Below are 115343 nucleotides of genomic sequence, written 5' to 3'. Positions count from 1 at the left end.
CTGCATGGCGCCAACGGCGTTAGCAGGGGAGACCGCACGCATGTTGAAGCCAGACTCCTGGTACGCGTGAGCCAACGCCAGAGCCGGGTCAACGCCCATGCTCTTTGCAGTGGAACGGATCAGGTCCTGCATCTCGCCGCGGCTCGGGACGCTGATCGAGTCAAGGTAGTCCTTGTTCGAGTTAGCATCCCGCACAACGTGATCTGCGTAGGTACGACCAGCGAAGCTATTGCCGATCTTCTGCTTCTTGACCTGACCCGACGGTGCAACCGAGGAGCCCGAAACCTTCAGCTTGGCGCCGATCTTCAATGGCGTGCTCGAGCTGTACTCGGGGTTCAAATCCAGCAAGGTGGCCAGCTTCATGTCGTGGCTGGTCGCGATGCCACTGAGAGTATCGCCGGACTTCACGGAGTAGGTCGACGTCTTGGCCTTGGCCTTGGGCGCAGCAGTGCTCTTCGGCGAGGAGCTCGAAGACGACGTGCCACCCGAGACCTTGATCTTGCTGCCTGGGAAGATCGGCTTGCTGGCAGAGATGTCATTGGTCTTCAACAGATCGGACAAGCTCATGCCGTGCTTGGCCGCAATGCCGCTGAGCGTGTCACCGGACTTGACGGTGTAGCTTGAAGAACCGGAGGAGGAGGACTTCTTCTGGGAGGACTTCGACGAAGAGCCAGAGGACGAAGAACCCTTGACCTTGATCTTGTCGCCAGGGAAGATCACCTTGCTGGCCGAGATATCGTTCTTGCTAAGGAGCGAAGACAAGCTCATATTGTGCTTGATGGCGATGCTTCCGAGGGTGTCACCGTTCTTCACAGTGTAGGTTGAAGAACCCGACGAGGAAGAAGTTTTCTTCGTCTGCGTCGTATTGCTGGAGCTCGACGCCGAACCCTTGACCTTCAGCTTATTGCCGGGGAAGATTACCTTGCTTGCAGAGATGTCATTCTTCTTCAACAGATCAGACAAGCTCATGTCGTGCTTGCTCGCAATGCCGCTGAGGGTGTCACCGTTCTTGACGGTGTAAGTGGCGGTACTTGAAGATGACGAGCTCGAAGACTTGCCCTTGGAGCTGTTTTTCGAAGCATGACCGGAGACCTTGAGTGTCTTGCCGGCGACGATTGAATCATTCTTAAGATTATTGAGCTTCTTCAGCTCTGACACGGTTGTGTCATATTCCCGAGCGATGCTCCATAGGGACGCACCTGCCGGGATCTTGATTTCGGAAACATCTCGTTTAGCTGGCAATCCCAGCGTAGATACTCGCGAAGCGATCAGGTGGGCCTTGATCTGGTCTTCAGCGACCTTAATGGTCTCCGGAGTTACCGACTTGGCAAAGCTTCCTGAGGTGTTGGGAACAGTCATCGGTGCTGCCTGCGCTGCGGGAGCTAAGGCGAGGCTGCCAATGACCGCAGCGGGAATGGCCGCGCCTGCTACAACGCCTAACGCATGCTTGGAAGCATGTTTGGATTCGTGGGGCATGGAGTCAATCCTCATTTATACGGTGAAAATAACGGGCTTTGCTCCGCAGGTAACAGAGGGGAAGTGGTTCCCCATGTTGACTGTGATGCAATTGTTATCAAAGTGATACAAGAAAATTTACACTACTCCTGTGACTCATGGGAACTGCTGAGGTGAGTTTCATCCAAATTTCTGCGCGGATCAGGAATTTGTGGGAACCTTAAGGGGTGAAGGAAACCGTAGATCTCGTCGGCCAGTGGCTGACCCTGCCCGATGTGGCTGAAGAATTAGATGTAGATATTCGCCGCGTGCACCGACTGCTGGATGAGCGTGCCATTGTTTCGTTGAGAATTGGCGCTCGCAATGTCCGTTCGATCCCTGCAGATTTTCTCCAAGACGGAGTAGTGGTGGAAAGCCTGAAGGGCACTCTTTCGGTACTCTTGGATGCCGGCTTCTCCGATGAGGAATCGGTTATTTGGCTGTTCACCGAGGATGAATCGCTGCCCGGCACTCCAATGAATGCTCTGCGCACCGGACGTAAAACTGAAATCCGTCGGCGGGCGCAGGCCATGGGCTGGTAATGGCCCGGACGAACTAGCCTCAGTAATAACAAAAGGTCTCAACCGTATTCCATATCGCATGGATGGTTGAGACCTTTCGTTATGTCTTAGTAACGAATCGCTATTTACTTCTCTTTGTCACTGCATCACTGAGCTGCTGCATTCCCGCTAAGGCGAGGGGCGTGACGTGCAATGCGTTCAGGGCGAGATCTGATTGGGTGGTCAACTCACTAATGCTCTGCTCGGTGGCCGCCAGGGCGCCGCTATCGCGCAGAATACCGCTTAGTCTCAACACTTCTTCTTCGCTGAGATCCACTGCGCCGAGGCGACTCTGAATGAAGTCCTGTTCGTCAGAAGTTGATAGCAAGAGGGCGTGGGCAATCAATTCCGTGCGCTTGCCTTCTTGCAAATCGCCGCCGGTCGGCTTCCCTGTGACTGCTGGATCGCCAAACACGCCCAGAACATCGTCACGTAGCTGGAATGCCTCACCCAGCGGAAGCGCGAATGCGGAGTAGCGCTCCATAAGAGCCTCGCTGGCGCCGGCCAACGCGCCGCCAAGCAAGAATGGGTTTTCAGTGGAGTATTTGGCTGACTTGAAGCGCACGATAGTGCGAGCTCGCTTGACCGCTTCCTTCGGATCGTAGGCGGGGCCCGCAGACTCTTCTAGAACATCAAGATACTGCCCGGCCATCACCTGGGTGCGCATCTGATTGAAGATGGTACGCGCCCGAGCGTTGAGGGAAGCAATACCTGAGAAGACTTCCTCGCTCAACGACAGGCATAGGTCGCCGGTAAGGATTGCGCTGGCCATGCCGTAGCTCGCTGCGCTCCCCGCAAGCCCAAGTTCTCGGTGCTGGGCCTCGAAGCGCTTGTGAACGCTCGGCTGACCGCGTCGTGTATCGGAATTGTCGATGATGTCGTCATGAATCAGCGCGGCTCCTTGGAAGAGTTCCAAGGCCACCCCGAGTTGGACGATGTCGCGTTCATCGGGCCGACCACCTGCACCGAGGTAACCCCAGAAAGCGAACAGGGCGCGAAGCCGCTTGCCGCCACGGGTCAGTGACGTGATCGCATTGACGATTTCGACGGCGCTGCTAGTAATCTGACCAACTTCAACGCTTTTCGCAGCCAGGAATTCTTCCAATAACTGAGCAACGTCAGAAGTGTAGGTACGGCTCAAGCTCTGGGCTTCAGTGTTGAGGTCCGGCACAGAATCAGGCATCGACATGCAAAATCATTTCTACGGGTAAACAACTAGTGGTTAGCAACAACTCTACCGGTGATTCCCGCCCGGCGAAGAAGGCACCCAAAGTACGCGGGGTGGGAACGGAATCCGAATATACATTCGAGTAAGCTGGTGGTGCAGCCGAACGAGGGGAGAGGAATTGAAATGGTGGATCGTGCAATCCTCCATGTCGATATGGACGCCTTCTTTGTTTCAGTGGAACTGCGGGACCGCCCTGACCTAGTAGGCAAGCCAGTTATTGTAGGCCACCGTTCAGGCCGGAGCGTGGTGCTCTCTGCGTCTTATGACTGCCGAGCTCGCGGGATCCATTCGGCCATGCCGATGAGCCAAGCCATCCCGCTGCTACCGCAAGCTACCGTGATCGAGCCGAGCCATCACAAGTACACGCAAGCCTCGGCCCAGATCATGGCGTACTTCCGCACATTGACGCCTCTGGTTGAGCAAGTCAGTGTCGACGAAGCGTTCCTAGACGTTACTGGAAGCATGCGCATGCTTGGCGGGCCAGTGCAGATCGCTCAGCAGATCCGCGAATATATACGCAAAGAAATGGGACTGCCGGCCAGCGTGGGCATTGCAAGGAATAAATTCGTTGCGAAACTCGCTTCGACGTACGCCAAGCCTGACGGCATGGCGGTAGTTGCGCCCGAGCGAACCGAAGAATTCCTGCACGAATTACCCGTGTCGAAAATGTGGGGCGTGGGAAAACGAACCGCTAGTCAGCTTCACTCCTTGGGGATTGAGACCGTGGGGCAACTCGCTGGCGAGCCAGAAGCAAGATTGATTAGCCGGTTGGGGGAACACGGCCGCGCCCTTTATTTGCTCTCGCGGGGGATCGATAACCGTCCGGTGGAGGTTAGCCGGGATGAGAAGAGCATTTCATCGGAACATACCTTTGCGGTGGATATCACCGATCCCCAGGTGCTTGAGGGCGAACTTTTGCGGCTGAGCCATAAGGTCGGTCAACGGCTGCGGCAGCACGGCAAATCAGCCAACGGTGTTGGGCTCAAGATCAAGTACAAGGACTTTTCTGGAATTACGCGTTCGAAGGCGCTCGCAGCTGCGACAGATTCTTCAACGAAAATTAGCGAGTCCGCGCTGGCCCTTCTGCGAAAATTGACCCCTATGCCGCAACCGGTCCGGCTGATCGGGGTGAAAGCTGAACGGTTGCAAGATTACGAGTTGGGTCTGCAATTTAGCTTGGACCCCCGCGAAGAGAAAGCCCGAGAAGCGGAACGCATCGCTGACCAGATCGGACAGAGATTCCCGCAGTCCATCGTGACCCCAGCACGTTTTCTGCGCCCCAAGGAATAAACACATTCTGTGTAGAACGTATGGATATCTGGACAGTGGGGAAGATCAACTAGCAGGGCGGGTGCAAAAGAGACTATCCTTGAATTAAGTTCGATCGAATCCAGGGAACTTTTCCCTTCGACCCGACGTTGAACTTGAAGACGGTGGACGACCGTCGAGATTGCCTTTGGAAGGAGAAGACGATGCCGCTATCGGAACACGAGCAGCGTTTGTTGGAGCAGTTGGAAAAGCAGCTGCATGAAGACCGTCGCTTCGCTTCGAGCATGAAAGGCCCATCGGGCACGGGACGTTTGTCGACCCGAAATATTGCTCTGGGTATCTTGCTGGTAATCGTCGGCCTAGCGGGACTCATCTTTGGAATCTCGCAGCACATCATCATCGTAGGCGTTCTCGGATTTGCGGTGATGTTCGCGGGTGTACTGCTTGCCCTGACTAAATCGGCTACTGGAAAAATTGGTCCGTCCAACGGAACGGGATCAAAATCTGCAGCCAAGAACAATTCGCAGTTCCTTTCCGGCCTGGAAGAAAAATGGAACCAGCGAAAGCGTGATCAGTCCGATAGCTGATCTGCATTGATATTGAGGTGTGACCCCTAGGGTTGCACCTCTTTTCTTGTTTAAGCCCCGCTTCTCACGTCCCTACGGTCACCGTGCACCTCATGCCGGGGCGCATGGGTTTCGTTCAATTCGGGAAGTTGGATGTCCTGGATATTCGGTGCGCCTATCTGAGGGCCGCGCGACTTTGCAAGTGATCTTGAATTCTCTGCAGATTCCAAGGTTCACGTCCACCTCGCCGGTCAGGCAGGCCCCCACTTCCCTCCCCAGGTTCCTCCACTTCCCACCACCGCGCCTAAAAATAGCTATATTCCGCGGATTTTGCGTGTGGAATCTCTGAAAAATACTGGATCATGCAGCGGGACGATTCCCATCCCTCCACCTGAACATAGGCTGAGCATCCGCTAGATTCAGGTGTTTTTTAAGTCCAGACCCTCGCGAAACCACTGAAATTGCATTGACAGTGGAGGGTTGTGGAGTAAAGTGGAGGCAAGTAGAGGAGAATGGGGCTTCTGGCCACTTCACGGGAAAGGTGGTGTGCATGTTCCTTGGAACTTACACACCGCGTCTTGATGAAAAAGGTCGGTTGATTCTTCCAGCTAAATATCGAGATGAGCTGTCCTATGGGCTGGTTCTCACTCGCGGCCAAGAGCGTTGCATATACGTTTTCAGCCAGCGGGAATTTGAGAAGCAGCACGAGCAGCTGGCGCAGGCATCCTTGACCTCCCGACGAGCACGCGACTATGCGCGTGTGTTCCTCTCAGGGGCCTCGGATGAAGTTCCAGATAAGCAGGGGCGCGTAACGATTCCGCAAGTGCTGCGCACTTATGGAGGCCTTGATCGGGAGGTCACAGTTATCGGTGCGGGTAACCGTATTGAAATCTGGGATTCGACCGCATGGCAGCAGTACTTGGATGAACAAGAAGACGTGTTCTCCGATACTGACGAAGATTAGGGCCTTGTGCCCTACACCGACAAAACACCACGTTTGTTGAGATGAGATCTCCAGCCACCTTGGGGTAGAAAATCGTCTGGCTTCACTTCCCCGGAGCCAGAAGGTTGGATCGCCACTTGGTTGGAGGGGGATCTGATCTCAACAGCAGATCGAAAGCGAAAGGGGGCGCAGTGCCAAATCAGGATTCCCAGCGACCAGCATCCGAACGCCACGTTCCAGTACTTCTGGACCGATGCGTTAATTTGCTAGCTCCAGGTATTGAGCGAGCCAATGCTGAAGGCCGTCGGGCAATTGTGGTTGACTGCACCCTCGGGATGGGTGGGCACTCCGAAGCCATCCTCAAGCGGTTCGACAATTTGCACCTGATCGGTCTAGACCGTGACGAGCAGGCTCACGAACTTGCCGGTGCACGGCTCGCCCCGTTCCAGGACCGCATCGACCTCGTGCACGCGGTGTATGACGAAATTGCGGATGTCGTAGAAGATCTGGGGTTCCCGGGGGTCGACGGCGTTCTGTTCGACCTTGGCGTTTCCTCGCTGCAGCTCGATGAGCGTGAACGGGGTTTCGCCTATTCCTATGATGCACCGCTGGACATGCGCATGGACACCTCTGTTGGCCCAACTGCCGAGGACCTGGTCAACGACTTGGAACGCGACGAACTGCTTCGAATTATTCGACAGTGGGGCGAAGAGAAGTTTGCTGGACGCATCTCGACGGCAATCGTCGAGGCACGCGCCAAGAGCCGCATCACTACCACTGCTGAACTAGTTGAAGTGATCCGCAGCGTTGTGCCCGCGGCGGCTGCTCGAAACCACGGACACCCGGCCAAGAGGACCTTCCAAGCATTGCGTATTGCAGTGAATGAGGAACTTGACGTCTTGGAACGTGCGATCCCGGCGGCAATGGGAGCTTTGAACGTCGGCGGAAGAGTCGTCGTGATGAGTTACCACTCCTTGGAAGACAAAATCACCAAGCGGCACTTCGTCCATGGATCTACCTCGTCGGCCCCTCCGGGATTCCCGGTGGAGCTGGACGAACACAAAGCTGAATACAAGGTGCTCACCAAGGGCACCGAGAAGCCAAGCGACCACGAGATAGCAGAAAATTCACGTGCAGCCTCAGCCCGCTTGCGAGCTGTGGAACGAGTGTTGAAGAGGAGCTAGCATGAGCCAACGAGCCCAGCGCCGCGTGCAGAAGACCGCAGCCGTGAACAACCAGCCTGTTGTCGACGGTAATACTGCGCGTGCAATGCGACCCGAGCCCGTCCCAGCTAGCAACCTGCCTAAAGGCGATTCGCGTCAGCGCGTAACTCTTTCGTTGGTTCCTAAGATGAACGAAACCAGCAAGCGCTCCATGTTCACCATGTCTGCGGTGCTCGTTGTCTTGGCATTCAGCGTGATCGTTACGCTGGTGCTGCTCAATACTTCTGTAGCTCAGCGGCAGTACGACATCGTGAACTTGCGTTCGCAAGAGCGTGCGCTTTCCCAAGAGAATCAGGCACTGCTGAAGGAGGCCCAGTCGTTGGCGGCGCCACAGGCACTGGCCGCCAAGGCAAAGGACCTCGGTTTGGTTTCGCCAGGTGCTCCAGGGCTGATCAGCCTGTCTGAGGGCAAGGTTGCCCAAGACGCTGAGAAGGCGGTCAAGGCAAAGAACAGCAAGCAGGAATACGGAACTATTCCGCTGCCGGGCGACAGCATCCGCAAGGGTGAAAGCAAAACTGAAGCCAACGCATCAAACACGCCGAAGACCACTGTGGGTAAAGCCTCAGCAGATTCACAGAAGGAGTCCGGTGCCACTGAAGGTTCCAAGGAACCAGAGGTGAAGCCGGAGAAAGCTGAACGTGAAGTTGCCAGTGATGGCCGCCCAGTGTTCAATGACGCTGAGCTTAACGGGGGCACGATCCCTGCACCAAGCATCAAATCCCCAGCAGAGTAGTTAGCCCTTTCTAAGCTAGATACAGGTGGCCTACGCTGCTGGAAAACCACGCTGAGGGAAAGTTAGGTTCTTTTGTGAGCTCGACGGCAATCGACACTGCGAAAAAGCGAATGCGCTTTGTGCTGCTCCTCTCCGTGGTTTTGCTGCTGGTGATCCTGGGCCGGCTGGTCTGGGTCCAGGGCATCAACTCGGCAACCATTGCCAACGCTGCACAGGAAAACCGCGAACGCGTTGAAAACATTGCGCCAAATCGAGGATCCATCGAAGACCGCAATGGCACCACCCTCGCCGTCTCAGTAGACCGCTATGATCTGGTCATCGACCAGCGCGAGCAGGGTGAGAACATTCGCCGTGCGAAGCGGGATGGAACCAATGGCCAGGAACGCATCACGTGGGACCAAGCCATTGACGAACTAGCCGATACCCTTGACCAGGACCGTGAGGAACTTGCCAAGAAGGTTCGCCCGCAGGGCGACGCCAAGCCTAAAGGGTACGTCATGCTCGCCAAGAGCGTGACCCCGGAAGTACGCAACGAAGTCCTCGAAATCGGCATTCCGCGACTTGCCTCATTGCTGCGCAGCGAACGCCAGTATCCGCAAGGCGTAATTGCAGGACCACTGCTGGGGTTCGTGCGCAACTCCGAAGACCAAACAGCCGTGGTGGGAGCCGAAGGCCTGGAACTGAGCCAGGAGGAACACCTGGCCGGCACGGCCGGCAGCCGCAAGTTCGAGATCAGCGCCGATGGCGTGCGCATTCCCGTCACCGAGGTCGAAGAAACTCCTGCAGTCGATGGCCAGGACGTCATTCTGACCATCGACTCGGACATCAACTACGTTGCCCAGCGTGCAGCAGAAAAGAAGCAAGCTCAGTTCAACGCTGAGTGGGTTTCCGTGGTCGTCATGAAAGCGGATACCGGCAAGATCCTCGCCATCGGCGACTCCGCTGAATTGGACCCGAATGATCCAGGCGCTACCAAGCCGGAGTTCCGCCGCTCCACCTCCATCACCCGTGCTTTCGAGCCAGGGTCCACAGGCAAGGCCGCGATCTTCGCGGCGGCTATCGACCAGGGCGGAGTGGATCCGCTGACCGAGATGCGTGTGCCGAATAAGAAGACGTTCACCAAGGAAACCATCAATGACTCGTTGGAACACCCAACGTACGACATGACGGTCTCGGGCATCTTCGCCCGTTCCTACAACACCGGCACCGTGATGGTCGGAAATACCATGAGCAAGCAGACCCGTTACGACTACATGCGTGCCTTCGGATTGGGTTCGCCCATCCGCGTCGGCTTGAATGGCGCTAGCGCTGGCCAATTGGCGCACCCCGATAATTGGGACCGCCGCCAGCAGTACACCACCATGTTCGGCCAGGGCTATTCGCAGACCGTGTTGCATACCGCTTCAATTTTCCAGTCCCTGGCCAACGGCGGCGTTCGCCTTTCGCCAAGCCTGATTGAGGGCTACCGCAACGAAGACGGTACCATCACCAAGATCCCCGCACCGGAAAAGAAGCGCGTGGTCAAGAAAAGCACCGCTGACGAAATGCTCAAGCTCATGGAATCGGTCGTTGACGACGGTACCGGCTACAAGGAGCGTATTCCCGGGTACCGCGTGGGCGGCAAGACCGGTACAGGCCAGGCGGCAAGCGCCAAGGGCTATGACGGATATACTTATTCCTTTGCAGGTGTCGCTCCCTTGGAAGATCCGCAGTTCGTCGTCGTGGCAACCATGTACAGGCCAAAGGGCAACTGGAAAGACTTCTCGGTAGCTGACACGTTTACCGATGTTATGAGCCATACTCTCAACACATTCAATGTGCCACCGAGCACGACAAAGTCAGAGGCGTATGACGTCTTTGTAGGTGAGGATCAGAAGAAATCTTGGTAGTCCAGAACCCCGACACTCCGCGTGAGCTAGAACGGTACCTACGCCCAGAGAGCATCGCCGGTCTTGGCTTCGACCAGCTCTGCGGCACAGCTGGCGCGGTGCGAACTGGAGCGCTGCTCAATGCCGCTCCGCAAATCCTCGGCGTCAGCCTCAACCCGCAGATCGTACAGAGCGGTGACGTCTTCCTGGGTATTTCCGGCGCCAAGCGCCACGGTGCCGAATTCGTGGAAACCGCCATCGGCAACGGTGCTGTCGCACTGATCACCGATACTGCAGGACTCGAATTCCTCAGCGATGACCTCTCGATCCCGGTGGCCGTCGTTGCAGATGTACGCAAATCCGCAGCCGTGATCGCGCAGAGCGTCTACGGAACCGACCAGCGCAGCCCGAAGCTGTTCGCTGTCACCGGCACCAACGGCAAGACCACCACAACCTTCATGATCCGCGCAATCCTGGATGCGCTGGGTGAAGAAACCGGCCTGATCGGCACGATTGAGATGTCCGCCCGCGGGCAGATCATCCCCAGCGTGCTGACCACCCCGGAGTCCACCCAGCTGCACGGCGTGCTCTCGCGCATGGCGCAGCAGGAAGTCACGTCGGTGGCCATGGAGGTATCCAGCCACTCGCTGAGCTATGGCCGCGTTGATGCCCTGCGCTTTGCCGTTTCCGGTTACACCAACCTGACCCAGGACCACTTGGACCTGCACGGCACGATGGACGAGTACTTCGAAACCAAGGCCGAACTATTCACCGCGGAACGCTCCGAGCGCGCAGTGGTCATGGTAGACGATGAATACGGCCAGCGCCTGGCCGAGCGCGCGCTGGTGCCTACCGAGACCCTGAGCCTCGACGGCGAACACCCTTCGGCGCACTGGAGGGTTGCCGAACTGGCGCACTGCGGATTGGGCCACAGTTTCACCCTGGTGCACCGGGATGGACGCCAGCTGCGGACCCGGACCCTGCTTCCAGGCATGTTCAACGTCGCCAACGGAGCACTGGCGGCCTTGATGGTGCTGGCCGGTGGTGCGGACCTCGAAGCCCTGCAGCAGGCCTTGGACTCCAAGGATCCGCTGTCGGTCGCCGTTCCAGGGCGGATGCAGGTCGTGGCCGAATCTCCGGTAGCCGTAGTCGATTTCGCCCATAATTCGGATGCACTGGCAAAGGCTTTGGATTCCATCCGTCCGGGGGAGCAGGGACGCCGGATCGTCGTCTTCGGCGCCACCGGAGAGCGCGATAAGACCAAGCGCCCGGATATGGGAGCGGTGGCAGCCCGCCACGCGGATATCGTCATTGTGACCGACGACGACCCGCACGGCGAAGACCCGGCTCCGATCCGCGCCCAGGTTGCCGCCGGAGCACAGCAAGTTCTCGATTCCGAGCGTCCGCAGGTGCAGCTTCACAACATCGCGCCACGCGCCAAAGCCGTAGAGTTCGCTGTGAGTTTGGCCGAAGCCAACGACGCGATTCTCGTGGCCGGGCGGGGACATGAAGTCAGGCAAGACGTCGCGGGAATTGACGTGGAACTGGATGATCGAGTGGAACTAGCGAAAGCACTGAATCTTCATGGATTTGTGACCAATTCCTAGAACGTACAAGTCCACTATCGCCACCGCTCAAGTGTAAAGTCCTTATTGCCATGATTGAACTGTCTCTGACCGACCTGCTGGAAATCACCGGCGGAAAAGCGACTGCTACAGCCGCCTCCGACACGGTGATCACTTCCGTGACCACTGACTCGCGCGAAGTCGTCCCGGGTGCCTTATTCGTCGCCAAGCCCGGAGAATTCTCCGACGGGCACGCCTTTATCGACCGTGCACGCGCCGCCGGCGCAGTGCTGGCCCTAGCCGAACGCATTACCCACGATGAAGACCGCAGGGAACACCCGGCGATCATCATTGAAGACGCGGTAGAAGCAATGGGCAAAATTGCCGCGCACATCGTTGCCCTTCTCAAGGAAAAGAACGACGCCAAGGTCGTGGGAATCACCGGTTCGGCCGGCAAGACCACCACCAAGGACCTGCTCGCCGGTATTCTGTCGCAAGTGGCGCCGACCGTGTCGCCAATCGGCTCGTACAATGGCGAAGTCGGCGTCCCGCTGACGGTATTCAGCGCCACCGAAGAGACCAAGTACTTTGTCATCGAGATGGGGGCCACCGGCATTGGCCACCTGACGTACCTGACAGATATGGTGCACCCGCAGGTCGGTGTCGTGTTGTGCGTCGGTACCGCCCATGCCGGCGAATTCGGCGGGGTAGAGAACATCGAGAAGGCCAAGGGCGAACTCGTTGAAGCCCTGCCAGCCGATGGCACGGCCATCTTGAATGCTGAAGACCCCCGCGTGGCACGCATGGACTTGCGTTCCGGGGGAGCCGTGCGCTTCTTCGGCACCGGAAAGAACAAGCCGGAAAACGCTGGGGTCTGGGCCACCGACGTTGTTGTGAATTCCCACGGGCAGCCAGAACTCACTCTTGAATTCCCTGGCGGCTACAGCAAGCGCATCACCTCGGGCCTCCTGGGACGCCATCACGTCTCGAATATCCTCGCCGCGGCCAACGCTGCACTGGCCCTGGATATCGCCCCGGAAGTGATCGCCGCAGGCCTGGAAGGCCGCGCTGCCGGCAGCCGCTGGCGCATGGAGCGCATCGAGCGCGCTGACGGCGTGAGCATCATCAACGACGCGTACAACGCGAACCCTGAATCAATGCGCGCTGCGCTGGTGACCCTGGCCGAATTGGGCCTGGGCGCCGACGGCGCACCGGGCCGACGCACCTGGGCAGTCCTGGGCGAAATGCTGGAACTGGGCGATGACAGCATCCACCAGCACGACCTGCTGGGCCGCATGGCAGTTCGCATGAACATCAAGAAACTTGTAGTGGTAGGCCGTGGCGCAAAGCCCGCCTACAACTCCGCTGTGCTCGAAGGCAGCTGGGGCGACGAGGCCTTCTACGTTGAAGACGTAGATGAGGCTCGCGCGCTGCTGCAAGAGCAGCTTCAGCCAGGCGACATCGCCTTGTTCAAGTCCTCTAACGGGGCCGGTCTACGCTTCCTCGGCGACGACATTGCAGCATTCGCGAAGGAAGGCGACAACGCATGATCGCATTGATTCTGGGGGCCGGCATTGCCCTCGTGCTGACCATGGTGGCCATGCCGCTGTACATCCGCCTGCTCACCAAGAAGCAATACGGGCAGGTCGTGCGCGACGACGGGCCGAACTCGCACGCCATCAAGTCCGGCACCCCGACCATGGGCGGAGTGGTCTTCGTCCTGGCCGTGTTCGTGGCGTACTTCGCCACCCATGGCATCCTTTCGCTCATGGGACGCACTTCTTCGGGAATTACCGCCAGCGGAATGCTGGTCCTGATGCTCTTCGGCGGCATGGGACTGGTCGGCTTCCTCGATGACTTCATCAAGATCTTCAAGAAGCGCTCATTGGGCTTGCGCGCCTGGCAGAAGATTGTCCTGCAGGCATTCTTCGGCATCAGCTTCGCCGTGCTGGCCTTGCAGTTCCCCAATGACCAGGGCCTGACTCCGGGCTCTACCGCGATCTCCTTCCTGCGCGACACCAACATCGACCTGGCCTTCGCAGGCCCGATGCTGGGCATGATCCTGTTCGTGCTCTGGGCGAACTTCATCGTGACCGGTGCTACCAACGGCGTGAACTTGACCGATGGCCTGGACGGACTGGCTACCGGTGCCTCGATCATGGTCTTCGGCGCCTACACCCTGATGGGCATCTGGCAGCAGAACCAGGCCTGCAGCAACATGGACTCGCTGGACGTCTGCTACTCGGTACGCGACCCGCAGGACCTGGCCCTGCTGGGGGCCACCCTCTCCGGTGCGCTGATCGCCTTCCTCTGGTTCAACGCCAAGCCGGCGAAGATCTTCATGGGCGACACCGGATCGCTGGCCATCGGCGGCGCCGTGGCTGCCTTCGCGATCCTCTCGCGCACCCAGCTGCTGCTGGTGGTAATTGCCGGCCTGTTCGTGATCATCTCCCTGTCGGTGATCATCCAGGTGGGCTACTTCAAGCTCTCGGGCGGCAAGCGCGTGTTCAAGATGGCGCCGCTGCAGCACCACTTCGAGCTTTCGGGCTGGTCCGAAGAAAACGTTGTTATCCGATTCTGGATCCTTGCCGGCCTGTTCGTGGCCGCGGGCCTGGGTCTCTTCTACTCTGAATGGGTTGTCGCACTGTGAGCGTAGACGCTGGCAAATCTCTTGACTCGCTAACCAGCTGGGATGCTGATTGGAATGGCCTGCGCGTAGTCGTCGCCGGACTGGGACTCTCCGGATTCTCTGCGGCCGACACCCTCATCGAGCTGGGTGCCATCGTCACCGTCATCGACGGCCGCGATGACCAGCTGAACCAGCAACGTGCCGAGACGCTGAAGATCGTCGGGGCCCATGAGGTGCTGCTGGGCGACGGGAACGTCCAGGCCCTGCCGTTGGTCGATGGCAAGCCGGCCCAGCTGGTCATGGTTTCCCCAGGCTGGAATCCCCGTAATCCGGTCATCGCAGAGGCCGAGTCCGAGGGCATCGAGATCTGGAGCGATATCGAGCTGGCTTGGCGCGTGCAGAACCGTGCCGGCCACACAGCACCACAGTGGCTGGCGATTACCGGCACCAACGGCAAGACCACCACTGTGGGCATGACCGAGGCAATCCTGCGCGCCGATGGGCTGAAGGCCATCGCCGTCGGCAACGTCGGCACCCCGATCCTGGATGCCGTACGCGAACCGGTGGACTATGACGTATTCGCCGTCGAGCTCTCCAGCTTCCAGCTGCACTACACGCATAGCATTTCTCCGCTTGCCTCGGTGGTCTTGAACCTGGCCGAAGACCACGTGGACTGGCATGGCGGCTTCGGCAACTACAAGGCCGCCAAGGCCAAGATCTACGAACGCACCCAGGTAGCAGCGATCTTCAACGCCGCCGATGAGCGCACCATCACCATGGTGGAAAACGCTGAAGTCATCGAAGGCTGCCGTGCTATCGGCTTCACCACCGATACCCCAGCAGTATCGATGGTGGGTGTTGTCGAAGGCCTGCTGGTGGACCGCGCCTTCATCGAAGAGCGCAAGACCAGTGCCGTGGAACTGATCGCCCTGAAGGACATCGGCGAGATTGTTCCGCGCCACACCGCCGCGAACGCGGCTGCCGCGGCGGCGCTGACCCGCGCGTACGGAGTGAATGCAGAAGCTGTCGCTGCGGGTTTGGCGAACTTCGACTCCGGCGATCACCGGATCCAGGCCGTCGCCCGCAAGAACGACATCCTGTGGATCAATGATTCCAAGGCCACTAATCCGCATGCGGCCGATGCTTCGTTGGCCGCATTCACCCGTGTGGTCTGGATTGCCGGTGGCTTGTCCAAGGGCGTGGAATACGGCGACTTGATCGCCAAGCACGCGCAGCGCCTGGCCAAGGTCTTGCTCATCGGCACCGACACCGCCGGTTTGCGCCAAGCACTCGCTGCCCACGCGCCAGAGGTTGAAGTCATCGACATCACCGGAGCAGCGCAGGGCGGTGACGGTTCGGTTCCAAGCGGCGCCCAGGTCATGACGCGTGCGGTCTCCAAGGCTGCCGAAGTAGCCGAAGCAGGGGATACCGTGCTCATGGCTCCCGCCGCGGCCTCGATGGACCAATTCAGTTCCTACGCCCAGCGTGGCAACGCATTTATCGCTGCCGTCAGTGATCTGATGGATAAAACTGGCGAAGACCAGTAATCGAAAGCTGACCGAATAAACGACACCGAGGCAGGAGGCACCGATGGCGATGAAAATGAACAAGAAGCCAGCAGGTTCCAAAGCCGAACTCCCTTGGTACGTGAGATTCGGCAGGATGCTCGGAACCGTCGAGAACTCCAGCGGCCGCATGGCCTCCACGGACTACTGGCTGGTGCTCGTGGGCTCCATCGTGCTGGCCGTTTTCGGTGTGGTCATGGTCCAGTCATCGGCGTCGGTTGAAGCGATCGCGAAGGGCAGGGACGGTTTCACCGTGGCGCTGTCCCAGGGTGGCTTTGCCGCCTTGGGTATTCTCTGCATGCTGGTCATGCAGCGGATCAAGCCGGAAACGCTGAAGCGGCTGGCCTGGCCTTCCGTTATTGCGGCAGTGGTCCTGTTGTTCCTCGTGGCGTTCACGCCATTGGGCCATACGGTGCTCGGCAACCGAAACTGGATCCGCATCGGCGGCTTCGGCCTGCAGCCCAGCGAGTTCGCCAAACTGGCGTTGTCTGTTTTTGCCGCGTTCATGCTGGAAAAGAAGCAGCATCTGCTGCACGACATCAAGCATTTGGTCGTCCCAGTGGTTGCCCCGGTGGGGGTCTTCATTGTTGGCCTCATCGTGGTCGGCAAGGACGTAGGTACAGCGCTGGTCTTGTTGATGATCATTGCCTCGGCGATGTTCTTGGGCGGCATCCGGATGAAGTGGCTGGCGGCGTTTTCGGTGGTCGGTGTCCTGGGCCTGTCCGTGGCGATCTTCGCTTCCTCCAATCGCCGCCAGCGCATCCTCGCTTGGCTTGATACCGATTGCGGCCCGAGCAGCGACCTTTGCTACCAGGCCAGCATGGGCCTTCACGCCTTCGCCTCCGGCGGCTGGTTCGGTGTGGGCGCAGGCCAGTCCCGCATGAAGTGGTCCTATGTGCCTGAGGCGCAGAACGACTTCATCTTCTCCATCCTGGGTGAAGAGTTCGGCCTGATCGGCGTGCTGTTCGTCCTGGTCATGTTCATGCTGCTGGCCTTGGCGATGTATCGCATTGCAGCACGCGCCAAGGACTTGTACACCAAGGTGCTCATGGGTTGCCTGATGTCCTGGGTCATCGGCCAGACCTTCGTGAATCTGGGTACCGTCACCGGCGTACTTCCCGTGATCGGTGTTCCGCTGCCGTTCATTTCCTCCGGCGGCTCGGCGATGCTCGCCATCATGCTGGCAATGGGCTATGTCCTCTCCTCGGCCCGGGCGCAAAAACTTGAATTCGAAGCAACGCTGGAAAAGAAACCGGCAAAGAGCAAGAAAACCAAATAGTGCGCCGCAAGCGGCCGCTATCAGAAGCAGAGGCCCATCGCTGAATCTGCGGTGGACGTTGATCCTGCCCATTGGCAGGACGAAGGAGTACAGCAACAGATGAGCGAAGCACTTCGTCTAGTCGTCGCCGGCGGCGGAACTGCCGGCCATATCTCGCCCATGCTGGCCATAGCTGATGCCGTGAAGGCCGAGCATCCCGAAGCAATGGTCACAGCACTGGGTTCTCCCGGTGGCCTGGAAACCAAGCTGGTGCCGGAAGCCGGCTACCCGCTCGAACTCATCCCCAAGGCCCCGATGCCACGCAGCATCAACATGGATCTGCTCAAGTTTCCTTTCCGTTTCATCAAGGCCATTAACAACGCCAAGAACGTTCTGCGCACCACCAAGGCCGAGGCCGTCCTGGGCGTCGGCGGTTATGTCTGCACCCCGGCATATCTTGCCGCGAAGCAGCTGAAGCTGCCGATCTTCGTGCATGAGGCCAACTCCGTTGCCGGCATGGCCAACAAGCTCGGGGCAAAGAACGCGGCATTCGTCGGAACCACTTTCGCCAACACCGGGCTGCCCGGTGAGATGCAGGTGGGCATGCCGATGCGCTCCAACGTTGCCACCATGGACAAAGCCGCGCTGCGAGGAGAAGCACGCGGGTACTTCGGTATCACCGGGCAGAAGCCGGTACTTCTGGTCACCGGTGGATCCTCCGGAGCGCAGAGCATCAATACCGCCATCGAGCAGTCCCTGGACGAGCTGAACGCAGCTGGCATCCACACTATCCACATCACCGGACGCGGAAAGCAGATTCTGGACGCCTCGGGCAATCTGCTGTCCCATGAAGGCTACAGCCAGACCGAATACGTGGACCGCATGGACTACGCCTACGCCGTCGCGGATTTGATGATCTGCCGCTCCGGCGCGGGCACCGTCTGCGAACTGGCCGTAGCTGGCACCGCCTCGGTACTGGTTCCGCTGCCCATCGGCAACGGCGAGCAAAAGCTCAACGCCCGTGAGCTGGTCGCTGCCGGGGGAGCCGTCCTGGTTTCCGACGCGGAGTTCACAAAGTCCTATATCACCGAAAATGTCATCAATCTGCTGACCGATCAGCATAAAATTGAAAAGATGTCTCAAGCCGCTGCCTCATTGGGGCAGCGCGACGCCGCGCAGATCATGGCGCGACGGATTATTGATGAAGTTTCAACCCGCCGCCGTGCGGGTCAGGAAGGCTAGAACCATGGCACTGCGAGCCGACGAACTGAACGCCGATCTGGGCAAGGTACACCTGATGGGTGTAGGCGGGGTTGGCGTATCAGCGGTTGCACGGCTGCTGCTCGACTACGGCCTGGCTGTCTCCGGCACCGATGCCAAGGATCTTCCGGTGCTCGATGGCTTGCGTGAGCGCGGCGCGCGCATCCACGTAGGCTACGACCCAGCGAACCTCGGCGACGCCGACACCGTGGTGATCTCCTCGATCATCAAGGCCGGAAACCCGGAATACGACGAGGCACTGCGCCGCGGACTGCGCATCTTGCACCGCTCCGAAGGCCTGGAAGCTACCATGCGCGGCCACGAGAAGATCGTGGCCATCGCCGGTACTCACGGCAAGACCACCACCACTTCGCTGACCGCCCATATGCTCAAGACCATTGGCGCGCGTCCGAGCTTCGCCGTGGGAGCGAATATTCCAAGCCTGGGCACCAACGCCGAGCTCGGATCCGGATCCTACTTCGTGGCCGAAGCGGACGAATCCGACGCTTCCTTCCTCAACTACCGGCCGGATGCCATCATCGTGACCAACGTCGAAGCCGACCACCTGGATCACTACGGTACCGCTGAAGCAGTGCACCAGGCCTTCGTGGACTTCGCCCGGCTATTGCCGGCAGACGGCTTGCTGATCTGCTGTGCAGATGATGAGGGTTCCAACGACCTGGCGCACAAGATGCGCGCAGAGCGTCCGGAAATCCGCGTGCAGACCTACGGCTTCAGCGATCACGCCGACCGCCGCCTTTCCGATGCCCGCGCCACCGAAGACGGCCGCTTCACCGCAACCATCGAATGGGGCAGCGGACAAAGCCGCATCCTGGATCTGGCAGTGCCCGGCCAGCACAACCTGCTTAATGCTGCCGCCGCATTGTCTGTCGGCATTGATGCAGGTGTGGACGTTGACGAAGCGCTGCAGGCGCTCTCCAGTTTCTCCGGGGCAGCTCGCCGATTCGAATTCAAGGGTGAAGCCGCGGAGGTCCGTGTCTACGACGACTACGCGCACCACCCGACCGAGGTGCAGGCAGCGCTGACCGCCGGCCGTACGGTGGCCGGCAACGGCCGGCTGCACATTGTCTTCCAGCCGCACCTGTTCAGCCGTACGCAAGAGTTCTTCCGCCAATTCGCCCAGGCCTTGTCCCTGGCCGATTCGGTGGCCGTGCTGGATATCTACCCGGCACGTGAAGAACCTATCGATGGCGTGGACAGCGAACTGATCGCATCGCGCATCGAGGTTCCTGCCCAGGTACTTTCGCCGGCAGCCGCTGTAGCGCACGTGGTGGAGCAGTCCGAGCCGGGCGATGTCATCATGACCATTGGCGCCGGCGATGTCACAGCGCTAGGTCCAGACATCGTCAAGTCGCTGAGCTGACGAATTCCGTCCAGAGTCCGAGGCCATCGCAGTTGGTCCACTTCCGTCTACCAAGGTGATCCATGGGTGAAGCAGCAAAAGTCGTAGAACTTCCGGAGAGCCCGGAGAAAAAACGGCGCAAGATCCTGATTATTCTCGCGGCATGCATCGTCGTGCTCAGCCTCGCTGCGGTTTTGATCTTGAGCTTCTCACCGGTGATCGCTGCCAAGAAGATCGAAGTAACCGGCACCAAGCTGGTCAATTCCGAGAAGCTGGGGAAGTCCCTGGAACCATTGAAGGGCGTTCCGCTGCCGCGGATCTCTGAATCGAGGGTCCAGGAGCTGATCGGCGAGCAGCCGGCCATCGACGAAATCGTGGTCAAGGCCCAGATGCCCAACACCTTGGTCGTTGAGGTAATCGAAGCTGTGCCGGTGGCCATCTTGCTGGAGGGCAAGAAGCAGTACCTGGTCTCCGAGACCGGCAAGAAGCTTCGCACCGTCGGCAAGAATGACAAGGACAAGTTGCCCAAGATCAAGGCCACCGACGTCACTGCTGATCCGGAGCAGTTCAAGCTGCTGACCGGAATCTTGAGCACCGTTGACAAGAAAGTGCTCAAGGAAGTCTCAACGGCATCCTTGTCCAAGGCAGGGTTCGCCGAACTGGCGTTGCCGAAGAACCGTACTTTGATTTGGGGAGACGCCAAGAAAGCGGCGCTGAAAAATGAAGTGGCGACGATCTTCTTGAAAGAGCTTGAGAAAAAGCACGCGGCCAAGACGACCATCGACGTCACCAACCCAGAAAATCCCGTGGTCTATTAAGTCGCGGTGCTCTGGGCGCGGGAAGACCAATAAGCCAAGAAATTCTGGAAAGATAGTTTTGAATAAGCGACACGCCTAGGCGGTCGTTGCAGAAAGACCACACGACTCATAGCGTTTCTAATAACGACAGCTTGACAGAATCTTAACCTTAAGGCTAAAGGTGAAGGTCTTTAGCTGGAGTCGTGAAATATGTAGCACATCTAACAAGGGAAGCGGGACGTGGCAGCTCCACAGAATTACCTCGCGGTCATTAAAGTCGTCGGAATCGGCGGTGGCGGTGTAAACGCAGTCAATCGAATGATCGAAGTCGGTCTCAAGGGCGTAGAGTTCATCGCCATTAACACCGATGCCCAGGCTCTGCTTATGAGTGATGCCGACGTCAAACTCGACGTAGGACGCGAACTGACTCGTGGCCTGGGCGCTGGCGCCAACCCTGATGTGGGACGCCAGGCAGCGGAAGATCATGTAGAAGAAATCGAAGACGTCCTGCGCGGCGCGGACATGGTCTTCGTTACCGCTGGCGAAGGCGGCGGTACTGGTACCGGCGGCGCGCCGGTCGTGGCCCGCATTGCCCGCTCGCTTGGCGCGCTGACCATCGGCGTGGTCACCCGTCCATTCACCTTCGAGGGTCGCCGCCGCGCTAACTCCGCCGAGTCGGGCATCGAAGCCCTGCGCGACGAAGTGGATACCCTCATTGTGATCCCGAACGATCGACTGCTGTCGATCTCGGATCGCAACGTATCGGTGCTCGATGCATTCCGCCAGGCAGACCAGGTTCTGCTCTCCGGCGTGCAGGGCATTACCGACCTGATCACCACCTCGGGCCTGATCAACCTCGACTTCGCCGACGTGAAGTCCGTTATGCAGGGCGCAGGCTCGGCATTGATGGGCATCGGTTCGGCGCGGGGCGAAGACCGTGCAGTGAAGGCAGCGGAGCTGGCTATTGCCTCGCCACTGCTCGAAGCTTCTATCGATGGCGCCCACGGCGTCCTGCTCTCCATCCAGGGCGGCTCCGACCTCGGCTTGTTCGAAATCAACGAAGCTGCACGCCTCGTGCAGGAAGTTGCCCACCCGGAAGCCAACATCATCTTCGGTGCCGTCATTGACGACGCCTTGGGCGACGAAGCACGTGTCACCGTGATTGCAGCCGGCTTCGACGAGCCAGATGTCACCAGCAAGCCAATGGCACCGGTCGCAGCAAAGCCAGCTGTCTCCGCGCGCCCGGCTGAGCAAGTGCCAGCGAGCATTCCAGAAACACCAGCACCTGCTGCAACCGAAGCTGCGAAGCCAGCCCAGGTTGCTCATGAGAAGCCAGCTGCCGCAGAGCAGGCTAGCTCCTTCCAGGACCTTCCAGATGTTGTCGACTCGGACCTGAACGGTTCGAACGACGACCTGGATGTCCCGGACTTCCTGAAGTAAAAACAGCAAGAAGCTGAGCAGTGCTACATTTCGCGTCGAACCTCGATCCGAGCATCCAACTGGCATTCACATCGCAGGCTGAGGGAAACCTCGCCCTGCACGTGAATGACGATCCCCGCCTTGTGGCGGAGAATCGAGCCAAATTGGAGGACTTGATCGGGGTTCGACGCTTCTCGCTTAACTTCATGAACCAGGTGCACTCCGCCGATGTATATGAGGTCACGCCGGTGCGGCGCACCTCGTGGCTAGAGCCGGCAGCGCCAACCTGCGATGGATTGCTGGACCCAACTGGCACCCAGCCCCTGGCAGTGATGGTCGCCGACTGCCTTCCGGTGCTCTTTGTCGGAAGAAACACGCGCAATGGGCAAACCCTGAGTGCCGCAACCCACGCCGGCAGGCGCGGGCTGCTCGACGGGATCCTGGCAAAAACGGTCGAGGGCCTGAAGGCTCATGGTGCCGACACAGTGGAAGCCGTGATCGGCCCTTCGATCTGCGGCCGATGCTATGAAGTTCCAGAAAGCATGGCCCAGGAATCCGAAGAGTTGCGCACCGGGATTCGCACCACGACTCGCTGGGGGACCCATGGGCTGGACCTTCCGGCCTCAGCCGAACAAGAACTGCGCGGGCTCGGGGTGGACGTGCGGCAATCCGGTGTCTGCACCTTGGAAGACAAAAGCTACTATTCCTACCGGCGTTCAAGCCGTGCAGGACGACTTGCCGGACTCATCTGGACCGCCGCGTAGGCGTGCGCGACACACCGCCAAGAATTGATCGAATGAACGATGCCTGCATTATTTTGTGCGGTAGCGTCGAAGTAGCGGAAGCGTGCAATGGGGTTGCATGCATGGGATAAACGAGGAGAAACATCGTGGCTGACGGACTGCGTAAGGCAATGGTATATCTCGGCTTGGCGGACGCCGTCGAGCAGGAAGAGACCCAGACACAACACGCTGAGCCCAAAACCCAGGTTCGGGTAGTTGAGGACACAGTTCCAAAGCGACCTGCCGAAGCCCCACGCCCACAGCCTGTTGCAAGGCAGGCTGCGCCGCAAACTCAAGCTAGAGAACCAGAGACGGAATACCGTGCTCCGGTCACCCCTATTAAGCGTGCCCCTTCAGTACGGGATGAGGATTCCGAATTGCGTCAGATTACTACCGTCCACCCTCGTTCTTATAACGATGCCAAGATCATCGGTGAGAACTTCCGTGACGGCATCCCGGTGATTATGAATGTCACCGACATGGGTGAAACCGATGCCAAGCGCCTCGTCGACTTCTCGGCCGGTCTTGTTTTCGCCCTGCACGGCTCCATTGAGCGAGTCACGAACAAGGTCTTCTTGCTCTCACCAGCGACCGTTGAGGTCCTCGGTGAAGATCGCAAGCAGTCCGAAGCGCAAGCAACCTTCTTTAATCAGAGCTAAGACACCAGGAGCACAAGCACAAAATGGTGTTCGGGATCATCTATCTCGCCTTAGCCATCCTCCAGATTCTGCTCTTAATGAGAATTGTGTTGGATGTAACGGAAAGCTTTGCTCGCCACTGGCGACCCAAAGGCATCGCATTGATTGTCGCAAGTGCAATCGTGTCGATTACCGATCCTCCGCTGCGCTGGTTGCGCCGGAAGATCAAACCCCTGGATCTCGGCGGAATCCGTCTTGACCTGTCCTTTCTTGTGTTGTTCATCGTCGTAATCATTCTTAAAGCGGTGGTAGCCAACCTGGGCCTCAGGACAGGGATCTGATTAGGGCATTTCCGTGCTTCACGGGGATTGTCCTGAGCAGTCAAAAGCTGTAGATTCAAAGAATAAGAGACTCGCGCGTAAGCTCGATTTCGTAATAATTGTCCAAATCGTTATATCCTTTAGGAAATGGTGCTCCGACTTCACCGGTCGCGACACTGACAAAAACGGTAAGTGTTTCGCAAGGCAAGACAATGGTCGTGCGGAAATGATCCCAGTATTGAGGTGACCCAATGGCTCTGACGCCAGAAGACGTAGTCAATAAGCGGTTTCAGCCGACCAAGTTCCGTGAAGGCTACGACCAAGACGAGGTAGATGACTTCCTCGACGAAATCGTTGTGGAGCTGCGTCGCCTAACCGGTGAGAACGAGGCTCTGCGCAGCCGCCTTGCCGAACTTGGCGAAGATGCGGGTTCGGTATCGAAGGAGCAGGCTGTTCCTGCACCTGTTTCGGCCGCTCCAGTTGCTCCTGCTGCTCCAGCTGCTAAGCCAGCTGAAGAGAAGAAGGCAGAAGCTAAGCCTGCAGAGCCAGCGAAGGCAGAAACCCCAGCTGCCAAGCCAGCTGAGGAAAAGAAGGCAGAAGCTAAGCCAGCTGCCGCTGAGAAGGCACCTGCAGCTCCGGCCGCAGCAGCAGCGCCAGCTGCAACTCCTCGCTCCGAATCCGCAGAGTCGGCAGCCAACGTGCTGTCCATGGCTCAGCGTCTGCACGACGAGTACGTCGCTGCCGGTGTCGAGCAGCGCGACAAGATCATCTCCGAAGCGAAGACCGAAGCTAACACCTTGGTCACCACCGCTGAAGAGAAGAGCCGCAAGACCTTGTCGGCCTTGGAGCAGCAGAAGTCGGTTCTGGAGCGCAAGCTCGAGCAGTTGCGTGGCTTCGAACGCGATTACCGTGCTCGCCTGAAGACCTACATCGAAGGACAGCTGCGTGACCTTGAGTCCCAGGGTTCGATCGATGCTGGTGCGGCAGGCAAGACCAGCTAGTCGCTGACAGTTCATAACTTGATCTAGCTATCAAGTAAGATCAACGGTGGTGAACGGATACATTCCGATCACCACCGTTGACGTTTAAGAGGAAATAATGGGTACCACTGTGGACGCAGTTCAATCCGGAAACGCGGGCGCGAAGGCGAAGAAATACGTTGGCCTTGGCCTCGTGATCGCTCTGATCGCGCTGGTACTGGACCAAACCGTCAAAATTGCCGTTGAACAGAACATGCGGCTTGGCCAATCGATTGAAGTGATTCCCGGATTCTTCAACATCCACTACATCCTGAACCCTGGTGCCGCCTTCTCCATCGGCGAAGACTTCACCATAGTCTTCGCGATCCTGCAATCGGCAGTCGCGGTCTACGTCATTTACCTGTTTTTCCGCAAGGTGCTGTCCAGAAGCTGGGCCATAGCCCTGGGCTGCCTGCTCGGCGGTGTCCTGGGCAATGTCGTGGACCGGCTGTTCCGTGAACCGGGCTACGGATTCGGCCATGTGGTAGACATGTTTTCCGTCACCCACTTCGCTATCTTCAACGTCGCCGACTCCTTCATCGTCTGTTCCATGATCGCGGTGGCGTACATGCTCATCCGCGGGCGCAACCTCGATGGCAGCATTGGCGATCCTCCAAAGAAAGACAAGTCCAACAAGGACGAAGCAGAACCAAACGCATGATCTCGAACGAAACCACCATTCACGAACTGCTGGTTGACCCAGCCGATGCCGGTGCACGCCTTGACGCCTATATCTCCCGGTCCCTGCAGATCCCGCGCACCTTGGCTTCGAGCCTTTGCAAGGATTCGCAGATCCAGGTCAACGGACGAACCATTGCCAAATCTCTGAAGATCAAGGCGGGGGACCAGCTGGTAGTCACCATCCCGCCGCAGGCAGACCCATTAGAAATTAAGGTTGAGAAAGTGGAAGAGCTGAAGATTATCGCGGACGACGATGACTATGTGGTCATCGACAAGCCCGTGGGTGTCGCAGCCCATCCATCCCCGGGGTGGGTGGGCCCGACAGTTGTCGGCGCACTCATGGCCGAGGGCTACAACATCACCACTTCCGGTGCCGCCGAACGCCAAGGCATAGTGCACCGCTTGGACGTGGGCACCAGCGGCCTGATGGTCGTGGCGAAAACCGAACGCGCCTACACCGAACTGAAGCGCGCCTTCAAGGAACGCACCCCCAAGAAGATCTACCATGCGGTGGTGCAGGGCCTGCCTGACCCGCTGGAAGGCACCATCGACGCGCCGATCGGGCGCCACCCGGGCCACGACTGGAAGTTCGCTGTCCTGGATGGCGGGCGGGACTCGGTCACCCACTACAAGGTGATCGAGGCCTTCGGCCGCGCCTCGCTGGTCGAGGTGCAACTGGAAACCGGGCGCACCCACCAGATCCGCGTCCACTTCTCAGCCTTCGGGCACCCTTGTGCCGGAGACCAGACCTACGGAGCGGATCCCAAGCTGGGTGCCGCTCTGGGCCTGACCCGGCAGTGGCTGCATGCAAAACGTCTTGGATTCTCCCATCCGGTCTCCGGCCAGTGGATGGAATACGAAAGCGAATATCCTGCGGATCTGGCAGGCGCCGTCGAGCTGCTGCGCGAAGGCGGATACTGAGTTCCAAGGTGCTGTTGGCCACTGGCCGGCAGCACCTTGTGTCGTGCTAGCCACAGCACCGCGCCGGGGTGGGCCCAAGTCCGGGTTTGATCGCTAGACTGGTTGGGTGAGTGCTACACGTGACGGATTTGTCCATCTTCATACCCACACCGAATACTCCATGCTGGACGGTGCGGCGCGCCTAGGCGAACTCTTCGCCGAAGCTAACCGGCAGGGCATGGAAGCCATGGCGATTACCGACCATGGCTACCTGTTCGGTGCCTTCGATTTCTGGCGCCAAGCCACCGGAGCTGGCGTTAAGCCGATCATCGGCGTAGAAGCCTATGTCACCCCGGGCACCGCGCGCGACGACAAGACCCGCGTGAAATGGCGTACCGACGAATCGCAAAAGGGCGATGACGTTTCCGGTGGCGGCCTGTACAACCACATGACCCTGCTCTCGTACAACAACAAGGGCATGGACAACCTTTTCAAGGGTTCGTCCCGCGCCTCGCTGGACTCCGTGTTCGGCAAATACCCGCGCTGGGACCGCGAGCTGCTCAACGAGCACCACGAAGGCCTCATTGCCACGACCGGCTGCCCTTCGGGTGAAGTCCAGACCAAGCTTCGCCTGGGCCAGTACGATGCGGCGAAGGCGGCCGCGGCTGAACTGCAGGATTTATTCGGCAAGGAAAACTACTTCTGCGAGATCATGGACCACGGTCTGGAGATCGAACGCCGCATCACCAAGGACCTGCTGCGCCTGGCCAAGGAACTGGGCATTCCGCTGGTGGCTACCAACGACCTGCACTACACCCATGAATCCGATGCCAAGGCCCACGAGGCGCTGCTGGCCATCAACTCCGGCTCCACGCTCGACGAGCCCACCTATGACCAGGGCGGCAGCCGCTTCGCTTTTTCCGGCACCGGCTACTACCTGAAATCGGCGCGCGAAATGCGCGATTTGTTCAAGGAATTTCCTGAAGCCTGCGACAACACCCTGGCGATCGCCGACCGGGTCGAGGTCTCCTTCGACACGAACGCCAACTACATGCCGAAATTCCCTTGCCCGCCGGGGGAGGACGAAACCAGCTGGCTGATCAAGGAAGTCGACAAGGGACTGCACTACCGCTACCCGAACGGCATCCCAGAGGCTTCGCGCAAGCAGGCAGACTACGAGCTGGACGTCATCATCAAGATGGGCTTCCCGGGATACTTCCTGGTCGTGGCCGACTTCATCAACTGGTCCAAGGACCACGGCATCCGTGTTGGCCCGGGGCGTGGTTCGGGTGCAGGCTCCATGGTCGCCTACGCCATGCGGATCACGGACCTCGATCCGCTGGTGCACGGCCTGATCTTCGAGCGTTTCCTGAACCCGGAACGTGTTTCCATGCCCGACTTCGATGTCGACTTCGATGATCGCCGCCGTTCCGAGGTCATCAAGTACGTGACCGAGAAGTACGGTGATGAGCGCGTATCGATGATCGTGACCTACGGTTCAATCAAGACCAAGCAGGCGCTGAAGGACTCATCGCGCGTGCTCGGCTACCCGTTCAGCATGGGCGAGACCCTGACCAAGGCGCTGCCGCCGGCGGTGATGGCCAAGGACATCCCGCTGAACGACATCGAGAACCCGCAATCCAAGCGCTATTCGGAGGCGGGGGACTTCCGCAACCTGGTGGCCAATGACCCGGAGGCGGCCCGCGTCTTCGAGACGGCCAAGGGCCTGGAAGGCCTGAAGCGCCAGTGGGGCGTGCACGCCGCCGGCGTGATCATGAGCTCGGACCCGATCATCGACGTCATCCCCATCATGCGGCGCATCCAGGATGGACAGGTCATTACCCAGTTCGACTACCCGACCTGTGAAGGCCTGGGGCTGATCAAGATGGACTTCCTGGGGTTGCGCAACCTCACCATCATTTCCGATGCCCTGGAGAACATCGAGTACAACACCGGCACCAAAATCGACCTCGAGACCCTGAGTATCGAGGACCCCGAGGCCTACAACCTGCTGGCCCGCGGCGACACCCTGGGCGTGTTCCAGCTCGATGGCGGTCCCATGCGCTCGCTGCTGAAGATGATGCGCCCCGATAACTTCGAAGACATCTCCGCAGTGATCGCGCTGTACCGTCCGGGCCCGATGGGCGCCAACTCCCACACCAACTACGCCCTGCGCAAGACCGGGTTGCAGGAAGTCACCCCAATCCACCCGGAGCTCGCTGAACCGCTGGCAGAGATCCTCGGCGGCACCTACGGCCTGATCGTGTATCAGGAGCAGGTTATGGCTATTGCGCAGAAGCTGGCCGGCTACTCGCTGGGCCAGGCCGATATCTTGCGCCGTGCCATGGGCAAGAAGAAGAAGTCGGAACTGGATAAGCAGTTCGCCGGCTTCAAGCAGGGCATGAACGACAACGGCTACTCGGACGCCGCCGTGCAGACCCTGTGGGACATCTTGCTGCCATTCTCCGACTACGCGTTCAACAAGGCCCACTCGGCCGCGTACGGCGTGGTCTCCTACTGGACCGCCTACCTCAAGGCGCACTACCCGGCCGAATACATGGCCGCGCTGCTGACCTCGGTGGGCGATGACAAGGACAAGCTGGCACTGTACCTGAACGAATGCCGCCACATCGGCATCACCGTGCTGCCGCCGGATGTCAACGAATCGGCGTTGAACTTCACCCCAGTGGGCAAGGATATCCGCTTCGGCATGGGCGCCATCCGCAACGTCGGCACCAATGCGGTGGCCGGCATGGTCGAGGCCCGCACGGAGAAGGGCAACTACAACGACTTCAACGATTTCCTGGGCAAGGTCCCGGCCGTGGTCTGCAACAAGCGAACCATTGAATCGCTGATCAAGGCCGGTGCCTTCGACTCCATGAAGCATCCACGCCGGGCGCTGGTGGCCATCCACGAAGAAGCCGTGGATTCGGTGATCCAGGTCAAGCGCAACGAGGCGGCCAACCAGTTCGACCTGTTCAGCGCCCTGGGCGCGGATGAGTCCTCGGAGTCGATGCACGTGGCGATCCCCGACATGCCCGATTGGGACAAGAAGGAAAAACTGGCCTACGAGCGCGACATGCTCGGCCTGTACGTTTCCGACCACCCGCTGCAGGGACTGGGCTCGGCCCTGGACCAGTACGCTGACATGCCGGTCACGCACGTGCTCTCGGATGACGGCCCGCAGGATGGCCACATCATTTCCATCGCCGGCATGATTTCCGGTCTGCAGCGGCGCATCGCCAAGAAGAGCGGCAACCCGTATGCGCGCTGCGAGATCGAAGACCTCTCCGGTTCGATGGAGGTCATGTTCTTCGGCCAGGCCTACCAGCCGATCGCCGAGATCCTGGCCGATGACCTGATCGTGGTCATCAAGGGGCGCGTGCAGCGCCGCGATGACGGCTCCATCACCCTGAACGCGCAGGAAATGATGATCCCGGAAATTTCCGAGGATGCCAACGGGGGACCGGTAGTCATCGGCATTCCGACACACAAGGCCACCGAGACCCTGGTGCAGAAGCTGGGTGATGTGCTGCGCACGCACAGTGGCAACACCGAGGTGCGGGTGAAGCTCACCGGCAGCCGCGGCACCTCGCTGCTGCGCCTGGGCATGAACTTCAGGGTAAACCCCAATCCTGCCTTGTTCGGCGATTTGAAGGTGCTGCTGGGCCCGCACTGCCTGGACGTATAGGTAATCGGATCACGGCTTGGATGACCGGGGAAGGTAACTAATGAACCTTCCCCGGTCATCGGCGTTAAACTAGGTAGGTGAGCACTATTCCAGAAACCGAATTCTCAGCACTCGCCACCCTTGATTGGCGCAACGAATCCCTGGGCTACGCACAGCTGAAAGCCAAGCTGCCGCGCCCGGAGATGAACTCCCAGACCGCTGCCGAAACCGTGCAGCAGATCATCGATGATGTCCGCGCCCATGGCATGGAAACACTCAAGGACCTGGCCCAGCGCTTTGACCACGTTGAGCTGGAGCATACCCGTGTGCCGCAGCATGAGCTGGACCGCGCCCTGGAAGAACTGGACCCGCAGGTTCGCCTGGCGCTGGAAGAATCCATTGACCGCGCCCGCGTATTCGCCAAGGCCCAGCGCCCGGACGACGCCGAAGTCCGCTACGCTACCGGGGCAACTGTCACCCAGCGCTGGGTCCCGGTGCGCCGCGTCGGCCTGTACGTGCCAGGTGGCCTGGCCGTCTACCCGTCCTCGGTCATCATGAACGCCGTACCTGCCCAGGCAGCCGGCGTCAGCTCGCTAGCCCTGGCCAGCCCGCCGCAGAAGGAATTCGCCGGACTGCCGCACCCCACCATCTTGGCTGCCGCCAAGCTGCTGGGCATCGACGAGGTGCACGCCATGGGCGGTGCCCAGGCTGTTGCCGCGTTCGCCTACGGGGTGGACATGCCGAACGATGAGCGTGGCGGGATCGAACCGGTTGACGTGATCTCCGGTCCAGGCAACGTGTTCGTGGCAACCGCCAAGCGCTTGGTCAAGGGCGTGGTAGGCATTGACGCTGAAGCTGGTCCTACGGAAATCGCGATTCTTGCCGACAAGGGAGCTAACCCGGGCTTCGTCGCTGCCGATATGATTTCGCAGGCAGAACACGATGCCAACGCCGCGGCCGTGCTGATTACCGATTCACCTGAACTAGCTGCTGGCGTGCGCAAGGAACTCATGGTGCAGGTTGCCGCCACCAAGCACTCCGCCCGTGTGACAGAGGCACTGTCAGGATCCCAATCGGCCGTCATCTTGGTCAAGGACCTGGAGCAGGGGATCGAGGTGTGCAACGCCTACGCCGCCGAGCACCTGGAAATCATGGTGGCCGAGGCGGAATCCACCGCGGCCCGCATCACCGCTGCTGGCGCCGTGTTTGTCGGCGCCTATGCCCCGGTTTCGCTGGGCGACTACTGCGCAGGATCCAACCACGTGCTGCCGACCAGTGGCACCGCGCTGCACGCCTCGGGGCTGAACGTGAATACCTTCTTGAAAGCCATCCAGGTGATCAACTACGACAAGGCCGCGCTGGGCGAAGTGGCCGCTCACGTGATTAATCTTGCCAATGCCGAGGACCTGCCAGCCCATGGAGACGCGGTCGCGGTGCGAAACGCGCAATAGACGCTAAACTGTTAGGTGACATGAGTTGATTCTTGCCACCATGGGTGAACCGAGAATGCTTCTTAGGCTACAGATGGAGGTGCCGTGAACTGCCCGTATTGCCGCAATGCGGATTCCCGAGTGGTCGATAGTCGAGTTGCCGACGACGGCGTCTCGATCCGCCGCCGACGCCAGTGCACGGCTTGTTCGCGCCGTTTCACCACCACCGAAACTGCCAGCCTCAACGTGCTCAAGCAGTCCGGTGCCGTAGAACCGTTCTCGCGCAACAAGGTCATTAACGGTGTTCGCAAGGCCTGCCAGGGCCGCCCGGTCACCGATCACGACCTTGCCGTCCTGGCCCAGGAAGTCGAAGAGGCAGTCCGGACCTCCGGGGCTGCTGAAATCCCGGCCCACCAGGTGGGCTTGGCCATCTTGGAGCCATTGTCGCGCCTCGACGAGGTCGCTTACTTGCGCTTTGCCAGTGTGTACCACAACTTCCAGTCGCTGACTGATTTCGAGACCGCCATTGCCCGGCTGCGCGATCGCCGTGGCAAGGTGCCGCAGGGAAACCAGCGTCCGCTCTCGGCCGACTAGCAGTTTTCGCATAGAGCAAACGCCAGTGCCCCAGACCTTTCGAGGTCGCGGGCACTGGCGTTTGGCGTAGGCGTCGCAGCGGCTATGGCAGGGTGAGAATTTCCGCGCCATCGTCGGTGACCAGCAGGGTGTGCTCGAACTGCGCGGTGCGCTTCTTGTCCTTGGTGGTCACGGTCCAGTCGTCTTCCCACATGTCCCATTCGACGGTGCCCAAGGTGAGCATCGGCTCGATGGTGAAAACCATGCCCGGCTCGATGGGAGTGTTGTAGGCCGGCGCCGCATCGTAATGCGGGATGATCAAGCCGGAATGGAAGGCCTCGCCGACGCCGTGGCCGGTGAAGTCGCGGACCACGCCGTAGCCGAACCGCTTGGCGTAGGTTTCAATGCTTCGGCCGATCACATTGATCTCACGCCCTGGCATCACGGCCTTGATGGCGCGCTTCAGCGAGTTTTCGGTGCGCTCGACCAGCAGGCGCGATTCTTCATCCACGTCACCGACCAGGAAGGTGGCGTTGTTATCTCCGTGAACGCCACCGATGAAGGCGGTGATATCGATATTGATGATGTCGCCATCTTGCAACACGGTGGTGTCCGGGATGCCGTGGCAGATGACCTCGTTCAACGAGGAGCACAGCGACTTGGGGAATCCGCGGTAGCCCAAGGTTGACGGGTAGGCGTTGTGATCCATGAGGAATTCGTGGCCAAGCCGATCGAGCTGGTCGGTGGTGGCTCCCGGCTGGCAAGCCTTGCCAACTTCCTGCAGTGCCTGAGCGGCAATCCTTGAAGCTATGCGAATGCGTTCGATGACTTCTGGGCTTTTGATTTCCGAAGCCGTGTTGCTGGCAGGTTCCTTCTTGCCAACGTATTCGGGGCGTTCAATGTGTTTCGGTACCGGAAGTTCCGGGGAGACCGTGCCGGCGGTGAGATTTCCAAGGGGTGCAGTTGAAGCAATAGCCATGCTTTTATTCTAGCTTCACGTATCTGCCGCTTCGCTAGGAGATAGCCGATAGAACAGGTGGTGTTGCACCTATTTTCCGCCGGTTGGGATACCGTGGAAGAAGCAGCAAGAATCGAGAATAGAGGAGTTTTCCATGAGCTCAGTTGGCACCCCGGGCGAGGGGCAGTACTGGTACAACGTCTCGACCAAGACCGTGGAGAATGGCCCGCAGTCTGATTGGTCGCAGTTGCTTGGCCCATATGACACGGTTGCTGAAGCCGAAGCGGCAATGGCGAAGGTCCAGGCACGCAATGAGGCGTGGGACGACGCAGAGGAAGACGACGAGTAGAAGTCAAGGGCACCGAGCCAGGCCGGTGCGGCGAATGGCAAAGCGGTGCGCTGCCACGATGGATGACATCGAGGCAGCGCACCGCTTTGCGATATGGCGTGAGCCGGCTTCTATTCCTTGAACTCGTACTCTGCCGAGGGGAAGGTGCCGGAAACCACGTCCTGGTGGTACTCGCGCACCGCGTTGCCGACAACCTCACGCAGATCAGCGTACTTCTTCACGAAGCGCGGGGTGCGGCCCCCGCCAAGACCCAGCATGTCCTGCCAAACCAGGACCTGTCCGGTGGTGGAATTGCCAGCGCCGATGCCGATGGTCGGCACCTTCAGCGCGGCATCGATTTTGGCAGCGACCGGGCTTGGCACCATTTCCATCAGGATGCAGAAGGCGCCTGCATCCTGCAATTGCACAGCGTCGTGCTTCATCTGCTCTACTGCGTCGCCACGGCCCTGCACACGGTACCCGCCCAATGCATGCTCGGACTGCGGAGTGAATCCGATGTGCCCGATAACGGGAACTCCGGCAAGGACCATGGCGCGGACATGCTCGGCGTATTGCGCGGTGCCCTCCATCTTGACCGCGTGGGCATGGCCCTCCTTCATCAGGCGCACCGCAGTGGCAACGGCCTGGGCAGGGGACTGCTCGTAGCTGCCAAACGGGAGGTCGGCAACGACCATGGCGCGTTTGGCCCCGTTGGCGACAGCTTTGGTGAACATGATCATTTCGTCGAGGGTAATCGGCAGCGTGGACTCGTAGCCGAGTACGGTATTGGCAGCGGAGTCGCCAACCAGCAGCATCTCGATCCCGGCCGAATCGAAAATCTCTGCCATCATTACGTCATAAGCAGTTAACATCGCGAATTTTTCGCCATTGTCCTTGGCCTGCTGCAAATGATGAAGTCGGATACGGGACGGGCCTTTTTCAGGGTTCCCTAGGTATGGTTGTGGCATGAATCGACTTTATCGCACTTGGACAGGGCGATGCTGATCGTTGGGACGGTTCTGAACCGATATAGTGTTGCCACAGGTCAATTTTCTTACCGGTTGTGATCAGCGCCGGATATCAGAATCCCAAAGGTGGTGGAAAATGGATCGTCAGCAGGAATTTGTACTGCGCACCATTGAAGAACGCGACGTTCGATTTGTGCGAATGTGGTTTACTGACGTCGTTGGTTCGCTCAAGTCGGTGGCGTTGGCTCCTGCTGAAGTTGAAGATGCTTTCGAAGAAGGTCTGGGATTCGATGGTTCCTCCATTGATGGACTGTCCCGGATCTCCGAGTCTGACATGTTGCTTCAGCCAGATCCTGCCACCTTCCAGATCCTGCCGTGGCGCGGCGAAGTCGAACCGACCTCCCGCATGTTCTGCGACATCCTGACCCCTGAGGGCCAGCCGTCCAATGCAGATCCGCGCCAGGTGCTCAAGCGCCAGCTGGCCGAAGCATCGAATATGGGTTTCACTTGCTACACCCACCCGGAGATCGAATTCTATTTGCTGGAGAACGATCAACTGGATGCCAATGGCCGTCCCCAGCCGATCGACAACGGTGGCTACTTCGACCACGTGCCAGATGGCGTGGGGCAGGACTTCCGCCGTGCTTCCGTGACCACGCTGGAAGCGCTGGGCATTTCGGTGGAGTTCTCCCACCACGAAACAGGTCCAGGCCAGAACGAAATCGATCTGCGCTACGCAGATGCCTTGCAGACCGCCGATAACATCATGACCTTCCGTACCGTCATCAAGGAGATGGCGATGCAGAAAGGCATCCACGCAACCTTCATGCCCAAGCCATTTGCCGACCATCCGGGCAGCGGCATGCATACCCACTTCTCCTTGTTCGAAGGTGACGCTAACGCGTTCTTCGAAGCTGGCCGCGAATACCAGCTCTCCGATGTGGCCCGGTCCTTCATCGCCGGCATCTTGCACCATGCGCCGGAAATGACCGCCATCACCAACCAGTACGTGAACTCGTACAAGCGGTTGTGGGGTGGAGGCGAGGCGCCGAGCCACCGTTCGTGGGGGCACAACAACCGCTCGGCACTGGTCCGCGTGCCGCTGTACAAGCCAGGCAAGGGACAGTCCGCCCGCGTGGAATACCGCGGTATCGACTCGGCAGCCAATCCGTACCTGGCCTACGCAGTATTGCTGGGCGCTGGGCTGAAGGGCATCCGCGAAGGCTACGAGCTGGAAGAGCCAACCGAGGATGATGTCTGGAGCCTGTCCACGGCAGAACGCCGCGCCTCGGGCCACGTTCCGCTGCCTGGCAGCCTGCACGACGCATTGCGCGCCATGGAAGAGTCGGAACTGATGGCCGAGATCCTCGGCGAGCAGGTATTCAACTCGTTCCTGTCGAACAAGCGCACCGAATGGGAAGAGTACCGCCAGGTCATTACCCCCTACGAACTGAACAAGTATTTGGGAATCCTCTAGAGACTTCGCCGCGTGAAGCTGCGCGGCGAAATGCGGGAGAACACGAGACACCATGCCGGAAGTACCCTCGCGAGCATTGCTCAACGCTGGCTTCAGCGACATCGAAAGGGCCAAGAAATTCCTTCAGGCCGAGGAACTGTCCCGGATTGATCCCAGCCTGATCGTGAGCAAGATGGCGCATGCGCCAGATCCGGACCAGGCACTGCTGCTGGCCCTGCGGTTGGTAGATCGGCACCCGGAAGTCATCGATATCTTCCTGGAGCCCGATAGCTGCCAAGGGCTCATCAGGCTTCTGGGCAGCTCTTCTGCGCTCGGGGAGTTCCTCATGCGTTGTCCCGAGGCGCTGGAGATCGTCCGCCACGCCCCACCCGGTGAATTCGTCCCCGTGCCCGCGGAACAGCTGGTCGAGGACTTGCTGGCATCGATCGAGGCCAAGCAATCAGACGGCGGGCACTGGGTCTCTTCCCATACCGGTGCTGAAGCGCGACAGCGCTTGCGCACCGCCTACCGCAAGGCCTTGCTCTCGCTGGCCCACCGGGACTTGGGTTCCACCCAGCCGCAGCGCATTCTGCCCCTGGTCGCCGCCGAACTGGCCGACATGGCTGGTGCCGCGTTGGAGGGGGCATTGGCCATTGCCCGGGCCGAAGCCGCCGAACAATATGATGCTGGCGACGTTGATCGGGTTAAGATCACCATCATTGGCATGGGCAAGTGCGGTGCACGTGAACTGAACTATATTTCGGACGTCGATGTCATTTACGTCCACGATTCCACGCCGGGAATCGATGACGACCTGGCCGCCGCGATCGCGACGGTGATCTGCGGGAACACGGCACGTGCACTGATGGTCCCTGGCCCTGAGCCGATGCTCTGGGAAGTGGATGCGAATCTTCGCCCCGAGGGCAAGGACGGGGCCTTGACCCGTACGCTCTCATCCCATGAAGCGTATTACCGCCGGTGGGCCCATTCATGGGAATTCCAAGCCCTGCTCAAGGCCCGCGCGATTGCCGGCGACAAGGAACTGGGACGCTCTTATGAGCGGATGGTTTCGCCAATGGTTTGGTCCAGTTCCGAGCGTGAGGGCTTCGTTGAATCCGTCCAGGCCATGCGCCGACGCGTCAGCGACAACATCGACAAGCAAGATGTTGCGTGGCAAATCAAGCTGGGCCCCGGTGGACTGCGCGATGTCGAATTCACCGTCCAGCTGCTCCAACTCGTCCATGGTCGAGTCGACCCCGCCATCCAGGTGCCAACCACCACCCTGGCCATCCAAGCGATGAGCGATATCGGCTACATCGGCCGTGATGATGCGACGAATTTCGATGACTCATACCGTTTCCTGCGCTTGCTGGAGCACCGGATACAGCTCAGCCAATTGCGCCGTACCCACTTGATGCCCCGGGCAGAAAGCGCCCAGCGCGTGCTTGCACGATCGATCCGTGGTGCCGGCGACCGGCAGCTCAGCAGCCCGGAGAAGCTGATGCGCCGCTGGAATGAAACCAAGCGCATGGTGCGTTCGCTGCACGAGCGTATTTTCTACCGTCCGCTCCTGGTCAGTAGTTCCAACCTCTCGGCCGATGATGTCAAGCTCACCGCCGAATCGGCGCAAGCCCGCCTGCGCGCCCTGGGCTATCTCGACCCGAAGGCGGCGATGCGGCACATTGAAGCCCTGACCGGTGGGGTCTCGCGCAGTGCGTCATTGCAACGGCAATTGCTGCCGGTACTCCTGGACTGGTTTGCCCGCGGGGTGGACCCGGATGCTGGATTGCTGGGCTTCCGCCGGCTCAGCGAAGCGCTGGGCAAGTCCCATTGGTTCCTCGGCATGCTGCGCGATACCAACGCTGCCGCCGAACGGCTGAGCCACTTGCTCTCCAATACGCGCTTCCTGACCGACCTGCTGGCCAATGAGCCGGCGGCGGCCGCTTGGCTGGGCTCCGACGCGTCCTTGACGCCGCAGACATTCGAGAACCTGCTGCAGCAGAACACCTCGATCATCCATCGCACGAAGCAGCCAGAAGCTGCCATCCGCATGATCCGCATGGTGCGCCGCCGCGAGTTCTTGCGTGTCGCGCTTGCCGACGGCGCCGGCCTGCTGACCGTTGACGAAGTTGGCGTAGCACTCTCTAACATCGACGCCGCCATGGTTGACGGGGTGCTGAAGGTCCTCTTGGCTGCTGACCAGGCCAAGCACGGGGAACATGCTGTCGTTTCGGTCATTGCCATGGGCCGCCAAGGCGGTCGGGAAATCGGCTACGGCTCTGATGCGGACGTCCTGTTCGTGCAGCGCCCGGTTCCTGGCGCCACGGCCCAAGCTGCTCAAGAACAAGCGCTTCGGGTAGTTACCGACCTGGTGTCGTGGACCGCCAAACCGTTGAAACCAGCCATTCCAGCTGAAGTGAAATTGAAAGTGGACTCGGATCTGCGCCCCGAGGGCCGCCAGGGAATGCTGGTCCGTTCTCTCGACGCCTACGCCACCTATTACCAGCGATGGGTGGAAATCTGGGAACGCCAGGCGTTGCAGCGTGCACGCCCGTTTGCCGGCGATGACCAGTTGGCTGAAGATTTCATGGAATTGATTAGGCCGGTGCGCTACGGCAAGGGACTGGACGAGTCGGAGATCCGGGATATCCGCAAGATCAAGGCCCGCGTTGAGTCCGAACGGCTCCCACGAGGTGCCGACCCCAACCGCCACCTGAAACTGGGACGAGGCTCGCTCTCGGACATTGAATGGCTGGTGCAGTTCTACCAGTTGCAATACGCCTGGAAGCACGAATCCCTGCGCACCACCTCGACGCTCCGGGCGTTGGAAGAGCTGGCGAAATTGGAGCTCATTGCGCAAGACGATAGCGAACTGCTGGCGATTGCTTGGCGGCTGGCTACGCAGATTCGCAGTGCTGAAATCATCACGTCCGGACGTTCCAGCGATGTCTTGCCGAGTTCGGCGCGCGATATGGAAGCCGTGGCTCGGTGGTGCGGCTATGAGCCGCACTTTGGCGTGGAACTCGAAGAGGACTACTTGCGTGCAACCCGGCACGCGCGTGGCATCTTTGAACTGCTGTTCTACGGCTTTGAGAACTAGGAACCGCGGTGGCCGTTGAAACGCTGCTGGAACGTACCTGGAGCCCGCTGGCTGCTTCATCCAGGCCGTGGCAACGCCGCGTGCTGCTAGGTAGGGGAGTAGCCCTGTGGAACGTTGCGTGCGCTGCCTTGCTCCGTTGGGAAGTCAAGACACGCAGCGGGTTCAGGCTTCAGCCGCAGTTGCCGGTCGCCGTGGGCCAGCAACCCTTGATCACCATCGGTGTCGGACCGTTGCGCATCCATGAACCTGTGGAGGTCGTTGACGTCGTTGCGGAAAGTGATTGGGTAGGGTTTTCCTACCGGACGCTGCCGGGGCATCCGGTTCAGGGTGTGGAAGCTTTCATTCTTGAACGCACGGACGAGCAAGTTTTCCTGCTGATCAGGTCGGTCACGGCACCTTCTGATGTGCCTGCTTGGCGTCGAGTCTTCAAGGCGCTGCTCCTGGCGCAGTGGGTGACACGTCAGCGTTACCTTCGTGCGCTGAAACCTTAGTCCGCAACCGGCAATTTCCTGCACTTCCCGCCGGAACAGGACGCGGGGGACTAGGGTGGGGATTGTAATCTCTACGCGAATAATGAGTGCAGGGGAGCTTCGAAAATGCTGGACCCAAAGATGCTGCAGGCTGCCATTGATCAGTCCTTGCTGGCCCTGGAATCCAATGACAGCGGACCATTTGGCGCAGTGGTAGTCCTTGACGGAAAAGTCGTTTCCGCTGGCTACAACTCGGTGGTGGGTAGCCAGGATCCAACGGCGCACGCCGAAATCAATGCCATCCGCGCAGCGGGACAAGCACTGGGAACCTTCGATCTGTCGCAATGCGAGCTCTACACCAGCTGCGAGCCATGTCCCATGTGCCTGGGTGCCATCTATTGGTCCCGCTTCGAGCATGTCTACTACGCGAATACGCGCGACGAAGCCGCGAAGATCGGCTTCGATGATGATTTCATTTACAAGGAGCTTGAGCTTCCCATGAGCGAGCGGAAAATTCCGTTTACCAAGGTTGAAGATTCCGGTGCGCTCAGGGCATTTGAGCTTTGGGAAGCAAAGAGCGACAAGCAGGAATACTAGTACTTGTTATCGGGGCGGCACTTGCCCTGAGCGCGATGGCCGCCCATGTGCGGGCCCGCACTGATGCTTAAACAGAGGAGTCCGCACAAGTGCCAGAACATAAGTTCTTGCGCTTTGTGCAGACTCCTCTGCAAACTACACGGGGCGATGCCCCGTCAGCTGATTAGCAACCGTAGTAGAGCTCGAACTCGTATGGGTTCGGGCGCAGGCTCAATGGCTTGATTTCGTTTTCACGCTTGTACTCGACCCAAGTCTGGATCAGGTCCTCGGTGAAGACGCCGCCTTCGAGCAGGAACTCGTGATCAGCTTCCAGGGCCTTGAGCGCCTCTTCGAGGCTTTCAGGTGCGCGCTGGATTTCCTTGGCCTCTTCGGCAGGAAGCTCGTAGAGGTCCTTGTCGATTGGCTCTGCAGGTTCAATGCGGTTCTTGATGCCGTCCAGGCCAGCCATCAGCTGGGCTGCGAACGCCAGGTATGGGTTCGAGGAAGCATCCGGAGCGCGGAACTCGATGCGCTTCGCCTTAGGGTTCGAACCGGTGATCGGGATACGGATACCGGCAGAGCGGTTGCCCTGCGAGTAAACCATGTTCACTGGAGCTTCGTAGCCCTTGACCAGGCGGCGGTAGGAGTTCACGGTTGGGTTGGTGAACGCGAGCACGGCGTCTGCGTGCTTCAGCAGGCCGCCGATGTACCAGCGTGCGGTATCGGACAGGCCAGCGTAGCCCTTTTCGTCGTAGAACAGCGGTTCGCCGTTGGCCCACAGCGACTGGTGCACGTGCATGCCCGAGCCGTTGTCGCCGAAGACTGGCTTTGGCATGAAGGTTGCGGACTTGCCCCACGCGTCAGCGACGTTCTTCACGATGTACTTGAAGAGCATCAGTTCATCAGCGGAGTGAACCATGGTGTTGAACTTGTAGTTGATTTCTGCCTGGCCGGCAGCGCCCACCTCGTGGTGGCTGCGTTCAACCTCAAGGCCAGCCTTGTCCAGTTCGACGCAGATCGCGTCGCGCAGGTCAGCCTGCTTGTCAGTCGGTGCAACTGGGAAGTAGCCGCCCTTGTACGGGGTCTTGTAACCCTGGTTGCCGCCTTCTTCCTTGCGGCCGGTGTTCCAAGGTGCCTCGTCGGAATCGATCGAGTAGAACGCGCCCTGTGGCTTGGATTCGTAGCGAACGTCTTCGAAGATGAAGAATTCTGCTTCTGGGGCGAAGAACGCGGTGTCAGCGATACCGGTCGATTCCAGGTATGCCTCGGCACGTTCCGCAACGCCACGTGGGTCGCGGTGGTACGGCTCACCGGTGCGTGGGTTGATGATCGAGAAGTTGAAGGCCAGGGTCTTTTCCAGGCGGAAGGGATCGATGAAGCCGGTGGTGACGTCCGGGATCAGCTGCATGTCGGAATCAGAGATGCCGGCGAAGCCGCGGATGGAAGAACCATCGAAGAGCTGGCCGTTGACGAAGAAGTCGGCATCCACGGACTTGGCAGGCACGTTGAAGTGCTGCTGTACACCTGGTAGGTCGGTGAAACGGATATCGACGAACTTGATGTCCTCTTCGGCAATATATGCCAAGACTTCTTCTGGACTGGTAAACATGTGCAGGTGACTCCCTGGTGAGATATAAGGTTTGGTAAACGGAACCGGTAGCCGGAATGATCCGGCTGGTCCTCTTGCTTACGTATCAAGCTTACCTATAATCCATTTCTGAATGGTGTCTCTATTGTTTCCAACCTGTTACAAGCGGTGAATCCGGGCGTGTCGTATCGCGCTGATCTGCGCTGATTGCCTGCTGTAACAATCTGACTTGGATACTTGCTACCTGGTTATCGCGTTCTAACTGGCGCACAGAATCGCTGGATAGACTGTATTGGTGGAAAGAAAAGACTTCAGCTCGTGGCTTGAAGGGCCGCCGCAGCATAATACGCAACAATGGCCCGGGCAGGATATGGGGCGCCCCGAGAAGGGCCCCGGCTCCATTGCCAGATTCCCGCGACGGGTCGGTGCACTGCTCTTGGACTGGGGGCTCTCGATGCTGCTGAGCTGGTGGCTGTTTGACAGCCACGATCTGGCAACATTGAGCCTGTTCTGCGCCGGGCAGATCATCGGTGTCGGGTTCACCGGGCACACGATCGGGCACCGTACCTTTGGAATGCAGGTGCAGTCGCTGGATGGAACCGCAATCAAGCCGTTCCAAGGCCTGATTCGTTCCTTGCTGCTTTGCCTGGCTATTCCGGCCTTCGTCACCGACAAGGACCAGCGTGGACTGCATGATCGTTTGCCCAAGACCATCCTGGTGAATATCTCCTAGCAATAGATCCGGACAGCAAGAAAGAAGCCGCAACTAGAAATTCCAGTTGCGGCTTCTTTAGTAGTTGTCTTTAGCGTCCGCGCGTAGCGCGGCGGTTTGGACGGACGCGGTTCGGGTCTACGCCCTTGGGGATAGGCAGACGATTCGCGGTCAACGTGCTCAAGCGCTTGTCGATTGCGCTGACTTCCAGCTTCGTAATCGACTTTGGAAGCTTCTTCATTGCCTTGCCGACTTCAGCCAACGGAGTCTGGCCTTCTTCGGAACCAGCGTTGATGATGTGCACGGGAACGTTCGGCAGAACGCGGGCGATGCGCTTGCGCTCGGAAGAGGCAAGCTCACGAACCCGGCTCTTTGGTCCCTCAGTGACCAGGACGATGCCCGGGCGACCGATACCGAGGAACACCAGATCCTGGTGGCGGTTGTAGGCAACTGGTTCCTGCTTCAGGATCCAGCCGCGACGCAGCACACTCATGGCGGCGCCGGCAGCGCCGGGGCGGCCCTCAAGCTGCGAGAACGCAGCTTTCTCTGCGCGGCGGGACATCACGAACATTGCAGCAAGGAGCGCCAGCGGGATTGCGATGATCAACATCGTGATCCAGTTTTTGATCAAGAAGCCGATGACCAAGCAGACAGCAATGACGGCCAAGGCTGCCAATGCCATCCACCACACGACCATCGGGTCATTGCGGCGAGTCATCTGGAAGACCTGGCCAATTTGCTTCAGGCGGCCCGGTTCTTTGTTCTTCTTCTCAGCTTTTGGTTTACGCGAAAACAAGCCACGCTTAGGCGCGGCTGCGTCGTTGTCGGAGTTTTTGGCCATAGTGCCTTAATTCTACGCGATGAAGTTGATAGTTCTAAGCCGAGCCGGATCGAACACGGCATTTTCAGCTGAATTGCCCATGGACGGGCAGTGGGAAAGCCCCGGAACCCTCGATGGATTCCATCAGGAGTTCCGGGGCCTTAGCCGTGGGGTCCACTGGACCGAGCTACTTGATCAGCGAAGCTGCTTCCTGGCGCGTGTTGCCCGAGGACTCGATATGTGCCAATGCCTCTGGGATTTCGCGGCCCTTCTTGCGCATGGCGCCGGCCCACAGGCGGCCAGCGCGGTAGGAAGAACGGACCAGTGGCCCCGCCATGACTCCGGCAAAGCCGAGTTCTTCGGCTTCTTGCTGAAGCTCCAGGAACTCCTGCGGGGTGACCCAGCGGTCGACTGGCAGATGCAGGTCGGTTGGGCGCAGGTACTGGGTCAAAGTCAGCAGATCGCAGCCTGCCTCATGGAGATCACGCATGGCCTCGGAAATTTCTTCTCGAGTTTCGCCCATACCCAGAATCAGGTTGGACTTGGTGATCAAGCCACGCTTGCGGCCATGGGTGATCACATCCATGGAACGCTCGTAACGGAAAGCCGGGCGGATGCGCTTGAACAGGCGAGGCACAGTCTCTACGTTGTGGGCGTAGACTTCTGGCTCCGAATCGCAGATGGTATCCAGGTTCTCCGGCTTGCCGCTGAAATCGGGGATCAGCAGCTCTACGCCGGTGCTTGGATTCATCTTGTGGATCTGCCGCACAGTCTCGGCATACAGCCAGGTGCCCTCGTCTTCGAGGTCATCACGGGCGACGCCGGTTACGGTGGCGTAGCGCAGATCCATCTTCTTCACGCTCATGGCGACCTTGAATGGCTCTGAGCGGTCAATTGCCAAGGGCTTGCCGGTGGCGATCTGGCAGAAGTCGCAACGGCGGGTGCACTCTGAACCGCCGATCAGGAAGGAAGCCTCGCGGTCTTCCCAGCACTCGAAGATGTTCGGGCAGCCTGCTTCTTCGCAGACCGTATGCAAGCCTTCGCTCTGTACGAGATTTTTCAGGCCAACGTATTCAGGGCCAATGCTCAACTTGGCCTTGATCCATTCTGGCTTACGCTCCACAGGTACGGCAGCGTTGCGCTTTTCTACGCGCAGCATACGGCGGCCTTCTGGTTCGACGCTCATTAAACAGCTCTTTCTTTGGTGAGGGCGTGACTGTCTAGATGACTTGAGGGGTGAGCAGACGCTCTATTTCGGTTTGTACGCGGTCAACGACGTCTTCGGGGGTGACGGTACGGCCGAGTTCTTCGGAAATGGTGGTGACACCTGCATCGGAGATGCCGCAGGGGATGATCTGTTCGTAGGCGGAAAGCGCGTTCGAGCAGTTCAATGCGAAACCGTGCATGGTGACACCGTGGTTGATGCGGATTCCAATGGCTGCGATTTTGCGGTCCTGAGCGCCATTTTTGCCCGGTACCCAGACCCCGGAGCGGCCCTTGATCTGGGCCGTCGGAATGCCTAGCTCGCTGACCACGTTAATCAGGGCTTCTTCCAAGGTCTCCACGTAAAGTCGGATTGCGCTGATCTTGCGTAGCTTGACGATGGGGTAGCCAATGAGCTGTCCCGGGCCATGCCAGGTCAACTTTCCACCGCGGTCCACATCCACCACGGGGGTCCCGTCCATCGGGAGATCTTCAGGTTCAGTTCGCTTGCCTGCGGTGTAAACCGCTTCGTGCTCCAGGAACAGGACTTTTGGGGTTTGCGTGTCCGCGGCTACCGCATCATGCAGTTGGATTTGGTAATCCCAAGCTTCCATGTAGGGCACAAATTTTGAGCCTAGTCCGACTCGTTCGAATTCGATCGCCATGACGGCTAGCCTACGCTCTTGAACGATCGGTCGCTAATTCAGAGCCGTCGAACCCATCTGTGGATATCCAGCTTGCAATTTACGATTCTGGGTTACAACGGAGTCATGGATGATTCTACGAATGTTCTAGCGTGGCCGACAAGCCCCGGGCATGTCACGGTAAGGCCGCTAAGTTCCAAGTCACCGTGTAAAGTTTGGCTGATCCGGAGGGAAAGCGACCAGTTGTACCTCACGCTAAAACTTAGCCTGACTATGGAAAACATCACTTCGCTTCGCCAAGAGCAGGTAACGCAGTCAAGGAAATATGTCGTTGATTTCTACGGAACCCTGTCGACACAATTGGGCGAGGGGCTGGTTATGGAATATTGCCCCGGTGGCAGCGTGGCTGATCTTGTGGCAAGTCGAAGCGCCTTTGGCCTGGGGGAGTGCGTGACCGCGCTGGCACCCATCGCCCAGACGCTTTCGGTGATGCATGCGCAGGGCCAACGCCATGGAGACTTATCGCCGGCCAATATCTTGCTCACTGCCAAGGGAATGCCGAAGATCATTGACTTCCAGGAATCAGCTTCAGCACGGCAGGCGCTTACCGGCTCCGGTACGCCAGGATTCATGGCCCCTGAAATGCAGGCCGGGGTACGGGAAAGCCAAGTTGGAGAGCAGGACGTGTTTTCGCTGGGCGCCTGCTTGTGGTTTCTCCTATCCGGACGGATTCCCGAAGAGGAACTGATGCGTCCACCGGCAAGCGTGATGTTCCCCGGAATCCCTTCGATCATTCATGAACTGTTGATCGATTCGCTGAATCCAGATCCGCAAGCACGACCGACCGCAGATCAGTTTGCTCGAACGTTGTTCGCAAGCTGTCCGGCAGAGCCCATCAGCTGGGAAGGGCATGTAGCTCCAGAAGCTACTCATCTGATGGAGACCATCCATCCATCCGCGGAACAGAATGCTGCGCACAAGCGCTTCAAGCGCCAGGCCGATACCGCAAGCAGGCAGCGAAGCCCCAGCCGCGATGACTCCTGGCATAGCCATCGATTGCGCCGGACCCCCGGGGCCGTGAAATTGGCCGGTGCCGCAGCACTGAGCTCGTTGGTTATTATCGGGAGCCTCGTGGGCGTCAATCATTTCCGTGCGGCTGTGGCCACCGAAACGACTGCGGCTACGGCAGTACCGTCAGCAGAGCAAAGCTGCAGAATTGAAGACGGGGCGCACGTTCCAGCTTGTGCCTTGAATCGGGACACCGTGATCTCTGCATTCCTCGCGCTTTCAAGAGAGCGCGATGAAGCGATGGGGCAGCTGGCGGGGGAGAAGCTCAAGGGGCTCTACACTTCAGGAGCGGAGCAGCTGCAACGAGATCTCGAAACAATCGATCAGCTTCGGAAATTGGGTTTGGAATTTGCGGGATTGCGCACGAGACTCACGGACGTCACGGTATCGGCGCGTGGGCAGGGGGACTCTGTCATTCTTGCTGCCACTTCTACCCAAGAGGAATACCGCTACGTGGATGCCCGCGGAGCCACGGTTCACGCCGTCCAGGCCGCGCAGCCGCAACGCATCGAAGTGGAACTAGTGCTGGAAGACGAGCGCTGGAAAATTGGCAAGGTATTGCGCCGTTAAAAGCGAAACGGCGGGAGGTGCAACCATCAGCTTGCTCCAAGCTGATGGTTGCGGCTCCCGCCGTCAATGCTAATGCTGATTAGTTCCAGAGTACCGCGATGGCGATGTTGATCAAGGCCATGCCACCCACGGCGTGAGCGATCCCCGTAGGAACTTCCTCGCCGTTCTTCATCTTCTTCCGGCCAAGGAACGCTGCCACCAAGATAATGATTGCAATCAGCGACTTGATTCCAATCTTCATGTGGTTTGGCGAACCGTCGCCAGCCTCGAGAATACCGACCATGGCCAGACCCGTAACGACCTGAACGATAGCGCCATACCACTGCCATACGGAGACGGTTGGAGTCTTGAAATTAGCAAGCCAGCCGCCGAAGATAGCTGCTGCACCCAAGATATGCACGAAAATCAGGATTGAAAGAAGAATAGTCATGATACTAGCCTAATCTATTTTCGACTGATCGTAGAAAACGCAGAATCGCCCCTGTCGAATGAACGACAGGGGCGATTATCTACCTAGGCTGCGAAAGCGAAAGCTGGATCTTTACAGTCCCAGTTCGCCTTCGAAAGCGCCGCCTTCAAGGCGAGCCTTGACGGTCTGCAGGAAGCGGCCTGCATCGGCACCGTCTACCAGACGGTGATCGTAGGTCAGGCACAGGTACATCATGTGGCGGATGGCAATCGAATCGTTGCCCTCTGCGTCGGTAACGACCATTGGACGCTTCACGATCGCACCGGTGCCCAGGATGGCTACCTGTGGCTGGTTGATGATCGGGGTGTCGAACAGTGCGCCAACCGAACCGATGTTGGTGATCGAGAAGGTGCCACCGGAGAGCTCATCCGGACCGATCTTGTTGCTGCGGGTGCGTGCAGCAACATCAGCGATACGCGAAGCCATGCCAGCCAGGTTCAGATCGCCAGCGTTCGATACAACAGGAACCAGCAGGCCCTTGTCGGTGTCGACTGCGAATGCCAAGTGCTCGGCATTGTGGTAGGTGATCTTCTGGGTCTCTTCGTTGTACTCGGCGTTCAACTTAGGGTGTGCCTTCAGGCCCTCGGCAACAGCCTTGGCGATGAATGGCAAGTAAGTGAGGTTCACGCCGTTGGTGGCCTTGAAGTTGGCCTTTGCCGAAGCACGCAGCTTCACGATGCGGGTCATATCGATCTCGTGGACCTGGGTCAGCTGAGTCGATACGTCCAGGGATTCGCGCATGCGGCGAGCGATGACCTGGCGGATACGTGGAGCCTTCTCCTCGGTGCCGCGCAGCGAGGAAACCTCAACTGCAGGAGCAGCTGGCTTCGCGGCGGCAGGAGCAGGGGCGGCAGCAGGGGCGGCAGCTGGTGCAGCAGCTGCCTGGGCGGCAACAGCGTCCAAGACATCCTGCTTGCGGATGCGACCGCCAACGCCGGTACCCTTCACCGAAGCAATGTCGATGCTGTGCTGGTTAGCCAAGCGGCGGACCAGTGGGGTGACGTAGCCGGACTCATTGGTTGCCTCAGCAGCCGGTGCCTCTTCCTTTGCAGGAGCGGGAGCGGCCGGAGCGGCAGGTGCCTCTTCCTTAGCGGGAGCCGGAGCGGCCGGAGCCTCTTCCTTTGCAGGAGCCGGAGCAGCAGCTGGTGCTTCTTCCTTGGCTGGGGCGGCAGCTGGAGCAGCGCCAGCTGCACCGATAACAGCCAGAACAGCGCCAACTTCAGCGGTCTCATCTTCTGGAACGCGAATTTCCAGCAGGGTACCTGCAACGGGGGAAGGAACTTCGGTGTCAACCTTGTCGGTGGAAACCTCAAGCAGTGGCTCGTCGACGGAGACTTCCTCGCCAACTTCCTTCAGCCAGCGGGTGACGGTACCTTCGGTAACCGACTCGCCCAGAGCTGGAAGGGTCACTTCGGTGCCTGAAGCAGCGCCGGCGGCTGGTGCAGCTGCTGGAGCTTCTTCGGCTGCAGGTGCTGCTGGTGCTTCTTCAGCGGCTGGTTCGGCAGGTGCTTCTTCAGCGGCCGGAGCTGCTGGTGCAGCTTCGCCAGCGCCGGAGCCATCGCCAATGCGAACCAGTGGGGCGCCAACTTCAGCGTCCTCGTCTTCGGCTACGAAGATTTCCTCGATGATGCCGGCAACCGGCGAAGGAACTTCAGTGTCAACCTTGTCGGTGGAAACTTCCACCAACGGCTCGTCTACCTCTACACGGTCGCCGACCTGCTTCAGCCAGCGGGTTACCGTACCTTCGGTAACGCTTTCACCCAGTGCGGGTAGGTTTACGGTTTCAGACATCGTCCCGTATCTCCTTGTTTTATAAAGCTTGAAAAGTGGTGGGAGGCGTTGCCTCCGAGCCTAGTGCATACAGGCAGCGCGTTGAACTAACGCGCTGCCTGTATGACCAAAGCGTGATTAACCGTGCAGCGGGGCGCCGGCCAAAGCCATTGCGGCTTCGCCCAGGGACTCGTTCTGGGTTGGGTGTGCGTGGATCAGCTGCGATACGTCCTCTGGGTAAGCTTCCCAGTTCACGATCAGCTGGGCTTCACCGATCTGCTCGCCAATGCGGCCGCCGATGCCGTGAACGCCAACGATTGGGCCGTTCTTGACGCGAACCATCTTGATGATGCCGCTGGTGCCCAGGATCGAGGACTTGCCATTGCCAGCCAAGTTGTACTCGGTGGTTTCAATCTGGTCGGCACCGAACTTCTCCTTGGCCTTCGGCTCGGAGTAGCCCACGGAAGCGATCTCTGGCTCGCAGAAAGTCACCTTCGGGATGTTGATGTCCTCGACGATGGTTGGCTTCATGCCGTGGATTTCCTCGGCTACGAAGCGGCCATGCTGGTAACCGCGGTGTGCAAGCTGTACGCCTGGAACGATGTCGCCGATTGCGTAGATGTTGCCAACGCCGGTGTGCAGGCGCTCATCGGTGATCACGAAGCCGCGGTCAATGGTGATGCCCTGCTCTTCGAAGCCGAGGCCCTCGGTTACCGGACCGCGACCCACTGCAACCAGAACGATCTCTGCTTCCAGGACCTTGCCGTCAGCCAGGGAGACCTTGGCACCGTTAGCATCCTGCTCGACCTTCTCGAAGAAGACGCCGGTGTTGAACTTGATGCCGCGCTTCTTGAAAGCGCGCTCCAGGTTCTTGATGATGGCTGGGTCCTCGTTCGGAACCAGCGAAGGCAGGCCCTCGACGATGGTGACGTCGACGCCGAAAGACTTCCATACGGAAGCGAACTCGACACCGATGACGCCGCCGCCGAGCACGATGGCGCTCTTTGGCAGGTCTTCCATGTTCAGTGCTTCGGTGCTGGTCAGTACGCGGCCGCCGATTTCCAGACCCATGGTCTTGGAGGTGGAGCCGGTAGCCAGGATGATGTACTTGCCCTTGTAGACGGTGCCATCAACATCGATGGAATCCTGGGAGACCAGTCGGCCGTTACCGGTGATAACGTTGACCTTCTTCATCTTCAGCAAGCCCTGGAGACCCTTGTGCTTTCCAGCAACAATGTCTTCCTTGTACTTGCGCACGCCAGCCAGGTCGATCGACTCCAGCGAGGAGTTGATGCCGAACTTGGCACCCTCGCGAGCGTTCTCGGCCAGCTCTGCTGCGTGCAGGTAAGCCTTGGTTGGGATGCAGCCGGTGTGCAGGCAGGTGCCGCCCAGCTTTTCCTTCTCGATCAATCCAACGGTGTAGCCCAGCTGGATGGCGCGCAATGCTGCCGAGTATCCAGCGGATCCGCCGCCGAGGATGAGGACATCAAATTCTTGCGTTGCTGCCGAATCGGCCACGTGAACGCTCCCTCGTATTCGCTTAGTGAGGCCGGCTTAGGCCGACCAGGGGATCGGGTGTGGACTTCCTGGAGCGTGACACATGCGGGCGCGCACCATTAATCCACGGTGATGTTTCAAAACTTACCTTAGTACCGTCCAATGGTTGCAGTCACCTTCGGGGCATTAAAAGTCAGGTATGTCTCTTATTTTTAAACTCATCCCGGCATCGTGCAGATAGTTCTGGCGATACCGGGATGAGTTCCAGGACACAGGAACTGCCATTAGTCCTGCGTTGCTGCGGCTAGTTTGCTGCAGCGAGCTGCTCTGCGTAGGCAACCAGGGTGCGTACCTGGGAGCCGGTGCCGTTCTTCGGAGTGTAGCCCCAGGCGCTGCCTTCGTTGAACGCAGGACCAGCGAAGTCGATGTGGGCCCAAGGGATCTTCTTGCCGTCCACTTCACCGACAAACTCTTCGAGGAACACGGCGGCAGTCATCATGCCGCCCATGCGCTCACCGATGTTCGCCAGATCGGCAACCTGCGACTCGATGGACGGGCGCAGCTCCTCCGGAAGCGGCATGGCCCAAGCCAATTCGCCCACCTTGTCCGAGACGGCAACCAAGTCGCTGGCGACCTGCTTGTCGCCCATGACACCTGCGGTGCGCAGGCCCAGGGCCAGCATCTGGGCGCCGGTCAGCGTAGCGATGTCGATCATGACATCCGGCTTCTCCAAGCTGGCAGCTGCCAGGCCATCGGCCATGACCAAGCGGCCTTCGGCGTCGGTATTGAGCACTTCAACGGTCTTGCCGCCGAACATGGTCAGCACATCGCCCGGACGGGTCGAGGCGCCGCCAGGCATGTTTTCTGCCAGGCACAGCCAGGCAGTGACCTTGACATTCAGGCCAAGCTCGGCGACTGCGGCAACGGTCTGGAAAACCGCGGCGGCACCGGACATGTCGGACTTCATGGCGTGCATGCCGGCAGCAGGCTTCAGCGAGGTGCCACCGGTGTCGAAGGTAATGCCCTTGCCGATCAAGGCGATGTGCTTGGCGGCCTTCGACGGCGCGTATTCGATCTTGACCATGCGCGGCTGGCGAACCGAACCGCCGCCAACACCGATCAGGCCGCCGAAGCCGTCCTTGGCAAGGCGCTTCTCGTCGAAAATGGTGACCTTCAGCGGCAGGGACTTGGAGTGGTCCTTCACTGCTGCGGCGAAGGACTCCGGGTACAGCACGTTGGCTGGGGCGTTGATCAGATCGCGGGTGCCGCGTACTGCGCGGCCCAGGATGGCAGCGCGCTTGAGTACTGCTGGCAGGTCCTTGGATGTCGCTACCGAGGTGACGATCTGGGCTTCGGCCAGTACCGGCTTCTCGCTCTTCTTCGAACGGTGGTTCTCGTAGCGGTAGCTGCCCAGCGCGATGCCTTCTGCGATGGCGGCCACGCGCTCCACGCTGTCAGCAGGCAGGGCGAAAATGGCGCTCTTGGCGTTGCTCAGCTGGCGGGCAGCCGAACCGGCGGCCCGGCGCAGCTTCTCCTCGGTTAGATCAGCTAGCTCGTCAACGCCCAGGCCGATGAACTGCAAGGTCTTGGTCTTGGCACCGTCTACGCCTGGCAGCGCGGTGATTTCGTCGGCCTTCCCGGCAACGCCCAAAGCTGAAAGCGAATGCTCCAGGGAAGTGGTGGTTTCGGCGGTGAATGGGGATGCCGCGATGGACACCTTTTCGCCGTTCTTGAGTACACCCAGGATGAGGGTGTCAGCGCTCTTGCGCTTGATGTCGGCGCCAATGGCGCTCAAAGTGAGATCACTGGAGTTGATCACAAAATCATTCCTTCTATGCCTTTGTAGGGTCTAAGGTCGCGACAGCCCCTGTGGTTTTCCGGAACAGGTCATGCCGGCGGGCTGTGCGTCTCCTACCCCAAGGTTATCCGAGGTTCCGCGTCATCGTGCGTTACTTCACAGCGAGCGAAAGCCAAGTAGCGATAAGATGGACCATTGATCTGTACTTGAAGTGCAGTCCCAGCCGATGGTTGCCGCTCCCGCTTTGCCGGATGCCGACCCTGAATGAGGAGAAAATGTCCAAGGAATCGTTGATGACGCTGGTCGCAGACGACTTGGATGACTCGCGCCTTCAAGGTCTTGGCATGTTCGTCTCGCTGAAGAGCATCAGCGATGCCGGGCATAACCATTCGCAGGTCTCCAACGAGCTTTTCGGACGCCTCGACTCGGAGCTCTTCGCCACTTTCGACGCCGATGAGCTGATCGCCTACACCTCCCAGCGCCCGCGGGTCTCTTTCCTGGGTGACCACTTCGCTGGATACCAGGCTCCACGCATGGAGATCTACCTGATGACCGATGAGATGGACCGCAAGTTCTGGTTCCTCACCGGTGTAGAACCCGACTTGAAGTGGGAACGCGTGATCGCGGAACTGCATTCCTTCATTGAAGCCTTCAACGTATCGCTGGTTGTGGGGACCGCATCGTTGCCGATGCCGGTGCCGCATACCCGCCCGGTAGGCGTTACCGCACATGGAAACCGCAAGGATCTGATCGAGAACATCTCGACGTGGAGCCCTACGGTGGAATCGCCAGCAGGTCTGGCCTCGCTGCTCGAAATTCGCCTGAGCGAAGCTGGCCGTGATGTCGTGGGATACTCCCTGCACACCCCGCACTACCTCGCCGAATCCGAGTACCCGGCCGTTGCCGTTGCGACGCTGGAATACGTAGGAGCGGCACTGAAGCTGGCTTTGCCAACGGACAAGCTGCGTGAGGCAGGTCGACTGGTCGACCAGCAGCTAGCCGAACAGCTTGAAACCAATAGCGATGTTCGCCAAATGGTCGACGGATTCGAAGAACGGTTCGATGCGCATGCCAAAGAGCATGAACCGCGCTCGCTGTTGCTGGATGAAGACGAGCAGATGGCGGATGCCGAGGAATTGGGCGCCAGCGCCGAGCATTTCCTTGCGGCCATTGAGAACACTGAAGATTGGTTGAAAAACGGTCACATCGAACCGTTGCCAGGTGATCACGACCAGTGAGCCAGGCCCATCTGAATTCACCCAAGTCGTGGGTTGTCTTCGGCTTCGCAATTCTTGCCTACATTTCTGCAATTTCGCAGCGCACCAGCTTCGGCGTCGCTGGCATCCAAGCCACCGAACGATTTGATGCCAGCGCGCAGATTTTGGCGACCTTCTCCGTCGTGCAGCTGGTTGTCTATGCCGGCGCGCAGGTGCCCGTAGGGCTGCTGCTGGATAAATTCGGTCCGCGCATCCTGATTACCTGCGGCGCCCTGCTGATGGCCGCAGGTCAAGCGTTTCTTGCGATTTCAGTCAACGTCCCCATGGGGTTGGCCGGGCGCGTCATGGTTGGCATGGGCGATGCGATGGTCTTCGTATCGGTGCTCAAGCTGTTGCCCCTATGGTTCTCCGGCTCGCGAATCCCGGTGCTGACCCAGCTCACCGGTACCTTCGGCCAGCTCGGCCAGCTCATCAGCCTCTTTCCTTTCCATATGATCTTGCTGGGCGTCGGCTGGTCCGCGGCGTTCTCGGTCATGTCCGGTTTCGCTTTTGCCACCTTCATCACCACGATCGCTTTCGTGCGCAATGGCAGGACCTGGGAAGGGTCCGGCCAGGGGGAGCAGGAGACCGGCTCGCGGATCGCCCGGGCCTGGAAACAGCCAGGAACCCGTTTGGGGTTCTGGACCCACTTCTCCACGGCATTCATGATCAACACCTTCATGATGACCTGGGGCTATCCTTTCCTTGTCGAAGGCCAAGGCATAGACGGTGCGCTGGCATCGGGCTTGATGGCGGTGTTCGTTGTCGTTTCCATCGTGGTGGGACCGATCCTCGGCGCCCTGACCTCGCGCCATGCCAGCCAGCGTTCCAACTTTGCCCTGGGCATTGTCGGCTCAATCCTGGTGATGTGGGCAGTCGTCCTATTCTGGCCAGGGCAGGCCCCGCTATGGATTCTGGTGCTATTGATGATCGCCATTGCCGCCGGTGGCCCGGCCTCCGTAATCGGCTTCGACTTCGCCCGAACGTTCAACCCGCCGCAGGTGCTGGGAACGGCCACCGGCCTGGTGAACACCGGCGGGTTCATAGGTGCCTTTGTCACGATCTACGTCATCGGATTCATCATGGACATGCTGTATAAGGCCAACGGCTCGGTGGGCGAGCTCTACAATCTTCAGGCCTTCCGCGTGGCCCTGTCAGTCCAGTTCGCCATGGCATTGCTCGGTATGGTGTTCATGGTCGTTGAACGCCGCAAGGCGCGCCGCTTCCTCGCCGAGCAGTAAGCCCGCACCGGGGCGATCCGAAAGGTTCTCCACAGCTCGCAGCCTCTGACCTCATGCGCCTAGCGCAGCGTTGCACCGTGGAGCCATGACAACTACACCGGAACGCCACCCTCTCTCGCTGTCCAGTTGCGAGGACATCTTGGCGTATGTGCCCCATGCCCTAGGTTTCTATCCTCAGAATTCGGCCGTGCTGATGCTGATAGACGAGGACCATCTGGAAGCGACCTTGCGAGTTGATCTGCCCGAGGAAAACACCGCGGCGGAGCGCGGGACGTGGACCGCGCAGCTGCTGAGCCTGCTAGAACGAATGCCCCATATCCAAGGGGTGGTTCTGGTGGTCTATGCGCCCGAAGGAACGTCGGACGGCTCCGGTATTCCCTACGCGGATCTGGTCGCGCAGCTAGAGCAGGGGCTGACAAGCAAAAAGGTCTTGCTGCGTCACAGCTGGTGCCGGCAGGATCGTGTGGTCTGGAACTACGCGACCGATGATTACGCAGAGCCGACCCCCGTGCGCCCGGTGGAAACGAACGAAACGCATTTGTCGTTGGCCTTCGCCGGGTCGGCTCCGTTGGACATTCCATGGGACGGTAGCGGAATCCCGCAATGGCCGCAGGCTGCTGAGATCCTGAAGATCATCTCGAATCAGCAGCACAACGTCGTCAACTGCTTGGAAGCGTGGCTGCAGACCATGGATCTGGCTGAGCCGGAAGCCCGGGCCTGGATTCACGATGAGCATGAGCACGCCGCATTGCTACTGGGTTCCTTGGAAGTGAAAATCGTGCGTGACCTTCTTCCGTACCTGGCTGGTCAAGGACTCGAAGCATCACTGGATGTGCTGTTCGGCGTGATGCGCGGGGATCGCGAAGCTGCCGCCGCGCCGTTGACCAACTATTTGCTGGGACGTGGTTGGCATGCTCCGGACTGGCAGCGGATTGACCGGTTGTGGCTGGTCGCCAGAGACCTGCTCGGCGTTGCTGAAGGCAACGCGCGGCAGGCCCTGCTGTGCATTCTTGCGTGGATCGAGTGGGCGCGAGGCAGGGGAACCATGGCGTTGTGCCTGTTGGGGCGAGCGGTCGAGGAAAACCCGAATTACGAGCTGGCCAGGCTGCTGCAAAAGCTGATGTCCCATGGAATCATGCCAGAATGGGCGACCGACCAATTGCGGGCATGGCGTGCTAGTTTCAGCTGAGCAGCAACAACCGGAGTGTCTCAAGTGGTGTCCTGGTGGCAATTCATGGATAATGGGACAACAGACCCGGTTAGGTTCGAATTGCCTATGTCTTGAAATCTCCGGATTTCGGGAACATTAGGCGGGCTTGATGCGTTGATATCAATGTGCCAGCCCTCGGTGTTTAGTCAATGATTAAACGCCATCGGACTTGACAGGGTCATAGTGGTGTTACCGGCAGGTGCATCCGGAACGCATCGTTAGAAAGGTTATTCGTGTCATCTTCTGAGACGAACGCTAATCGCAAAGCAACTGAGGCCGAGGTTGAAGCGGCCGAGGTCGAGGCAGCCGCCCCTGCAGCGAAGAAGCGCGCTACCAAGGCCAAGCCTCGGACTAAAAAGGTCGCTGCTGAAACTGCAGCGCAAGACGAATCAACCGGAGCGTCGGCTGACGCCGATGACGATGTTGAGCAAGGCACCGATTCGAAGGACTCGAAGTCTGACGATGATTCGAAGGGCTTCACCCTTTCAACCGGTGACGATGATGCTCCACAGCAGCAGGTCATGGTCGCTGGAGCGACCGCTGACCCAGTCAAGGATTACCTGAAGCAGATCGGCAAGGTCGCGCTGCTGAACGCTGAGCAGGAAGTTGACTTGGCTCTGCGCATCGAAGCGGGCCTGTTCGCAACTGACAAGTTGGAAAAGGACGACGGCTCGATGGACCAGCGCTTGCGCTGGGACTATGAGCAGATCATCCACGACGGCAAGATCGCCAAGAACCACTTGCTGGAAGCCAACCTTCGCCTCGTAGTTTCGCTGGCCAAGCGCTACACCGGCCGCGGCATGCTGTTCCTGGACCTGATCCAGGAAGGCAACCTTGGCCTGATCCGTGCAGTGGAGAAATTCGACTACACCAAGGGCTTCAAGTTCTCGACCTACGCCACCTGGTGGATCCGCCAGGCAATTACCCGTGCCATGGCTGACCAGGCACGTACCATTCGTATTCCAGTGCACATGGTTGAAGTCATCAACAAGCTGGCACGTGTCCAGCGCCAGATGCTCCAGGACCTGGGCCGCGAACCAACCCCAGAAGAGCTGGCCAAGGAATTGGACATGACCCCTGAAAAGGTTGTCGAAGTCCAGAAGTATGGTCGCGAACCAATTTCCTTGCACACCCCATTGGGTGAAGACGGCGACTCCGAATTCGGTGACCTCATTGAAGACTCGGAAGCAGTAGTCCCAGCCGATGCAGTTTCGTTCACCTTGTTGCAGGAGCAGCTCCACTCGGTGCTCGACACGCTCTCAGAGCGTGAAGCAGGCGTGGTGGCCATGCGCTTCGGCCTGACCGATGGCCAGCCTAAGACCTTGGATGAAATCGGCAAGGTCTACGGTGTGACTCGTGAACGCATTCGCCAGATCGAGTCCAAGACGATGTCCAAGCTTCGTCACCCATCGCGTTCCCAGGTACTGCGCGATTACCTAGACTAAGAATCTGAGGATGTGGCCAGTAGTTCATTCATTGAACTGCTGGCCACATTTTTTATTTGCCGTTAATGCAAGAAGAAGGTGACCCAGAATTGGGTCACCTTCTCGAATTAGTGGCTGGCAACGAGTTTAGTCGTTGGCGTCCACCTTGGGCTTTTCATAGAGTCGCGAGGACTCATCCTGCCAGACCGAAGTCTGCGGACGCAGTTTCGGTTCTACATCGCGAGCATGGTGAGCGCAGAAGAGCAACTCACCGCCTGTCGAAGCCAGCACGGCTCGCACGTAGGCCTGTGCGCCGCAGCGGTCGCACCGGTCGAGGGCGTTCAGTTCACGACTAGCGGTCGTAGTAGTCATTGCCAGCCTCCTAAAGTTGATGGTTACTCTATACAACCAGCTTGGGCTCCGACTTTATCCCGATTTGCCTGTTCTTTCGCTCACCGCGTAGCGCATGTGGATAAGGTCATAGGAGACCGGCGTGCTGGGCAGCACCGGAAAATAGCGGGTATTCGAACACATTAACGATTAGAATATGGAATAAGACGTACTTTCTCATGCAAGTAGGAGACAACAGCTCAGTGGCTTCATCCGACAATTACAGCGCCCGGCACCTTTCGGTCTTGGAAGGCCTGGAAGCGGTTCGTAAGCGCCCAGGCATGTACATCGGCTCCACCGACTCCCGTGGCTTGATGCATTGCCTCTGGGAGATCATCGATAACTCAGTTGACGAAGCGCTGGGCGGTTTCGGCCAGGCAATTGACGTCATCTTGCACTCTGACGGCTCCGTTGAAGTCCAGGATGACGGCCGCGGCATTCCTGTCGATGTTGAACCCAAGACAGGCTTGAGCGGTTTGGAAGTTGTCTTCACCAAGCTGCACGCCGGCGGCAAGTTCGGTGGCGGCTCCTACAGTGCTTCGGGCGGTCTGCACGGCGTGGGCGCCTCGGTCGTCAACGCCTTGTCGGCCCGTTTGGACGTCGAAGTTGACCGCGGCGGCAAGACCTACGGCCTGCAGTTCCGTCGTGGAGAGCCAGGCAAATTTACCGATAAGGGCCGCAAGAAAGCGGACGCTTCTTTCAAGGCTCATGAGACGGCGACGGCTCCGGGCGTTATCGGCAAAGCCAAGCGGGGCGTGACTGGAACGCGCATTCGCTACTGGGCGGATAACCATATCTTCACCCCGGATGCGAAGTTCTCCTATAAGGATTTGCAGGATCGAGCGCGCCAGACCTCCTTCTTGGTTCCTGGGTTGCGCATCACCCTGCGCGATGAACGTGGATTACCGGATACCCCGGGTGCGGACGGGCCCCATGAGGAAGTGTTCCAGCATGATGGCGGCATCAGCGAGTTCGTCGACTATCTGAGCAGCGACTCGCCGGTCACGGACATCTGGCGTTTCCATGGCAGCGGATCGTTCCATGAAAAGGTTCCGGTCATCGATGGCAGTGGTCGCAGCCATATTGAAGATGTGCAGCGTGTCTGCGAAGTTGACGTCGCGGTGCGTTGGGGAATCGGCTACGAAACCTCGCTGCGCAGCTTCGTGAATATCATTGCGACCCCCAAGGGCGGTACGCATACTGCCGGCTTCGAACAGGCCATGCTCAAGTCCTTCCGCAAGAATGTGGAGGCCAATGCGCGGAAGCTCAAGTTCGGCCAGAAGGACAAGCTGGAGAAGGACGACGTGCTGGCGGGCATGACTGCCGTGCTGACCGTCCGACTGGCAGAGCCGCAGTTCGAAGGGCAGACCAAGGAAATTTTGGGTACACCGCAGGTGCGCCAGATTGTTTCCAAGGTGCTGGAGAAGGCACTCAACGACCGACTGGGATCCAATAAGCGCAACGAGAAGGCTGAAGCGTCCACGCTGCTGGAGAAGGTCGTCAACGAGATGAAATCTCGCGTGTCGGCACGTATGCACAAGGAAACCCAGCGTCGCAAGACCGCTTTGGAGTCTTCTTCGCTGCCAACCAAACTGCTCGATTGCCGCAGCAAGGAAGTTGGAAAGTCTGAACTGTTCATCGTCGAGGGCGACAGCGCATTGGGCACTGCCCGTCTCGCGCGCTCCAGCGAGTACCAGGCGCTGCTGCCAATTCGAGGCAAGATCCTCAACGTGCAAAAAGCCTCGATTTCGGACATGCTCTCGAACGCGGAGTGCGCAGCGATGATCCAGGTGATTGGGGCCGGTTCGGGGCGCAGCTTCGACATTGAGCAAGCCCGATACGGCAAGATCATCTTGATGACTGATGCTGATGTTGACGGTGCGCACATTCGGACATTGCTGTTGACGTTGTTCTATCGCTACATGCGTCCCATGATCGAGCACGGTCGCGTCTATGCAGCGGTTCCGCCGCTGCACCGCATTGAGGTGATCAATCCGGGGTCGAAGCAGAATGAGGTTATCTACACCTACTCTGAGGCGGAAATGACCAAGCTGCTGGCCAACTTGGAGAAGGAAGGCCGACGCTACAAGGAGCCGATCCAGCGCTATAAGGGCCTAGGCGAAATGGACGCGGACCAGCTGGCTGAAACCACCATGGACCTGCGTCATCGTATGCTGCGCCGTGTCGGCATCGAGCATGCGCAGGCAGCCGAGGAGGTCTTTGATCTGCTGATGGGCTCCGACGTAGCGCCTCGCAAGAAGTTCATTATCGACGGCGCCGACGATCTTGAACGAGATCGTATCGACGTCTAGAGCAATGCAAACGGCGAAGTCCCTGGCCCTAACGGGGTCCAGGGACTTCGCTGTTTGCGCCAAGAGAGTGCTACCAGTCCAGCAACCGCGGTGCGATGAGCAGGACTGTCGGGCAGATCAGCAACATGATGGTGCTCAGGAGCACTAGTGCGCGCTGCGGGCGGCCCAGCGGATCCTGCGGGGAGAGCAAGCGTTGCAGCCGGCGGGAGGAGACTTCACCATCTGGCATGCCAACTAGGCCGGCACTGGACGAATGATTCTTTGACGACGAATCATCCATTGCTGCGGCGGTGGCGACAGTGACAATGGCTTTGAGCAAAGTGTGCCTATTGACCTTTTCCAGTGCTTTGTCGTCGGCGAGCATTTCTATCAGTTGGCGCACTGCGTCGAGGGCAAGGCGTGAAGTCGGTAGCCAAGGCAACGCTTCGTGCCACGCCGTGAATGCCAGGATCAGCAGATCATGCCGTTGATCCAAATGGGAGCGTTCATGGGCAATAACCGCCTGTTGCTCTTCGGCAGAGAGCTGGGTGAGCAATCCGCGCGATAGCACGGTCACCGATTGCGAAATCCCCGGCACGCAATATGCAACAGGCATGTCGTGATCAATCACTAGGGTATTTGGCCGCGTCTGGGACGGGTTGCTCAAGAGGCGCAGCAGATGCCGGTGCTTGGCTCGTTGGCGAGAGATGCGCCAAGCCGCTCGTATGAGGGTTAATACCAGGTGAAATCCGAAGAGCAGTGCTGCGCTCAAGGCGAACAGGTGCACTTCGCCGGGGTCGGGCACACTGGGATCTCCCATTATCAGGAGCCAGCCGCCATGAAGCGCGGAGATGAGGTCATCGCCCAATGGGGCCAAGCCCCAAACAAGCATCGAGCCGATCATGGAAAGTCCACCGCCTAATGCGATGGCTTGCCAAAGGAGTACCGCTTGCACTGGTGAGCGGGCGGTCCATTTAGCCTTGGATAAAGCCAACGGCGTCGGCCACGCCAATGCGATAGCCAACGCCGCTAGGAAATATGAGGTGAGAAGCACTCAGTCCCCGAAGTTCTTCTAAATTATGCGGACTTTACTGAGTCCAAGATAGCACGCAGGGATGCTGCCTCGTCGGGGGAGATGCCTCCGATGAATCGTGCCAGGACTGCTTCACGGTCCTGGGCGGTGCCCAGGGCGTCGTTGAGCAGTCCAACGGTGTGATCCTCACGGGAGGATGAAGCTGCGTACCGGTGAGGGCGGGTAGTGCGCTCGCGCTCTACCAAACCCTTCTTTTCGAGACGGGCTAGCACAGTCAGCACCGTAGTGACTGCGAGTTCTTTCGCGTCGGTGCCAAGCGCCGCCAAATCATCACGAAGGTCATTCGCGGTGAGTGGTTCTGCAGAATCCCACAGAAGATCCATGACGGAGCGTTCCAGATCGCCAAGGCTGGCCACTAGGTCGTACCTCACTTGCATTAGTTTTGACGCGGTTGCTTGACTCATGGAGTGCAAGCACACTGCTTGGGTTCTTAATTGTAGCCATCTTTCCACAATATTTCTACGGCATGTAAAAGAGAGGGGTGAGTACATGCTTTACCCGTTTCGCAATGAGGTGCGAGAATGTCGCGGGTGAAACTTGTTGACTTGGGTTTTTTAAGAACCGTAGACACAACCCTGTCAATAGGCTTAGTATTTGCGCCCACGTGCGCACTGGCGAAGTTTCCAGTTTCTGAAATTGCTCATCGTCTCGATTTCTACACGCTGTCGAAATCGTCTATGGTGGCCTTGGAGAACTTTTCTACGGAACGTAGAAAAGTGATTGAACTTCGATCCCACGATAGTTGAGGAATCCATGGATGCTCTAGAGATTGCCCGCTGGCAATTCGGCATTACGACGGTCTACCACTTCCTGATGGTGCCCCTGACCATTGGACTAGGCCTGACCGTGGCCACGCTGCAAACCATGTGGCATCGCACCGGCAACGAGCACTGGCTGCGAATGACAAAATTCTGGGGCAAGCTTTTCCTGATCAACTTCATCATGGGCATCGCCACGGGCATTGTCCAAGAGTTCCAGTTCGGCATGGCTTGGAGCGAATACAGCCGCTATGTAGGGGACGTATTCGGAGCGCCGTTGGCCATGGAAGCACTGCTGGCCTTTTTCGTAGAATCTACATTCCTGGGGCTCTGGATCTTCGGCTGGAAGAAGCTTCCCAAACGCGTGCACCTGGCAACCATCTGGTGCGCATCCCTGGCAACGATCTTTTCCGCCTACTTCATCCTTGTTGCGAACTCATGGATGCAGCACCCGGTTGGAACGAAAATAGTTGACGGCCGAGCCGTGATGACCGACGCATGGGCGGTGTTCACCAACAACACGGCGCTAGTGACGTTCCCGCACACTATTTTCGGTGCCTTCGCCGTTGCCGGCGGCTTCCTGCTGGGCATCTCATGGTTCCATCTCTACCGCCGACGCAAAGAAGGCATCGACTCGGTGGATGCCAACGGATATGTTGTCGTGGGCGAAGATCCCAGCCGCGGTAAAAGCCGTGACAAGGTGGACTACCAAGTCTGGATCAAGTCCCTGCGCATCGGCGCCGCGGTAGCAATGGTCGCGTTCCTCGGTGTGGCACTGAGCGGGCACGAACAAGCAAAGCTCATGTTCGAGCAGCAGCCGATGAAAATGGCTGCTGCGGAGGCAGCTTGCCACGATGGAACAGGCTTCTCGGTGCTGTCCTTGGGAGATATCACCGCCAAGGGTTCAACCAACTGCGACAACGTCGTAGCGGTCTTCGAAATCCCGGGCATTCTCTCGTATCTGGCCAATGGGGATTTCACCACCGAAATCAAGGGCGTGAACACGCTGATTCCGGAATACCAGGAAAAATACGGCAAGTACTATCCGAACGATGAATCCTTCGGCAAGTACGCAGGCCAGGAAATCAACTACTTGCCAGTGATGGAAGTGACCTACTGGGGCTTCCGCTTGATGATCACCCTCGGCGGGCTCTCGGCATTGGCTGCTGGCGTTGCGCTATGGATCACTCGCAAGGGCACCGTCCCAGAAAACAAATGGCTCTCGCGCCTTGCCCTGCTAGGCATTGCCGCACCCTTCGGCGCAAACGCCACTGGCTGGATTTTCACCGAAATGGGCCGGCAGCCATTCACTGTAGTCCCCAACCCGCAGATGGGTGGCGTGGACCAGGTGTTCATGTACACCGCAGCATCGGTCTCTCCGACAGTGAGCGCAGGAGAACTGCTCTTCTCGCTGATCGCGCTCACGACAATCTACGGTGTGCTGCTGGTCGTGGAACTGGTGCTGCTCAGCCGCTACATTCGTGGCGGCGTGGCATCGGCAATGCCGGAGCTTGAACCGTCAGATCATTCACCAGCGGACGGCCCCTCGGACCCGGACAACGATGACGACGACGTACTGGCCTTCGCCTACTAGCGGCACGGACTAAGGAGAACATCAATGGATTGGCTTCCAACACTTTGGTTCATTGTGATCGCGCTGCTCTGGTGCGGCTATCTCTTCCTCGAAGGCTTTGACCTCGGGGTGGGCATGCTCATCGGTCTCGGCCGTTCCACCGAGAAGCGCAAACGGCTCTTGCTCAATACCATCGGCCCGGTCTGGGATGGCAATGAGGTATGGCTGCTGACCGCCGGCGGTGCGACCTTCGCAGCGTTTCCGCACTGGTACGCCTCGCTGTTCTCGGCCCTCTACATTCCGCTGACCTTTGTCCTGCTGGCGTTGATTTTCCGTGCCGTTGCCATTGAGTACCGAGGCAAGGCGATCACCGCAGCAACCCGGAAAGCTTGGGACCTGGCCTTGGGAATCGGATCGCTGGTGGCCGCCTTCGGTGTCGGTGCCATGCTGGCATTGACCACCTTGGGTCTGCCTTTGAACGAGAACGGCGACCGAATCGGAGGGGCCTTCGCGTGGCTGAACTGGCATGCCGTCCTCGGCGGCGCAGCAGTTGTGGCGTTCTGCTGGATCCATGCGTTGGCATTCCTGCGGTTGAAAACCGACGGAAAAGTCCGCCATGAAGCAGGAAAGCTCGTAGGCCGCTGGCTGCCGCTAGCAATCCTGCCCTTAGTTGCGTGGGTCCTGCTGGTGCTGCTGGACAACGATTCCACCATCGCCTGGGCGGTGTTGGGCCTGGCAGCGGTCTGCCTGGCCATTTCGATAGCCAGCGGCCGCGCTGGGCGCGAGGGACTCTCCTTCATCGCCCTGGGCGCCACCTTGCTCGCCGGGGTCGCAGCGATCTTCACCGCCGCTTACCCGGTAGTGCTGCCATCGACCATCGACCCGGCCTTCGACCTGACCGTGGCTAACGCGTCCAGCACTGCCTACACCCTGAAGCTCATGAGCGTCGTGGCCGCCTTCGGCGTGCCAATGGTCCTGGCGTACCAGGCCTGGAGCTACTGGGTCTTCCGCAAGCGCTTGCGCGAAGAGCACATTCCAGAAACTCATCGAGTCGTCTCCATCATCAAGTAACCGCATTTCCGAGGGAAAGAAGTAGTAATGCCAGCCCCGCGATTCCTGCCGCGTGAACTGATCACGCCACGACAATTCCTGGTTTTGGCGCTGTTCTCCGCGCTCAAAGTCGTCGGGCTGGTATTCGTCGCCTACGCGCTGGGCCAATGGATCGCCACCATGGCCGCTGGAGGCGCCAATGGATCGCACCTGCTGATCCTGGCCCTGGCCGGCGCCGCGCTTCGAGCGCTCAGCGCATGGGGATTGAACGCCAGCGCCCGCCGCATGGGCCTGGGCGCGAAGGAACGGCTACGGCTGAACCTGGTGCGCAGGCAAGCCGCGCAACCAGCCATCGTCCCCGCGGCGGAACAGCATTCCATACCGGTCACCGCCACCTTGGCCAGCCATGGCCTTGAGAAGCTCGATGACTACTTCACCAAATTCATTCCTGCGCTCATCGGCGCCCTGGCCGTCCCGCTGCTGCTTGGCCTCTACATTCTGCAGCTGGACTGGATCAGCGCAGTGGTGCTGCTCCTGACGATCCCGCTGGTGCCGGTGTTCATGGCATTGATCGGCATGCACACCCAGGACACCCTCAACGAATCCCAAGCCACCTTGGATCGGCTTGCCCACCAGCTCTACGAACTCGCCCAGGGCTTGCCCGCACTGCTGGGCTTGGGCCGGGCACGGGCGCACGGCAGCGCCATCGCCGCCGTCAGCAGCAAATACCGGGCGGCCACCATGGCCAACCTGAAAACCGTATTCATGTCCAGCTTCTGGCTGGAACTGATCGCAACCCTTTCGGTGGCGGTACTCGCGGTGATGATCGGCGTGAGACTGGTCAGCGGGAATATGGATCTCGCCGCCGGGCTGATAATCCTCATTCTGGCACCCGAGCTGTTCTCGGCACTGCGCGAAGTGGGTTCTGCCTACCATGCGGCCGATGACGGGCTGGCTGCCTACCAGAAGTACACAGCCATCACCGCTGCCACCCCGGTCCATCAGCTTCGTGCCAGCACGGCCAGGAACGCAGATAGCGTCCTGGACGTCGCGGACCTGCGGATCAGCTACGATGGCATGCATCCAATCCACCAAGCCGTGAATATTCAGTTGCGCGCGGGGGAGCGCCTGGTATTGTCCACTGCCAGCGGTTCGGGCAAGAGCACGCTGCTCAAGCTGATCGCCGAGGCGCACAGCAGCGACAACACCTTCGATCCGGCCCTGGCCACCGGGCGGGTCTTCATAGCCGGCCAGCTTGCAGTGATTAGCCAGCATCCGCAATTCAACGCAGCAACCGGCAACGGGCAACTGGACCAGGACGCCCCCGCGGCATCGGCTGAACTGCGCCGAGAGCTCAGCTCCCGGCTATCGATGGAGTCCATGCTCGAGCGCCCGATCGGTGAATATTCACCCGGCGAGCTGCGCCGCCTGGAAGTGCTGCGCGCGTTGCTGCGGGTTCACAGCGACGACCACTGCACCGTGCTGCTGGCCGATGAGCCTACCGCGCACCTCGATGAGCGCAACGCCCAGCAGGTGCGCGAGCTGCTGAGTGAACTTCCAGCCCGCTGCGCGATGCTGGTCGCCAGCCACGACCCCGCCTTCGGGCAGGACGAACGTGCGGGCAGCATAGCGCATGGTGCTGGCCCTGCCCACCGTGAAGAATCCGCGGGCAACCGGTCGCGAGCCACCGGGGCAACGCAGCCTGGCGCCACCGGCCAACGCCCGGTGAAGTCCAAGTTCACCCCGATGCGCGACTTGCTTGCCGGGTACAAAGCTGCCCCCAAGGGCGTGCTCTGGGGGACAGTCAGCGTGCTATGCGCCGTGGCGCTCGCGGCCCTGAGCGGTTGGCTGATCGTTGAAGCCAGCTACCAGCCTCCCATCTTGCACCTGACCGTAGCCTTCGCGATGGTCCGCGGCCTGGGCATCGGACGAGCTGCCTTCCGCTACCTGGAACAGCTCGCGATTCACGACGCGGTGCTGGCCTACGCCTCGGATTTGCGCGAGAAGATGTGGAACGCGATGGTGGCCAACCCCGCACAGTGGGGCTTGCTGAGCCGTTCCTCGGTCATCCTGCGATTCTTGCTGGCCGAGGTCGATGAACTGCGCGACCTATTGGCCCGGGTGCTGTTCCCGCCGCTGCAGGCAATCGTAGTGTGGGTTGCAGCAGCAACGGCCTTGTACTTCATCCAGCCCGAATTCGGATATCTGGCCCTCGGTGCGCTGCTGGTGCTGGTCTTCCCGGTGCGTTGGCTTGTGCAGCGCATTGAAGGCGAACACCTCGTGCATCAGCTCAGCCACCGGATGCAGATGAACCAGAGCGTGCTGGGCATCTTGCGGCACAAGTCCGCACTGCGCAGCAATCAGGCCATGGAACGGACCATTGGCCGGTTCCAGGACGCCGAAGCACGCAATACGCAGCGCGCTCGCCGGCATGCCCTGGGCCAAGGCAGCGCCACGGCCCTGGCCACGTTGACCAGCGTATTGCTTGCCATTGCCATCACCGCGCTATCGCACAGCAGCGCATCGTTTACGGCACTGGCCGTGCTCCTGGGCCTGGCCTTGGGGGAGAGCGCTGGCAATGCCCTGCTGGCGGTGCAGCAGGGGCGGGCGCTGAAGGTACTGTCATCGAAGCTGGAAGAACGCGGCATGCAAAGCCACGGCGCACGAGCAGCGCAGCACAACCCGCCGGTGAAACAAAGCAGGATCGCCGGCTTCGATGCGCAAGCGCTGAGCCTCGGGTACGAGCAGGGAACGCCAGTTCTGCAGAATCTGAACGCCCGCATCCCGGCAGGGCAATGGACGGCCATTACCGGTCCATCGGGTTCTGGCAAATCGACGTTGCTCACCGCGTTGCTGGGCGCGTTGCCAGCGCAGTCGGGCACGTTGAAGGGCATCGATGCCCGCGGGAACCTGCTGGATCTAGAGCAGGCAGACCTGTCATCGGTTGCGTGGTGCCCGCAAGAGGCGCACCTCTTCGACTCCTCGATTCGCCGGAACCTGATGCTGGGCGTCACTGAAGGCCAGCTGCGCAGCGATGCGCAGCTGGAAGAAGTGCTGGAGCAAGTCGGGCTGTCGGACTGGTTGGCAACACAGCCAGAAGGCCTCGAGGCACGCATCGGTTCCGGCGGGCACCAGCTCTCCGGCGGTCAGCGGTGCAAGCTCGCCGTGGCCCGTGCCATGGTGGGCGGCCACCAGATCATCTTGCTTGATGAACCGACTGCCCATCTGGGGGTGGATGAAGCCCAGGAGCTGCTTTCCACCTTGCATCTCGCCCTTGCCGGACGAACCGTCGTCTTGATCACCCATGACCAGATGCTTGCCGGGCAGTGCACCCACCGCATTGAACTGGGAAGCCAGAAGCCCAGGGTCAGCGCATAGGACTGCGGCGTCGCTTCCACCCACGGATAGGAGGTGGAAACGACGCCGCGTTCAGTTCTGGCGCTGCTGGATTAGAGGATTACTCCGCCGTCGTCGAAAGGCAGCGCGTCTTCGCCCGGCGTGATGGCCGGGGCCGCTTTTGCCTTGGTTGGCTCGGGAATCAACGCTTCTTGCCGCGCGGTTGCCTGGAGGTCCTGGGCAGCAGGTGCTGCAGAAGCATCGTGCCCGCCGGCAATGGTTCCGCCAATGATGTTCACTGACTGGGCCAAAGGCGCGCCCGAACCATCGCGCTTGCCATATTCGGTAGGCAAAGCACGGACTACGCCTGCCGTGGAGCTGGCACGCGCAGGACCCTGGCCGGCATAGCCCAGCTGCAGGTAGTCCTCACCCTTGACGAAACGGTGAGCGCGCACGCCCGCGGTGGCGCGGCCCTTCGCCGGGAACTCGGAGAAGTCGGTGAGCTTCACCGACTGGCCCGAGGTGCCAGGAAGGGTCTGCGAACCGGCAGCGATCGTGGCTACCACCGCGTCGCCAGCACCGGCAGGAACCACACCGAAGAAGATCACCTGGTCATCGGCGGCGAGCTTGATGCCGGCCATGCCTTGTCCGGTGCGGCCCTGGGCACGCACCGCCGAAGCGCTGAAACGCAGCAGCTGAGCCTGCCTGGTCAGGAACACCAGCTCATCGGCATCCTCGGCCGGCGCCGCGGCAATCACGACGTCGGTGTCCTTGAGCGTGATCGCCTCGAACTCGTCACGGTTCAGCGGGTAGTCCGGGGTGACCCGCTTGACCACACCGTTCTTGGTGCCCACGGCAATCACCTGGTTCAGCGGAACCAGTGCCACCGCGCTTTCGCCCTTGCCCAGCTTGAGGAACTCGGAGATCGGCACGCCGTGGGCCAGCTGCGGGAAGCCATGGGATTCGGGAAGCACCGGAACATCGATCAGCGAGATGCGAATAATCCGTCCGACACTCGTCAGCGCTCCGATCTCACCACGGGCGCTGGAAGCAACCTGCGAGGTGAGCACGTCGTGCTTGATGCGCGCCGCGGAGTAGTCCACGACGTCCCGATCAGGAGTCCGGGCGAGCTGCCCCGTGGCCGAGAGCAATACCCAGCACGGGCTGTCGGAGACTTCCATGGCCAACTTGGCCTTCTTGCCTGTCCCGACTTCTTCAGGCAACGCGGTGCCCTTCAGCGGTGCCAGCTGAGCAGACTTCAGCAGCTTGGTCCGGCGCGGGGTGCCGAAAGTGTCGGCCATTTCCCCGAGCTCATCGGAAACCAGGGTGCGCAGCAGCTCATCGGACTCCAAAATGGCGCGCAGTTCCTCGATTTCGTTGCGCAGCTGCTCGGCTTCGGTCTCCAGCTCCAGCGTGGAGTACTTGGTCAGCTGGCGCAACCGCAGTTCCAGGATGTGGCTGGCCTGCGGCTCGCTCAGGTCGAAGACCGTCATCAGGCGTTCGCGTGCTTCTGCGGTCTGCTCGGAGGAACGGATAATGGCAATGACATCGTCAATATCAACGATGGCAATCAGCAGGCCCTCCACCAGATGCAAACGGTCTTCACGCTTGGCCAGGCGATGCGCGGTGCGACGGCGTACAACATCCAGTCGGTGGTCCACATACACGGTGAGCAGTTCGCCCAGCCCCATGGTGCGTGGCTGGCCGTCGACCAGGGCAACGTTATTGATGCCGAAGGAGTCTTCCATCGGGGTGTACTTGTACAGGCTGGCCAGGACAGCGTTCGGGTTGAAACCGTTCTTCAGCTCGATAACCAGCTTCAGGCCGTGATGCCGGTCGGTCAGGTCGACAACATCGGAGATGCCGGAGATCTTCTTGCTGTTGACGCCATCCTTGATCTTCTCGATGACCTTTTCAGGGCCCACGCCATAAGGCAGTTCGGTGACTACCAGGCCCGACTTGCGTGCGGAGATCTTCTCCAGGGCCACGGTAGCTCGGGTGCGGAACAAGCCACGACCGGTGCGGTAGGCATCCTTGATGCCGTCCAAACCGGTAATGCTGCCGCCCGAGGGCAAATCCGGGCCCGGAATGAACTTCATGAGTTCTTCGACGGTGGCGTCAGGTTCCTTGAGCAGGTGTTGCGCAGCAGCGACAACTTCGCCCAGATTGTGGGGAGCCATGTTGGTGGCCATGCCCACGGCAATGCCGGTGGTGCCATTGACCAGCAGATTGGGGAATGCTGCCGGCAGCACTTCGGGCTGCATGAACTGGTTGTCGTAGTTCGGGGCGAAGTTCACGACCTCTTCATCCAGGTTAGCGGTCATGGCAACAGCGGAGGCTGCCAGACGGGCCTCGGTGTAACGCGGGGCTGCCGGGCCGTCATCGAGCGATCCGAAGTTTCCGTGGCCATCGATCAACGGCAGCCGAAGGGAGAAGTCTTGGGCCAGGCGGACCATGGCGTCGTAGATCGCGGTGTCGCCATGGGGGTGCAGCTTGCCCATCACTTCGCCGACCACGCGGGCGGACTTGACATGGCCCTTCTCCGGGCGCAAGCCCATTTGCGCCATCTGGAAGAGGATGCGGCGCTGAACTGGCTTCAGCCCATCACGGGCATCGGGAAGCGCGCGGGAGTAGATCACCGAGTAGGCATACTCCAAGAAGGATGATTCCATTTCATTGGTGACGTCTATATCGACGATATTTTCAACGAAATCCGCTGGAATCTCTTCAGACTTCTTACGAGCCATTACTCTGTTCGTCCTTCATCTACTGTCTTAGGGCCGGAACTGCCGAATCTTCGTGTTGCATCTGGGCGCAACGCCGAACTGCCGACTATCCTAAGCCTATGGTGGATCGTAAACTTTCGGCGGCATATCCGGCGCATTGGGAAGCAGATGTTGTGCTTCGCGATGGGACAACTGCACACCTGCGGCCGATTACTCCGCAGGATGCCCAAGCGCTCCAGGAGATGCACAAGCAGCAGTCTGAGACGTCAGTCTACTTACGCTATTTTACGTATAAGTCGTCACTGACCCCTAAAGAGCTCGAACGGTTCACCAATGTCGACCATGTGAATCGCGTCGCCTTCACCGTGGTTCGTGGCGCAAGGATCATCGGCGTCGGCCGCTACGACCGCTTGGATGACCCGAGGGAGGCGGAAGTCGCCTTCAACGTCTCGGACGAATACCAGGGCACTGGTATCGGCTCGATCCTCTTGGAGCATCTGGCCGCGGCGGCCCGTGAAAACGACATCGAGAAGTTCTCGGCCGAGGTTCTTCCAGAGAACCGGAAGATGCTCACCGTCTTCTCCGATGCCGGGTACGCGGTCGCACGGCATTTTGAAGACGGCGTAGTCATGCTCGAATTTTCCATCAGTCCCACCGAGAAATCCCGCGAAGTGACCGAGGCGCGAGAACACCGCGCCGAGGCGAGCAGTGTTGCTGCTCTTCTGGCGCCTAGGTCCGTTGCCGTCATCGGAGCCAGCCGCACCTGGGGCAAGCTGGGGCACGACGTGCTGGAACAAATTGTGGAATCCGGGTACACCGGTGCCGTGTATGCGGTGAACGATGCGGCCTTGGAAGTGGGCGGCATGGTGGCCTATGGGAAGATCACCGAAATCCCGGGACCGGTGGATGTCGCCTTCCTGTGCATTCCGCGCGAAGGGGTCATGGAAGCCATCGGGGACTGCGCCACCCACGGGGTCAAATCCCTGGTCATCATGACCACCGGCTACGAAACTCCGGAAGGGTTGAGTGCCCAGCGTGAACTTGTGTCGCTGGCTCGTGCCAACGGCATGCGGGTGGTAGGGCCGGGTTCTGCCGGGCTGATGAATACCGACCCGCAGGTGAAGCTGTATGCCACCGGAAGCCACCACGTTCCGCCATCCGGAAACGTCGGATTCTTCACCCAATCGGCCGCCATGGGCACAATCATCCAGGGTGTGGCCTTGCAGCAAGGTGTTGGCCCCAGCAGCGCCATTTCCGCAGGCCTGCGCGCTGACGTATCCGGCAACGACGCGATGCAGTTCTTTGAGGACGACCTGCGTACCCATGTTGTCGCGTTGTACCTGGAATCCTTTGGCAACCCACGCAAGTTCGCACGCATCGCCCGGCGCCTGGCCCGCAGCAAGCCTGTGATCGTGGCTAAATCCGATGTGATGGGCCGCCGCCTTCCTCCGGGCCACTCGGTGCGCGTAGGCCAAGCGCCACCAGGTGCAATGAACGCAATTCTTCGCCAGTCTGGCGTGATTCGCGTGCGTTCATCAGAAGAGCTGCTGGATGTCACGGCCCTGCTTTCGGTCTTCCCTGCGCCGAAGGGCCCGAACGTTGCGATCCTGTCCAACTCCTCGACCATCGCAGAGGTGGTGTGCGACGTCGCCGAGGACAGGAACCTGAACACCGTCGTGCAGAGCGAAGAGCTGGACTACAGCATGGGCCAGTCCAAGGCCATTCCGGTGCTGCGCGCCCGGATCAAGGAACTGGTGGAAGACCCGCAGATCCACACCATTCTGCTGGCGCACCTGCCCTACTCGGAGCTGGATACCAGCGCAGTTCTGAAGGTCGCCAAGGAGTTCATTGGCCAGCCAAAACCAGTGGTGGCATTGGTTCCGGGCCTGGCGGATACGAAAATTACTGGCGGCCTGAAGCAGGGGATTCCGGTATACACCTCGCCAACCACCGTCATCGGCGCCCTGGCCAAGGCCTATGGATACCAGCAGTGGGTTGACGTTCCCTACGAGCCGATGAAGGATCCAGCTGGAATCGACGTGGACGGTGCCGCGGAGTACCTTGATGAATTGGTGCAGACCATCTCGGGGACCAACCTGCTGGAATTGGACGACGCGCAGGTGCAGAAGCTGCTGGACTTCTACGGGATCAAGTTCCTGTCCCATCGGGTGGTGCACACCGCAGAAGAAGCTGTTGCGGCGGCCGAAGAATTCGGCTGGCCGGTGGCACTGAAAGCCAACGACCCTGATCTGCGCCAACGCCTGGACTTGGGCGGCGTGCGCTTGAGCATCCCGGACAAGCAGAGCCTGGAAGCGAACTTCACGCATATGAAGTCGCTGATGGCGGTTTACGGCGTGGACTCCCTGGAAGTGCAGAGCATGGCTCCTGCTGGCCAGGCTTGCGTGGTCAAGGCCGTGGAAGACCCGTTGCTTGGTCCAGTCATTTCCTTCGGGCTCAGCGGCGATCCGGTAAACCTGCTCGATGATTGGGCCCACGGCGTGGCGCCGTTCTCCACCCATGATCTGGAACAGCTCATCCGCCGTCCGCGCAGCAGCGTGCGGCTCTTCGGCTACCAGGGATTGCCGGCGGTGGATCTTGATGCCCTGAAGGACTTCATCACCCGCGTCTCGCTCTTCAAGGACAACCATCCTGAAGTGACCGTTGCCAAATTCGCGCCGATCACCGTTGCCACCGATTCGTTGAGCGTGCTGGCGGTGAACATCCAGATCAGCAACGCTGAGCAACGCACAGATAGCGTCCGCCGGGCATTGCGTAATTGAGTGCAATCGCCGAAACGTGAATTGCCTGTGGCGACTGAGTAGAATTGGGGCATGAGTTCTCCAACGTATTCGACCACTCCTGGCGCTGAGCTTCAGCATGATCTGGTCCGTGCGGGTTTTTATCCGCAGATGGTCCAGGATGTACTGGCTGAAGCCATGATGGGCCAACCAGTGCTTGACCACTATGTACATCTGGAAACTCACTTCGACCATACCGAAGTGCACCGCCATATCACCGTTATGGTGATGAGTGAAAAGGTGCTTTTCATTGTGCACGTCGATGACCAGCAGCTTGACGACCACGGCAAGGACGTCATGGCGCAGGTCTCCGTCGAAATGATTTCCCTGGCCCGCATCGCCTCGGTTACCACCAGTTACGTCTACCACCAGCCGCAGCATTACTCGGCCGCTGACCCGGTCAAGGAATTGACCTTTGGACTGTCCTGGAACGGAACCAAGCGGATTGATCTGGCCCCTGCCGCCTGTGCCGATCCGCAGTGCGATGCCGACCACGGGCTGAACGGCACCTCGCAGCCTGAGGACTTGGTCATCCGCGTCAGCGCCGAGGCCGACGGCCAGCAGGCCGTGAACAAGGCACGGGAATTCGCTGTCCGCCTGCGCCTGGCCACGATCGCCTGAGCATGATCGAGGAACAGAAACGCAGCAACCTTCCTGTCCCGGCACAGAAAATCCCGGACGCGCCCAAATACGGCCAAGCTACGCTGTCGGAGATCCTTCCGTCGGCAGCCGCTGCAATGGGCGTTCCGGGCTACGAGAACGCTTTGGGCTTTGCCCCGACAAAACGTGTGGCACTGATTATGGTTGACGGACTGGGCTGGAACCAGCTCAAGAGCCATCTCGGGCATGTACCCTTCCTGCGCGGCCTGTTCGAAAAGGGGCAGAAGCTGGGAACGGGATTCCCTTCCACCACCGCGACGTCCCTGAGCAGCCTGGCCACGGGCCTGGCTCCCGGCGAACATGGAATGGTTGGCTATGACGTCATCGATCCGGCCAAGCGCCGTGTAGTTAACCAGCTCGGAGGATGGCCAGGGGACTTGGACCCCGAAGCGTGGCAGACTCGCCCGACCGTTTTCCAGAAAGTCGCCGAGCACGGCATCCACGTGGCTACCGTGTCTATTCCGATGTTCGCCAAGTCGGCCCTGACTCGCGCGTCGTTGCGCGGCCCCAAATTCGTGCCGGCGAACCAGCCTGCGGCCCGTGCGCGTGCTACCCGAACCATTTTCGAGTCGAACCGCAATTCGCTGGTCTACACGTACTTCAATGAATTGGACAAGGCCGGACACAAATTCGGCGTGGACTCCAGCCAATGGCGGGACACGCTCGAAGAGTTGGATTACGTCATTAAGAACCTGGTCTCCAAGCTGCCAGAAGAAACCACGGTGCTGATTACCGGTGACCATGGAATGGTGGACATCCCCGCATCCCAACGCATCGACTACAGCCAGCAGCCGGAGCTTATCGAAGGCGTGGAGCTGACCAGCGGCGAACCTCGTGGAGTCCAATTGACCTTCGACACGCAGACCGACGCGGCTAGCCGGTTACGCGTACGCGAGGCCTGGCAGCAGGCCTACGGCACCAAAGCCTGGGTGATGACGCGCGAGGAAGCCATTGAACTGGGCTACTTCGGCGCCATTACCGAAGAGCATGCAGCCCGGCTGGGTGATCTGATGATTCTGGCAGCGGAAGCTATCGCTTTCTACGACGGCCGACGCGTTACGCCGATGGCGTTTGACATGGTAGGGCAGCACGGATCGCTCACTGCGGGGGAGCGCTTCATCCCGCTGCTGGTGCACCGCACCACCTAGTTCTCAACGGAACAAGCGCATACGGGTGCGGGAGCAGCATTGAATAAATGCTGCTCCCGCACCCGTATGCGCTCTAGCCCGGCGGCGCGTCAGGAATCGGTGTCCTTCTTGCGCTTGCCGAACATGATGTCATCCCAGCTGGGGACCGAAGACCGCTTGGCCTTGCGCGGAGCGGACTCCTCGGCATTCTGCTCGGACGGCTTGTCCTCAGTGCTGTTCGCACCGCCGGCATCCTGATCGGTGACGACCACCAGCTGCGAAGTGCGTGCCGAAATTCCTTGCGGAAGGTGCGGCAGCGAGTCCTCATCGTCGGCGTCGTACTTGCTCATGCTGCGTTCGATGATCTCGTTGTAGCGTGACTCGCGCTCCGGATCCTGGTCCTTCGTGCGCTGCCCACGACGAGCGTTCAGCAACGTGACCAGTTCTTCGGTCTCATCCGGTTCCGGGGTGCTGGCTGCAGGAGCCTGCTCAGGCTCTGGCTGGTTCAGCGCAGAGACCGGGCGAAAGTACTCAGGGGCCACCTGTTCGCTCAAGGTTTGTGCCCAGCGGTTCAGATTTTTCAACGACTTGCGTGCCGGGGTGAATGCCCACCGCGCACTGTTCGAGGAAGCTTCAGTGGAATCCGAGCCCAGGGACTCGACATTCTCGGTCGGCAGCGGGGAATCGAACTGCACGGTAACGATCCATTGGCCTTCTGGATCTTTCCAGGCGTTCCATCGAGCCGAGTCGGCGTCGATGTGCAGCTGGTGCAGGCGGTGGACCACCATGGAACCAAGATCCGCAGGCTCTTCGCCGAATACTTCCCGGTATTCGGCATCGGTTTGTGGTCCTGAAACCTCGACACGACGTGCTAGCTCGGCGATGTGCTCGCGCTCAGCCAGTACCGGACCTTCGTACTTGACGATGTCCTCGACTGGGATATCCCACTCGAGAGACAGATCGTAGGCGGAAGCACCAGCGCGCACTCGCGCTTGAATTTCGCGCGGCGAATGGACCGAGGACTCCTCACGGTTCCTTGGAGCCCGCGAACGGGCAATTTCGGCCATTGCACTGCGCAGTGCATCGTCAACAGGTAGCTCGAAGCTCATCCCGTCGTCGCTGCTGACCTGCAGGCTGGAACCATTTTCATGAATTCCTACCAGTCTCAGCTGACGCATTCCTACCCTCCACACGCTCTATTTCCTGTGTAAAACTCTGCCACCTCGAGGCCTGAATTCCTACCACCGCGCAGGGTGTGGCGCAAGATTAGTCATCAACCTCACGCAGTAATTCCTTGAACCTTCCGCCCATGGCATAGCGTGGCAAGAACGGGAATGGATGACCCGGAATAACGCTATACTTCTATGCCGGTATAAGTTTTCACCTTGTGAAACAGCCGGCTAGGACGAAGACCTGCAGGAAAGAGCGAAAAACGATTATGGCAAATGAATCTGCTGCACCCGTGGCAATGTCAGAAGCGGAACGAGCCAAGGAAATCGCTCAGCTCAAGGCAGGCAAGACCGCAGCCATGGCCAACCTGGTCGACGAGGCCGAAACACCCTTGGCTGAGGAATATGTTTTGCCCGGCGGCGAAGCATCGCAGGAAGAAGCGAGCATCGAGATCCTGCCGGAGCAGGCAGACGAGTTCACCTGCGCATCTTGCTTCATGGTGCGTCACCGCACGCAGCTGGCCCGTGAAGACAACGGGCAGAAATTCTGCAGCGAGTGCGAAGGGTAGGAAGCTTACGCAACAGTTCTGACAGCGATGGCGTCCTGGACCGGAAGGTCCAGGACGCCATCGCTTTATTCCATGGAGCCGTGAATGCTATTCGCCTGAAGCGTCTTCTGCCTGCTCCTGCTTGGCTGCTTCGGCCTTGCCTTCCTCGGTGAATTCGTACATCACGCCCGAGAGTGCGGCAGCCAGCTCTTCGGGACGGCGGGTGGAAGTCAGCCAGTACGGCGTGGTGTCTCGCTCGTCGGTCACTTCCATGCGCACGGCACCGTCGATCCAGCCACGCAACAGCATGTAGGCCAAGCCGTGAAGCTTCTGTCCACGCTGCTTGAAAGCTTCGTCGCCACGGTAGCCGACGACGTTGCCGATGTACTTGCGTTCAATGCTGGCCCGGCCAACGGTGACCAGATCATCGGTGACTTCGATGGCTGGCACGCGCAGCAGGAACACCGCGACCAGTGAAATCAGAACTACTCCACCGGCAACCCATCCAAGGATGCTGTTAATCGGTGCTACTGCGATACCTGCGGTGATGGAAATGATGATCGGCCAAATCCAGGTGCTGGCCGATGGCCAGAGCTTTTCGCTGTACAGGACGTTCGAACCCTCGGGGCTGGAATTACTCATGGTTCCAAGTTTAGGCAATATTTCCTGGTTCCATGACCTCGGGGCTGGCGGCAGGGGATTGCCCTGCGCGCGCGATAGAGTTAGCCACGAGAAACTATCGAGTGACTATTTCACATAACTCCGGGGGAAGACCTACACCGATGAGTGAGCCATCAATTTCCATTGCCATCAAGATGCTTGACACCGAACTGCCGGTTCCCAGCTACGCGCATCCGTCAGATGCCGGTGCTGACTTGCATGCTCGCGAGTCGCTGGTGCTGGAGCCTGGCGCCCGCGCGCTCATTCCAACAGGCATTGCGCTGGCCATCCCGCATGGCTATGTCGGTCTCGTGCATCCGCGCAGCGGCTTGGCTGCTAAGCACGGCATTACCGTTGTGAATGCACCGGGCACTGTTGACGCGGGGTACCGTGGTGAGATCATGGTCACCTTGCTGAATACCGACACGTCTGAGTCTTTCGAAGTCAGCCGAGGCGACCGAATCGCCCAGCTGGTAATCCAGAAAGTCGAGCAGGCAGCGTTCATCCAAGTCGATTCGCTGGACGGCAGTGCTCGCGGCGCTGGCGGGTTCGGTTCGACCGGCGGATTCAGTTCCAAGTAAGTACCCTTGAGTGCAAGACGAGATTTTCTAAGGACACCATGATTTTCAAGCGCAAGAAAGCCCAAGACCAGCCAGTCGACGCACCAGCTGCTGAGGCAGGCCAGGGCGAGGCCGAGCCGAAGGACGGCCCGTTCGACTACAGCGAGGTCGAGAATACGCAGGAATACCTTGACTTCGGCTCGATCCTGATCAAGCCAGTAGCAGGCTTGAAGGTCCGCATGGACGTTGAAGAGTCCAACAAGCGTGTCATCGCGGTGTCGCTGGAGATCGCCGAGTCGCGTATCCAGCTGATGGCTTTCTCTTCCTCGAAGTCCGAATCGCTGTGGCCTGGCATCAGCGACAAGATCAAGAGCGATATCAGTGCCCAGAACGGCGAAATTTTCACCCGCGACGGCGATTACGGCCAGGAGCTGCTCGCCAAGGTGCCGCAGCAGCTGCCTGATGGTCGCGCCGGGCATGTCGCCCTGCGCTTTGTCGGCATCGACGGCCACCGCTGGTTCCTGCGTGCGGTCATTGGCGGCGCTGCCATTGGAGACGAAGAAGCGGCTGGCATCGTTGACGGGATCCTGCGCACTGTCGTGGTCAACCGCGGCGACAAGCCACTGCCACCGGCCGAACTCCTGCCCCTGAGCGTTCCGGCCAATGCGCAGGCCCGCCCGGCAGGCACTGAGCAGAACCCTGAGCAGAACTCTGAGCTGAAGCGTCCAGAACGCGGACCAGAGATCACCCAGATCGGCTAATGCATGTCGCTGAAGGACAAACCCGTCACTGCGCTGCTTGGCCCCTCGGGCCAAAAGCTCAGCTACCAGCGGCTGGACAGCTTGGAACAGCTGCCTGTCAAGGGCAGGGTGGAGCACACGGGCTACATCCAATCGGTTAGCTATTCCGCGCCACACGTCGCACCCACGCTGACCGCGGTGGTGGTCGACCGGCTCGGTGCGGTGTCTGCTCGTCGCGGGACTGTACCGCATGTGCGTTTGGCGTTCATGGGCCAGAAATCCGTTCCGGGAATCAAGCCGGGCGTGAAGGTGGAATACTCGGGAATGGTCGCTCCCGTGGATCAAGTTCCGACGATCTTTAATCCGCGCTACGTAATCGTGCCGGAGGCCCGCGGGTGATCCGCGCGTTCCCTCAAGGTCTTGAGAACGAGAGCATGCTGGCGTCTAACTGGAAGAAAACATGATGAACAACGACGAATCGCGTCCGGAAGATGGATCCACGCCGGAAGCAAAGCATCCAAGCTTCGCGGAAATGATTGGCTCGAACGCCAACATCGCGCAAAATGCCGACGGCGGGATAGATCTGCTCTCCACCGTCGGTGGCGTGCGCGGAATCCTGGAAACGGTGCTTCCCGGTTTCGTGTTCATCATGGTCTTCGCGCTGACCTCCAATCTGGGCTGGGGGCTGATCGCTTCGATCAGTCTTGGCGTGGTGTTCATGATCATCCGCCTAGCCAAGCGCTCGACGCTGATCCAGGCCGGCTCCGGGCTGATCGGCATCCTGATCTGCGCCTTCGCCGCACGCAATTCAGGCAATGCCAAGGACTACTACATTCCAGGGTTCTACGTATCGGCCGCCTACTTGGCGGGATTGCTGATTTCGGTGATGGCCCGCTGGCCGCTGATCGGCCTGCTCTTCGGGTTCATCCGCAACGAAGGCACCGAGTGGCGCAAGAAACCCGGGCGCTTGCGCCGCTACCAGGTGGCCACCTGGATCATCATTGCTGTTTTCGCGCTGCGCCTTGCAGTGCAGATCCCGATGTACATCGCAGATGACGTCGTGGCCTTGGGCTTGGCCCGCGCCTTGATGGGGGTGCCGCTGTATGCAGCGGGGCTCTGGTTTGCCTGGCTGGTCTCGAAGCCTGCAGCAGAAGCCAGCAACGGGACCAGCCCTCCAGCACAAGCCGTCTAGCGGGTGGCGTCGCGCAGCGTGCGGCGCAACAAGGCTTCGGCTTGCGGGGTGGTGATGAAGAAGATTTCATCGCCACCCTCAATCACATCATCGGCACTGGGCGGGAACGGCGTCTTATCGCGAACCACTGCCATCATGGTGGTGTCTTCGGGCCAGGAGATGCGCCCGATGCTGCGGCCAATCAACGCCGAATCGTGCGGGACGGTGAACTCGACCATGTAGACCTCGCCGGTCTTCAGCGTCAGCAGCCGCACCAGGTCGCCCACCTCCACGGCTTCTTCCACCAGCGCGGTCATCAGCCGCGGGGTGCTGACCGCTACATCTACGCCCCAGGCGTCATCGAACATCCACTCATTCTTCGGATTGTTCACGCGGCCTACGGTGCGCCGGATGCCGAATTCGCTCTTGGCCAGCAACGAGACCACAAGGTTCACCTTGTCATCGCCGGTTGCCGAAACGACCACGTCGTACTCTTCCAGCTGTGCCTGCTGCAAGACAGCTAATTCGCAGGCATCGCCAATCAGCCACTTCACCGCTTCCAGGTCGGCGCGCTCGGCCATTTCCGGCTGCAGGTCGATAAGCAGGACTTCGTGATGGTTGATCACAAGTTCGCGGGCAATGGAGGAACCGACCGAGCCGGCCCCGGCAATCATGACCTTCATGGGGGTGCCTCTCAGATTATTCGTTGGCCTGCGCAGCCGGCGGGCTGGCAAGGATCTTTTCGATGTCCTTCGACTCATCGATCCGCATCATCACGTGCACCAGGTCGCCGCCCTGCAATCGGGTGCGGCTCTCGGGGATGGTGCCTTCGCCGAAGCGGGTCAGATAGGCCACTCGTACCCCGGCGGCCGCTTCCAGCTCCTTGACCAGCCGTCCATACCAGTCGCGGTGCAGGGCAACTTCGGAAAGCACCAGGCGCCCCGATGGCTCCCGGAAGTCCCCGCGCATCGAATAGTCGGGCAGGATCCGGCGCAGCACCTGATCGGTGCTCCAACGGACCGCGGCCACGGTGGGGATACCCAGGCGCTGGTAGATCTCGGCGCGCCCTGGATCGTAGATGCGGGCCACGACATGGGGGACGTTGTAGGTTTCGCGCGATACGCGAGTGGCGAGAATGTTGGAATTATCACCGCTGGATACGGCGGCGAAAGCATAGGCCTCATCGATTTTGGCAGCTTCCAGGGTGTCCTTGTCGAACCCCATGCCGGTCACCGTGGAACCTGAGAAGCCTTTGCTCAGCCGGCGGAAGGCATGCGGGTCCTGGTCAATGACTGCCACGGAATGCCCCGCTGAATCCAGCGTGTGGGCGAGCGAGACACCGACGCGTCCGCACCCCATGATCACGAAATGTGCCACCGAGAACTCCTTGGGTCTACTGCTTGCTGCATGTCCAGTGGCGCACACAAGCTGTGTGCTCCGAATGCAACAATAGCGCTGATCGCACCCAGTTTATCGGTGGTGCAGCACCCATGTGCCTTGCACCCTGCGATAACGTTGTGTCGTGCCTGCATTATTTGACGGTCTGAAGCGGATCTTGGTGGGCCGGCCTTTCAGAACTGAACAGCTGAAAAAGAAGCCGTTGCCACCTAACGTCGCGTTGCCGATTTTCTCGTCCAGCGCCCTGTCGTCCTTGGCGTACGCGCCAGACGAAATCTTGCTGACGCTGGCCATTGCGGGCATCGCGGCCACCGCGCTTTCGCCGATGGTCGGACTTGCTGTCCTTGCCGTGCTGGTGGTGCTGGTGCTGTCCTACCGGCAATCGGTCATGGAGTACCCCTCTGGCGGTGGCGACTACGAGATCGTGAAGAAGAACCTGGGTGCGCGCCCGGGAACAGCGGTCGCCGCTGCGCTGCTGGTCGACTTCGTGCTCACCGTTGCTGTGTCCAGCTCATCAGCTGCCCTGTATCTCGCCGCCATTTTCCCTGCAGTGGCCGAGTACAAGGCTTGGGTGGCTGCTGGACTTGTCGCATTCCTCGTGGTCGGTAATCTGCGCGGCAGGGGACAAGGGCGCTGGACCCTGGCCATTCCGGTCTACCTCTTCGTGATCGGCATGCTGCTGCTGGTCGCTATCGGCGGGGTGATGGCGCTGACCGGTACCCTCGGGCTTGCCCCGAGCGCGGATTTCACGATTGTGCCGGAAGAAGAGTTTGCCAATGGGCTGCACGGTGTCGTCGGTGCATTGCTGATCCTGCGTGCTTTCAGTACGGGTTCGGCGGCGCTGACCGGTATCGAGGTCCCGATCTCGAACGTGCAGACCCTGGCCAAGCCGCGGGCCAAGAACGCGGCGCGGATCCTGCTGGTGCTGGGCCTGCTCTCCGGGGTGCTGACACTTGGCACGCTGATGCTTGCCCGTGCCACCGGCATCAAGGTCGTCGCCGACCCGCAGGCCTCATTCTTGCTCGACGGTGCCCCGATCCCTGAAGGGTTTGTGCAGGTCCCGGTCCTTGGCCAGCTGGCGCAAGCCGTGTTCGGCGATTTCACCTTCGGCCTGGTCATTGTTTCGGTGCTGACCATTGCCGTGCTGCTGCTGGCCGGAAACCAGGCCTTCAACTCCTTCCCCCTGCTGGCCAGCCATCTGGCTACCGACGGCTTCCTGCCACGCCAGCTGCGTACCCGCGGTGATCGGCTGGGCTTCTCCAACGGCATATTGTCCCTGGGCGTTGCTGCGATTGCACTGGTGCTGCTGTTCCAAGGCGATGTCACCTTGCTGGTCCAGCTGTACGTGGTGGGCGTGTTCGTTTCCTTTACGCTCAGCCAGCTGGCCATGCTCAAGCACTGGAAACGCGTGCTGGTTCCCATTGCCGACCGCAGGATCCGTGCGGCCAAGCAGCGCAAGCGCCTGCTGAACCTGGTGGGCCTGATCCTATCGGCACTGGTGCTCGTGGTCGTCTTGGCCACCCGCTTGGTCCACGGCGCGTGGTTGGCCGTGCTGGGCATTGCGGCCTTGATGCTGATCATGGATTCACTGCAGCGCCACTACCAGAAAGTTGACGACGAGCTGGCGGTGGATGAGGACGTTGCCGCCACGGCCTTGCCCTCCCGGGTGCATGCACTGGTGCTGGTCTCCACCGTGCGCAAGCCGGTGCTGCGGGCCTTGGCCTTCGCCCGGGCTTCGCGTCCCTCGAAGCTCGAAGCAATCATCGTGGATGTGGAACGAAGCAAAACCGAAAAGACCCTCCGGGACTGGGAACGCCTGCAGATTCCGGTGCCGATCACCGCCCTGGCTTCTCCGTACCGCGATATCCCCGGGGCGCTGATTGAGCATATTCGTTCCATCAAGCGTGAATCCCCGCGGGAACTGATCGTCGTGTACATCCCTGAATACGTAGTGGGCCACTGGTGGGAACAGCTGGTGCACAACCAAACCGCTTTACGAGTGAAAAACCGGCTGCACTATGAACCGGGCGTCTTGATCGCCTCGGTTCCATGGCGCTTGCTCAGTGCTTCGCATGCCCTGGGCGGCGGGCCGACCGAAGAATCTTCGGCACACCGCTGAATTCAATGCTTCTGATGAAAGACAAGATCGATGACTGAAATACCAATGCTCACCGTCCTCCTGGGCAAGATTGCCCATGGCGGCCACACCGTCGCCCGCCATGAGGGCCGCGTGATCTTCGTGCGCCACGGCATTCCCGGAGAGCTGGTGAATGTGCGCCTGACGGACAGTGCGCCGGAGGCCAAATTCTGGCGTGCCGACGTCGCCGAGGTGCTCGAAGCCAGCGAGCACCGCGTGCCCCACTTCTGGGATGCCGCTGATGCCCTGAAGCATCGTGACCCGGTGGGTGGCGCAGAGTTCGGCCACATCACCCTTGAACACCAGCGTGAGCTGAAGTCGCAGGTTGCTGCCGAACAGATGACCCGTCTGGGCGGCCTGAAGGCTGAGGACTACAACTTCCCTGCGGTGCAAGCGGTCAAGGGCGCGGCCGACGGCCTGGGCTGGCGTACCCGGATGTCCTATTCGGTGGACGCCCAGGGCAAGCTCGCGATGAGCGCATTCCGCAGCAACCAGTTGACCGGCATCGCGCAGATGCCCTTGGCCCATCCGGCTATCGAGGCCACCGGCTTGTACTCTGTGGACTACAGCGGAATCGAGCGTGTCGAGGCCGCGGTATCCAGCCAGGATGACCAGACCGTGCTGATCCTGCTGGCCGAAGCAAATGCCGGCGCCGCGGCAAAGGTGGCAAAGCAGTTCCCGGAGGGTGTCAATGTCGCCGCTTTCAGCCAGCGGGGCGGCTCGGCGGCTGACGGCAAAGGCAGCTTGCAGACCTTGGCCGGTTCGGCGTTCCTGACCGAAAAGGTACTGGGGGAGAAGTTCCGGATTACCGGTGAAGGATTCTGGCAGGTGCATCGAGAGGCGGCCAGCCTGCTTTCCCAGCGCGTAGTTGAACTGACCGAGCCAGCCGCTGGCGAGCAAATCGCCGACCTCTATGCGGGTGCTGGCTTGTTCTCCGTCCCGTTGGCTAAGGCAGTTGGCTCCCAGGGCCGGGTCTTCTCAATTGAAGGCGCTCCGGGCACGCATGCCGATGCGAAGAAGAATCTGCGCTCCTATTCGCAGGCCACGGTGATCCGAGGCCGTGTTGAGCGAGTGTTACGGCAGGTCGCCGGGGATGCCTCCCTGGACGCCGTGGTACTTGACCCGCCCCGCACCGGGATCGATAAGCAGGTGGCTGCGGAGCTGGCTTCCATTGCTGCATCCCGGATTTGTTACGTGTCCTGCGACCCTGCGGCTTTCGCCCGTGATACCGCGCGTTTGATGGGACGCGGCTACGAATTAGAGCATATGGAGATTCACGATTTGTACCCGCATACCCACCATATGGAGTCCATCGGGCTCTTCGTGCGCCGTTAAACACCTGAAATTGTCCGATTAGACACGAATTCGGATGAAAATTTATTCCGAGGAGTCTTTTTATGAGCTTAGGCGATAGACTGTTTTTAGCTCTGCCACGCTAGGAGCCTGACTATCTCAGTTAGGAACTCCTAACTGGAATTACAGTGTGCGTGTGCAACAGAATGAGTGTCTGGCGAGAGGAGTCCCACGTGAGCAATGTGGACAGCTTCGGTGCCAAGGGCGTACTTGACGTCAATGGAACCGAATACGAAATTTACCGACTAAATACGGTTGAAGGCTCGGACAGCCTTCCTTACAGCCTTAAGGTTCTTCTTGAGAACCTGCTTCGCACCGAAGACGGCGCGAACGTAACCAACGAGCACATCAATGCACTGGGTCAGTGGGATGCTTCGGCTCAGCCGAACACCGAAATCCAGTTCACCCCTGCACGTGTGCTGATGCAGGACTTCACCGGCGTGCCTTGTGTCGTTGACTTGGCAACCATGCGCGAGGCCGTCAAGGACCTCGGCGGTGACCCAACCCGCGTTAACCCGCTGGCACCAGCCGAAATGGTCATCGACCACTCCGTGCAGATCGACACCTTCGGTTTCGAAGGCGCTGTCGAGCGCAACATGGAGATCGAGTACCAGCGCAACGGCGAGCGTTACCAGTTCCTGCGCTGGGGCCAGACTGCATTCGATGACTTCAAGGTCGTCCCACCGGGCACCGGTATCGTGCACCAGGTCAACATCGAGTACCTGGCACGCACCGTCATGACCCGCGAGGTCAACGGCGTACTGCGCGCTTACCCGGATAGCTGCGTAGGCACCGACTCCCACACCACCATGGTCAACGGCCTGGGCGTGCTGGGTTGGGGCGTTGGCGGCATCGAAGCCGAGGCAGCAATGCTCGGCCAGCCTGTCTCCATGCTGATCCCACGCGTTGTCGGCTTCAAGCTGGCTGGCTCGATCCCAGCTGGCGCCACCGCAACCGACGTGGTGCTGACCATCACCGAAATGCTGCGCAAGCACGGCGTTGTTGGCAAGTTCGTTGAGTTCTACGGCGAAGGCGTGGCAGCAGTGCCACTGGCCAACCGTGCAACCATCGGCAACATGTCCCCAGAATTCGGCTCCACTGCCGCGATGTTCCCGATCGACGATGTCACCCTCGACTACCTGCGCCTGACCGGCCGCAGCGACGAGAACGTGGCACTGGTCGAGGCTTACGCCAAGGAACAGGGCATGTGGCACGATCCAAGCCGCGAGATCCGTTTCTCGGAATACCTCGAGCTGGATCTGTCGACCGTGGTTCCATCGATCGCCGGCCCGAAGCGTCCACAGGACCGCATCGAGCTGTCTTCCTCGAAGGAACAGTTCCGCAAGGACCTGCACAACTACGTATCGAACGCCGACGACACCCAGGGCGCTGGCCGCCCGTCGGTAGCCGTCGATGTCACCAAGGAAGATGGCACCCAGTTCACCCTGGACCACGGCCTGGTTTCGATCGCTTCGATCACCTCGTGCACCAACACCTCCAACCCTTCGGTCATGCTGGCCGCAGCCGTACTGGCTCGCAACGCAGCTGACAAGGGCCTGACCTCCAAGCCATGGGTCAAGACTTCGGTCGCGCCAGGCTCGAAGGTCGTTACCGAGTACTACGAGAAGTCCGGCCTGCTGCCATACCTGGAGAAGCTCGGCTTCTTCGTTGTGGGCTACGGTTGCGCAACGTGCATCGGCAACTCCGGTCCACTGGATGCCGAGATCTCCGAGGCCATCAACGCCAACGACCTCGCAGCTACCGCAGTTCTTTCGGGTAACCGCAACTTCGAAGGCCGCATCAACCCAGACGTGAAGATGAACTACCTGGCTTCCCCGCCACTGGTCATCGCCTACGCACTGGCTGGCACCATGGACTTCGACTTCGAGACCGACGCACTGGGCCAGGACGCCGAGGGCAACGATGTCTTCCTGAAGGACATCTGGCCATCGCCTGTCGAGGTCCAGGAAATCATTGACTCGTCGATCGACAAGGAAATGTTCGCCAAGGGCTACGACGGAGTCTTCGAAGGGGACGCTCGCTGGAAGGCGCTGGACACCCCGGAGGGTTCGACCTTCGCATGGGACGAGAAGTCGACCTACGCACGCAAGGCACCGTACTTCGACGGCATGACCGCCGAGCCGCAGCCAGTCCAGGACATCAGCGGCGCTCGCGTGCTGCTGAAGCTGGGCGACTCGGTGACCACCGACCACATCTCGCCTGCAGGTTCGTTCAAGTCGGAAACCCCGGCTGGCCGCTACCTGATCGAGAACGGCGTGGATCGCAAGGACTTCAACTCCTACGGCTCGCGCCGTGGCAACCACGAAGTCATGATCCGCGGTACCTTCGCCAACATCCGCATCAAGAACCAGCTGCTGGACGGCGTCGAGGGTGGCTTCACCCGCGACTTCACCCAGGCTGATGCTCCGCAGGCTTACGTCTACGACGCTGCAGAGAACTACAAGGCTGCCGGCACCCCGCTGGTCGTTCTTGGCGGCAAGGAATACGGCTCGGGCTCCTCGCGTGACTGGGCTGCCAAGGGCACCGCATTGCTGGGCGTCAAGGCCGTCATCACCGAATCATTCGAGCGTATCCACCGCTCGAACCTGATCGGCATGGGCGTTCTGCCGCTGCAGTTCCCAGAGGGCGAATCCGCTGATTCGCTGGGTCTGACCGGTACCGAGACCTTCGCTGTCTCCGGCGTGACCGAGCTGAACAACGGCACCACCCCGAAGACCCTGAAGGTTACCGCAACCGCACAAGACGGCAAGGTTACCGAGTTCGACGCAGTTCTGCGCATCGACACCCCAGGTGAAGCTGACTACTACCGCAACGGTGGCATCCTGCAGTACGTACTGCGCCAGATCGCCGCTGCCAACTAGCAGATCCACCTCGGCTCCGGTCGAAGCGAATCTCTAAGTAGTTCCGCATCGCGGGAAAACCTGAGACCCAAGGCAATTGCCTTGGGTCTCAGGTTTTTAACCAGCCTTTTTCGCACTCAGCTGACCATGGGTGCGGGCCGTGGACCGGGTGCGGGTGCCAACTTCCAGCACGCTGAAGCCTGACGTTTCCAACAACAGCTCCAATTCCCCGGGCGGCCAATACCAGGCCGGGGCGACCTGGTGGCCAAAGGCTTCTAGCTGATCCCCGGCAAAGAATCCGAGCAGCAGCTTGCCGCGTGGCTTGAGCACCCGGGCAAACTCGCCCAACAGCTGCGGAAGCTCGGCTGGAGGAGCATGGATTACCGAGTACCAGGCGAGCACCCCGGAAAAATGGTGGTCTTCGAACGGCAACTGTGCCAAGTCCGCACGCAGGAAATCGGGCTTCTGGAAGTTGCGCCGTGCGAAGTGCAGAAACTCCGGAACGAGGTCAACGCCTGTAGCCGGCCGATGGGCATCGGCGATGAACTGTGTCCAATGCCCAGGCCCGCAGCCAGCGTCCAGGACCGGCCCCTCCAGCTGCCCCGCCCACGCCGCAATCAGCTCCCGGTCTTCAAGCTCCGCCTGCTCGGGCGAAGCGAACAGATCGATATAGGCGCTGGCGAGACTCGAATAACTCGCTGAGACGTGATGAGGATCGAAGGAAGATGGCATACGCTCAGTTTAGCGCCGCCCGCAGGGAGCCTGGAGATCAATTGCTAGACTCGGGAATCACTTCCAGAAAACTGTTGGCGGAGAGGAACTTCCGATGACGTCACCTGCCCTTGAAGATCTGCTGAATGCGGGCCAAGTGCACCAAGTGCGTTCCTGGCTCGGAGAGGCAACAGTCGTTTCGGACATGTCTTGGGGGCTGACAGACATTAAAGTCCTCCATTTGGATGCAGCCGGAAAGCACTTCGTGCTCAAGACCGCGGGCGAAAGCAACCATCACATCATCCGGGAGCTGGAAGCACATCGCCGGTACACGCGTGTACTTGCCGAAGCCGGGCTGGCCGCGCGGCTGCGTTTTTCAAGCGATGTGCACCGCCTGGCAGTGCTGGACTACCAACCCGGAGAACTGTGCGTAGGGACAGAACATGAATACGCGCCGGATTCGCATCGACAGGCGAGACACGCGCTCAGGTTGCTGCACGATCAAGAACAGCGTGTTGCTCATGGCTACGAAGCCCGGCTGACGGCAAAATTCCTTCAGCTGCTTGAACGCAAGCACCGCATTGGTGCTTCACGGTGCCGGCAGGTCAGGGACCTGTTCACCAGCTACGAGCCTAAATCCGTGGCCGTCGTCCCAACGCACGGAGACTGGCAGCCTCGTAATTGGCTCGTAGACCAAGGAAAACTGAAAGTCATTGATTTTGGACGTTTTGAATTCCGTCCAGCTTCCAGCGACTTCGCGCGACTCTCACTACAGCAGTGGGTGGGGCATCCGGAGCTGGAACAAGCCTTCCTTCAGGGCTACGGCTATGATCCGCGCGAAGAATTATCATGGAAAATGATGCAACTACGTGAAGGCCTGGGCACGGCCGTCTGGTCTTATGAAGTTGGAGATGAATCCTTCGAAGCGCAAGGGCTGCAAATGCTGGCCGATACGCTGGACCGCAACTAGGCTCGCACGCGAACGGGCACATGCGTTCGGGGTAGTGAACGTCATTGCTAGGAAATTAGCACCAGCACGGACGTTGACGGATAATGAAAGAAGCCTTGAACGCGGTAAACTAGGTATTTCGCATGGGCTTTCCAGCCTATTGTCGGCGAATTTGTGAAGGGGATGAACGTGTCTTTATTGAAGACCATCAAGAAACCAAGTGACCTGCGGGCGCTTACCCTCGAGCAGCTCGACGACTTGGCGGAGGAAATCCGCGGCTTCCTCATCGACAATGTTGCTCGTACTGGCGGCCATTTGGGTCCCAATCTCGGTGTTATCGAGCTGACCTTGGGCATCCATCGTGTCTTCGATTCCCCAACTGACTCCATCGTCTTCGATACGGGACACCAGTCGTATGTGCACAAGTTGGTTACCGGACGCCAGAATTTCGAGACCTTGCGCCAGCAAGGAGGCCTGTCGGGCTACCCTGACCGCGGTGAATCAGAACACGATGTGGTTGAGTCCTCCCATGCTTCCTCCTCGCTGTCGTGGGTTGATGGAATTTCCCGCGCCAACAAGCTGATGAATAACAATGACCGCTACGCCGTAGCCCTGGTGGGCGATGGCGCCTTGACCGGCGGCATGGCCTGGGAAGCAGTCAACAACATCGCTGCCGACAAGGACCGCAAAGCAGTCATCGTGGTCAACGACAACGGCCGCTCCTACGCCCCGACCATCGGCGGCCTGGCCAACCAGCTTTCGGGACTGCGCCAGCAGCTGGACAAGTTCCGTACCCACCCGGCCTACGAGAACGCCATGGACAAGCTCAAGGTCAAGCTCAAGGGATCCGGGCCAGTAGGCGATTTCACTTACAAGTCCCTTCACGCCACCAAGAAGGGCATCAAGGACTGGTGGGCACCGCAAGGCCTGTTCGAGGACCTGGGCCTGAAGTACATCGGCCCGATCGATGGCCACAACCAGCGCGCAGTAGAAGAAGCGCTGCAGCAGGCCAAGCAGTACGCGGGCCCAGTGCTCGTGCATGCCCTGACTGAGAAGGGCCACGGCTACGCTCCGGCCCGCGCCGATGAAGCTGACCAGTTCCACGCCGTTGGCGTTATCGACCCAATCACCGGTCTGCCGGTTTCCAAGTCCAGCGCGCAGAGCTGGACCAGCGTCTTCGGCGAAGAGATCGCGGCGGTGGCCAACGAGCGCGAGGACATTGTGGCGATCACCGGTGCCATGCTGCAGCCAGTGGGCCTGAAGAAAATGTCCCAGGAACACCCTGAACGCGTCATTGACGTGGGCATCGCCGAACAGCACGCCATGACTACTGCCGCCGGCCTTGCCTTTGGCGGACTGCACCCGGTGGTCTGCGTCTACGCGACCTTCCTCAACCGTGCCTTTGACCAATTGCTGATGGACGTGGCCCTGCATAAGGCAGGTGTCACCATCGTGCTGGACCGCGCTGGAGTCACCGGCCCGGACGGCGCCAGCCACCACGGCATGTGGGATATGGCGCTGACCCAGATCGTGCCTAACCTGCATCTGGCTGCGCCGCGCGATGCCGACCGCCTGCGGGAGGAACTGCGTGAAGCCCTTGACATCAATGATGCGCCAAGTGTCGTGCGATTCTCCAAGGGCTCGGTGGGTGAACCCATCGAAGCTGTGGACCGCCTGCCAGATGGCGTGGATGTTCTGGCACGCTTGGGGGACCGTTCCGCACCGGATGTTCTCATCGTTTCCGTGGGCGCCATGAGCGAGCTTTCGCTGGATGTCGCAGAACGACTGAACAGCCAGGGCGTATCGGTGACCGTGGTGGATCCTCGTTGGGTTCTACCAATGCCAACCTCGGTGATTTCACTGGCAGCCCGTCACCGCATTGTGGTCTGCATCGAAGATGGCGTCCGAGCCGGCGGTGTGGGTTCGCGCTTGCGCACCGAAATGCGTGCAGCGGGTGTCGATACGGCTCTGAACGAAGTAGGTTTGCCTACCGAATTCTTGGCGCACGGAACTCGTGCTGAGGTCTTGGACCGCGTTGGACTGACTGCACAGCAGGTAGCCCGCGATACCCTGGCGCAGGTTCTGGGAACCAAGGTTCCATTCGCCCGGCCCCTCCCTGGACAAGACCTGCCTACCGGTCAGATTCCGAAGCTGTGAGCTCACCGTCCGGCTGCCCGGTAGACCTGCCCCGTAGCCCAGAAACTATCGCCGAGGGTTCCTTGGTGGTAGCGCGCGCCTGGAAGTATGATTCCAGCCCGCACTGGGTGGTGCCCGGATTTTATCTCGGACAGGACAAATACGGACATTGGCTTCACCAGCCGGCCGGCGCACTGGTAGCCCGTCCGGGCACCGCACACTTGGCAGCGAGTAATGCGCTCTGCCTGATTCCACACTCGGGCCAGTGGATTGCCACCCTCTATGCGGATGCACTGGAAGATTTTGATGTCTACATCGACCTGTCCAGCAACATCGGATGGCGACGGATGAAGCGTGGCGCTTGGGAAGTCAACTCCATTGACATGGATTTGGACGTGATTCGTTCACGTAGCCAAGGCGTGTTCCTTGATGATGAAGATGAATTCGCCGAACATGAAATAGGCATGAACTATCCAGCTTCCCTAGTTCGTAGTATTGGAAGAGAAGCTGGACTGTTGCTCGGCACCGTGATCAACAACGATGCACCGTTCAATGCCGAACACCGCGCCACCTGGCAATCCAAGGCTGAGCGCCTAGCCGCACAGCTTGCCGAAGCCTCCAAAAATTTAGATAACTAAGCACACCGTAGACCCAAGGGGTAATCACATGGCGATCATTCGCACCTACCGGATGAACGAAAAGAACGAACTGGAATTCCGCGAAGCATGGTTCCAGCAGTTCGAGGACGATGAATTGGGTCAGTTCGTGATCAATCACGGCACCGTGGGACATATGTCCAAGACCAATGAAGTCCAGGACGTAAACACCGACCGCGCCGACGAATTGTTCGCTGGTTTCGCTGAAGCCTGTGCTGCCGAAGGCTATGCAGAGATCAAGGAAGAAGATCAGTCGTGGGTTATCGTGCAGTACGCGCTGAAATCCGCAAATGGCACCGAGCGCGACCAGTACCTGGACAAGAAGGCCAAGGAAGCGCTGACCGGCCACTTGGCATGGCGCGGACTTGGCACGGTGGAGTCCAGCGATTTCGGTAACCGAAAGCTGAACATCCGAGTCCTATCACCAGCTCCAAAGCTTGCAGTCGCTGCGATCAAGACGTGCATCCGCGAAGCCAAGCTGGACTTCACCAAGATGAGTATCGGTGTTGCGCCCTATGCGGAATTGAACAAGCTGAAGATGGCGCACCCGATGCCACCAAAGCCGATGTCCATCGACTGATCACGAATGATAAGCCCCATAGTTGCGACGCAGCCAATGCAGGCAGCGGACCACCCGGCCATCCGTCGGCTGTCGGAGAGTTTGGGGCGTCAGGCTGAACCTGGAAATTGGGGCGCTGGTGAATGCCAGGTAGTCGTCAAGAACCCGGCCGGAGAGCTGCTTGGCTGGGCTCGAGCCCATTGGTGGGAGCCTGCTGATCCGTTGGCGCCAGCTGGCTATTACCTTGCCGGGATCGAGGTTGCCTGCGGATACCGGCAACGGGGCGTGGCACGAAGCCTAACCGAGGCCAGGCTGTCATGGATTGCGCAGCGCGCTTCGACCGCATGGTGCGTGGTCAACGCGCAGAATACTGCGTCTTTGGCGCTTCATCGTGCCCTGGGATTCGAAGAAGTAGCCCGGGCTCCACGGTTCGGTACTGTGGTTTTTAACGGCGGCAGTGGCCTGCTGTTGTCCAAGGAAGTGGTGTCTTCGCGCGGCCCCGCGAAAGCACAGGTTTAAACGAGCAGGAAACAAGGAGAAATGATTCCACAAGAAGACCGGGACGAGACCCCCGGTGCCCAGCGTAAAGTCCCGCGGATGGGAGCAACCCGCACGCCGTTGCACCTGGTTTTCCAGGCTTGCGTCGGTGTCATCATCGGCATTGGAGTGGTGTCCCTGCTTTCTGGCCTCGCCCCAGCGCAGGTTGCCTTGACCGGAGTTGTCATTGCCATATTGGTGTGGATCGTTGAACAGGGCTTCCGCCTGCCAGAACCGAATACCAAGCAGGGAGCACGTGTCCGCATGGTACTTCGACTGATTTCCTTGATTGGTTTCACCATCGCGGTGAGCCCGCTGCTGTCCTTGATCGAGGGCTGACAGCCTGCAACCCAGGCTAGTCCCGGACGTTCACACGTCTGGGACTATTTTTTTGCGCTGACCGGTTTCCGGGCAGAATAAAAGATCGGCCAGGTTCTCCCCGTGAAGGGAGAACCTGGCCGATCCTCTAGCTGTGCCTTGGCGTCTAGTCGGTGCCTGCGTCGAATGCAGCAGACTCGATAGCGCGGTCGGTCGCCAGGTCATCGCTATCAACCTGGGTTGCGTTCACGATGTCATCAGCTCCGCCAGCTTCCAGCGAGCCGACGAGTTCAGCGGTGGTGCCGCCGACCAGGCCCATGTTGGCGTACTGCTCCAGGCGGCCGCGGGAGTCCGCGATATCCAGGTTGCGCATGGTCAGCTGGCCGATGCGGTCCACTGGGCCGAAAGCGGCGTCGCCTACGCGCTCCATCGAAAGCTTGTCCGGGTGGTAGCTCAGGTTCTCGCCCTCGGTGTTCACGATCGTGTAGTCGTCGCCACGGCGCAAGCGGATGGTGACGGTACCGGTGATGGCCGAGCCGACCCAGCGCTGCAGCGATTCGCGCAGCATCAGGGCCTGCGGGTCCAGCCAGCGGCCTTCGTACATCAGACGGCCCAAGCGGCGGCCTTCGTTGTGGTAGCTGGCCACGGTGTCTTCGTTGTGGATCGCGTTCACGAGGCGTTCGTAGGCGATGTACAGCAGCGCCATTGCTGGTGCTTCGTAGATGCCACGGGACTTGGCCTCGATGATGCGGTTCTCGATCTGGTCGCTCATGCCCAGACCATGGCGTCCGCCGATGATATTAGCTTCGTTGACCAGAGCCACCGGATCGGTGAACTCCTTGCCATTGATGGCTACCGGGCGGCCAGCGACGAAGGAAACCGAGACATCTTCGGTCTTGATCTCTACGTTCTCGTCCCAGTACTTCACGCCCATGATCGGCTCAACAGACTCGATGGAGCTGTTCAGCAGTTCCAGGGTCTTCGCCTCGTGGGTTGCGCCCCAGATGTTGGCATCGGTTGAGTAGGCCTTTTCGGCCGAATCGCGGTAAGGGAAACCGTGCTCCTGCAGCCATTCGGACATTTCCTGGCGGCCACCAAGCTCTGCAACGAAGTTGGGGTCGAGCCATGGCTTGTAGATGCGCAGCTTAGGGTTGGCCATCAAGCCGTAGCGGTAGAAGCGCTCGATGTCGTTGCCCTTGTAGGTCGAACCGTCGCCCCAGACATCCACGCCATCTTCGCGCATTGCGCGGACCAGCAGGGTGCCGGTGACGGCGCGGCCCAGCGGGGTGGTGTTGAAGTAGGTCTTGCCGCCAGTGCGGATGTGGAAAGCGCCGCAGGCGAGTGCTGCGAAGCCTTCTTCAACCAGAGCAGGCTTGCAATCAACCAGGCGGGAGTTCTCTGCACCGTACTCCAGTGCACGGCCAGGTACAGCGTCGATATCTGGCTCGTCGTACTGGCCGAGGTCGCCAGTGTAGGTGTAAGGGATGGCGCCCTTGTCGCGCATCCAGGCTACTGCCACCGAGGTGTCGAGGCCACCGGAGAACGCGATACCTACGCGCTCGCCTACAGGGAGATTGGTAAGAACTTTAGACATGTTTCCATCCTAATGGATAAATATGCAATGCAGTGAATTGTGCTGTGAAATGTTGAGCACAACTACCTACCAGATAGCCTATGGGTATAACCTCGCTCAGTGAAGCGGATGAACAAACCAACAGATGAGGTGTCCATGGAATTCCGTCAGCTAGGCCGCAGCGGCCTGAGTGTTTCCGTCGTCGGGCTAGGCTGCAACAATCTTGGCCGCGCAGGTACTGCGACCGAATCCCAAGAAGGAACCGACGCGGTTATCCATGCGGCGCTTGATGCGGGTATTACGCTCTTCGATGTCGCGGATGTCTATGGAAAGGAACCGGGGCTTTCCGAAATCCGTCTGGGCAAAGCGCTAGGGCAAGCACGCAATGACATCGTGCTGGCCACCAAATTCGGCATGGATATGCAGGGCGCAAATGGTCCGGACTTCAATGCACGTGGTTCGCGCCGTTATATCGTCAAAGCCGTCGAAGCGTCGCTCAAGCGGCTCGGTACCGACTACATCGACCTGTATCAGTTCCATACCCCAGATGCGAACACTCCCATCGAAGAAACCTTGCGGGCTATGGATGAGCTAGTCACCAGCGGCAAGGTTCGCTACATCGGTCATTCCAACCGGGCCGGCTGGCAAATCGCCCAGGCGGAGTACGTGGCCCGTGAATTGGGAACCGAGCGATTCGTCTCGGCACAGAATCACTACAACCTGATTGACCGCCGTGCAGAACTGGAAGTGCTTCCAGCGGCTCGTGAATTCGATCTGGGCGTCTTGCCCTACTTCCCGCTGGCAAACGGCCTGCTGACCGGGAAATACTCCAAGGGGCATGCCCCAGAAGGCAGTCGCCTGACTCACGCGCGTCAGCATCTCGTGGAAACCAGCGATTTCGAGCAGTTGGATCAATTCGATGCGTTTGCCGCCGAACGGGATCTGACGCCGATCGAATTGGCGTTCTCCTGGCTGGCAGCGCAGTCGCCGGTGGCCTCAGTGATTGCCGGTGCCACCCGTCCCGAGCAGATTCGAGCCAACGCTGCAGCGGTGCGTTGGGTTCCGAGCGCTGCGGAACGGGTCCAGATGGATGAGCTCTTCCCGACCCCGCAGAAGGTTGCATTGTTCTAAACGAACCAATTAGAAAGCACGAAAGGCTGAACCCATCCGGGTTCAGCCTTTCGTGCTTTAAAAGAGCTGGGAAACTACTCTGCGGCGATATAGGCGACGATGTCGTCACCTTCAATTGCCGCCGCGTAGCGTGGCAGAGCCGCGATAGCTGGACCTGCGTCCACGGTACCGTCAGCGGGTGCGAATCGTGAGCCATGGCAGGCGCAGTAGAAATCTTCCTTGCTGGACTTCGGGCTCACGGCACAACCCTGGTGGGTGCAGACGTTCGAGTAGGCCAAAACTGTCTTCTCATCCTTGCGGAAGAGCAAAACGCCTACTTCTTTTCCGGAAGGATCCTTGGCTGGAGCGAGTGCACGCGATCCGATGGCAAGGTCCTTGGCCTTCATGAGCGCCTGTCCTTCTCCGGTTGGTTCAGGGATCGGCAATGCCTCGGGGGTGTCGGCTTCAGAATGTCCATCACCGCAGGCGGTGAGCAGTGCGGCGGAACCAAGTGCTGCCGAGGCGCACATGAACGTACGACGGGCTGGTCGGGCAATGTCAGTCATGCACCTATTCTGGCAGAGATCTCTGTGCCGGCGCTAAGAGCAAAGCGCCCGTGTCAGGAGGGTGCGGCAAGTGATGAGCTTGATCGGCGGGGAGCGGTCTGCATGCGTTCGCCAGACGGTATCTAATACTGTGTATGTTTATGCAGTGTTTTCGAAGTCCTGAGAGTATCCACAGTGCCCGGAACTCGCTCGGCATGGCACTGAATCCCGCACTCGGGAAAGGTTAGTAATCCAGGTAGGGCATTTCGGGTGGTGTAATTGGATCATGCCTGTCCGCTGTACAGCGGGGAACAGAACGGCCAGAACTAGATATTTTTTATCCCGGCTTTCCGCACTTATGTGCGCACCATTACACGCATCCGCAAGGTCGTCCCGTAATTGATGCAGACGATGGGCTGATTCAACATCGCGCCCCTGCCGGCTGGTCGGTGAGTGGGGTGCCCCGCTGCCTTGCGGCGGAAGATTCGAATATCTTTGCATTCATGCTAATATTTGTATGTAGTTAGTTGAAGCTACTAATTTCGGAGAGAGCTTTCGCTGTTTTCCTGTCCGGCGTTTTATCGCCGACTGAGTTACTCCGCGCAGTAATCGCGTGTTGAGTTCCGGGTAGCAGCCCTCCGATGGAAAACCGGCGGTATTCGCCAACGCGAGTACCGCGCCTGAACTGACCCGAAGCGCCATTGCGCGCCAATATGGATAGCCGCAAGTGCGATGCAGGCAAACCGTGGGTCCGGATTCACTTTGTGAAGCCAAAAGCGCCAGGTTCTGGAACGAATCCACGAGCTGGTGCTCCCCGTGACTAGGGATGAACGATACGAATGAGAAACGAACGAAACTTGAGTGTAGGGAAGTGGTTCATGGGCCCAGGGGCTTGTGCGCGTCAGCTGAAATTTACCCCTTGCGATGAAATCTCGCAGGAAGACGTGCAGGATAAGTCGCCGGTTGAGCATTTAGCTCCCGGCGCGAATCTCATCACTGTCTATTAGAGGGAGGTGGCGCGTGAATAACGAAATAGTGCAGTTCAGCGCCCTAACTGTTGTCTTGCTATTGGTGCTCTTCTACGGAGGCACCTTCTTTATTTCCACCCGAATCGGAAAGAAAAAAGAGAACGCCGACGACTACATGACGGCGGGAAATAACATTGGATTCGGCATTTCCGCTGCAAGCATGACCGCTACCTGGATCTGGGCTTCGTCGATGTACGCCTCAGCCACCTCCGGGTACACCTATGGAATCTCCGGTCCGATCCACTATGGGCTCTGGGGCGCGTTGATGATTCTGTTCATCTACCCATTCGGCAAGCGGATTCGCAAGGTCGCGCCACGCGCGCACACCCTCGCCGAGGTCATGCATGCACGCCACGGCCGCTCCAGCCAGCTGATGCTGGCCGGGTCGAATATCGTCGGTTCGGTCATCTCCTTGATGTCCAACTTCATCGCCGGTGGCGTATTGATCTCGATGCTCTCGCCGTTCAACTTCATCCAGGGCGTGCTGGCCGTTGCCGGTGGCGTTCTGCTCTACACCCTGTGGTCCGGGTTCCGTGCTTCGGTACTGACCGACTTTGTCCAGGTCGTAGGCATGCTGGGCGCTGTAGCAATCATTGTCCCGGCGATCTTCTTTGCCGCAGGGTTCCCGGCCGCATTCGAAACCGGTGCGAGCAACTTGACCCCGCAACAGTCCAATTTCTTCTCCTCTGAAGCATTCCTGGGCCAAGGGGCACCCTACATTGCAGCCGTTCTGGCCTACGCAATTGGCAACCAGACCATTGCCCAGCGGCTCTTCGCAGTACGCGAGGACTTGATCAAGCCAACCTTCATCACTGCAACCATCGGCTACGGAGCGATGGTCATCGGCGTGGGCATGCTCGGCGTGCTCGCCCTGTACCTTGGGTTCGAGCCGTCGGGTGGAGACATGAACAACCTCATCCCCGAGATGGCTGCCAGCTACCTGCCAGGTGTTCTGCTGGCATTGTTCTTCATCATGATCATTGGTGCGCTGTCGTCAACTGCTGACTCGGACTTGGCGGCCCTGTCCTCGATTGTGATGGCTGACGTGTACGGCCAGAACGTTGCCGGCAAGGACAAGGCCGATCCGAAGAAGATGCTGCTCATTGGCCGTGCGACCATGGTCGTTGCCACCGCATTGGCAGTCGCTTTCGCGAGCATGCAGCTGAACATCCTGGACCTGCTGGTCTTCGTCGGAGCTCTTTGGGGTGCCCTGGTCTTCCCGGTTCTGGCCAGCTTCTACTGGAAGAAGGTCACCAACAAGGCCTTCACCGTTTCGGTACTCTTTGCACTGGCGATCTTCATCCCGGTTCGCTTCGAACTGATCCCAGTCAATGGCGTCACCGGCTTGCTGATCGAGCTGCTGTCGGTGATTGGCATCGGCGTGGTCGTGGCGTTGATGAGCTTCGGGTTCTTCGGCCTGCGCGTTGCCAAGATTGTCGGTGTCGTCGCCATGCTGGCCAGCGCACCGTTCGTCTTCGGTTTCCTGCGCGACTACACGACCTTGAGCGCCTCGCTGGTTGCCTACTCGGTCAGTACCATCGTCTGCTACCTCATGTCGTTCAGATCCAAGATGGAATTCGACTTCGATGTCATCGCAGTACGCACCGGTGACTTCGACGCAGTACCTGCAAAGACCGGGGCTGCAGAAGCCGGACACGACGCAAAGAGCCTGGGAGGCAAATAATGACGACGTTTTTCCTGAGCCTGTACGTACTGGTATGGCCAGTTATAGTGGCCGGAGTACTGTTCTTCATCAGCAGGGGATTTATCCAGGAATGGCTGGAAGCCCGTCGCAATGGTGAAGACATCATCTAAGTAACTGGGCATGCGAAGCCCAGCTCCATGGAGCGCAGGAACCCCGTACAGCAGCATTTACCAGCTGTACGGGGTTCCTGCATCTTAACGGGGCAGCAAGAAGCCGGGACCAGCTTTCCTCATGAGGGAAGCGGTCCCGGCATCTCGCATGGGTCCAGCACTCAGGGAGAAGCACCGGAACCATGAACGGCCCGGAAGGTACTAGCCGTTGAACCTCTTCCCGTTGACACGTTCGGAGGCGCCAACCTGGTCCAGGTACGGGGTGATGCCACCGAGGTGCATTGGCCAGCCGGCACCGGTGATCATGCATAGATCGACGTCGGCTGCTTCGGCAACGACGCCCTCATCCAGCAGCAGCCCGATTTCCTCGGCCAGAGCATCTTGAACACGAGCCAGGATCTGTTCCTTGCTCGAGTGCTGATCGCCGAAGGCCATCAGCTTTTCAGCCTCGGGATTCAGCACCTGGTTGCCTGCCTCATCCTTGACCCAGAGGGCAGTGATCTTGGCATCGATCAGTTTCTGCAGATTCTCCGAGACGGCAAATCGTTCGCCGAAAGCGGCGTTCAGCGACTCGTTGACATGCTGCGCGACCGGCAGACCTACCATCGCCAACAAGGTCAACGGGCTCATTGGCAGGCCCATGGGGGTCAGTGCCGAGTCAGCTGTCTTCGCGTCGGTGCCCTCGTCGAAAGCGGCCTGGACTTCACTCATCAGGCGAAGCAGTACGCGGTTGACCACGAATGCGGCAGAATCCTTGGTTTTCACCGTGGTCTTCTTCAGCTTCTTGCCCAGCACGAATGCAGTGGACAGCGAGGAATCGTTGGTCCACTCCGTAGCAGCAATTTCCAGCAGCGGCATCACGGCTACCGGGTTGAAGAAGTGGAAACCGACCAGGCGCTCTGGATACGACAAGTCGCGGCCCATCTCGGTGACAGAGAGCGAGGAAGTGTTGGTGGCCAGGATGCACTCGGGGGAGACCACCGCTTCAACCTCTGCAAAAACCTGCTTCTTCACATTCAGCTCTTCGAAGACGGCCTCGATGACGAAGTCGGCATCCGCGAACGCCTTCTTGGTGACCGATCCGGTAACCAGAGCCTTGGTGCGGTTGACCGCATCCTGGCTCATGCGGCCCTTGGCGTGCAGCTTGTCGATCTCGCCATGGATGTAGGCAAGGCCCTTGTCCACGCGCGATTGATCCAGATCGGTGATAACCACCGGAACGTTCAGGCGGCGGGCGAACAGCAGGGCCAGCTGGCCAGCCATCAACCCTGCGCCAACGACACCCACTTTGGTGACGGGGCGCGCGAGCTTGGGATCCGGTGCGCCGGCGGGGCGCTTGCCGCGCTTCTGGACCAGGTCCAGGAAGGCGTACACGGTGTTCTGGAACTGCGGGGTGCTCATCAGGCCAGTCAGCGCTTCGACTTCAAGGACTGCTGATTCCTGCTGCGAGATGGCCAGACCCTTGCGGAAGACCTCAAGCACCTTGTACGGTGCCGGGGCCGCGCCGGACAGCTTCGCATCGACGAACTTTTCGGCAGCGTCGGCCGCATCCAGCCAGCGACGAGCAACCTCGGGATCGGTTGGATCGACCGCATTGGGGCGCTTGACCTCTGTGGTTCCGGAGATGACACCGTCAGCGAAGGCAATGGAGTGCTCGATGAAGTCAGCTGGTTCGAACAGGGCGTCGGCCACCCCCATCTTGGCAGCTGCCGGACCGGAGAGGGTGCGGTTGCTGTTCAGCGGGTTCTCGATCATGACCTTCAGCGCGTTCTCGGGGCCGACTAGGCGGGGCAGGCGGTATACGCCGGCCCAACCCGGAATCAGGCCGAGGAAACCTTCTGGCAGGCCCAAAGCGCCCGCGGCGGTGCTGACCGTGCGGTAGTTGCAAGCCAGCGCGATTTCCAAGCCGCCGCCGAGCGCCAGGCCGTTGATGAAAGCGAAGGTCGGAACGCCCAAATCGGCAAGCAGCTCATAGGTGTAGTGGCCCAGCGAAGCCATGGCGGTTGCTTGATCCGGTGCGCTCAGGCGGGTGACGGCCGACAGGTCGGCACCGGCAATCAGGAAGTACGGCTTGCCGGTGATCGACAGGGCATCGATCTCGCCATTCTTGGCGCGTTCTGCTTGGACTTCCAGCGCGGCGCGCAGTTCCAGCAGGCCATTGGGCCCGAGGGTGGTCGGCTTCTTGTGGTCCAGGCCGTTATCCAGGGTCAGCAGTGCCAGTGTCTTGCCGCTTGGCAAGGCCACGTCCTTCACGAAGGTGTGGGTGACGGTCTCATCGTGCATCAGCTGCGCGACAGCCTGGAAATCTTTGCTCATTGCAGTCATTGTCTCTTCCTTATGCCTTGCTGCCGAAGTCCGCGTGGTTTGGGTTCTCCCAGATCACTGTGCCGCCCATGCCCAAGCCGATGCACATGGTGGTGATGCCATAGCGCACCGAATGGTCTTCGGAGAACTGGCGGGCCAGCTGGGACATCAGGCGCACGCCGGAAGAGGCCAGCGGGTGGCCCACGGCGATGGCACCGCCGTACCGGTTCACGCGCTCATCGTCCTGGTCGATTCCGTAGTAGTCGAGGAAGGACAGCACTTGCACGGCGAAAGCCTCGTTGATTTCGAACAGGCCGATGTCGTTGATGCCAAGGCCGGCCTTGGCCAGGGCCTTTTCGGTGGCCGGCACCGGCCCGTAGCCCATCACGTCCGGGTCCACGCCGGCGAAGGCGAAGGAGACCATGCGCATCTTCGGTTCCAGGCCCAGTTCGCGCACTGCCTCGCCGCTGGCCAGCAGGGCGGCGGTGGCTCCGTCGTTCAAGCCTGCTGCGTTGCCTGCGGTCACGCGTCCGTGGGCGCGGAAGGGGGTGCGCAGTTCGGCCAGCGATTCCATGGTGGTGCCTGGCCGTGGCGGCTCGTCAACCGAGTTCACGGCCCAGCCTTCGCCCGGCCGCTTGGCTGCCACGGGGATCAGATCGGCCTGGATCTGCTGGTTCTCGTAGGCCTTGGCCAGCTTGGCCTGCGATGCGACAGCATAGCGGTCGGCGCGTTCCTTGGTGATCGCAGGGAAGCGGTCGTGCAGGTTCTCCGCGGTATTGCCCATGTTCAATGCTTGCGGGTCGACGATGCGCTCGGAGAGGAAGCGCGGGTTCGGGTCCGCTCCAGCGCCCATGGGGTGGTTGCCCATGTGCTCCACGCCGCCGGCGACCACTACGTCGTAGGCGCCGAAAGCGATGCCGCCGGCGGTCGCGGTGACGGCGGTCATCGCTCCGGCGCACATGCGGTCGATGGCGAAGCCCGGAACGGACTTGGGGATACCGGAGAGCAGGCCCACGGTGCGGCCCAAGGTCAAGCCCTGGTCGCCGGACTGCGTAGTTGCGGCCATGGAGATCTCGTCGATCTTCTCGGCAGGAACTTCCGGGTTGCGTTCCAGCAGGCCGCGTACGGCTTTGACGGCAAGGTCATCGGCGCGGGTACCGTGGTAGATCCCCTTCTCGCCGGCTTTGCCAAATGGGGTGCGTACCCCGTCGATGAAGACGACATCGCGGTCGTCGAGCGAAGGGCGCGCATTGTTGCGCACGGTCGAAGCGTTGGCACTCACCGTCGGGCTCCTTGGGGTTAGTTCATGCTGCCCGTGAAGACCGGGCAGTGGCCAGCATCACTGTGACCTGAACCATACGTTACTCAGTAGTAACTTGAAGTGCAAGTGCAGCACCTCGCAAATCCGGGAACCCGCGGTGAATCCTTCTTGGAAACCGCCTAGGCCTGCTTCAACGCGATGGCCAGCTTGTCCGCAAGAAGTCCACGCTGCCACTGGCGGGCACCGAGATTTTCCAGCATGTCCGCTACGCTTGCCTCGCTGATGCGAGCCGGCGCATTCCAGCACAATTCACGCAGGTACTTCGGGGTCAAGAGATTCTCGCCGGGAATATTCCAGTGCTCGCTCACCTCATTGACGACCAGCTTGGCCGCGTCCAGCCGGTTCGCCGCGGCCGGGTTCTTTTCGGCCCATGAGCGGGGGTGCGGCAAGTCCGGCTTGGGGGCGCGCAGGTCGGGCAGGTCCCTGGTGCTATTGCCGCGCTTGATCGCGTCGACCCAGCGTGCGGCATCGCGTTTGGCATTGCGCGTGTGGAACCCGGGGATCTGCAAGAGCGCTGGAACGCTGGTGGCGCGCTGATCCACGGCGGCCATGATGGCGCGGTCGGGAATGAGCCGACCCGGGGCAACGTCGCGGCTCTGCGCCAGGGCTTCGCGGGAAAGCCACAGTTCGCGAGCTACCGCCAGATTGCGTCGGCTCTTGAGCTTATGGATGCCGGACAATTTGCGCCACGGCACCTGTGCCGGGGAAGGGTCAGGCAGATTGCGTTCGTACTCGAATTCCTGGAAGGCGAAATCCAGCTTGCCCTGCTCTTCCAGCACCGCGGTGATGGCCTGGCGCAGCTCTTCGAGAACTTCCACATCCAGTGCGGCGTAGTTCAGCCACGATTCAGGCAACGGGCGGGTGGACCAGTCCACTGCCGAATGTTCTTTGGCCAACTGCAGCTCGAGCAATTCGCCCACCATGGTACCCAGCGAGACGCGGGGGAATCCCGCAAGACGGCCAGCCATCTCGGTATCGAACAGCGAGGTAGGGGACATGCCCAATTCGTGCAGGCACGGCAAATCCTGGGTGGCCGCATGCAGGATCCAGGGCTGCTCGTTGACGAACTCGCGCAACGGGGACAGATCGTCCAGGGTTTCCGGGTCGATCAGCCAAGTACCCGCACCTTCTCGGCGAATCTGCAGCAAGAAGGCGCGCTGGCCGTAGCGGAACCCGCTGGCTCTTTCGGTATCCACGGCCAGATCGCCGGTGCCGGCTTCCAGTGCGCGCACTGCACGGCGCAAGGCAGGTGCGGTGTCGATGACTTCGGGGATCCCGTCGCGCGGCGCACTTAGTGGCGTCAGAACGGGTGCGGCGGCCTCGTTGGCAGTGGTGGATGATGCGGGAGCGGAAGAGTCAGAATTCGGCATGGTGCTTCCATTCTAGGACTATTCGGCTCCATCGCATTGATAATCGCTAGCTCAGGCGGCGATGAGGCAGCTGCTGCACGCCTTCGGGCAGGGGAGGCAGGCCGGCGAAAGTGCAAACCATATCGGCCCACGCGCTCAGATGCGTTCCCAGATGGTCAGAGTCCGGGGACCAGGAAGCACGCAGCTCGATATCGATATGGTCTTGTTCCCCGGCGAGATTGCCGAAGGATTCGGAAATTACCCGAGTCGCAGTACCGCCAGCGGAATGGTATGCGGCGTCGCGATCGCGCAGGGCTTCTTCGAGCCATGACCACGCGACGGAAGCCAGCATGGAATCCTGGCCCATTTCATGATCCAGGCGGGCCCGAATGTAGGTGACGATGCGGAACTGGCCATTCCACAGTTCTTGGCCTGCGGGGTCGAAGAGGAGGATGAAGCGTCCGGTGGCCAGCTGCTCGGATGGTTGGAGGAACGGGGTGCGGCCAATCTCCTGGCCCTGGGGGCCGTGTCCGGGAGCAACCACATCCATCACGTCGCCGCTGAGTGCCAGCGCGAACGGCGCCAGCCTGCCAGGGGCCGGAATTTCGGTGAATTTCAGTTCCTTGCGCACCTTGGCATGCGACAACTCTTCAAGGGCCGTGGCAAAGGCCTTCGGAATGGCGGAAGCAGGGCGATCATTGGTCACAATTTGAGTCTAAGCGCGCCGTGCCCGAGCATGGGTACGGCGCGCCGACCGCGGGTTCATGCTAAGCGGCGGCGTAGGCGCCGAGCAGCTCGTGCAGCTTGGCAATGAACGCTGCAACATCTTCCTCGGTGGTGTCGAACGAGCACATCCAGCGCACTTGGCCGGCCGCGCGATCCCAGTCGTAGAAGCGGAAGTGCTCGCGCAGCTGGTCGCTGACCTCGGTAGGCAGCTGGGCGAAGACGCCGTTGGCCTGAGTCGGGTAGACCAGCTGGACTCCGTCAATTTCCTCAACTGCCTGCGAGAGCTTGGCGGCCATGGCGTTGGAGTGGCTTGCCAATTCGCGCCACAGATCGGTGCCGTAGAGCTCGATCAGCTGTGCGGAGATGAAGCGCATTTTCGAACCCAGCTGCATGTTCATCTTGCGCAGGTACTTCAGGTCCTGGGCCAGTTCGCTGCGCAGGGTCAAAATGCCCTCACCGAGCAGGATGCCGTTCTTGGTACCGCCGAGGGTAACAATGTCCACGCCGACGTCAGTGGTCAGCGCGCGCAACGGCACGCCCAGGGAGGCCGCGGCGTTGGACAGGCGCGAGCCATCCAGATGCACTTTCATGCCCAGCTTGTGCGCGTGGTCGGTGATGGCCTTGATTTCCCCAGGGGTGTACAGGGTGCCCAGCTCGGTGGCCTGGGTGATCGACACGGCCAGCGGCTGCGCGCGGTGCTCGTCGCCCCAGCCCCATGCTTCCTGGTCGATCAGCTCTGGAGTCAGTTTGCCGTCGGGAGTGTCAACCTGCAGCAGCTTGAAGCCGCCGATGCGCTCCGGCGCACCGTTCTCATCCACATTGATATGTGCAGAAGATGCGCAGATGACAGCGCCCCAGCGTGGAAGCAAGGACTGCAAGGCGATGACATTGGCGCCGGTGCCGTTGAAAACCGGGAAGATCTGGGCTTCCGGGCCAAAGGCATTGCGGGCGACGTTGCCTAGTTCCTCGGTGTACTGGTCCTCACCGTAGGAGATCTGGTGGCCGCCGTTGGCGCGGGCAATCGCATCCATGATGCGCGGGTGCACGCCAGAATAGTTATCCGAAGCGAATCCGCGAATCGAAGCGTCGTGGGTAAAAGTCATGCTGTGGAGGTCCTTAGTAGTTCAAGGGGTGAAGTCGAAAGCTATGCCAGTGCAGCGCCCAGAGGTGTGCAGCGGCCAGTAATCAGGCCTTGGGCAATGCAACCCGGGTGCCATTGAGCTCGCGGGCATCCTGGCCAAGCAAAGCCACTGCGGCCTGGGCAAGAAACTGCACCGGGGTCTGCCCGGAAGGCGTTTCTTCGGGAGACTTGTCGCTCAATGCCTTGACGACCCAACTCACCGCGGCGGCATTTTCTGCCTGCTTGGCGAACAGGCGGGCGATGGCATTGACCCAGTGTTCCGCTGCGGCCTTGACCGCACCGTAGTTGGCATTGGACGGGGTCGGATTCAGCACTGCCTCCGCACTGACTATCGCCAAGCGGCCTGCGGGGGAGGCGACCAGATCATCGACGAAGGCGCGGGAGGTGTTGCGCAGAGTGGTCAGCACGCTGCTGTGCAAGAAATCCCAGTCCTCGTCGCTTTGGCCGGTGATCGACTTACCGCCACGCCAGCCACCTACCAGATGGATCAGCGCATCGATGCTGCCGTGCTCTTCATGAATCCGCAGCGCCAATTGCTTGACCGCTGCGAAGTCGCCCAGATCGCATTCATAGCGGGCATGAACGAACGGGAGGCGTTCGTCGAGGCGCTCTTGGTTGCTTCCCACTGCAAGCACACGCGCTCCGGCATCAACCAGCGCGGTGGCGCTGGCAATGCCGGAGGCGGAAGTAGCACCGGCAAGGAGCACTAGTCTGGATGTCTCGTTCAAGGAGATTCTTTCTTTGCTCACATTTTCTAGCCTAGAGGAAAGGCTAGATTTTCGTTGCCCCGGTCATGCCCTTGGTCGATTCGATGACGGTGGCCATTTTCTTATTCAGAGCTTCGTAGAACATCGACAGCGGGAATTCATCGTCCATGACCTGGTCGGTGATTTCACGTAGTGGTGCGGTCAGCGGCAGGGCATCCGGACCCTTGGCCCAGACCGACGCGGGGTTCGGGGTGACGGTGGCCGAAACCAGTTCGTAGGCAGCAAGCCAGTGGGCCAGCTTCGGACGGTCGATGGACTTCCAATACAGTTCGTCGATCGCATCCCCCAAGGCTGCAACCACCTCGGGTACCTGATCCCAATCGATGCTCAGCTTGGTGTCGGTCCAGTGCAGCACATGGTGCTGGTGCATCCATGCGAACAGCAACTGGCCACCGAGACCGTCGTAGTTGCGTACGCGCGAACCGGTGATGGCGAAGCGGAAGATGCGGTCGAAGATCACCGCGTATTGCACCAGCTTGGCCATCTTGGCGCTCTTCTGATCCGAAGCCGGGTTGGCGGCGATCTTCATGCATTCGCGGAACGCGGTCAAATCGCAACGCAGTTCTTCGAGCGAGTAAAGGAAGAACGGCATGCGCTGCTTGATCATGAACGGGTCGAATGGCAGATCGCCACGCATGTGGGTGCGGTCGTGAATCAGGTCCCACATGATGAAGGTTTCTTCGGTCAGGTGCTGGTCCTTGAGCAGCTCTGCGGCGTCATCGGGCAGTTCGAGGTTGGTGATGCGTGTAGCTTCCTGCAGGACCTTGCGGAAGCGTACAGCCTCACGATCCTGGAAGATCGCGCCCCAAGTGAATGACGGAGTCTGCCGAATGGCGACCGACTCCGGGAAGAGCACCGCGGAATTGGTGTTGTAGCCTTCGGTGAAGTCGATGAAGCGCAGCGGCACGAACAGGGCGTTGGCGTAGTCCTTGCTCTCCAGATCGGCAATGAACTCAGGCCACATGACCTGCACCAGCACGGCTTCGAGGTGGCGGTTGGTTGAACCGTTTTGGGTGTACATCGGGAAAAGCACCAGATGCAGCAGGCCGTCAATGCGCTGGGCCTGGGGCTGGAACTGCATCAGCGAATCGAGGAAGTCGGGAACGCCGAAGCCTGCATCTGCCCACTGGCGCAGGTCCGTGACCAGCTGTTCAAGATACTCTGCGTCGTGCTCGAAGTGCACGCGCAAGGACTGCACCGACTCGATGATGGAATCAACGAGCTTGGCAGCCTGTGGTGCAGATGCGCTGTCGGCCAAGGAACCGTCCTGTGCCTGGAGGCCCTGGAACTCGGTGGCGGCAGACTTCAGCGTCAGCCAAGCTTCCGAGTTTGCGATCTGCAGTACTTCTGCGTCGGTGGCCGGTACTGGCTTGGAGGAAATCTGAGTCATTTCATACACCTTCTTTTCATGTTTGGGGCAGCGCTCAAGTGCTTACCTTGAACGCTACGCTCAAACAACAGAAAAGATGATGCTAAGTCATCAGTGAATAAGCAACTCTTGCTCTAAATGTGATCCATGCCTTGCCACCGACAAAGGCATTAGCCCTGAGCAGGACGCAGGGTCAAGCTCAAAGAGTTCATGCAGTAACGCAGATCGGTTGGGGTTTGGAAACCTTCACCCTCGAAAACGTGTCCCATATGCGAATCGCAATTGGCGCAACGCACCTCAACACGCTTCATGCCCATGGACTCGTCGCTGATATAGCGCACCCGATCTTCGGCCAACGGCGCGAAGAAGGAAGGCCAGCCGCAACCGGCATCGAACTTCGTAGTGCTGGCGAACAGTTCCGAACCGCAGGCTCGGCAGGAGTACACGCCCTCGGTAGTGGTATCCCAGTATTCGCCGGTAAATGGACGCTCGGTCCCTGCTTGGCGCAATACGCGGAATTCCTCGGAAGAGAGGATCTGCTGCCACTGCACATCGCTGCGCGCGGCTGCTTTGTCTGCTGGCTGTGCTGATTGGTTTACCGATTCATCATTCATGCAATATAAAACGCTTGAGCAGGCTAGATGATTCCCGGGCCAGGTCATGGAAAGATGAAAACATGGCTCGGAACATCGTAGATACCATGCAACCCCGCAGCGCAGTGCCTGCAACCCTGATTGGGGTTGGGCTGGGACTGGGCGCCGGTTCCCTGGTGGCCGCCAGCGTATCAGCGCTCGCCGGTTACTTCGCCCGACGTGTAGTGACCCCGGAAGAACGCCGCACCGGCAACAGCATCATCCGGGAGGTCGTCACCGATGCCGAGGGCAAACTCTGGTTGCATTTCAACAAGGACGCCGATACCAGCGAACCTGGTCCGTGCAGCTTCCTCACCGAATTCGACTCCTGCGCGCTGCGGCTTTCCGCGCCGGAAGCCGTTCCGGGCAAATCCCGCCTGGTGGCGCGCAAAATCGAGAAGATCTATCACGGCACCCTCCAGGGAGTACGCCGCGGCAACCTATCCGGGGCAATTTACGAGCACCCCGCGGACCTGGGCTTTGACGCAGAAGACGTAGTCGTGCCCCTGGATGGCGGCGACGGTCCAGCCTGGCTGGTGCGTGGCTCCACGAACGAAGATGTCTGGGTGATTGGCGTGCACGGCCGAGGCGCCCGACGTAATGAGACCATTCGGGCGCTGCCTGCCTTGAGCGAACTCGGGGTTACGACCTTGCTGATGAGCTACCGCAATGACGGTTTGGCTCCGAGCGCCCCGGATGGCCGCTACGGTCTGGGCGATACCGAATGGCATGACGTGGAATCGGGTATCCAATTCGCACTGGACCGCGGAGCGAAGCAGATCATCTTGCTGGGCTGGTCCATGGGAGGTGCCATCAGCCTGCAGGCCGCCGATCGGAGCAAGCTGGCCCACCATATTGACTCGCTCATGCTGGTCGGCCCGGTAATCAATTGGGTAGATGTGCTTTCGCACCAGGCCCGGGCCAATAAGATCCCGCAATCGGTGGGCCTGTTCGGCCAGTGGCTGCTGTCCAATAAGGCAGGGCGCTGGGTCACCGGCCAAGCGGCCCCGGTCAATCTGCGCCGGTTGAATTGGGTGGACCGCGCGGACGAATTGAAATTCCCGACGCTGATAATGCACAGCCGTGATGACGAGTTCGTCCCTAATGGCCCGAGCTTGAAACTGGCGGCGCTGCGCCCGGATTTGGTCACGCTCAAGACCTTTGCCAAGGCAGGGCACACGCGTGAGCCGAATGTGGATCCACAGGGTTTTGCCCGGGCGATCACCGACTTCTTGAGCAAGCGCATGCCGCTGCCTCAAGTCCAGTAGCCCAAGGCGGCAAAGGGCCCTGCCCGCGAGAACGATCAACAGATCTCGATCCCGCAGGCAGGGCCCTTTTTTGGCCAATCGCTGTCTAGCCGGAGGCGATCGGCGCCCAAATGGCTCCGGTCGCCTTCGCGGCATCTCGCGGAGCGATCTCCAGGCTGAAACCGCGGCGCCCGCCAGAAATGAATACCGTCTCGAACTGCTGCGCACTGGAGTCAATGACGGTAGCGGTTTTCTGGCGCTGCCCGAACGGGGAAATCCCGCCCAGGACATAGCCGCTGCGTCGCTGGGCGGCAGCCCTGTCAGCCATCTGCGCCTTCTTCTTGCCCAACGCGGTGCCAATCGCCTTCAGATCCAGCTTCGCATTCACTGGCACCACTGCGACGGCCAGATCCTGGGCGGCGTTGGCCCCGGTGGAGACCATCAGGGTCTTGAAGACCCGGTCGCCACTGGCACCCAATTGCTCGGCTGCTTCGGCGCCGTAGCTTTCGGCCAAGTCGCTATGCGCATAGCTGTGCGCTACATAGTTGATACCTGCCGCATCCAGCGCGGCGGTCGCCGGGGTGGAGGCGGCCTGCTTCTTCTTGCCCACGTGCTTGGGGATCCTTAACTACTGCTTATTGGCTTCTAGCTGCGCTCGATGCAAAACCTACGCAGGCAGCTGCTCTGAGATCTGGCGCTTAATGCGGCCGAGCATGGCGGTCATGCCGCGCATGCGCAACGGCGACAGCGCACGGGTCAGACCCAGCTGCTGGGGCATGTCATCGGGAACGGCGAGAATCGCTGCGGCCTCCGCGCCGTCCAGGCCGGCAGCCAGCACCGAGGCGAAGCCGCGGGTGGTTGGAGCCTCCGGGGGAGCGGAGAAGAACAGTCCCACCGGGTTATTCGCTTCGGCCGAGACCTCGACGGCCAGGAACAGCGGCGACTGGCATTCGACAACCTGCTCGAATAGTTCAGGATGATCAGCCAGGCGTGCTGGAAGCTCGGGCAGCTCGCGCGAGTACTCCAGCAGCAGTTCCAAGCGGTCGGCCTCGGGCACCTCGGTGAACTCCTCGACGATTTCGTTCAGTGCATCGGGGAGCTGGCTCATGCGCGGGCTCCGCGCTGTGCAGGCATCTCGCCGGCGGCTTCGCCGCGAACGATGGGCACGCCAACCGCGTTGCCCCACTCGGTCCATGAACCGTCGTAGTTGCGCACGGTTTCGAAGCCCAGCAGGTGCTTGAGCACGAACCAGGTATGGCTCGAACGTTCACCGATGCGGCAGTAGGCCACCACATCGTCGCCCGGCTTCAGGCCGGCGCCGTCGAGGTAGATGGCTTCCAATTCTCCGCGCGAGCGGAAGGTGCCGTCCTCGGCCGCAGCCTTGGCCCATGGCACCGATGCGGCGGTTGGGATGTGCCCGCCGCGCAGGGCGCCTTCTTCCGGGTAATTCGGCATGTGGGTACGTTCGCCGGTGTATTCCTCGGCCGAACGCACGTCGATCAGCGGGTTGCCCAGGTGCTTCAGGACCTCCGGAAGGAAAGCGCGGATCTCGGAGTCGACGCGCTCGATTACCGGGTATTCGGTGGCGGTCACGGCCGGCTTCTCGGTGCTCAGCTCGCGGCCTTCAGCGATCCACTTGTCGCGGCCGCCGTCCATCAGGCGGACATCTTCGTGGCCGAAAAGTGTGAAGACCCACAGCGCGTAGGCGGCCCACCAGTTGGACTTGTCCCCGTAGATGACCACGGTCGACTCGCGGGTGATGCCCTTGGCGGCCATCAGTTGTGCGAAGCCTTCGCCGTCGACGTAGTCGCGCGTGACTTCGTCATTCAGCTCCGTGTGCCAGTCAATCTTCAGTGCGCCTGGCACGTGGCCAGTGGAATACAGCAAGATGTCCTCATCCGATTCCAGTACTACGAGATTCTCGGCTCCGAGGTTGTCTGCCACCCACTGGGTGGAAACCAGTCGTTCTGGGTGAGCGTAGGCAGCATATTTCTCGTTGGATTCGACGGGCAACGACATTCCTAATCACGATCCTTGCGGGTGTCAGTTTTTGCCACGCTGGAAACAGCGGGCACGGGCATTACTTCTAGCCTAGTCCTCATCCATTGCGAACCCAGTGTGCTCTACGACATTTTCGGCAATGATTCGCCGCGTTCAAGGTAAACTGGCCGATGGGAAAGCCACGGCTTCCCGACCATTTCCTGAGCAATCAACTGAAGGACTCCCACAGCCAATGGCGACGATCACCCACCTGAGCGAGACCAAGCCGAATCTTTCAATCGAAGAACTGCTGGCCGGATTCCACCCGTCCTACCGCTTTGGTGAAGTGTCCTTCAATACCTATCGCCCGGATCCTAACCAGCCTTCGCAGACCGAAGCCGTCAATAAGCTCAAGGCTTTCGCAGAAACCGTGGGCAAGAACAGCTCCGGTTCGTTCTTCTCCAAGCTTTTCGGCAAGAAGAAGGAAACCAAGAACGGCATCTACCTCGATGGCGGCTTCGGCGTGGGCAAGACCCACCTGCTCGCCTCCCTGTGGCATGCAGCCCCGGGCCGCAAGGCCTTCGGCACCTTCGTTGAGTACACCAACCTGGTTGGCGCGCTGTCCTTCCGCCAGACCGTTGAAGTGCTCAGCCAATACTCGCTGGTCTGCATCGACGAGTTCGAACTGGATGATCCGGGGGACACCGTGCTGATGTCCCGGTTGATGCGCGAGCTGTCCGATGCTGGCGTGAAGCTGGCGGCAACCTCCAACACCCTGCCTGGTGCGCTGGGCGAGGGGCGCTTCGCGGCAGTGGATTTCCAGCGTGAAATCAAGACCCTGTCAGAGCAGTTCGACGTGCACCGCGTCGAAGGCGAAGACTTCCGCCACCGTGGCCTGCCCGATGCCCCCGAGCCCTTGGACGATGCGAGCATCGAGGCATTCGCCCTGGATCGCTACCCGGACAAGACCTTGGCCGATGACAACTTCGACGATCTGGTGGCTCACCTTTCGAAGGTTCACCCGTCGCGTTACCGCCAGTTGCTTTCCGAGACTGATGTGCTGGTTCTGCACAACGTGGATACCATCACCGATCAGGCCATCGCCCTGCGTTTCGTGGTTCTTGCTGACCGCCTGTACGACAAGGACGTGCCAATCGTTGCCTCAGGCAAGCCATTCAGCGAACTGTTCACCCCGGAAATGATGTCCGGCGGCTACCAGAAAAAGTACTTCCGCGCCGTCTCGCGCCTGACCGCTTTGGCTCGTGAAGGCCAAGTTGGAGAACCAGCGCTCTAAGCCGGAAACACCGGTCCCGCCACTTCATCGTCGAGCCCTGCGCTCGACGATGAAGTGCGTTAAGAGCCCTGCCACCAAGGCCCAGAAGGCACCGCCGATCCCGAAGAGCGTGAGATTGCCGGCAGCGACCAGGACCGTGGCCAATGCGCTCAACCGCCAGGAGGAATCGGCCATCGCTCCGAGCAGCGCATTGGCGAGTGTTGCCAGCAACGCCAAGCCCGCCGCCGCCTGGAACAGCCCCTCGGGCGAGGCGCTGGCCACCGATACGATCAGCGCGCTCAAGGCACCGAAGACCAAGTAGAAGACGCCTGAACTCGCCGCCGCCCGCCAGCGCAGCCGGGGGTCCGGGCCGGCCTGCTCTCCGGCAGCCAGCGCCGCGGTGATTGCCGCCAGGTTGATGGCATGCCCGCCGAAGAACGCGCCGCTAGCCGACCCCACTCCGGTCGCCAGCATGGTGGGGCGCCACGGCGCTGTGTACCCGAAGGAGCTGAGCACGGCCACGCCCGGAATATTCTGCGATGCCATCGTCACCACGAACAACGGAACGCTGATGCTGGCAATGGCCTGCCAGGAGAATTCAGGACCGACCCACTGCAGCTGCGGAAGAACTTCGAGTGAATCCCACGTCGCGGTGCGTCCAATATGCCATAGGCCGAACCCCACCGCCGCCAGCATGCTCAGCGCTACAGCGAATTTCGGAAGGATCCTGAGCCCGACGAAGAACACCAGGAGGATACCCAACGCGGGCAACGGGATGCTGGCCACGGCTGTAAATGGTTTCAGGCACAGCGGGATCAAGACACCGGCGAGCATGCCTTGGGCAATTGGGACCGGAATACGAGTGAGCAGCCGGTGCAAGGACGGTACCAGACCGGTCAACATGATCAGTGCGCCGCTGACGATGAATGCCCCCACTGCCTGATTGAACCCGAACACTCCGGGAGCCAGTGAGGCGAGCATCGCGGCACCGGGAGTGGACCATGCAATGCTGATCGGCTGGCGGTATCGCAGCGAAAGCGCAATGGTGCTCAGGCCTATGCAGAGGGACAGGACGAATAAGCCTGAGGCGGCCTGTTCGCTAGAAGCTCCGACCTGGAATAATCCGGCCAGTACGACGGCGAAGGATGCTACAAACCCCACCATGGTGGTGATCAATCCCGCAAGCACGGAATGGAAAAGGCCAGCTCCATCTGGGGGCGTGTGACGAGTCATACTCTTTTTCTACAGGGTGGCGCCGGTTGGCCGAAAATCGGCATGAATTAATTCCCCTGATATGACGTTAAAGCAGGGAAGGTACCGACCTCGGTCGGTACCTTCCCAGGATGCTCGGGCAAGCCGAGGGGAGTGCGTCGAGGAATTAGGCCTCGTTATTCTCGCCTTCGCCTCCGCCAAGGCCATTGAGGTAGTCGCCAGCGCCCTGCTGGACACCGTCTACCTGCTCGGCGAACTTGCCGCCGGTCTTGTCATCGACAAAATCACCAGCCTGTTCGATACCCTGGGATACCTGCTCCGGGTTCTCCTTGGCGAATTCCTCTGCCTTGCCACGCAGATCATCAAATCCTGCCATGCTGCACCTCCATTCGTCTGTGGGAACCCCTGTAGCTCCACAACTACTACCCACCCTAAAGGCTCAGGCCAACGCATGGAAGTGCATTAGGGACATTTCCCCAGTTGCCTAGGTGTTTTGCTGGTGGCTGTCAGATTGCACACAGGTTAGCTATTTACTAGTCAGGGAAGTGGTGGCCGCCTGGAACGATGGTTAAAGCAAAGATGGGAATCACGAAAAGTGATTCCCATCTTTATTTGGAGCGGTCAACGAGGTTCGAACTCGCGACCTCAACCTTGGCAAGGTTGCGCTCTACCAGCTGAGCTATGACCGCAAAACTATATTCAATTATTTGGAGCGGTCAACGAGGTTCGAACTCGCGACCTCAACCTTGGCAAGGTTGCGCTCTACCAGCTGAGCTATGACCGCATATATTTAATTAGTAGATCCAT

General features: G+C 59.9%; 98 protein-coding genes and 2 tRNA genes (1 of these 100 cut by a window edge). 62 read left to right on the top strand and 38 right to left on the bottom strand.

Going from position 1 to position 115343, the window contains the following annotated elements:
* On the bottom strand, nucleotides 1-1476 hold the 5' portion of the coding sequence (locus tag ACFVHU_RS03520; RefSeq protein WP_332485973.1) for a LysM peptidoglycan-binding domain-containing protein. 246 nt of this gene lie to the left of the window's left edge; 1476 of the gene's 1722 nt are visible here — the first part of the coding sequence; the start codon lies at nucleotides 1474-1476; the stop codon falls past the left edge of the window.
* A gap of 206 nt (nucleotides 1477-1682) precedes the next feature.
* Between ACFVHU_RS03520 and ACFVHU_RS03515 the strand changes: the two genes are divergently transcribed.
* Complete coding sequence (locus tag ACFVHU_RS03515; RefSeq protein WP_105656811.1) at nucleotides 1683-2036, top strand: Rv2175c family DNA-binding protein; 354 nt, start codon at nucleotides 1683-1685, stop codon at nucleotides 2034-2036.
* Between the two features lie 100 nt (nucleotides 2037-2136).
* Here the strand turns inward: ACFVHU_RS03515 and ACFVHU_RS03510 are convergent, their stop codons facing one another.
* On the bottom strand, nucleotides 2137-3243 hold the full coding sequence (locus ACFVHU_RS03510; protein WP_332485974.1) for a polyprenyl synthetase family protein: 1107 nt from the start codon (nucleotides 3241-3243) through the stop codon (nucleotides 2137-2139).
* 162 nt (nucleotides 3244-3405) lie between these two features.
* Between ACFVHU_RS03510 and dinB the strand changes: the two genes are divergently transcribed.
* From dinB to nrdR, 24 genes are all read left to right on the top strand, one after another.
* Nucleotides 3406-4572, top strand: a complete 1167-nt coding sequence (dinB, locus tag ACFVHU_RS03505; protein WP_133834285.1) for a DNA polymerase IV — start codon at nucleotides 3406-3408, stop codon at nucleotides 4570-4572.
* A 182-nt stretch (nucleotides 4573-4754) separates the two neighbouring features.
* Nucleotides 4755-5138: a DUF3040 domain-containing protein gene (locus ACFVHU_RS03500; RefSeq protein ID WP_105656808.1), complete on the top strand. Its 384-nt coding sequence runs from the start codon at nucleotides 4755-4757 to the stop codon at nucleotides 5136-5138.
* 529 nt (nucleotides 5139-5667) lie between these two features.
* Nucleotides 5668-6081, top strand: coding sequence for a division/cell wall cluster transcriptional repressor MraZ (mraZ, locus tag ACFVHU_RS03495; protein WP_038990697.1), 414 nt, complete (start codon nucleotides 5668-5670; stop codon nucleotides 6079-6081).
* 170 nt (nucleotides 6082-6251) lie between these two features.
* Nucleotides 6252-7244 (top strand): 16S rRNA (cytosine(1402)-N(4))-methyltransferase RsmH, encoded by a 993-nt coding sequence (gene rsmH, locus ACFVHU_RS03490; RefSeq protein ID WP_181148802.1) that lies wholly within the window; start codon nucleotides 6252-6254, stop codon nucleotides 7242-7244.
* 1 nt (nucleotide 7245) lies between these two features.
* The gene (locus tag ACFVHU_RS03485) at nucleotides 7246-8016 is read left to right on the top strand and encodes a hypothetical protein (RefSeq protein ID WP_105656806.1); all 771 of its coding nucleotides are present in this window, start codon (nucleotides 7246-7248) and stop codon (nucleotides 8014-8016) included.
* Nucleotides 8017-8090: 74 nt separating this feature from the next.
* Nucleotides 8091-9905: a penicillin-binding protein 2 gene (locus ACFVHU_RS03480; RefSeq protein ID WP_332727142.1), complete on the top strand. Its 1815-nt coding sequence runs from the start codon at nucleotides 8091-8093 to the stop codon at nucleotides 9903-9905.
* Complete coding sequence (locus tag ACFVHU_RS03475) at nucleotides 9899-11491, top strand: UDP-N-acetylmuramoyl-L-alanyl-D-glutamate--2,6-diaminopimelate ligase (RefSeq protein WP_388022478.1); 1593 nt, start codon at nucleotides 9899-9901, stop codon at nucleotides 11489-11491. Before ACFVHU_RS03480 ends, ACFVHU_RS03475 begins: the two co-directional genes overlap by 7 nt.
* A 50-nt stretch (nucleotides 11492-11541) precedes the next feature.
* Nucleotides 11542-12999, top strand: a complete 1458-nt coding sequence (gene murF / locus ACFVHU_RS03470; protein WP_332498138.1) for a UDP-N-acetylmuramoyl-tripeptide--D-alanyl-D-alanine ligase — start codon at nucleotides 11542-11544, stop codon at nucleotides 12997-12999.
* Entirely contained in the window at nucleotides 12996-14099 is a 1104-nt protein-coding gene (gene mraY / locus ACFVHU_RS03465) for a phospho-N-acetylmuramoyl-pentapeptide-transferase (RefSeq protein ID WP_105656803.1), read from the top strand. The genes murF and mraY overlap by 4 nt, the downstream gene beginning before the upstream one ends.
* Nucleotides 14081-15625 carry a UDP-N-acetylmuramoyl-L-alanine--D-glutamate ligase gene (gene murD, locus ACFVHU_RS03460; protein WP_388022473.1) on the top strand — a complete coding sequence of 515 codons (1545 nt, stop codon included), beginning with the start codon at nucleotides 14081-14083 and terminating at the stop codon, nucleotides 15623-15625. The genes mraY and murD overlap by 19 nt, the downstream gene beginning before the upstream one ends.
* Nucleotides 15626-15668: 43 nt before the next feature.
* Nucleotides 15669-16922, top strand: coding sequence for a putative lipid II flippase FtsW (gene ftsW, locus ACFVHU_RS03455; protein ID WP_388022471.1), 1254 nt, complete (start codon nucleotides 15669-15671; stop codon nucleotides 16920-16922).
* Between the two features lie 99 nt (nucleotides 16923-17021).
* Nucleotides 17022-18143: an undecaprenyldiphospho-muramoylpentapeptide beta-N-acetylglucosaminyltransferase gene (gene murG / locus ACFVHU_RS03450; RefSeq protein WP_388022469.1), complete on the top strand. Its 1122-nt coding sequence runs from the start codon at nucleotides 17022-17024 to the stop codon at nucleotides 18141-18143.
* Between the two features lie 4 nt (nucleotides 18144-18147).
* Nucleotides 18148-19545, top strand: a complete 1398-nt coding sequence (gene murC, locus ACFVHU_RS03445) for a UDP-N-acetylmuramate--L-alanine ligase (protein WP_388022466.1) — start codon at nucleotides 18148-18150, stop codon at nucleotides 19543-19545.
* Nucleotides 19546-19607: 62 nt separating this feature from the next.
* Complete coding sequence (locus ACFVHU_RS03440; protein ID WP_133834280.1) at nucleotides 19608-20342, top strand: cell division protein FtsQ/DivIB; 735 nt, start codon at nucleotides 19608-19610, stop codon at nucleotides 20340-20342.
* Between the two features lie 219 nt (nucleotides 20343-20561).
* Entirely contained in the window at nucleotides 20562-21761 is a 1200-nt protein-coding gene (ftsZ, locus tag ACFVHU_RS03435) for a cell division protein FtsZ (protein ID WP_105656797.1), read from the top strand.
* A gap of 20 nt (nucleotides 21762-21781) precedes the next feature.
* Nucleotides 21782-22504, top strand: coding sequence for a polyphenol oxidase family protein (locus ACFVHU_RS03430; RefSeq protein ID WP_388022463.1), 723 nt, complete (start codon nucleotides 21782-21784; stop codon nucleotides 22502-22504).
* A 125-nt stretch (nucleotides 22505-22629) separates the two neighbouring features.
* Nucleotides 22630-23181, top strand: a complete 552-nt coding sequence (locus ACFVHU_RS03425; protein ID WP_388022460.1) for a cell division protein SepF — start codon at nucleotides 22630-22632, stop codon at nucleotides 23179-23181.
* A gap of 23 nt (nucleotides 23182-23204) precedes the next feature.
* A complete protein-coding gene (locus tag ACFVHU_RS03420) occupies nucleotides 23205-23501 on the top strand; it encodes a YggT family protein (protein WP_105656794.1) in 297 nt (98 codons plus the stop codon).
* Nucleotides 23502-23731: 230 nt separating this feature from the next.
* Nucleotides 23732-24481 (top strand): DivIVA domain-containing protein, encoded by a 750-nt coding sequence (locus ACFVHU_RS03415; protein ID WP_388022458.1) that lies wholly within the window; start codon nucleotides 23732-23734, stop codon nucleotides 24479-24481.
* Nucleotides 24482-24578: 97 nt separating this feature from the next.
* Nucleotides 24579-25160, top strand: a complete 582-nt coding sequence (gene lspA, locus ACFVHU_RS03410) for a signal peptidase II (protein ID WP_388022455.1) — start codon at nucleotides 24579-24581, stop codon at nucleotides 25158-25160.
* On the top strand, nucleotides 25157-26101 hold the full coding sequence (locus ACFVHU_RS03405) for an RluA family pseudouridine synthase (RefSeq protein ID WP_105656791.1): 945 nt from the start codon (nucleotides 25157-25159) through the stop codon (nucleotides 26099-26101). The genes lspA and ACFVHU_RS03405 overlap by 4 nt, the downstream gene beginning before the upstream one ends.
* Nucleotides 26102-26207: 106 nt before the next feature.
* Nucleotides 26208-29771, top strand: a complete 3564-nt coding sequence (gene dnaE, locus ACFVHU_RS03400; protein WP_105656790.1) for a DNA polymerase III subunit alpha — start codon at nucleotides 26208-26210, stop codon at nucleotides 29769-29771.
* A 77-nt stretch (nucleotides 29772-29848) separates the two neighbouring features.
* Complete coding sequence (hisD, locus tag ACFVHU_RS03395) at nucleotides 29849-31201, top strand: histidinol dehydrogenase (RefSeq protein ID WP_105656789.1); 1353 nt, start codon at nucleotides 29849-29851, stop codon at nucleotides 31199-31201.
* Between the two features lie 84 nt (nucleotides 31202-31285).
* The gene (nrdR, locus tag ACFVHU_RS03390) at nucleotides 31286-31774 is read left to right on the top strand and encodes a transcriptional regulator NrdR (RefSeq protein WP_105656788.1); all 489 of its coding nucleotides are present in this window, start codon (nucleotides 31286-31288) and stop codon (nucleotides 31772-31774) included.
* Nucleotides 31775-31856: 82 nt separating this feature from the next.
* On the opposite strand, the gene map is transcribed toward nrdR, so the two are convergent.
* Nucleotides 31857-32732, bottom strand: a complete 876-nt coding sequence (gene map / locus ACFVHU_RS03385) for a type I methionyl aminopeptidase (RefSeq protein WP_105656787.1) — start codon at nucleotides 32730-32732, stop codon at nucleotides 31857-31859.
* Between the two features lie 133 nt (nucleotides 32733-32865).
* Here map and ACFVHU_RS03380 point away from each other — a divergent pair, with 133 nt between their 5' ends.
* Nucleotides 32866-33060 (top strand): hypothetical protein, encoded by a 195-nt coding sequence (locus tag ACFVHU_RS03380; protein ID WP_105656786.1) that lies wholly within the window; start codon nucleotides 32866-32868, stop codon nucleotides 33058-33060.
* A gap of 110 nt (nucleotides 33061-33170) precedes the next feature.
* Here the strand turns inward: ACFVHU_RS03380 and panB are convergent, their stop codons facing one another.
* Nucleotides 33171-34007, bottom strand: a complete 837-nt coding sequence (gene panB, locus ACFVHU_RS03375; RefSeq protein ID WP_133834276.1) for a 3-methyl-2-oxobutanoate hydroxymethyltransferase — start codon at nucleotides 34005-34007, stop codon at nucleotides 33171-33173.
* Between the two features lie 136 nt (nucleotides 34008-34143).
* Between panB and glnA (ACFVHU_RS03370) the strand changes: the two genes are divergently transcribed.
* The 4 genes from glnA (ACFVHU_RS03370) (at nucleotide 34144) to ACFVHU_RS03355 (ending at nucleotide 39630) form a co-directional block, all read left to right on the top strand.
* Complete coding sequence (gene glnA, locus ACFVHU_RS03370; protein ID WP_105656784.1) at nucleotides 34144-35484, top strand: type I glutamate--ammonia ligase; 1341 nt, start codon at nucleotides 34144-34146, stop codon at nucleotides 35482-35484.
* A gap of 52 nt (nucleotides 35485-35536) precedes the next feature.
* Nucleotides 35537-38563: a bifunctional [glutamine synthetase] adenylyltransferase/[glutamine synthetase]-adenylyl-L-tyrosine phosphorylase gene (locus ACFVHU_RS03365; RefSeq protein WP_388022449.1), complete on the top strand. Its 3027-nt coding sequence runs from the start codon at nucleotides 35537-35539 to the stop codon at nucleotides 38561-38563.
* An 8-nt stretch (nucleotides 38564-38571) separates the two neighbouring features.
* A complete protein-coding gene (locus ACFVHU_RS03360; protein ID WP_388022446.1) occupies nucleotides 38572-39054 on the top strand; it encodes a DUF1990 family protein in 483 nt (160 codons plus the stop codon).
* Between the two features lie 105 nt (nucleotides 39055-39159).
* A complete protein-coding gene (locus ACFVHU_RS03355) occupies nucleotides 39160-39630 on the top strand; it encodes a nucleoside deaminase (protein ID WP_105656781.1) in 471 nt (156 codons plus the stop codon).
* A gap of 163 nt (nucleotides 39631-39793) precedes the next feature.
* Here the strand turns inward: ACFVHU_RS03355 and glnA (ACFVHU_RS03350) are convergent, their stop codons facing one another.
* A complete protein-coding gene (gene glnA, locus ACFVHU_RS03350; RefSeq protein WP_105656780.1) occupies nucleotides 39794-41218 on the bottom strand; it encodes a type I glutamate--ammonia ligase in 1425 nt (474 codons plus the stop codon).
* A gap of 274 nt (nucleotides 41219-41492) precedes the next feature.
* On the opposite strand from glnA (ACFVHU_RS03350), the gene ACFVHU_RS03345 reads away from it, so the two are divergent.
* Nucleotides 41493-41930: an RDD family protein gene (locus tag ACFVHU_RS03345; RefSeq protein WP_105656860.1), complete on the top strand. Its 438-nt coding sequence runs from the start codon at nucleotides 41493-41495 to the stop codon at nucleotides 41928-41930.
* A gap of 70 nt (nucleotides 41931-42000) precedes the next feature.
* On the opposite strand, the gene ACFVHU_RS03340 is transcribed toward ACFVHU_RS03345, so the two are convergent.
* The 3 genes from ACFVHU_RS03340 to lipB all read right to left on the bottom strand — a co-directional run bounded on the left by ACFVHU_RS03340 (nucleotide 42001) and on the right by lipB (nucleotide 44624).
* Nucleotides 42001-42750, bottom strand: a complete 750-nt coding sequence (locus tag ACFVHU_RS03340) for a DUF4191 domain-containing protein (RefSeq protein WP_105656779.1) — start codon at nucleotides 42748-42750, stop codon at nucleotides 42001-42003.
* Between the two features lie 166 nt (nucleotides 42751-42916).
* Nucleotides 42917-43915 (bottom strand): lipoyl synthase, encoded by a 999-nt coding sequence (lipA, locus tag ACFVHU_RS03335; RefSeq protein ID WP_105656778.1) that lies wholly within the window; start codon nucleotides 43913-43915, stop codon nucleotides 42917-42919.
* 34 nt (nucleotides 43916-43949) lie between these two features.
* Entirely contained in the window at nucleotides 43950-44624 is a 675-nt protein-coding gene (gene lipB / locus ACFVHU_RS03330) for a lipoyl(octanoyl) transferase LipB (RefSeq protein ID WP_388022965.1), read from the bottom strand.
* Between lipB and ACFVHU_RS03325 the strand changes: the two genes are divergently transcribed.
* Complete coding sequence (locus tag ACFVHU_RS03325; RefSeq protein ID WP_388022442.1) at nucleotides 44616-46214, top strand: serine/threonine-protein kinase; 1599 nt, start codon at nucleotides 44616-44618, stop codon at nucleotides 46212-46214. The genes lipB and ACFVHU_RS03325 overlap by 9 nt on opposite strands.
* Before the next feature lie 79 nt (nucleotides 46215-46293).
* On the opposite strand, the gene ACFVHU_RS03320 is transcribed toward ACFVHU_RS03325, so the two are convergent.
* From ACFVHU_RS03320 to ACFVHU_RS03305, 4 genes are all read right to left on the bottom strand, one after another.
* A complete protein-coding gene (locus ACFVHU_RS03320; protein ID WP_105656775.1) occupies nucleotides 46294-46644 on the bottom strand; it encodes a hypothetical protein in 351 nt (116 codons plus the stop codon).
* A gap of 111 nt (nucleotides 46645-46755) precedes the next feature.
* A complete protein-coding gene (gene sucB, locus ACFVHU_RS03315; protein WP_388022440.1) occupies nucleotides 46756-48474 on the bottom strand; it encodes a 2-oxoglutarate dehydrogenase, E2 component, dihydrolipoamide succinyltransferase in 1719 nt (572 codons plus the stop codon).
* A gap of 117 nt (nucleotides 48475-48591) precedes the next feature.
* A complete protein-coding gene (lpdA, locus tag ACFVHU_RS03310) occupies nucleotides 48592-49971 on the bottom strand; it encodes a dihydrolipoyl dehydrogenase (protein WP_105656773.1) in 1380 nt (459 codons plus the stop codon).
* A 283-nt stretch (nucleotides 49972-50254) separates the two neighbouring features.
* Nucleotides 50255-51769, bottom strand: a complete 1515-nt coding sequence (locus ACFVHU_RS03305) for a leucyl aminopeptidase (RefSeq protein ID WP_105661473.1) — start codon at nucleotides 51767-51769, stop codon at nucleotides 50255-50257.
* 254 nt (nucleotides 51770-52023) lie between these two features.
* Here ACFVHU_RS03305 and ACFVHU_RS03300 point away from each other — a divergent pair, with 254 nt between their 5' ends.
* From ACFVHU_RS03300 to ACFVHU_RS03285, 4 genes are all read left to right on the top strand, one after another.
* The gene (locus tag ACFVHU_RS03300; RefSeq protein WP_332485992.1) at nucleotides 52024-52986 is read left to right on the top strand and encodes a PAC2 family protein; all 963 of its coding nucleotides are present in this window, start codon (nucleotides 52024-52026) and stop codon (nucleotides 52984-52986) included.
* Nucleotides 52983-54245, top strand: a complete 1263-nt coding sequence (locus ACFVHU_RS03295; protein ID WP_105656770.1) for a nitrate/nitrite transporter — start codon at nucleotides 52983-52985, stop codon at nucleotides 54243-54245. The genes ACFVHU_RS03300 and ACFVHU_RS03295 overlap by 4 nt, the downstream gene beginning before the upstream one ends.
* An 85-nt stretch (nucleotides 54246-54330) precedes the next feature.
* The gene (locus ACFVHU_RS03290) at nucleotides 54331-55434 is read left to right on the top strand and encodes a DUF4192 family protein (protein WP_388022434.1); all 1104 of its coding nucleotides are present in this window, start codon (nucleotides 54331-54333) and stop codon (nucleotides 55432-55434) included.
* A 254-nt stretch (nucleotides 55435-55688) separates the two neighbouring features.
* Nucleotides 55689-56900: an RNA polymerase sigma factor gene (locus ACFVHU_RS03285; protein ID WP_332485997.1), complete on the top strand. Its 1212-nt coding sequence runs from the start codon at nucleotides 55689-55691 to the stop codon at nucleotides 56898-56900.
* A gap of 126 nt (nucleotides 56901-57026) precedes the next feature.
* On the opposite strand, the gene ACFVHU_RS03280 is transcribed toward ACFVHU_RS03285, so the two are convergent.
* On the bottom strand, nucleotides 57027-57251 hold the full coding sequence (locus tag ACFVHU_RS03280; RefSeq protein WP_105656767.1) for a hypothetical protein: 225 nt from the start codon (nucleotides 57249-57251) through the stop codon (nucleotides 57027-57029).
* A gap of 221 nt (nucleotides 57252-57472) precedes the next feature.
* Here ACFVHU_RS03280 and ACFVHU_RS03275 point away from each other — a divergent pair, with 221 nt between their 5' ends.
* On the top strand, nucleotides 57473-59581 hold the full coding sequence (locus ACFVHU_RS03275; RefSeq protein WP_105656859.1) for a type IIA DNA topoisomerase subunit B: 2109 nt from the start codon (nucleotides 57473-57475) through the stop codon (nucleotides 59579-59581).
* Between the two features lie 70 nt (nucleotides 59582-59651).
* On the opposite strand, the gene ACFVHU_RS03270 is transcribed toward ACFVHU_RS03275, so the two are convergent.
* Nucleotides 59652-60614, bottom strand: coding sequence for a M56 family metallopeptidase (locus ACFVHU_RS03270; protein WP_105656766.1), 963 nt, complete (start codon nucleotides 60612-60614; stop codon nucleotides 59652-59654).
* A gap of 23 nt (nucleotides 60615-60637) precedes the next feature.
* Nucleotides 60638-61009, bottom strand: coding sequence for a BlaI/MecI/CopY family transcriptional regulator (locus ACFVHU_RS03265; protein WP_066144398.1), 372 nt, complete (start codon nucleotides 61007-61009; stop codon nucleotides 60638-60640).
* Nucleotides 61010-61406: 397 nt separating this feature from the next.
* On the opposite strand from ACFVHU_RS03265, the gene ACFVHU_RS03260 reads away from it, so the two are divergent.
* Genes ACFVHU_RS03260 through cydC form a run of 3 tightly spaced genes read left to right on the top strand, consistent with a single transcriptional unit; the run spans nucleotide 61407 to nucleotide 67412 of the window.
* Nucleotides 61407-63005, top strand: coding sequence for a cytochrome ubiquinol oxidase subunit I (locus tag ACFVHU_RS03260; RefSeq protein WP_105656765.1), 1599 nt, complete (start codon nucleotides 61407-61409; stop codon nucleotides 63003-63005).
* A gap of 24 nt (nucleotides 63006-63029) precedes the next feature.
* Complete coding sequence (gene cydB / locus ACFVHU_RS03255) at nucleotides 63030-64055, top strand: cytochrome d ubiquinol oxidase subunit II (protein ID WP_105656764.1); 1026 nt, start codon at nucleotides 63030-63032, stop codon at nucleotides 64053-64055.
* Nucleotides 64056-64082: 27 nt separating this feature from the next.
* Nucleotides 64083-67412 (top strand): thiol reductant ABC exporter subunit CydC, encoded by a 3330-nt coding sequence (cydC, locus tag ACFVHU_RS03250; protein WP_388022428.1) that lies wholly within the window; start codon nucleotides 64083-64085, stop codon nucleotides 67410-67412.
* Between the two features lie 71 nt (nucleotides 67413-67483).
* On the opposite strand, the gene ACFVHU_RS03245 is transcribed toward cydC, so the two are convergent.
* Nucleotides 67484-70117, bottom strand: a complete 2634-nt coding sequence (locus tag ACFVHU_RS03245; protein ID WP_388022425.1) for a DNA topoisomerase (ATP-hydrolyzing) subunit A — start codon at nucleotides 70115-70117, stop codon at nucleotides 67484-67486.
* A gap of 98 nt (nucleotides 70118-70215) precedes the next feature.
* Between ACFVHU_RS03245 and ACFVHU_RS03240 the strand changes: the two genes are divergently transcribed.
* The 3 genes from ACFVHU_RS03240 to ACFVHU_RS03230 are packed head-to-tail and all read left to right on the top strand — an operon-like array spanning nucleotide 70216 to nucleotide 74702.
* Nucleotides 70216-72876, top strand: a complete 2661-nt coding sequence (locus ACFVHU_RS03240) for a GNAT family N-acetyltransferase (protein WP_105656761.1) — start codon at nucleotides 70216-70218, stop codon at nucleotides 72874-72876.
* 51 nt (nucleotides 72877-72927) lie between these two features.
* Nucleotides 72928-73515 (top strand): DUF5998 family protein, encoded by a 588-nt coding sequence (locus ACFVHU_RS03235; protein ID WP_388022423.1) that lies wholly within the window; start codon nucleotides 72928-72930, stop codon nucleotides 73513-73515.
* A 2-nt stretch (nucleotides 73516-73517) separates the two neighbouring features.
* On the top strand, nucleotides 73518-74702 hold the full coding sequence (locus ACFVHU_RS03230; RefSeq protein ID WP_105656759.1) for an alkaline phosphatase family protein: 1185 nt from the start codon (nucleotides 73518-73520) through the stop codon (nucleotides 74700-74702).
* Between the two features lie 89 nt (nucleotides 74703-74791).
* Here the strand turns inward: ACFVHU_RS03230 and sepH are convergent, their stop codons facing one another.
* A complete protein-coding gene (sepH, locus tag ACFVHU_RS03225) occupies nucleotides 74792-75859 on the bottom strand; it encodes a septation protein SepH (protein WP_105656758.1) in 1068 nt (355 codons plus the stop codon).
* Between the two features lie 260 nt (nucleotides 75860-76119).
* Here sepH and ACFVHU_RS03220 point away from each other — a divergent pair, with 260 nt between their 5' ends.
* The gene (locus ACFVHU_RS03220; protein WP_105656757.1) at nucleotides 76120-76419 is read left to right on the top strand and encodes a DUF4193 family protein; all 300 of its coding nucleotides are present in this window, start codon (nucleotides 76120-76122) and stop codon (nucleotides 76417-76419) included.
* A gap of 87 nt (nucleotides 76420-76506) precedes the next feature.
* On the opposite strand, the gene ACFVHU_RS03215 is transcribed toward ACFVHU_RS03220, so the two are convergent.
* Nucleotides 76507-77040, bottom strand: coding sequence for a DUF3093 domain-containing protein (locus ACFVHU_RS03215; protein ID WP_133834266.1), 534 nt, complete (start codon nucleotides 77038-77040; stop codon nucleotides 76507-76509).
* Between the two features lie 140 nt (nucleotides 77041-77180).
* On the opposite strand from ACFVHU_RS03215, the gene dut reads away from it, so the two are divergent.
* From dut to ACFVHU_RS03195, 4 genes are all read left to right on the top strand, one after another.
* A complete protein-coding gene (dut, locus tag ACFVHU_RS03210; RefSeq protein ID WP_105656755.1) occupies nucleotides 77181-77639 on the top strand; it encodes a dUTP diphosphatase in 459 nt (152 codons plus the stop codon).
* Between the two features lie 38 nt (nucleotides 77640-77677).
* A complete protein-coding gene (locus tag ACFVHU_RS03205) occupies nucleotides 77678-78379 on the top strand; it encodes a DUF3710 domain-containing protein (RefSeq protein WP_105656754.1) in 702 nt (233 codons plus the stop codon).
* Between the two features lie 3 nt (nucleotides 78380-78382).
* Complete coding sequence (locus tag ACFVHU_RS03200) at nucleotides 78383-78757, top strand: hypothetical protein (RefSeq protein ID WP_105656753.1); 375 nt, start codon at nucleotides 78383-78385, stop codon at nucleotides 78755-78757.
* A gap of 61 nt (nucleotides 78758-78818) precedes the next feature.
* Complete coding sequence (locus tag ACFVHU_RS03195; protein ID WP_332728044.1) at nucleotides 78819-79550, top strand: DUF3159 domain-containing protein; 732 nt, start codon at nucleotides 78819-78821, stop codon at nucleotides 79548-79550.
* On the opposite strand, the gene ACFVHU_RS03190 is transcribed toward ACFVHU_RS03195, so the two are convergent.
* Complete coding sequence (locus tag ACFVHU_RS03190; RefSeq protein WP_105656752.1) at nucleotides 79547-80212, bottom strand: TrkA family potassium uptake protein; 666 nt, start codon at nucleotides 80210-80212, stop codon at nucleotides 79547-79549. The genes ACFVHU_RS03195 and ACFVHU_RS03190 overlap by 4 nt on opposite strands.
* 16 nt (nucleotides 80213-80228) lie before the next feature.
* A complete protein-coding gene (locus ACFVHU_RS03185; protein WP_388022415.1) occupies nucleotides 80229-80906 on the bottom strand; it encodes a potassium channel family protein in 678 nt (225 codons plus the stop codon).
* Between the two features lie 145 nt (nucleotides 80907-81051).
* Between ACFVHU_RS03185 and ACFVHU_RS03180 the strand changes: the two genes are divergently transcribed.
* From ACFVHU_RS03180 to acnA, 3 genes are all read left to right on the top strand, one after another.
* A complete protein-coding gene (locus tag ACFVHU_RS03180) occupies nucleotides 81052-83046 on the top strand; it encodes an APC family permease (RefSeq protein WP_332498797.1) in 1995 nt (664 codons plus the stop codon).
* Between the two features lie 30 nt (nucleotides 83047-83076).
* Nucleotides 83077-84399: a class I SAM-dependent RNA methyltransferase gene (locus tag ACFVHU_RS03175; RefSeq protein ID WP_388022412.1), complete on the top strand. Its 1323-nt coding sequence runs from the start codon at nucleotides 83077-83079 to the stop codon at nucleotides 84397-84399.
* A 191-nt stretch (nucleotides 84400-84590) separates the two neighbouring features.
* Nucleotides 84591-87299 carry an aconitate hydratase AcnA gene (acnA, locus tag ACFVHU_RS03170; protein ID WP_133834261.1) on the top strand — a complete coding sequence of 903 codons (2709 nt, stop codon included), beginning with the start codon at nucleotides 84591-84593 and terminating at the stop codon, nucleotides 87297-87299.
* Between the two features lie 96 nt (nucleotides 87300-87395).
* Here the strand turns inward: acnA and ACFVHU_RS03165 are convergent, their stop codons facing one another.
* Complete coding sequence (locus tag ACFVHU_RS03165; protein ID WP_388022409.1) at nucleotides 87396-88010, bottom strand: class I SAM-dependent methyltransferase; 615 nt, start codon at nucleotides 88008-88010, stop codon at nucleotides 87396-87398.
* Between the two features lie 184 nt (nucleotides 88011-88194).
* Between ACFVHU_RS03165 and ACFVHU_RS03160 the strand changes: the two genes are divergently transcribed.
* The 6 genes from ACFVHU_RS03160 (at nucleotide 88195) to ACFVHU_RS03135 (ending at nucleotide 93165) form a co-directional block, all read left to right on the top strand.
* On the top strand, nucleotides 88195-88959 hold the full coding sequence (locus tag ACFVHU_RS03160) for a phosphotransferase (RefSeq protein ID WP_388022407.1): 765 nt from the start codon (nucleotides 88195-88197) through the stop codon (nucleotides 88957-88959).
* 168 nt (nucleotides 88960-89127) lie between these two features.
* Nucleotides 89128-91095, top strand: a complete 1968-nt coding sequence (gene dxs, locus ACFVHU_RS03155) for a 1-deoxy-D-xylulose-5-phosphate synthase (RefSeq protein WP_105656856.1) — start codon at nucleotides 89128-89130, stop codon at nucleotides 91093-91095.
* A 65-nt stretch (nucleotides 91096-91160) separates the two neighbouring features.
* The gene (locus tag ACFVHU_RS03150) at nucleotides 91161-91712 is read left to right on the top strand and encodes a DUF402 domain-containing protein (RefSeq protein WP_286134572.1); all 552 of its coding nucleotides are present in this window, start codon (nucleotides 91161-91163) and stop codon (nucleotides 91710-91712) included.
* Nucleotides 91713-91740: 28 nt separating this feature from the next.
* Complete coding sequence (locus ACFVHU_RS03145) at nucleotides 91741-92310, top strand: hypothetical protein (protein ID WP_133834259.1); 570 nt, start codon at nucleotides 91741-91743, stop codon at nucleotides 92308-92310.
* A gap of 36 nt (nucleotides 92311-92346) precedes the next feature.
* On the top strand, nucleotides 92347-92808 hold the full coding sequence (locus ACFVHU_RS03140) for a GNAT family N-acetyltransferase (RefSeq protein ID WP_286172232.1): 462 nt from the start codon (nucleotides 92347-92349) through the stop codon (nucleotides 92806-92808).
* Nucleotides 92809-92829: 21 nt separating this feature from the next.
* Nucleotides 92830-93165 carry a hypothetical protein gene (locus ACFVHU_RS03135; protein WP_105656743.1) on the top strand — a complete coding sequence of 112 codons (336 nt, stop codon included), beginning with the start codon at nucleotides 92830-92832 and terminating at the stop codon, nucleotides 93163-93165.
* Nucleotides 93166-93310: 145 nt separating this feature from the next.
* Here the strand turns inward: ACFVHU_RS03135 and argG are convergent, their stop codons facing one another.
* Complete coding sequence (gene argG, locus ACFVHU_RS03130; protein ID WP_105661468.1) at nucleotides 93311-94738, bottom strand: argininosuccinate synthase; 1428 nt, start codon at nucleotides 94736-94738, stop codon at nucleotides 93311-93313.
* Nucleotides 94739-94873: 135 nt separating this feature from the next.
* Between argG and ACFVHU_RS03125 the strand changes: the two genes are divergently transcribed.
* Complete coding sequence (locus tag ACFVHU_RS03125; protein ID WP_133834303.1) at nucleotides 94874-95848, top strand: aldo/keto reductase; 975 nt, start codon at nucleotides 94874-94876, stop codon at nucleotides 95846-95848.
* Between the two features lie 74 nt (nucleotides 95849-95922).
* Here ACFVHU_RS03125 and ACFVHU_RS03120 read toward each other — a convergent pair whose 3' ends face one another.
* On the bottom strand, nucleotides 95923-96393 hold the full coding sequence (locus ACFVHU_RS03120; RefSeq protein ID WP_388022400.1) for a Rieske (2Fe-2S) protein: 471 nt from the start codon (nucleotides 96391-96393) through the stop codon (nucleotides 95923-95925).
* A 999-nt stretch (nucleotides 96394-97392) separates the two neighbouring features.
* Between ACFVHU_RS03120 and ACFVHU_RS03115 the strand changes: the two genes are divergently transcribed.
* Together ACFVHU_RS03115 and ACFVHU_RS03110 are read left to right on the top strand one after the other, a co-directional pair.
* The gene (locus ACFVHU_RS03115) at nucleotides 97393-99084 is read left to right on the top strand and encodes a sodium:solute symporter family protein (RefSeq protein WP_388022398.1); all 1692 of its coding nucleotides are present in this window, start codon (nucleotides 97393-97395) and stop codon (nucleotides 99082-99084) included.
* Entirely contained in the window at nucleotides 99084-99215 is a 132-nt protein-coding gene (locus tag ACFVHU_RS03110) for a putative transporter small subunit (RefSeq protein WP_219844114.1), read from the top strand. The genes ACFVHU_RS03115 and ACFVHU_RS03110 overlap by 1 nt, the downstream gene beginning before the upstream one ends.
* Before the next feature lie 201 nt (nucleotides 99216-99416).
* On the opposite strand, the gene ACFVHU_RS03105 is transcribed toward ACFVHU_RS03110, so the two are convergent.
* From ACFVHU_RS03105 to msrB, 8 genes are all read right to left on the bottom strand, one after another.
* A complete protein-coding gene (locus tag ACFVHU_RS03105; protein ID WP_388022395.1) occupies nucleotides 99417-101540 on the bottom strand; it encodes a 3-hydroxyacyl-CoA dehydrogenase NAD-binding domain-containing protein in 2124 nt (707 codons plus the stop codon).
* Between the two features lie 10 nt (nucleotides 101541-101550).
* A complete protein-coding gene (locus tag ACFVHU_RS03100) occupies nucleotides 101551-102801 on the bottom strand; it encodes a thiolase family protein (RefSeq protein ID WP_388022393.1) in 1251 nt (416 codons plus the stop codon).
* 158 nt (nucleotides 102802-102959) lie between these two features.
* The gene (locus ACFVHU_RS03095) at nucleotides 102960-104210 is read right to left on the bottom strand and encodes an HRDC domain-containing protein (RefSeq protein ID WP_332486048.1); all 1251 of its coding nucleotides are present in this window, start codon (nucleotides 104208-104210) and stop codon (nucleotides 102960-102962) included.
* Nucleotides 104211-104256: 46 nt separating this feature from the next.
* Nucleotides 104257-104895 carry a DUF3000 domain-containing protein gene (locus tag ACFVHU_RS03090; protein WP_388022390.1) on the bottom strand — a complete coding sequence of 213 codons (639 nt, stop codon included), beginning with the start codon at nucleotides 104893-104895 and terminating at the stop codon, nucleotides 104257-104259.
* Nucleotides 104896-104956: 61 nt separating this feature from the next.
* Complete coding sequence (locus ACFVHU_RS03085) at nucleotides 104957-106018, bottom strand: threonine aldolase family protein (RefSeq protein WP_388022387.1); 1062 nt, start codon at nucleotides 106016-106018, stop codon at nucleotides 104957-104959.
* An 82-nt stretch (nucleotides 106019-106100) separates the two neighbouring features.
* Complete coding sequence (locus ACFVHU_RS03080; protein WP_332486052.1) at nucleotides 106101-106805, bottom strand: SDR family oxidoreductase; 705 nt, start codon at nucleotides 106803-106805, stop codon at nucleotides 106101-106103.
* A 22-nt stretch (nucleotides 106806-106827) separates the two neighbouring features.
* The gene (locus ACFVHU_RS03075) at nucleotides 106828-108213 is read right to left on the bottom strand and encodes a DUF6421 family protein (RefSeq protein WP_332486054.1); all 1386 of its coding nucleotides are present in this window, start codon (nucleotides 108211-108213) and stop codon (nucleotides 106828-106830) included.
* Nucleotides 108214-108362: 149 nt separating this feature from the next.
* Nucleotides 108363-108806: a peptide-methionine (R)-S-oxide reductase MsrB gene (msrB, locus tag ACFVHU_RS03070; RefSeq protein ID WP_388022383.1), complete on the bottom strand. Its 444-nt coding sequence runs from the start codon at nucleotides 108804-108806 to the stop codon at nucleotides 108363-108365.
* A 62-nt stretch (nucleotides 108807-108868) separates the two neighbouring features.
* Between msrB and ACFVHU_RS03065 the strand changes: the two genes are divergently transcribed.
* Nucleotides 108869-110092 carry a S9 family peptidase gene (locus ACFVHU_RS03065; protein ID WP_105656731.1) on the top strand — a complete coding sequence of 408 codons (1224 nt, stop codon included), beginning with the start codon at nucleotides 108869-108871 and terminating at the stop codon, nucleotides 110090-110092.
* Nucleotides 110093-110177: 85 nt separating this feature from the next.
* On the opposite strand, the gene ybaK is transcribed toward ACFVHU_RS03065, so the two are convergent.
* The 3 genes from ybaK to ACFVHU_RS03050 are packed head-to-tail and all read right to left on the bottom strand — an operon-like array spanning nucleotide 110178 to nucleotide 112090.
* The gene (ybaK, locus tag ACFVHU_RS03060) at nucleotides 110178-110681 is read right to left on the bottom strand and encodes a Cys-tRNA(Pro) deacylase (protein ID WP_332594950.1); all 504 of its coding nucleotides are present in this window, start codon (nucleotides 110679-110681) and stop codon (nucleotides 110178-110180) included.
* Between the two features lie 57 nt (nucleotides 110682-110738).
* Entirely contained in the window at nucleotides 110739-111179 is a 441-nt protein-coding gene (locus ACFVHU_RS03055) for a SufE family protein (protein WP_105656729.1), read from the bottom strand.
* The gene (locus ACFVHU_RS03050) at nucleotides 111176-112090 is read right to left on the bottom strand and encodes a sulfurtransferase (RefSeq protein WP_332594951.1); all 915 of its coding nucleotides are present in this window, start codon (nucleotides 112088-112090) and stop codon (nucleotides 111176-111178) included. Before ACFVHU_RS03050 ends, ACFVHU_RS03055 begins: the two co-directional genes overlap by 4 nt.
* Nucleotides 112091-112304: 214 nt before the next feature.
* Between ACFVHU_RS03050 and zapE the strand changes: the two genes are divergently transcribed.
* A complete protein-coding gene (zapE, locus tag ACFVHU_RS03045) occupies nucleotides 112305-113345 on the top strand; it encodes a cell division protein ZapE (RefSeq protein WP_388022377.1) in 1041 nt (346 codons plus the stop codon).
* Between the two features lie 24 nt (nucleotides 113346-113369).
* Here the strand turns inward: zapE and ACFVHU_RS03040 are convergent, their stop codons facing one another.
* The 4 genes from ACFVHU_RS03040 to ACFVHU_RS03025 form a co-directional block, all read right to left on the bottom strand.
* Complete coding sequence (locus ACFVHU_RS03040; RefSeq protein WP_105661465.1) at nucleotides 113370-114557, bottom strand: benzoate/H(+) symporter BenE family transporter; 1188 nt, start codon at nucleotides 114555-114557, stop codon at nucleotides 113370-113372.
* Nucleotides 114558-114702: 145 nt separating this feature from the next.
* Entirely contained in the window at nucleotides 114703-114912 is a 210-nt protein-coding gene (locus ACFVHU_RS03035) for an antitoxin (protein WP_133834248.1), read from the bottom strand.
* A gap of 237 nt (nucleotides 114913-115149) precedes the next feature.
* A tRNA-Gly gene (locus ACFVHU_RS03030) sits at nucleotides 115150-115225 on the bottom strand.
* A gap of 19 nt (nucleotides 115226-115244) precedes the next feature.
* A tRNA-Gly gene (locus ACFVHU_RS03025) sits at nucleotides 115245-115320 on the bottom strand.
* Nucleotides 115321-115343 lie beyond the last annotated feature (23 nt).

The organism is Glutamicibacter sp. NPDC127525 (genome assembly GCF_042672105.1).
GTDB lineage: Bacteria > Actinomycetota > Actinomycetes > Actinomycetales > Micrococcaceae > Glutamicibacter.
The sequence above is the reverse complement of the archived record's forward strand: the minus strand, read 5'-3'. Positions and strand labels throughout refer to the sequence as shown.

What these genes read in the sequence shown, in the direction of transcription:
- lipA (WP_105656778.1), bottom strand. Translation starts at nt 43,915, where the DNA reads ATGAGCGTCGAACCAGAAGGCCGCCGTATGCTGCGCGTAGAAAAGCGC.
- murC (WP_388022466.1), top strand. Translation starts at nt 18,148, where the DNA reads ATGGCACTGCGAGCCGACGAACTGAACGCCGATCTGGGCAAGGTACAC.
- murG (WP_388022469.1), top strand. Translation starts at nt 17,022, where the DNA reads ATGAGCGAAGCACTTCGTCTAGTCGTCGCCGGCGGCGGAACTGCCGGC.
- ACFVHU_RS03235 (WP_388022423.1), top strand. Translation starts at nt 72,928, where the DNA reads ATGAGTTCTCCAACGTATTCGACCACTCCTGGCGCTGAGCTTCAGCAT.
- ACFVHU_RS03110 (WP_219844114.1), top strand. Translation starts at nt 99,084, where the DNA reads ATGACGACGTTTTTCCTGAGCCTGTACGTACTGGTATGGCCAGTTATA.
- dut (WP_105656755.1), top strand. Translation starts at nt 77,181, where the DNA reads ATGAGTGAGCCATCAATTTCCATTGCCATCAAGATGCTTGACACCGAA.
- ACFVHU_RS03500 (WP_105656808.1), top strand. Translation starts at nt 4,755, where the DNA reads ATGCCGCTATCGGAACACGAGCAGCGTTTGTTGGAGCAGTTGGAAAAG.
- ACFVHU_RS03290 (WP_388022434.1), top strand. Translation starts at nt 54,331, where the DNA reads ATGACAACTACACCGGAACGCCACCCTCTCTCGCTGTCCAGTTGCGAG.
- ACFVHU_RS03095 (WP_332486048.1), bottom strand. Translation starts at nt 104,210, where the DNA reads ATGCCGAATTCTGACTCTTCCGCTCCCGCATCATCCACCACTGCCAAC.
- zapE (WP_388022377.1), top strand. Translation starts at nt 112,305, where the DNA reads ATGGCGACGATCACCCACCTGAGCGAGACCAAGCCGAATCTTTCAATC.
- ACFVHU_RS03145 (WP_133834259.1), top strand. Translation starts at nt 91,741, where the DNA reads ATGGCGATCATTCGCACCTACCGGATGAACGAAAAGAACGAACTGGAA.
- argG (WP_105661468.1), bottom strand. Translation starts at nt 94,738, where the DNA reads ATGTCTAAAGTTCTTACCAATCTCCCTGTAGGCGAGCGCGTAGGTATC.
- ACFVHU_RS03190 (WP_105656752.1), bottom strand. Translation starts at nt 80,212, where the DNA reads ATGAAGGTCATGATTGCCGGGGCCGGCTCGGTCGGTTCCTCCATTGCC.
- ACFVHU_RS03125 (WP_133834303.1), top strand. Translation starts at nt 94,874, where the DNA reads ATGGAATTCCGTCAGCTAGGCCGCAGCGGCCTGAGTGTTTCCGTCGTC.
- ACFVHU_RS03230 (WP_105656759.1), top strand. Translation starts at nt 73,518, where the DNA reads ATGATCGAGGAACAGAAACGCAGCAACCTTCCTGTCCCGGCACAGAAA.
- ACFVHU_RS03165 (WP_388022409.1), bottom strand. Translation starts at nt 88,010, where the DNA reads ATGCCATCTTCCTTCGATCCTCATCACGTCTCAGCGAGTTATTCGAGT.
- mraZ (WP_038990697.1), top strand. Translation starts at nt 5,668, where the DNA reads ATGTTCCTTGGAACTTACACACCGCGTCTTGATGAAAAAGGTCGGTTG.
- ACFVHU_RS03355 (WP_105656781.1), top strand. Translation starts at nt 39,160, where the DNA reads ATGCTGGACCCAAAGATGCTGCAGGCTGCCATTGATCAGTCCTTGCTG.
- ACFVHU_RS03260 (WP_105656765.1), top strand. Translation starts at nt 61,407, where the DNA reads ATGGATGCTCTAGAGATTGCCCGCTGGCAATTCGGCATTACGACGGTC.
- ACFVHU_RS03440 (WP_133834280.1), top strand. Translation starts at nt 19,608, where the DNA reads ATGGGTGAAGCAGCAAAAGTCGTAGAACTTCCGGAGAGCCCGGAGAAA.
- ACFVHU_RS03340 (WP_105656779.1), bottom strand. Translation starts at nt 42,750, where the DNA reads ATGGCCAAAAACTCCGACAACGACGCAGCCGCGCCTAAGCGTGGCTTG.
- ACFVHU_RS03510 (WP_332485974.1), bottom strand. Translation starts at nt 3,243, where the DNA reads ATGTCGATGCCTGATTCTGTGCCGGACCTCAACACTGAAGCCCAGAGC.
- ACFVHU_RS03140 (WP_286172232.1), top strand. Translation starts at nt 92,347, where the DNA reads ATGCAGGCAGCGGACCACCCGGCCATCCGTCGGCTGTCGGAGAGTTTG.
- ACFVHU_RS03200 (WP_105656753.1), top strand. Translation starts at nt 78,383, where the DNA reads ATGTCGCTGAAGGACAAACCCGTCACTGCGCTGCTTGGCCCCTCGGGC.
- ACFVHU_RS03280 (WP_105656767.1), bottom strand. Translation starts at nt 57,251, where the DNA reads ATGACTACTACGACCGCTAGTCGTGAACTGAACGCCCTCGACCGGTGC.
- glnA (WP_105656780.1), bottom strand. Translation starts at nt 41,218, where the DNA reads ATGTTTACCAGTCCAGAAGAAGTCTTGGCATATATTGCCGAAGAGGAC.
- sucB (WP_388022440.1), bottom strand. Translation starts at nt 48,474, where the DNA reads ATGTCTGAAACCGTAAACCTACCCGCACTGGGTGAAAGCGTTACCGAA.
- cydC (WP_388022428.1), top strand. Translation starts at nt 64,083, where the DNA reads ATGCCAGCCCCGCGATTCCTGCCGCGTGAACTGATCACGCCACGACAA.
- ACFVHU_RS03105 (WP_388022395.1), bottom strand. Translation starts at nt 101,540, where the DNA reads ATGACTGCAATGAGCAAAGATTTCCAGGCTGTCGCGCAGCTGATGCAC.
- ACFVHU_RS03075 (WP_332486054.1), bottom strand. Translation starts at nt 108,213, where the DNA reads ATGACTCAGATTTCCTCCAAGCCAGTACCGGCCACCGACGCAGAAGTA.
- mraY (WP_105656803.1), top strand. Translation starts at nt 12,996, where the DNA reads ATGATCGCATTGATTCTGGGGGCCGGCATTGCCCTCGTGCTGACCATG.
- ACFVHU_RS03245 (WP_388022425.1), bottom strand. Translation starts at nt 70,117, where the DNA reads ATGGCTCGTAAGAAGTCTGAAGAGATTCCAGCGGATTTCGTTGAAAAT.
- ACFVHU_RS03365 (WP_388022449.1), top strand. Translation starts at nt 35,537, where the DNA reads ATGCCGGAAGTACCCTCGCGAGCATTGCTCAACGCTGGCTTCAGCGAC.
- murF (WP_332498138.1), top strand. Translation starts at nt 11,542, where the DNA reads ATGATTGAACTGTCTCTGACCGACCTGCTGGAAATCACCGGCGGAAAA.
- glnA (WP_105656784.1), top strand. Translation starts at nt 34,144, where the DNA reads ATGGATCGTCAGCAGGAATTTGTACTGCGCACCATTGAAGAACGCGAC.
- ACFVHU_RS03220 (WP_105656757.1), top strand. Translation starts at nt 76,120, where the DNA reads ATGGCAAATGAATCTGCTGCACCCGTGGCAATGTCAGAAGCGGAACGA.
- ACFVHU_RS03215 (WP_133834266.1), bottom strand. Translation starts at nt 77,040, where the DNA reads ATGAGTAATTCCAGCCCCGAGGGTTCGAACGTCCTGTACAGCGAAAAG.
- ACFVHU_RS03320 (WP_105656775.1), bottom strand. Translation starts at nt 46,644, where the DNA reads ATGACTATTCTTCTTTCAATCCTGATTTTCGTGCATATCTTGGGTGCA.
- ACFVHU_RS03050 (WP_332594951.1), bottom strand. Translation starts at nt 112,090, where the DNA reads ATGTCGTTGCCCGTCGAATCCAACGAGAAATATGCTGCCTACGCTCAC.
- ACFVHU_RS03420 (WP_105656794.1), top strand. Translation starts at nt 23,205, where the DNA reads ATGGTGTTCGGGATCATCTATCTCGCCTTAGCCATCCTCCAGATTCTG.
- dinB (WP_133834285.1), top strand. Translation starts at nt 3,406, where the DNA reads ATGGTGGATCGTGCAATCCTCCATGTCGATATGGACGCCTTCTTTGTT.
- ACFVHU_RS03085 (WP_388022387.1), bottom strand. Translation starts at nt 106,018, where the DNA reads ATGACTTTTACCCACGACGCTTCGATTCGCGGATTCGCTTCGGATAAC.
- ACFVHU_RS03485 (WP_105656806.1), top strand. Translation starts at nt 7,246, where the DNA reads ATGAGCCAACGAGCCCAGCGCCGCGTGCAGAAGACCGCAGCCGTGAAC.
- murD (WP_388022473.1), top strand. Translation starts at nt 14,081, where the DNA reads ATGGGTTGTCGCACTGTGAGCGTAGACGCTGGCAAATCTCTTGACTCG.
- cydB (WP_105656764.1), top strand. Translation starts at nt 63,030, where the DNA reads ATGGATTGGCTTCCAACACTTTGGTTCATTGTGATCGCGCTGCTCTGG.
- ACFVHU_RS03300 (WP_332485992.1), top strand. Translation starts at nt 52,024, where the DNA reads ATGTCCAAGGAATCGTTGATGACGCTGGTCGCAGACGACTTGGATGAC.
- ACFVHU_RS03035 (WP_133834248.1), bottom strand. Translation starts at nt 114,912, where the DNA reads ATGGCAGGATTTGATGATCTGCGTGGCAAGGCAGAGGAATTCGCCAAG.
- ACFVHU_RS03175 (WP_388022412.1), top strand. Translation starts at nt 83,077, where the DNA reads ATGACTGAAATACCAATGCTCACCGTCCTCCTGGGCAAGATTGCCCAT.
- map (WP_105656787.1), bottom strand. Translation starts at nt 32,732, where the DNA reads ATGGCTATTGCTTCAACTGCACCCCTTGGAAATCTCACCGCCGGCACG.
- ACFVHU_RS03065 (WP_105656731.1), top strand. Translation starts at nt 108,869, where the DNA reads ATGGCTCGGAACATCGTAGATACCATGCAACCCCGCAGCGCAGTGCCT.
- panB (WP_133834276.1), bottom strand. Translation starts at nt 34,007, where the DNA reads ATGCCACAACCATACCTAGGGAACCCTGAAAAAGGCCCGTCCCGTATC.
- ACFVHU_RS03380 (WP_105656786.1), top strand. Translation starts at nt 32,866, where the DNA reads ATGAGCTCAGTTGGCACCCCGGGCGAGGGGCAGTACTGGTACAACGTC.
- ACFVHU_RS03240 (WP_105656761.1), top strand. Translation starts at nt 70,216, where the DNA reads ATGGTGGATCGTAAACTTTCGGCGGCATATCCGGCGCATTGGGAAGCA.
- ftsW (WP_388022471.1), top strand. Translation starts at nt 15,669, where the DNA reads ATGGCGATGAAAATGAACAAGAAGCCAGCAGGTTCCAAAGCCGAACTC.
- ACFVHU_RS03040 (WP_105661465.1), bottom strand. Translation starts at nt 114,557, where the DNA reads ATGACTCGTCACACGCCCCCAGATGGAGCTGGCCTTTTCCATTCCGTG.
- ACFVHU_RS03195 (WP_332728044.1), top strand. Translation starts at nt 78,819, where the DNA reads ATGATGAACAACGACGAATCGCGTCCGGAAGATGGATCCACGCCGGAA.
- lspA (WP_388022455.1), top strand. Translation starts at nt 24,579, where the DNA reads ATGGGTACCACTGTGGACGCAGTTCAATCCGGAAACGCGGGCGCGAAG.
- ACFVHU_RS03205 (WP_105656754.1), top strand. Translation starts at nt 77,678, where the DNA reads ATGATTTTCAAGCGCAAGAAAGCCCAAGACCAGCCAGTCGACGCACCA.
- ACFVHU_RS03415 (WP_388022458.1), top strand. Translation starts at nt 23,732, where the DNA reads ATGGCTCTGACGCCAGAAGACGTAGTCAATAAGCGGTTTCAGCCGACC.
- ACFVHU_RS03405 (WP_105656791.1), top strand. Translation starts at nt 25,157, where the DNA reads ATGATCTCGAACGAAACCACCATTCACGAACTGCTGGTTGACCCAGCC.
- ACFVHU_RS03160 (WP_388022407.1), top strand. Translation starts at nt 88,195, where the DNA reads ATGTCTTGGGGGCTGACAGACATTAAAGTCCTCCATTTGGATGCAGCC.
- sepH (WP_105656758.1), bottom strand. Translation starts at nt 75,859, where the DNA reads ATGCGTCAGCTGAGACTGGTAGGAATTCATGAAAATGGTTCCAGCCTG.
- ACFVHU_RS03120 (WP_388022400.1), bottom strand. Translation starts at nt 96,393, where the DNA reads ATGACTGACATTGCCCGACCAGCCCGTCGTACGTTCATGTGCGCCTCG.
- ACFVHU_RS03135 (WP_105656743.1), top strand. Translation starts at nt 92,830, where the DNA reads ATGATTCCACAAGAAGACCGGGACGAGACCCCCGGTGCCCAGCGTAAA.
- ACFVHU_RS03055 (WP_105656729.1), bottom strand. Translation starts at nt 111,179, where the DNA reads ATGAGCCAGCTCCCCGATGCACTGAACGAAATCGTCGAGGAGTTCACC.
- msrB (WP_388022383.1), bottom strand. Translation starts at nt 108,806, where the DNA reads ATGAATGATGAATCGGTAAACCAATCAGCACAGCCAGCAGACAAAGCA.